Here is a 115,343-nt window from a genome sequence, read left to right on the forward strand (position 1 = left end):
TCGGCAGTCAAACCCCATTCAAGGCGATATCCGAGCATGAAGCGAACTGCAAGTCTTTTCTTCGCAGCGATGGTTTGCACAGTCGCATCGATGACGATCGTTTCCTTGACCACGTCTGTGACGAAATCGGACGCCAGCGACAATGCGGAACCAGACCAAACGGATTGGAAGCAGGGTGCATTGTTCCAGCCGGCTGGCAAAATGATTTCGTCGGTACAGAATCAAGGTTTCGCATCCGAAACCATCACGCCCACAAAATGTTTTGAAGTCGAGATTCGACGTCCAGGTGGCCCTCCACGTGTCGAGCTAGCAGGCGCCGATCCGCAAGGGCGCGCAGGTAGCGTTGCTTGTTCGACTTGTCACAGTGTTCGCAAACCAAACGTCGACAATCGCACCGCCGCGACTTTGGACGAGTTCCATCAAGGGCTCCAGTTCAATCATGGCACGATCGCCTGCTATTCATGCCACCATTCGCAGAATACTGATTCGCTGCGAATGGCCGATGGAACGCAAATTGATTTCGCAGACGTGATGACGCTGTGTTCGCAGTGTCATTCAAAACAAGCCGAATCGTTTGCCCATGGAGCTCACGGTGGGATGAACGGTTTTTGGGATTTGTCACGCGGTCCACAGACCAAAAACAACTGTATTGATTGCCACGATCCACACGCACCGGCATTTCCGAAAATGATCGTTGACTTCAAGCCTCGCGATCGTTTCAACGAACCGGTCGTCCACGACCACGGCGAGACGACGCATGAGTAAAACGCGATGAAGCGCGAGTCGCACAGGCTCGATCGCATGGACAACTTGATTTTGCGCACACTCATTCTTTTAACCACACGCACAAGACATTCGGCATGACCGCCAACAAGCCATCGCTTCCGATCGTCGAAAATTTCTCGCGTCGTGCTGCCGTCAAAGGTGGATTTGCGACCTTGGGTGCAGCATCATTCGTGGCGGCGATATCTCCGCTTCGTCATGCGGCCCAGAATTCGTCGGCTGGCGAATTCATGCAAAACCACTACACCGAACTGACGCCCGAACAGAAAAGCGACGTCCTGGCTCGGTTGGAATCGGAGGCGAAAGAAAACTACGGCGCGGATGTGACGATCGGCGATGACCGGCCGATTCCCGGCACGAAGTTTGTCTACGCAATCAACTTAAGTGTCTGTAACGGCAACGGTAAATGCGTCGAGGCCTGTCACAAAGAAAATAACCACGACCGCGCCACGAACCAGTCGTACATCCGTGTTCTAGAAATGCCGGTAGGCACGATGGACATGGAGCAGGGATCCACCACTTACACAGGCATCGTGCCAAAGGACGGCAAGTTCTATTTGCCGGTCCAGTGCCAACAGTGTGACGAGCCACCGTGCGTCGACGTTTGCCCGGTCAAGGCGACCTGGAAGGAAGAAGATGGCATCGTTGTGGTTGATTACAACTGGTGCATCGGTTGCCGTTACTGCGAGGCCGCGTGTCCCTATCACGCGCGACGATTCAACTGGAAAAAACCAGAAGTACCGGCCGAAGAAATCAACCCGGACCAGAGCTATCTGAGCAATCGGATTCGGCCCGTCGGTGTCGTCGAGAAATGCACGTACTGTTTACACCGCACTCGGCGTGGAAAGCTACCGGCATGCCTCGAAGCATGCCCGACCGGCGCTCGGGTCTTCGGCAACATATTGGACAAAGATTCCAACATCCGCTGGATCCTAGAAAACAAACGCGTCTACATCCTCAAAGAAGAACTCGGCACCAAACCTGCATTCTTTTACTACTTTGACTAGTTAACGATGTGCCGTTGGCGATCGCCAAATGGTCCACCCACTCGATATCCATTGCGAACGTCATCGGTCTAGGAATAACATGAGCAGCAGCACGGTCACGCCCACCGAATCCGATTCTCACATCACCAGCTATCCCCGATTCATTGGTCGTTCGTTGTGGTTGGCGACCGAAGGCTCATTTGCGTTTTATGCGTGGATGACCATGCTGACCGCACTGTTCTTGGTCGGCGCGAATGCCTGGGCCAACCAAGTCGCTGGCGGAATGATCAGCACTCACATGACCGACCACGTCAGTTGGGGACTGTACATCGCAAACTTCACTTTCATGGTCGGATTGGCAGCCGGGGGTGTGATGATGGTGATCCCGGCGTACTTGTATCACGACCGTAAAATGCATGACGTCGTGATCATCGGTGAACTGCTAGCGATCGCCGCGATTGTGATGTGCCTAATGTTTGTCGTCGCCGACCTGGGTCGTCCGGATCGGTTCTGGCACATGGTGCCGGGGATCGGAAAGTTCAACTTTCCAATTTCGATGCTGACCTGGGACGTGATCGTCCTAAACGGCTATCTGATCCTGAATCTACACATCTGCGGTTATCTACTGTACATGCGATTCTTAGGACGTCAGCCCAATCCGGTTTGGTACGTGCCGTTCGTGATGCTGTCGATCATCTGGGCAATCTCGATCCACACGGTGACCGCGTTTCTGTACTGTGGTCTGGGCGGGCGTCCGTTTTGGAACACCGCGCTGCTGGCGCCTCGGTTTCTTGCATCCGCGTTTGTATCGGGACCAGCATTCATCATCGTCACGATGGCGATGATGCGCGGATTGACCCAAGTGAAAGGCCTCGAGCGGCCGATCGCGACGCTGACGAAAATCATTCGAGTGACGATCCTGATCAATCTGTTGATGGTCGTCTCGGAATTGTTCACCGAGTTCTACACCGGGGGATCGCATGTCAGTGCGGCCAAGTATCTGTTTTTTGGGTTGCACGGAAAAACAGCGCTGGTGCCGTGGACTTGGACAGCGATTGGATTAAATATCACTGCCGCGTGCTTGTTCTTGTGGCCAGGACTATTGGGCCCCAAGTTTCGTTGGTTGCTAGTGTCAGCGTGTTTGATGGCATTTGTCGGAGCTTGGATCGAAAAAGGAATGGGCCTGATCGTTCCCGGATTCATCCCCAGCACGTTGCATGAAGTCGTCGAGTACGTGCCCAGCATGCTGGAATGGAAAGTCACGATTGGCATCTGGGCGTTCGGCTTGATGGTCTTTACGATCGCAATCAAGACCGCGCTTCCAACGCTGCGGCAGTCCGAGCCCAGCTAATCTATCCCAGCAAACGTTCGCACAGAGATTCGCCGCATTAGTGCAGCCCGTATCTGCCCATTTTGTAATGCAACGTGCGAATGCTGACCCCCAGTTGTTTAGCGGTTTTCTCGCGATGAAAGTTACATTCCGCTAGAGCTGCCGTGATCACGTCCTTCTCGCACTTCTCGACGGCTTCGGCCAACGTTTGGTTGGCAATCGTTGAAAAACTGCCCAGGGAAGTCAGTTCGGACGGCAAGTCGGACGCCGTGACCGTGTCACCGGTGTGAGTCACGACCAAGCGTTCGACAACGTTACGAAGTTGACGAACATTACCAGGCCATCGTGCGGACGCCATCACTTCCACGGCGTCGGTCGTCAATTGCTTTTGCGATCGACCGTGCCGATCGCAAAACAGTTTTAAAAAGTGTTCGACCAACAACGGGATGTCTTCGCGGCGACCACGAAGGCTAGGGACTTCGATGGGAATCACATTCAATCGATAAAACAGATCCTCGCGGAAAGTCCCGTCGTCGATCAACATCGAAACAGTGCGGTTGGTGGCCGATACGATCCGCGCGTCCGCGACTTGAACTTCTTCGCCGCCAACACGCGTGTAACGCTGCGATTCCAGGACTCGCAACAAGTCCACTTGGCTTTTGGGCGACATTTCCGTCACTTCGTCTAAAAACAAGGTTCCGCCAACCGCCTGTTCAAAACAACCAGGCTTTTGACGAGACGCGCCGCTGAACGATCCTTTCTCGTGACCGAAAAGTTCGCTTTCTAGCAACGTTTCCGACACAGCGCCCAAGTTCACGGCAATGAACGGGCCGCTACTGCGAGGCGACAGATCGTGCACCGCGCGGGCGATCAATTCCTTGCCAGTGCCGCTTTCACCTTGGATCATCACCGTCGCTTCGGTCGATGCGACTTGGCGAATCTGTTGGAAAACCGACTGCATTGCGGCGCTACTGCCGATGATTCCCGACACTTCGCCGGCGCTAGCCAGTTCGGTTCGAAGTCTCACGTTCTCGGTTCGCAAATTGTGGTGCGCGCGAGCCTTGGTGACTTGTTGCCGGACCAGGTTCAAGTCCAGTGGCTTGGCGATAAAGTCGAATGCGCCAGCCCGCATTGCGTCGACGGCCGTCTCGACGGTTCCATGTGCCGTGATCACGATAACAGTCGTCTGGGGACGCTTCTGCAGCATCTTCTGCACCAACTCGATCCCCGACATGTTGCAGTTCAATCGCACGTCTGCGATGACGAGGTGAAAGTTTGTCTTTGCAAACTTGTCGAGTGCTTCATCGGCATCGGCGGCGGTTTCGATCACATCGACCACTCGGGTCAGCCCTTTCGCCAACCCCGACCGAATGTTGGGCTCGTCGTCGACGACTAGCAACCGAAACGGCTCGTCATTCGTAGCTCCGCTCACAGAACTTCCTCCATCGGTAGAAACACGGTGAACTCGGTTCCGTCGGGACCGGTTCGCACGTCAATGCTGCCGCTGTGTTGTTGGATAATCTTGTCGCACAGGGCGAGGCCCATTCCGGTGCCGCCGCCGCGAGTGGTGAAGTAGGGATCAAAAATCTGCGAACGAATTTCTTGCGGGATTCCGTGTCCGGTATCAGACACTGCGATCCGCAACGAGTCGTCGCTACGATCAACTTTAAATTTCAATTCACCGCCATTGGGCATCGCCGCGATCGCGTTCAGGGCAAGATTCAGTATGACTTGTTCCAATCGGACCGAGTCACCTTGAACGATACCAAGCGACTTGGTGGGCAGATCCATGGCAATGGCGACGTTTTGCGATTCAGCTTGCGGACGCAGCAAGCGTACAAGCTTTTCAATCATCGCGGGCACGTCGACCTCGGTTCGGCCCAAATGAGTCGTCGAGGCATAATTTCGAAATCCGTCAAGCACATCGTTGATCCGCTTCATCTCCGATCGCAAGATCTCAAGCGTTTCGTTGACGTCCTTGTCTCGCTCGGGCCCCGCCGCACCTTCGCTTTGCCATTCGCAAAGCAATTGAATGTGCAGCGACATGGCGCTAAGCGGGTTCTTGATTTCATGCTGCAATCCAGCGGCCAACGCGCCCAATCCCATGTAACGCTCCATACGCCGCAGTTGGTCCTCCATCAGCGACTTTTGCGTCACATCTCGCACGTGTAACACGGTTCCGATTTCGCTGCCACTTTGATTTCGCAGCAACGTACAACCAGCTCGCAACGTTTTTGATTGCCCATTGCCTACGATGACATAATCGCGATCGCGAATTCGTTGATGATGCTCGCTAACTTCTGCCTGAATTTTCGCCAATAACTCGTGGCCACTGCCCAGATCAGTGAGCGGACGCCCCATTTCATCACCCGCCAAATTGACGAGTTCGCGTCCGCTGGGGTTGATGCTGGTTAGATTGCCGTCGCGATCGGTCGTGATGACGCCCGCATCCATACTGGCCAAAATATCTGCTGACAGCACCCGCACGTCGCGCAGCGAACGCTCGCTGTTCAAGTAGCCGCGCACCAACCATGTGAACGCGATCGCAGTGGCGACCAAGTTGACGACCAACAGAATGGTCAGACCAAGCTGCGACCGCAGATCGCCAGACAACTCTTGAGCGGCCGCCATGTCGCTCGGCGGCAGGTGCCGGATCAAATCGGCGACCAATTCTTGCTCACGCTTGACCGTCCATAAAATCCATGACGTGACCGACAACGCAATCAGGCTAAGGGTTGCCAAACCAACGGCAAACCAACGGACACTCGATCGATCTTGACTGGGGCTATCGGGAAACATGGCAAAAAATTTGGCAGATGGGCGAAGAGTGGTCAGTCTAACCTCCGCCGAGCTTGACGCGACGGTCCAGCCAAGCAGCGTGGTTGCCACTAGGATGCCGATCCTCGCAAATCCACCGATTGAAGCACATCGGCGGTGCGTACCGATTCATCGATCCAGTAAAAGACTCTGCGTGTTTTGTCGCTGATTGAAGAAACGCGAAATGATCGCTGTTATACAGTTCACGCTCACCGAATCAGCTCGTTCACCGTATCGCGAGTGCTACGTAGGGTGTCGATTTCCCCTTCACGCATCCCAGCGGGCTTGTACTTGCCTAAAAGTAATCAAATCGTCTCGGCCTCTAACAATTTGCCGGTATTACGATAAAATCCATCTGTCCAGAAGGCGGAACTGGATGCGATCTATCTACACCTTCAATGCGATTTAGCTGGTAAATTACCGGTCTTTCGTTGGATTCTTGTAGTCATTGCGGTCCATCTCTTCGTCTGTTAACGGTCTCTATGGTGCCCTCAAACTCACAGTCGCAATCGCAATCGCAGAACAGCGACCCAGTTGACGCGTCTCCCAACACAACAAGCGGCTCGACCCATGCACCCCAGCTGGCTGGGTATCAGTGCGATGGCTTCTTTGACGAAATGGTCGACCAGCAAACGACGGCCCGCCCCGACGCTGAATTACTAGTTGATCTGATCAACCGTATGCCGCCCGGCGAGCTGCTGCGGCGACAAAATGCGATCGAGCGATCGTTGTATCAAATGGGGATCACGTTCACGGTTTACAGCGACGAAGCCGGAACCGAAAAGATCATGCCCTTCGATGTCGTTCCGCGAACGATCTCGGCAATGCTTTGGCAGCACATTGACGCTGGCTTGAAACAGCGAATCAAAGCGCTCAACATGTTTTTGTCAGACGTCTACGGTGACCAAAACATTATCAATGACGGGATCATTCCTCGCGACATCGTTGAATCTGCGCCTTCGTTTTTGCCGGAGTGCATGGGGTTGAAGCCGCCTCGTGACGTATGGTGCCACATCACGGGTACCGATTTGGTGCGAGACAATTCCGGCGCGGTCTATGTGCTCGAGGACAACCTGCGTTGCCCATCGGGAGTTTCTTACGTGCTGCAGAACCGGCACGTCATGAAAAGAAACTTCCCACAAGTGTTTAGCGGATCTCGAGTTCGTCCGGTCAACGATTATCCTTCGCGTTTGTACAGCATGCTGCAAGCGATCGCGCCGGCGGGAGTCACCAATCCGACGATCGCTGTGCTGACACCCGGTGTTTACAACAGCGCCTATTACGAGCACTCGTACCTAGCCCAACAGATGGGCGTCGAGCTTGTCGAAGGTCGCGATTTGGTGGTCAAAAACAAACACGTCTACATGCTAACGACGGTTGGTTTGCAGAAGGTCGACGTGATCTATCGACGCGTCGACGACACGTTCATCGATCCCAAAACGTTCCGCAAAGATTCATGCTTGGGCGTCGCTGGCCTGATGGATGCGTACCGAGCCGGAAACGTTTCACTTGCCAACGCTCCCGGTACTGGCGTCGCGGACGACAAGGTTGTCTACGCCTACGTGCCGGCGATGATCAAGTACTACCTGGGCGAAGAAGCGATCCTGGCGAACGTTCCCACCTACATTTGCCAGCGTGATGAAGACCGCAAGTTCGTCCTCGCGAATTTGGACAAATTGGTCGTCAAAGCGGCAGGCGAATCGGGTGGCTACGGAATCCTGATCGGACCTCATGCGTCACCTGAGGAGCGGGCCGAGTTTGCTGAGAAGATTCGTCTCGATCCACGTAACTATATCGCTCAACCAACGCTTCAATTGTCACGCGTCCCGACGCTTGCCAACGGCATTCTGGAAGGCCGACATGTCGACTTGCGACCGTACATTCTGTGCAGCGGGCAGGACGACATCTGGGTGATGCCAGGTGGCTTGACCCGTGTTGCTCTGAAGAAAGGCTCGCTCGTCGTCAACTCTTCGCAAGGCGGAGGCAGCAAGGACACCTGGGTCACGGCCGAAGCAGGACAAGAAGTCGCCGTCGATTGGCAGAACGAATAGCGACGGGCATTTCGGCATTCAATGCCGATTCGGGACGGCTCGCTTTCCCGCCCGAGCGTTATCGCCGTTCCGATCTCCTCTGTGCATCCAATCACCCAATATCCGACACCCAAATATCCGACAACAAGTTTCTTATGTTAAGTCGCGTCGCCGAATCGATCTATTGGATGAGCCGCCAAATGGAACGGGCCGAAAACTTGGCTCGGTTCTTGGAAGTCACCTTGCACCTAACGCTCGACCAACCCGATTCGTTGGTCGATCCTTGGGGGCCGCTGGTGCAAATCACCGGCGACAACGAGTGGTTCCACGACAAGTATGGCACGCCGAATCAGCAAAGCGTCGTGAACTTCTTGGCGTTCGACACGGACTACCATTCGTCGATGTTGACATGTCTTCGTGCAGCACGCGAAAACGCAAAAAGCGTTCGCGAAACGCTGTCGAGCGAGGCGTTTGAACAGATCAACCAGTTCTATCACTTCGTCTGCGATTCGAGCGCATCGCAAATCACCGACCCTACCGCTGCATTCTTCGACAATGTCCGCGACTACTCGTTGTTGTGGTCAGGCATCCTGGATAGCACGATGTCGCACGATCAGTGCTGGCACTTTGCCAACGTCGGACGACTGCTCGAACGGGCCGATAAGACGACGCGAATTTTGGATGTGAAGTACTTCAATCTGTTGCCCAATGTTTCGGACGTCGGAACCGCGATCGATGATCTGCAGTGGTCCGCGCTGCTGTTGGCGATCAGCGGCTTCGAAGCTTATCGCCGCGAACACCACTTGATGAACATCGAAAAAGTGGTTTCGTTCTTTCTGTTTCACCAAACGTTCCCCCGATCAGCAAGATCCTGTGTGGCCGGCGCCCACTGGTCACTTGGCGAAATCGAAAAGTGTTCCAGCACCGAACTTCGCGGCGAAGCGATCCAACAAATCGAAGCACTCAAGCATCGATTGACCGAAAGCCAGGTCAAAGAAGTTCTGGCGGGCGGAATGCACCAGTTCATCGACTTGGTTCAGATCGAATTGAACCAGATCGGCGAGTCTCTTACATACGATTATTTCAACGTAGCTAGGCCTTCATGACCATTCGCGTCGCTCTGCATCACGAAACCCGTTATCAATACCCGCGTCCGATCACCGTTGGGCCGCAACTGGTGCGTTTGAAACCGGCCTATCACGGTCGAACTAGCATCGAAGCGTACGACATCCGTGTCTCGCCCGACGAGCACTTTTGCAATTGGCAACAGGACCCGTTTGCCAACCCGATCGCGCGATACGTGTTCGAAAAGCCAACCGATCACTTCTCGGTGACCGTCGATCTAGTCGCCGACATGACGGTGATCAATCCGTTCGATTTCTTTGTCGAAGACGCCGCCGATTGCTGGCCCTTTGAATACGATCCCGATCTGAAGCAGCAGTTGTTGCCGTACTTGGTCAAAGGACCAATGACGCCCAAGCTTGCTGAGTGGGTTGATGGGATGCCAAAAAAGACCGATCGCATCATCGACTATTTGGTAGAAGTCAACGGCCTTGCGCAGAAACGAGTCAAATACAACATTCGCCTTGAGCCGGGCATGCAGACGCCCGAAGAAACACTGACCAAGAACAGCGGTTCTTGTCGAGACTCGGCGTGGATGCTGGTCGAATCGTTCCGGCAAGCCGGACTAGCCGCTCGGTTCGTGTCGGGTTATCTGATTCAATTGACTGCTGATGAGCCACCGATTCCCGAAGCGGACGGCAGTGTGGCGCCCTCCGGTCCAGTCGAAGATTTCTGTGACTTGCACGCTTGGACCGAAGTCTTCTTGCCGGGCGCAGGCTGGGTCGGACTGGACCCCACCAGCGGTTTGTTCGCTGGCGAAGGACACATTCCGCTTGCGTGTACTCCGTCTTACACAGGCGCCGCGCCGATTTCGGGTGGCCACGAAGCTTGCGACGTCGAGTTCCACCACGAGATGAAGGTCACGCGAGTCTACGAGACGCCGCGAGTGACGAAGCCTTACTGTGATGAACAGTGGAACCGAATCATGTCGGTTGGCGACGATGTGGATGCGATGCTTGAAGAGGGCGACGTGCGTTTGACGGTCGGTGGTGAACCCACATTTGTGTCGATCGACAACATGGACGATCCCCAGTGGAACAGCGAAGCGGTGGGCGAAGAAAAACGCGTGCTCAGCAACGTGCTGTTGCTGCGCATGCGGGATCGCTTGGCTCCCGGGTCGATGCTGCACTACGGGCAAGGAAAGTGGTACCCCGGCGAACCGCTGCCACGTTGGGCGCTGACCTGCATCTGGCGAAAAGACGGCGAACCCATCTGGAAGAACCAGGACTACATCGCCGACGAAGGCACCGACTACGGTCACACGCCCGACGATGCCAAGAAATTTGTAAGTCACTTGGCAACCGAACTAAACATCAACGCCAAGATGTCGGTTCCGGTCTACGAAGACGTTTTTCATTACCTGTGGCGTGAAGACCGACTGCCCGTCGACATCGATCCAACCGATCCCAAGTTGGACGATCCGCACGAACGCGCGATGATGATGCGCACGTTCACCAACGGACTTAGCAAACCTGTCGGTTATGTCCTGCCAGTTCGCCGCGCATGGTGGCAAGCCAAAGCGGGTTGGATTAGCGGCCGGTTGCCCGTACGCAGCGACAAACTGTATTTGATTCCCGGTGAATCGCCGATCGGATTGCGTTTGCCTCTGGCCGCACTACCAGCGTCCTATTCCGCCAACGCTCCTTTCTATACGGCACCCGCCGACCCGTTTGCCCAGCGTAACCCGCTGCCCTCGATGCCTCGTGGAAACGAACCAGTGGTTCGGCAAACAGGTTCGGTCGATAACGCCAGCGATCCCGGTGGCGTGATCAACGAACAGGAACTCGACGAAGGCAAACCTGACGATCTGGAATCCGGCGAAGAAATCGTCGGAACGGCCATTTGCGTCGAATGTCGCTTTGGACGCTTGCACATCTTCATGCCGCCAACACAGCGTCTGGAGGACTATCTCGACCTCGTCGACGCGATCGAATCGACATGCGAAGCCCTGAAGGTGCCGGTCGTGTTAGAAGGCTATTTGCCGCCACCCGACGACCGCGTCGAATACTTCAAAGTGACGCCGGACCCAGGCGTAATCGAAGTCAACACACAGCCAACGGCGACGTGGAAAGACCTCGTCGACCAAACGGAATCCCTGTACCACGATGCTCGGATGAGTCGTTTGGGCGCCGAAAAGTTCGACCTGGACGGACGACACACCGGGACCGGCGGTGGCAGCCACGTGGTGCTTGGCGGTGCTTCGCCATCGGAAAGCCCGTTCATTCGTCGCCCCGACTTGTTGGCCAGTATCATCCGGTTCTGGCACAACCACCCGGCGCTGTCGTTCATGTTCAGCAGCCGATTCATTGGACCGACCAGCCAAGCACCACGGATGGACGAGTCACGCCGCGACGCGGTGTACGAGATGGAAATCGCGATGAAGCAATTGGACAAAATTGGTGCCTACCAACCGCCTTGGATGGTCGACCGATTGTTCCGCGATCTGCTGACGGACTTGACCGGCAATACGCACCGCGCTGAAATCTGTGTCGACAAACTCTATTCGCCCGACTCATCAACTGGACGATTGGGATTGGTCGAGTTTCGTGGCTTCGAGATGCCACCAAATTCGCGTATGAACCTGGCACAACAGCTGTTGATTCGAGCCGCAGTGGCCGTGTTTTGGAAGAAACCGTATCGCGAACCTTTGGCGAACTGGGGCACGTCGCTTTACGACCGCTACATGCTGCCGCATTTCATCTGGCAAGACCTATGCAAGCTGATCGGTGATCTTAATCGCGAAGGCGTCGAGTTGGAATCAAGCTGGTTTGCTCCGCACCACGAGTTTCGTTTCCAGAAACTCGGCGAGGTGTCGATGAAAGACGTCAAGCTGCAGCTTCGCAACGCGATCGAACCTTGGTACGTGATGGGCGAAGAACCTGCCGCAGGCGGTACAGCTCGCTATGTCGATTCGTCACTGGAACGTCTGGAGGTCCTGATCGACGGTTTCGATCCATCGAAGATGGCAGTGCTGTGCAACGGAGTTGCGATTCCAATGCACCCCACGGGAACACAGTCGCAAGCGGTCGCGGGTGTAAAGTATCGCGCCTGGCAACCACCGCGCTGCCTGCACCCAACCATCGGGATCCACACACCGCTGCAATTCGACGTCGTCGAACGATCCAGCGGAATGTCGATCGGCGGCTGCCGCTACCACGCGGTCCATCCTGGCGGACTGTCACACGCGGCATTCCCGATCAACGCCAACGAAGCCGAATCGCGACGCGCATCACGCTTCCAAGCCGGAACCATGACCGGCGGAGTGATCGAGATTCCCGAACCAACGATCCCCACCGGCTCAACCGAGTACGCCGTAACCCTCGACATGCGAACCGCGTTCTAGGTCACTATCGGAAAGACTGGAACCACAGGTCCTATAACAAATCCGTAGACTGCAAATCAGTTCACGCCGGGGAATCAACCACAACATTCTGTGGTTGAGCAGAGCAGGGCAATGACTCGATCGCCCTCTAATCTTTTCTTGATTAGTCTGTTTCAATCGCCGCCACTGTGGCTCGCGAGTGAACGAACAACTCCTGAGGGCTTTCCAAATCGAAGACTGAACTGAACACCGGTGCTGATTCTGCCTTCTAGACCAACCGCTAATCAATTGTCCTCATTGCCGATTAGGCCGATTTTGGATAGGTCGATGGGGAGGATGCCCATCTTTAGTGCCGGCGAGTTGGGTTTGAATCGGAAGTCTCCGTTTTCGGGGTCGACGAACAGTGGGTCGACTGACTGGCTGTTGGCGTCGACGCCGTCGGCTTGCTGCTTCTTTAGCATCTGGTTGCTCACGTCCGGATCTGTTGCACAGAAGTAGATGTTGTAGTCGGTATCAGCATCCATGGACCTCGCCAACTCGCGTCCTCGGCTATCCTCCGTTTTTCGCTTGTTTCCTGGAGCCAACTCATCGATGAACACCGAGTCCTTGTTGACCGAATAGAAAACATTTCGCTTGATCACAGCGTCCGACAGAGGACCTTCTCGTAGCGACATGTAGTAACCTCGCGGAGGCGCAAGCACGTCAACAACGATATTGTTCTCGGCACGATTGTTCAGTTTCAAAATGATCCCTTGCGCCATGCACTTGTAGATCAAGTTCTCAGCGATCAGCGTGTCTCGTTGACCTCCATCGGTTCGGATCGCCGCTTGCATCAGCATCGGCGTGACCAAGTGATGGATGTAGTTGCGACGGATGACATTCCCGGCACCAGCACCACGAATGTAGATTCCGTTGCCGTCGCCCATCGTTTCCATCACGTTGTGAATCTCGTTGTATTCGATCTGGTTTTCAGTCGAGTGGAGAAACGGTTTAACGTCTTCCGGCGATGGATTCTTGGGCAGTTCACCGACTTCGTGTTTCCGAATGGTTCGGCAAAGCTCGCGGCCATTTTTGGCGAAAAAATGGCTCATGAAACCAGACACGATCATTCCACAGTACGGCATGTGGTGGACCAGATTGTTCGCCACACGATTCTGGCCGCTCTGCCAGACCATGATGCCAGCCGAATGCAGGTAGATCAGTCCCATGTGATGAATGTGGTTGTTGACGACCAGATTGTTTCGATTCACATCCTTGGTTCCCGGACCGTAACCGCAAAGCAAAATGCCGGCGCCGCCCATGTGCTCGATGTGGTTGCCGGAGATCTTGTTGTTCTGGCCATGCAGATCCACGCGAATCGCTCCGCTTCCGCTGTGGGCAAAGTGACATTGTTGGATCACGCAGTTTTCCGCCCCACGCAGACGAACCAACGCGTTGGCCTTGTCGTGCATGTCCCAATCATGCTGCAGCCCGGCATCGTCAGCGGTCAACTGGTAACGCTCGCCATGCATGAACGTCAGACCACGAAAGCACAGATTGCGCGCTGGGGTGTCTTTCGGACCTTCCTTGTCGATTTGGCCCTCGATGCGAATCAGTTCGGTTAATTGAGGCGATACGACAGTGGATTCGTTACGAGGCCAGAGGTAGACCTTGCCTTCCTTTGTGTTGAGAACCCATTCACCCGGCTCGTCGAGTTCCTCCAACGCGTTCTCCACCCAACAAGATTCGACGGTCGGCAGAAAGTGCAGCTTGTTCATCGCGTACGTCGCATCGATCGACGTTTTCGCCATTTGCTTCTTTTCATCGACCGAAACCAACGGCAGCACATTCGAGATCCAGGCATGGTGCGGCCGGACGATAATCTCTACGTCTGCTACGTTTGGCCAATTCTTCAATCGACCTGCGGGAAAGTGAAGCTCGTTTCGACTGCCGCCACCGAGCGGGATAAACCCTTCGGATCGGGCGCGCGGAAGCAATCCTTCCGAATCGTAAAGCGTGAAGAACCGATCCGAGACATCGGCCATCCAAACGTTACCCTTTGCAGCATCAGGTAGTCCTGGCAACGCCGCGGTGACTTTCTTCCAGCCCGCGATCTCCTTGCCCGAGCTAAAAACTGGCGTCTCGCCAGGATACGCCGCGTAGGTGATCGTCGAGTCGCCCTGTGGCGAATCTTCCAGACCAAACACCACTGTTTCGCTGAGCCGGTAGGTTCCACCGCGAACGTGAACCAAGACGCTTTTCGATGGCGTCCCTAATTCTCGCACCGCGTCACGCGCCCGCTGCAAGGTTGCGAACGGCCCATTGCCGCCGCTTTGATCCGGATCCGGCAAGGTACCTGCCCAAGCATCGGAGCCTTGGGGGGACACATAAAAATCAGCTGCGTGCACGTCATCCACCGCTACAGCGATGCCAACACAGACTGTTATCAGCGCCAACAGGTAACCGTATCGTTCGTTTTTCAAGAATCTCATTGTGTCAGTCTCGTGTTTCCAAATGTGTGATTTGCCGCAATGCGTACTCGGCGGTGATACGTTGAATCTCTGCCAAACCGGGTTCCGGATCTCCACCGGCTTTCCGCCAATTATGGCCCGCGTTCTTCACGATAATCATTTCAACATCGGCACCGATTTGATCGGCTTTCTTCTTCAGGTGGATCGCATGCGGCAGCGGAATGGTCGCATCCGTATCACCTTGCAACATCAACAGCGGCGGGCTGTCTTTCTTGATCCAGTAGTACGGACTCATTTCCTCGAAAGCCTTCGAGTGCTCTTTGTAACCGCCTTGGTCGCCAGAAATCCGTTGACCGAATCGATCAGGATCCTTGTCCGACAGACCCGTTTTGAAAAGGTTGATATCCGTAAAATCAGATGGTCCATACCAAGAGATTCCTGCGACTGGTTGCACAGCGACATCGGCAAGACTCTGATCACCCGTGAATTCAACTGGCGAGGAGACCGTCAACATCTGCGCGAGTTGACCGCCTGCGGAATCGCCAAAAACGACGATTCGATTTGGATCGATGGAATACTGCGACGCGTTCTTTTTCAAATACCGCAATCCGTCCATGACGTCAGTTACGCAGTCTCGCATCAAGACACCGCTGCCTTTCTTGCACAGCCGGTATTGGACGGCGACGCAAACGAATCCGTTTTCCGCCAGCTGCTGAAAAACAGGCAACATCAGACTGCTACCAAAACCCGCCTTGCTACCTGCCGCCCATCCGCCACCGTGCACGTAATAGATTACGGGTGCTTCGTCGAATTTAGACGCGTTTGGCAGATAGATGTCCATCAGCAGTCGACGCGTACCAACTTGCTTGTACGCCACATCGCGAAAGGACTTTCCATTCCAATCGATTTCCGTTTTGCCTTTCTGTGCAAACGCTTCGTTGGCACAACAGCCGATGCCGGCCATCACGGCCAGCATCAAAATCATGGCAGGTTTCATGGGAGTGTTCTTTCTAGTTGTTGACCTGAGGTGGGACGCGTCCATACGACGGATCATAGACGGGAATGCCCATCCCTTGCGGAGTTTGCCAGTCGGCTTTGGGCTGATGCGTCACGTAGGCATAGTACGGCGTGGCCGTCAGGTCGGGACCGATGAAGACCGGTGCGAGCTTGGTGACTCCCTTTTTCAAAGTGACTTTAAACGTAACCTCTTTCGCACCTGTTGGGATGTCCTGGGTTTCGTCAACATCACCGATACGCAATCGCGCTTGCTTGTAATTGAACGCCTTGCCGTAGGTGCCATCGTTGATGCCTTTGTCGGCCTCCACAGGCCAGCGGCGAAGTGAAATCTCATAGTCGCCGTCGCGTTCGACTTCGATGGCCCAGAACGATTCTTCGGCGACATCGCCGTTTTGAATGTGCCCTTGGTTCCAGGGTGGAAGTTTGTCGATCAGCCAGTCGTGCGACGACAGCGAAACGATGGGCGAATGTTCCGATCCAATGACCATGTAACTGGTCAGGTCGTGTTCCGTTGAAACGTCATTCCAGAACTTATCGTATTCATCTCGCAAACGATCCAGTTCGGCAGGATGCTGTGCCGCCAAATCAGTCGCCTGCTTTGGATCGGCATTCAGGTCGTAAAGTTCTTCGCCGTTGACCAATCGCCAACGGTCATCCATCACAGCACTCTTTCGCCACTTGATAGGGTCCACGACACGCTGTGACTCGACCACTAGCGTACGCTCCGGCCAATCATTGCCATCGGTATGCAGCAAGCTGGCGATGCTGCGGCCATCGAAATCGATCGCTGGTGCCTCGAGATCACACAGTTCGATGAATGTTGGCAAAACATCAATGTGCGCCGTCAAACGGTCAATGGACTTCCCCGCTTCGATCTTTCCGCCCGGCCAACGAATGATGAACGGGACACGGTGGCCGCCATCGTATTCAGAATTTTTCATCCCCCGCATGCCACCATCGAACCCACGACCGTCTTTTAATCCGCCTGCGGTCCCATTGTCAGTCATGAACACCAAAATGGTGTTGTCGGCGATGCCTTCGTCATCAAGCATCTTGATCAGCTTGGCTATGTTGTCGTCAACATTGGTGATCATGCCATAGAATTCAGTGATCGAAACCTGCGGGTTTCCTTCATAGGGCTGCGTGTACTCTTCTGGGCAGTAGTACGGACTGTGTGGCGCGTTAGTCGAGATGTAGGCAAAAAACGGCTTGTCTTTGTTTGCCTTGATGAACTTCATGCCTTCGTTGAACCAAACGTCCGTACAGAAGCCTTCGAAACGTTGGTGTTTTCCATTAACGACGTACGTGTCGTCGAAATAATCGTTCCCCCAATAGTCCGGTGCTTGACCGACTCCGCCGGCCTTGTGATAGACACAGTGCTGGAATCCTCGGTCTTCCGGGCGATAGGGATAGCAGTCGCCGAGGTGCCATTTGCCGAACAGCCCAGTGGCGTAACCGTTGTCGCCAAAGACGTTAGCCATCGTCGTTTCACGGCGTCGCAACATGTTGCGTCCCTGAACGGTGTGCCATACGCCGACACGATCAGAGTATCGCCCGCTCATCAATGCCGATCGAGTCGGAGCGCAAGTCGGATCAACATGAAAGTTGGTAAGCAGCGTGCCCTGACTGCATAGTTTGTCGATCGTCGGAGTCTTGATGGCAGGGTTGCCCGTGAAAGCAACGTCGCCGTAGCCTTGGTCGTCGGTAATGACAACGATAACATTCGGTCGACTTGCTTCGTCTGAATAGACCGAGGGCAAGAAAGCCGCTGCGATGACCAAGGTTTGAATGAAGCGTACGAATTGCATAACAAGCTCTTGGGTAATACGGTCTCGAGATTTGTATCGACGTGCATGACGCTCGGTCGAACCGCCAAGGTCGATCAAGCAGCAACTCATCACTTCCAAAAGGTTTCACCAATGCGAATCCCTACCGGTTGCTAAGTTACGATTTCAACTGGATCGAAAACCGGCCACCAAGGTATCCGGTAACGATTTGCGAGGCGTGATCGTTAGAGCATTGGAAGAACGCGCCGATTTCATATTCTGGTCACTGCCCATCAGCTTGCAGCCAAAAATTTCGGTATCGAACGGTTCACCGGTCGCAAGCGACGTGGTCACGTTGTCTTTGGTAGGCGGAGACAGCACGCAGGCGAAGTTGCCGTGACTGACCCGATGGCCGTTTAAGCGAGTGCCGATTGACCGTTGTCGAACACCAAGCGAGAGATGTCCATGCAGGGGAGTCTTTCCGAGATTCGCGCATACCGCAATCTCGTCGCGATACTCATTCATCCACTCCTTGGTGTGCTCTATTCTGTGTTCGTCTCAGAGAGACGGACCGACATCATGTGCGGAAGGCCGTGAAGCCTCGGGGAATGCGGGGCTATCCGGCCGATTGCATGTCGTGGCTCACAAGATCGAAAAATCGCTGGCCACATCGCCAATCACTCGCCTGAAATCACTCGCCGTCTCCGGCCATTTCTTTCATCGCTTCGGCCTCCATTTCCTTCACACGAGCTTCGTAAGCTTCGAGATCACTTACCGGAATGCCTTCTGTCACGGATGTCGCTGATTCATTGCCTCCGCATCCCGTGGAGAGAATCATCGTCATCAAGGAAAAAAGCAAAACCAACGACAAGGAAGTAGTTTTCATAAGCCTTCGCGACCAACCATTACAAATTGAAAGAACAGAATCATACAGCGGTAAATCAGCGTCAAATGACGAGCTTCAGAGAGTGCCAACCGGAGACGAGAGCAAACCTCAGCGTCTCCGGGTGTATGTGCAGCCAAACCTGGGTGACTTGGCTTAATCTTCCAGGCCTACAGTTTCTTTATAAGCCCGACTACCAAGTGCTCCCCAAAGCCCATACGGGCTCTGGCTGCCAGGTGCCCGAGCGCCGATGCCGGTAGCACCGTCCCAAACCATGCCTGAGTTGCGGCTTCCCGCTTCGATCGAATCGGTAATGAACTTCACCGCTCCGTCACCCATCAGGACATGAACGCCACCATTGTGCCGACTCGACATTGTTCCAGGGAATGACAAGTCTTTGGCGTTGTGCCGACCGCAGTAAACATCATTTGGCGGCAAGACGGTAAAGCAACCAGTGAACATCTGCTTGGCTTCTGCCCATTTGTAACCACGGGAATGGTCAGAGTTTGCTCCGCCATTGGCCCAGAAACGTGGTCGCAGTGGATCCTTGAAGTTATCGCAAGCACCTGGGTTTTCCATAACTGCTGCGATCGCGGCGTTGTTACCGCCCAGAGTCGAACCGTCGTTCGGAGCACTGGTCGAAGTGGCACCGTCGCCCAAATCCGTCGCAATTTCGCCCATTGCGATCGTATTGGACAAACCATCGAGAATGTCACGGAAACGCGAAGGAGCACATGGCCGGAAAAAACCTCGGTGGGCTGCTCGGCTGGAGGTTTCGCGAGCGGATTGTGTGCGTCGGTTATTCCAGGGCCCGAATCGGGTGTGGTAGGTACTGTCACCCAGGCAGGCGGCGTAGTTGGTACGTCCAAGAGCAGGCAAGCCCACACCTGGGTCACTTGGACATCGTAAAGTTGGAATCTCGTATGTCCAAGGGAGATACTGGATTGTTCCCGGCGTTGGGCCCATTGCAGGCCACGGGTTTGTCGGGGTACCAATCGCCGCGGAAAGGTTACCGTCGGACCTCTTGGCACTTGGATTAGCAATTTGCTCCCAAATTGCTTGCTGTTCAACGAACGGCAGAATTCCGACAAGCATGCTAAGACGCTTGCTGTTGGCCAGGTCGTTCTCTGCCCAATAGGCGTTCGCGTCGCCGTTGCCAACAAACAGAACGGTGCCAGTACCTTGCGTAGGCAATTGCTTGTACGCGGAATGATAGTTGTGCATGCCCAAGCCAAGTTGCTTGAAGTTGTTGCTGCAACTCATGCGTCTAGCCGCCTCGCGGGCAGCTTGCACGGCGGGCAACAACAGCCCCACAAGAACGCCAATGATGGCGATCACGACGAGTAGTTCAACCAACGTGAAACCACGTCGAAGTCTCGGATAACTCATAAAACACCTCGATTAGAAAACGAACAATTACACTTGGGCCGCCGAATAACAGCCCTCAATCCTCTTCACACATTCCTGTGTCCCACGCGGAAGTTAGTTCTGTGCCGGTTAGGAAACGGTCTCGAGGCACGCCGAGGCGTAGCGTTTGATCACGCTAACATCCATCGCTTGTGTCAAGAATTCGCTACCGCATTCGACAAAGAAAACCACTGGGCAGGCCACAAGCGAGTCTGCAGGTAGTCGGATCTGGAATCCCTATGTAAAACAAAACATCAGGGGTAATTAGGAAAACAGAAACAAACACCAACTCGACAGCCCCCTCAGAGGAATGTCGCCAATCGGATATCTGACGCCCTAGCAGGCTCTTACTGTCGCCTAGCATACCCCTGCGGAATTCCCTGTCTGTCGTCTGTTTGGATGACACGCCCCGCTTTCTCGTGGATATAACGGAGTTATGGACCGATCCCACGCACGATTGATAGCACTCATCCTGCTGTTGATTCCGCTTCGCTGCTTGGGGGACAGTGCGCCGTCAATCGATGGTCCAACCAGTCCGACGAAGATTGCCGAACTGGACTCGCGACTCGAAAAGTTCTCTTTGTCCGAGCTGCAAGATCACCTTGTTTCGATCGAAGCCCAACTTCGATGGCTCTCACCCTACAGCCTGCGCAGTGGAGTCGGCGTGATTGGCTTTCGCTCCGCTTGGCAAGGCTCTGCTGACCGACAGGAATGGATTAGCATTTCACTCGGTGACGAGTTTTCGATTGATGAAATTGTTTTGGTGCCGACGCTTTGGCGTGACTCCAACAAAGGGTTTCGGTCCGACGGATTTCCGCAAGCATTTCGAGTGCTTGCAGGAACCGACGACGATCTCAAAGGCACCGTCGTTGCCTCCTATGACGTTAGCGACAAAATCGAACCCAGAACCGGACCACTGGTAATTTCGTTGGAACCGACAAACGCGTCATGGGTCCGGATCGAAGCGACTGTGTTATCCAAACGTGCATTCGATACCAAGGAAATTTTTCAGCTTGCCGAAGTTCTCGTGTTTAGTGGCATGGAGAACGTGGCACTGCGGAAACACGTTTCGACAAGTTCAAATTCCAATGACCGAGTTGGTGCGTGGAACTCGACTTATTTAGTTGACGGATTGACTCCGTATTTGATGGATTCATCCCAAGGCAGCCAAAGCCTTGCCTATGTCAGTCGGTTTGGCGAGCAACCGGTGTTATATGTCGATCTAGAATCCGAATACCCAATCACAGGCATCCACTTGCATGCGGTCGACCAAGACGACACAGTCCCACAAGCGCATGCCGGAGACCTTGGTATTCCGAATCGGCTATTAATCGAAGGAGCGGACGACCAAGACTTTACTAATGCGAAAACACTTCTCGATTATCAACGAACGAACGTCAACGACATCGGACCGACGATGATGTGGCGAGTCCCGGAAACGATCTGCCGATTCGTTCGATTAAGCGCAATCCAACCGAGCGTCACGGATCTGAATGTGTCCCAAGACGTTCGAATCGGATTCGCAGAAATCGAACTCTATTCCAATGGAAAAAACGTCGCTTTAGGCAAACGCGCTTTCGCAAACTCGATGCCCAAACCAGGTGATCGGTCGTTGCGAGCGCTGACCGATGGCAGAAATCTATTTGGCGAAATCCCGCCCCTGCGGACGTGGTTGAACCAACTCGCCAAACGACATGATCTGGAAGGCATGCGTCCGCTGGTCGTTGCCGAACTGAACCGCCGCTACGCTCGGCAAAGATCTCAATTGACCTGGGTCACTTGGCTAGCAGCGTTTCTCGCATTTGGAATTGGCGCGACATTTGTGGTCGACCGAATCGTTCGCATGCGTCAACTGACGGAACTACGCAGCCGGTTCGCCGCCGATCTTCACGATGAACTTGGTGCCGATTTACACGTGATTTCGTTACTGAGCGACTTGTCTCGTGGGGCAATCAACAATCCCGATAAGCACGAATCGCTGCACCAACGAATCCGCATTATGACGCAACGATCTAGCGATGCGGTTCGGTATTGCACGAACATGCTAGAAGCCAAAGAGCTCTACGGCGACTTGCTGGACGACATGCAAAGATCAACGGACCGCATCATGGCTGACTTCAAAGGCGAACTGACATTCGAAGGTGACGTCGCAGTCTTGCGAGGCTTGAAACCCCGCACACGTGCCGACCTGTTCTTGTTCTACAAAGAATGCTTGGTCAATATCAGCCGCCACAGTAACGGGACGCACTTCTACGCTCGCTTGACCGTGCATGGTAACGAGATCAGCTTGACCGTTCGCGACGATGGCCGCGGACTAAACGACGACCATACTAACGCCGTTCCATCGTCCCTGATGCGGCGAGCCAAACTACTTGGTGCAGACGCTGATGTTCAGTCTTCGGAAACCGGCGGTACGACCATCTCACTAAAGATGAAAACTCGGAAATGGAGATTTCGCAAATAGCGATCGTTCGATGAGCAAGACAATCAATGTGATGCTAGTTGAAGACCACCCCGAGTATCGTGATGTCATCGACCTCGCACTTAAGGACGAGGCGGATATCGAACTAATCAACCAAGTCGGTTCGTCCGAGCGAGCTCTGCGCATCTTGCAAGATAGATCGCAGACAACGATGCCCGATCTGATCTTGCTTGACTTAAACTTGCCAGGAAAATCGGGCTTGGAATCCCTGCCGACTTTTCGTTCGATCAGTCCGAGTTTAAAGATCATTGTCCTAACCCAGTCCAACAAAGAAGCCGACGTGGTGCGTGCCATCCAATTGGGCGCATCTGGCTACCTGTTGAAGTCTTCCACGGTCGACCAAATTCTTGACGCGATCCGAACAGTGGGCAATGGTGGTGCCGTACTAGGCAGCGGCATCGCGAAGTACATTCTCAACACCCTGCAGACGATACTGCCGCGTGACAAATTAGAAGACGCACTCTCGCAACGCGAATTGGAAATCCTCGCATTGCTAGGTGAAGGTCTTGTTAAGAAAGAGATTGCTTACAAGTTGAAGATCAGCATCAGCACGGTTGCAACCTACATTCGCCGGATCTACGAGAAGCTGGATGTCCAAAACGCACCTGCTGCGATCACCCAAGCTTACCGCGCCGGCATCCTGCCCCACGAACCAAATGCCGACTCGGACTATTGACTCGGTGATAATAAGCGATAGGCCAGCGGAACTGTTGCTATCGCTTCGGAAGTCGGTTGAGAGTGTAGTAGGCGTGCGGATGAAGGAGCTGTTGTCTGGTCCGATCGAGCACTGCTGACGCGTTGAGTTCATGAACGAAATACTGTTTCAAACCATCGACCACCAAACGAACCGTCACGCCATCGGCTTGGACCTGCGCGGACCGGACGGTTAAACCGTGTTGTTGAATTTCGTCGCTTCCGTAGGTCGAATGGTAATTGTACGTGTAACGCTGGAGCTGATACGACGCGGGATCGGACGCCGACTTGGGATCGACCGGACGGGTGAAGGTCAACTCGAAACCGTCCGGTTTGACTCGCATCGCCTGGATTTCGAAAGGCGTCTTGCCGGTCCAAACTAACCGCTGAAGTCCGTACGATGCCGTTCCCAAACTGCTCCAGCCACGATTGGTCAACCCAACAAACACGCTGCCGTCACGACCTTGCATCAATCGCAACACCGCGCTGGCCATGCCGGATCGGAACGGAAAGCAAGCGCCTTGATACTCACCGTCGACCTTCTCCAAAAACACCCGATTGATACCGGCTTGCGTAAATTCACCGACGAACAGTTGCCCCGCAAAGGGACCAAACTTGCCATCGCTAGCGTCCAGCATGATGTCGGTCGTTGACTGACCCATTTTCTTGTAGGGAAACCAAACGGCCGGCGGTTTCATCTGCGGAAATCGTTTCAGAGCTTCGGGCAACGCGAGCCCGTTTGGCACTTCCTTAACATCATGAATCGTTGATCCCTGGGCATCCATCGAGGCCAAAGATTCAGGATGATGAAAGAACGCCCCTTCACGCATGTGATGCAGCGCGCCGGCAGCGACCCAGTTCCCTTGTTGATCGGTATAGAACATGTCGCCGTCCGCGTTGGCACCCATGCCACTTGGCGATCGCATACCGGCGCAGACCGGAATCAAATCCCCCGCTTCGCTGACCTTCATGCCCCAACCACGCCACAAACCTTGCCGATATCCCAGTGATGATTGGCGAGTTCGTTTTAGCAAGTCACCTTTTAACCCCAAACCGATGTTCAGCGTCAACCAAAGGTTACCATCCCCATCTACTTTTGGCCCGTACGCATATTCGTGATAGTGCCCCGTCACGCCCCAACCTTTAGCGACCGTCAAGTATTCGTCAGCAACATCGTCGCCAACCGTGTCACGAAGCCGCGTCAGTTCGCTGCGCTGGACTGTCAAGAAACTGCCACCGCGACGCAGCAGCCCCAGTGGCTCGTGCAGTGCCGAAGCAAACCGATGATACGTCACTTGCGTCGGTGGATCGTCGTAGACGCCGCCAAGAATCCAGACTTCGCCTTTGCGTATCGCCACTGCAATGCGGTCATCGTCATACGGTGCGATCCCGCTTACTTCCAAGGCCGGTCCGTCATCCCCGGGACGCCAGTTCGCCGCTCGCGAATCCGTATTGGTCTGGCTGGTCGCGACCGAAATGATCCGGTAGTAATCCGACTCGTCGTCCGCTTCGACAAGCGACATTGGCACGACCAAACTGACCAAGAAAAACGTCAAAACGACCGAGTAGATTTGTTTCACCATGAGTAGTTCACCTCTAACTTCGTCGCGGACGTGATGTCAATCAAGTACACCACTCGTTGTTGGTCGTCGCTGGTTTGATCCTGCTCCGCAGTGATCGTTGCCGCACCGGCGGGAAGCCGATCGATCTGCACGGTTAACCCCTTGTCGCTGACAAACCGATTGCCACCGATCTGCTTTACCGTCCGGCCCGCCAATGGAGAAAAGGCGATCCGATGTGACGAGTCCGGATCTGGTTGAAATCGCCAAGTCCTTTGTAGGGAACCGTCTTTCAAGGCCACGATTTCCTCTTCGATGGCAATCGAACCTACGCGATAGAGGAACGTCGGAACACCGTCCGGATCCACCCGATAGCCACCAAAGCGGTGCTGGGCCGCTGTCGCAGTGAAATCGCAACTGTTGGCGTCAGCCTTGCTGTCGATTTCGACAAAAACGTTGCCGGCTGGAAACTCGATCGATTCGGTTCCTAGTGGATTTGCCGGTGGAGCGAAGCGAATGAACCACGTCCCTTGCGCATCCAAAAACTTGCCTCGCCAACCATCCGCCAAGCGAACCTGTTCAGCATCAAAGGCATAGTGGACGCCTTGCGGATTGCCCACTGCGATCGCGTGCGTGCCCGCGATGTCCATGAACGTGCGCAACAAGATCGGCCGATCGTCTGGAACCAACTCGTAGGTTTGCGACCGAGCCTGCTGGATCTTCTGTGGCAATGAGTGCTTTGGCACGCCTTGCAAATATGCCCACATCGCAGCGATCTGTCGATCAGGATCGCCACCAAGCAATTCTGTGTTTTGAGTCTTTCCGTCGGCGAAAAAGTTTGGCATTCGCGTTCGCGACTTCAGCGAACTCGGATCGTGCAAAAACGCAGTAAACCAGTCTCGGTTCACGCGGCCGGCGACCCCCGACAACTCCACGCCAACAACGCCAGGCATCGAAAAACCATCAAACGAGTGACACTGAATACAACCAATGTCCATCAGTTCTCGGCCCGCTTCGATCACCTCATTGCTTGGCGGTTTCGAATCAACCGCAACCGTGTACGGCAACTTGCGACGACCATCGACTCCGGCTATCCAGATCGGTAGATCCGCGACTTGATCCGCATGAAACTTGGGCATGCGAATCGTCATGTGAGGTCGGATGTCGGCATTGTTTCCAGCCAATATTTTGGCAAACCAAGCTGGTTTTATTTTGCGACCCGCACCAGTCAAGGGCGGTGGCAATCGACCTTCATCCCCCAGGTCAATCTCACCGACGGAATGAAAGTAGTCCTTGCGGCGGCGACCAACGCCACCCAACTCGTCGCGAACGTGACAGGCATAGCAGTTCAACTGCATCAAACGATGCTGCAGCTTGTCGGCCGTCGCAACCGGAGTCTGCGTTGCGATTGACGCGAGGGCCGAGACGATTGCGCCGCGTTGGAAATCGTCGAGTAAATAGGCTGGCCCTTTGCTGTATTCTTCCTGCAGGCAACCTGCAAACGTTTCGCGACGAAGTTCGGTAAGGATCGGCGTATCTGATGCTGCTAAATCATTGGGTAGTCCGTCAACTTGGTGGCAAGCAATGCAACCAAACCGTTCAAACGCTTTTCGCCCGGCTTCGGCGTCGCCAGATGCGTCCTGGTTGTTCACCGAATCCGATTCGACTGCCTGTCGATTCATCAAATAGCTGGCCAAGTCTGCGGCTTCGACCGCCGTCAACTTCAAGTTCGGCATTCGGCCGCCCGGGCGATCACGATCGGGATCGAGCAAAAAGAACGTTAAACCTCGCACGGTATATTTCGCCGCCAGGTTCGAATGTGGCACCGATGGGACTGGCCGGGCGGCAGCGGACAAGCCCAGATCTTCGAGTTCAGCCGCGTCCAGTTGATCAATCATCAAGTCGACCGCTGAACGAGCAGATCCGGTAACCTCGAAGTCCGCGGCCGGTTCGTGACAGGCGACGCAGCCAACCGAGTGGTACAATGTTCGCCCCGCTTCAACATTCCCCCGATTCCAAAACTCGAACGGAACTGGAACGGCACCGGTTGCTTTGATATCCGGAAAGTCCTGCTGCTGATTTGCCAGAAACGCTGCGATATTGCCGGCAACGGTTTCCCGCTGTTGCGAGGTCAATTCGCCAAGCACGTCGGGCATCGTCGTGCCCGGATGCACGCGACTTGGATCCGCCACATAATCACGAACCCAAGATGGATTCAGCCGGCGCCCTGAATTGCGAAGTGAGGGGCCGCCTTTGGATACCAGCATCGCGTCATCGCTGCGGTGGCACTTTGTGCAGCTCAGTTCCGTGATCAGTAAACGCCCGGCTTCAACTTGGTCAATTTGGTCGTGACGAGCAAACCGCTCAACCGCCGAAACGAAGGCAACTTCGTCAGCGATGGAAACGATGCGGAAAGACACAACCGCGATGGTCACAGCGATCCAGGCAAATCCACGACAACTTTTCTTCATTCGACTCATGCGGACGCCGCTTGTCTTTCGGATCTTGCTTTCACCAGCATTTCGATCCACGGACCAATGTAAAACCCGTTGTCGCGGTAAGTCCGACCGCTGACCAAGTTACCGTCGATCACACACGCTTCGTCAACAAAGATGCCGCCGCAGACTTCTAAGTCGAACTTACACTTCGCAACCGTTGCCATCCGACGCCCAGAAACGCATCCCGCATAGGCGGGGATCTCGACACCGTGACAGACGCTTGCGATCGGTTTTCCGGATTCAAAAAAGTGTCTAGTGATGCGAACTAGGTTTTCGTCGTAACGGATGTATTCCGGTGCACGTCCGCCGGAAAAGAAGATGCCGGCGTATTCATCTTCGTTGACGTCAGCAAACGGCACATCGCAGTCGAGCGTGTAGCCTTCCCATTCTTTGGTGATCGTCCAACCAGGTTTGATCTCGTGCAACACCAATTGGTAGAGACGTTTTTCGGGCGCGATCACAACCGGATGAAACCCGGCTTCTTGCAATCGGTAATACGGATACATCGTGTCGAGCAATTCGGTTGCATCGCCAATGACAATCAGGACTTTTTCCAACAGACGATTCCTTGTTGAAGCGGGTGCGGTAATATTCGCTAGCGAGTGTGGATTGTCTCGCTGTAAACAAGTTGGCCCGTATATCCGTCATGCCAACGAATGATGACGTGCGGACGATCGTAGGCGACGAACTGATATCCGCCACCGGGCGATCCAGCTTTCAACACATTGTTGATTTGCACGACGCCATAGTACGTGTTGCGAATTTGTTGGTACGGCATATTGTTGGGAAATTCAGAGAGCCAGCGGATGTCGACTTCACGCCCCATGCTCGACCACTTTCCGCCGTTGGGCGGATTGCCAAGCGTACCGATTGGATGTCCCGTCGAACCGAGCGGGCCACACATTACTTCCCAGAGGTTGTCAGAAATCTTGACCGAGGCGGACGCGTGAACATCACCCGTAAAAATGACAACGGGTTGCTTGATTGCGTCCAGTCGCTGCAACAGTTCTTCACGCTCGGCTAGAAACGACGGAAAACCATCGCCTTTATCATCGGTGTCGTCGCCGCCGACATGCGCAGCGGTGTGATAGATCATCCACGGATCCGGCGACACCAAGAAAACGAAATCAGCGTCGGTGTTTTCGACTCCATCGAGCAACCATTTCTTTTGGGCGTCGCCAAGGATGAACAAGTTGGGATCACTGCGATCTTTTGCGTTGCGATTCGAACGTTCGCCGCGAGTGTCCAACGCGAAGAAGTGACTGTTGCCGACCCGCCAGTCGTAGTAGTGATGCGTGCCGATACTGTAGACGACCTGTTCGTTTGCTTTTGCCGGTGGAGTGAATTCCAGATGCGTCGCATCGATGACACGCGTCAAACCGTACACTCCCGCGTTCTTGGGCGCGTCCTCGCGCCGCGGGACGATTTTGACACCGCGCGTGTAATTGCCCAGATGGATGGTGCTGACTCGATCGGGCGACAGACTTGTGAAGTCTGCGTCGGGATCATGCAAGATGGTGTCGTCACGTTTAACTTCACCGCGTCCCAATCGGATGCTTCCTCGCTGCGCTCCGCTCGGATTCGCCCAGCCTAAATAGTCTTCGTACGCTTTCAGACCGACATCGCGAATCAAATGCCGACCTTCGCCCAAACCGATCTGTCCACAGCCATGGATGTCCCAACCAACATCATGATCGTCGAACGTAAACATCGCGGGCACGCGTCGAAATAGGTTCGCAAAGGAACGGCCCCGACTGAAGTACAGCTTGTAGTTGTCACGCACACCGCCAAGCGTACCGTCACGCATTTCTTCGTAGATCACATCGCCATTGACGATACCGAAGGAAACTTCATCGGCGTGACGACGTCGAATCGAATCATAGGCAGGCGTACTAACGTATTGGCCGCCGCTGTTGTCGGGTGCCTGCGAGGCGCAGTGACCAACGGCGAAGGACAGATTGAACAAGCCGTCCGGGTTGTTGACTGGATCGGCATAGGCGGTTGCATCAGGAAGCGTCCGTAGCGACGGCCATTGATCCGCAAAGTCAGCTCGCAGGTCGGCAACTTGCCCGTCGACTTCGACCAAATAGAAGTACTCGGTGTTCGGGGCGAGAGCCTCGATTTTAACGACGCCGGTCAGATCGTACTTGTCACTGGTTTGTCCTTCGACGGTATTCCAGTGGTCGTCGGGCGGTAGCGATTTCCCGTAACGAACGCGAAACGAATCGGGTTGCTTGGTGCGCACCCACACGTGAACCGAATGCGAAGTCGGATTGCCCAACAATGGACCATGACTCAATCCGCTGGCTGCGTACGGCAACACATCGCCAGCAATCGGATCGGGCCAACGCATGACTTGGGCATCAACAACACCAGCACCGCAAACGATCGCGAGTGCAATCGCAATGGCGACCTTGTCGATCTGCTTATGCATTCAAACAACCATTCAAATAGACGCGACCTCGATTGACTTCGGCAGTCACCGCTTCGGGCGTTTCCAAGATCGGCACGCCGCGCGGTACCGGATGCATGAAGACCTCGGTGGGGCCGGCGAAGTTGATTTGGCGAAGTGCATTGACCAACGGCGCAAAATCCAGATCGCCTCGCCCCGGCATCTGCAAGAGTTCCTGTTCCTTGGGCAACTTTTCGACCGACCCCATTCCGTGCTGCCACGCATAGAAGACACTCAGACGTGGGCCAATGTCACGGATCAGTTTGGCGATTGCATGTGGGTCTTGCGGAAGGTGATAGGGCGCCAGAGCGATACCCAAATTCGGATGATCACAAAGCTCGATCAGCCATTTCATCGAATCTGGACTTTCGATCAAATTGTTACCATGGTTTTCGATCGCGATCGTGACGTTGCACTCGGCAGCTTGTTCCAAATGCGGTCTCATCTGCTGTGCGAACTTGCCAACCGCCGATTTCAGTTCGTCACCTTTCAAATGCTTGGGACCGCTTCCGCCAACCACAATCAGCGGGCATCCAAAGCGTTTCGCGAATAATAACTCGTCGCCTAAGCCAAACGGACCGAGCTTGTACTGTGTCAAACACCCCAGCGTAACGTCGTGTTGATCCAGTAGAGCGGCAAAAGATTCCTCGCCCATTTTGTTGATCTGTTCACGCTGGTTACCGTGAATCATCGGCCAAATGTCGATGCTGCTTGCGCCCGACTTAGCGACCTCTGGCAAGACCGTCGCCAATTCCGCATAGCCATACATGCAACTGGCGAGTGAGTAGTTCAGACGAAACTCATTTCGCGAATCCTGGCCACAGGCTTGGTTGCCAAGCCCTGCTAAAGCCGTAGCGGCCACCAGGTTGAACTCGCGTCTACCAATTCGATGATCATTGAAGGAGATTGGTCGTTTCATCAGACACGCTGCCAGTACGAATTGAAGTTTTCACAACGACGATCACTATTTTACGAAGCCAATCGTGCCACTGCGTACGTGAATGCGTATTTCCTGTACGCTATATTGTCACCGCTTCCCGCCCCCCCCAATAACCGAACGTGTCGTCTCGTGCGTCCTGACATTCCTCACGTTGCGATTTTGATCGAAACGTCGCGTTCCTACGGACGTGCGTTGTTGCGAGGCGTAAGACGTTATATCACCGAGACAGGGCCGTGGTCTGTGTTCATGGAACTGAGATCGCTGGACTCACCAACACCACCGTGGCTGAAGCACTGGAAGGGTGACGGCATCCTGACTCGCACGAGCAATCAAGCGATGGCGACTGCGATCTCGCGAACGAACGTTCCGACGGTCGAACTTCGTTCGACCCGCCTGCGTCATGCGTTTCCGTTCGTCGGAGTCAACAATTTTCGAGTGGGACGAATGATCGCCGATCACTTTTTGGATCGGGGATTCCAACATTTCGGTTTATTCATGATCGAAACCGAATTGTACTTCCAGCAGCGCCGCGACGACTTCATCGAGACGCTTCGACAGCGCGGCCACGATTGTCACTTGTACAAACCCACGGGGCGACGTGAACAACCGGCGCAGTGGGAGCGTGCGCAAGATGAGCTCGCCATATGGCTAACTTCGTTGCCCAAACCTGTTGGGATCATGGCCAGTACCGATCAGATGGGGTTTTGGATTCTGGACGCCAGTCGTCGCGCGGGTTTGTCGGTCCCGGAACAGATCGCCGTCGTGGGTGTCGAAAACGACGAGTCACTTTGCACGATGGCCATGCCACCACTTTCAAGCGTTCCACTCAATGGTGAACGAGTCGGGTACCAAGCCGCCACACTGTTACAAAGAATGATGAACGGCGAAAAACCGCCAACCGAGCCGACACTGATTGATCCATTGCCGCTTGTCGCTCGCCAGTCGTCGGATGTGATCGCGGTGGACAACGCAGACCTATCTCGCGCTCTACAACTGATCAAACAAAAAGCGTGCAACGGGCTGCGTGTCAGCGATGTACTGGCAGACGTAAATATATCACGAAGCAAATTAGAACGAGAGTTTCGCAGCACGATCGGCCGTTCACCCAACCAAGAAATCCTTCGTGTCAAGCTTGACCGTGTCAGTCAGATGCTGATTCTAACCGAGTTGACGTTGCCCCAAATCGCCGCACAAACGGGGTTCGAATCCGTCGCTTATTTATCGGAATCGTTCAAGCAGCATTTCGGATCCGCGCCCGGAAAGTACCGACGCCAATCTAACGAAGGACGATAATTAGACATCTTAGCGTCATGATTGCTCGGATCCTTCGCATGTCCCAATGGCTTTCCCTGCATCATTGCGATGTAATTATCATGCTGATATTAACCAACGACAAAACTGAATCGCTAATCGCTTGATCACTCAAACCCATCTCATGACCATCAAAGACCCCATCTGCAGTCGCCGAACAGCCACGCAGTTCGCCCCCAATCACAAGATTTTGTTAACGCTGCTGGCGGTCCTGTTGCTTTCAATTTCATGGCTTCCGGGCACCGTGCTCGCGGATCGCACCAGTTTCGACAAGGACTGGCAGTTCATCCAACAAGATGTACCGGGCGCCGAGCAACCGGATTTTGATGATTCTGCCTGGCGCCAGTTGGATGTACCGCATGACTGGAGTGTCGAGGGAGAGTATGACGAAAACAATCAGATGGGTGCTGGTGGCGGATACCTGCCAGCCGGAATCGGTTGGTATCGCAAAACGATTTCCGTTCCCGCCGATTGGCGTGGCAAGCATATCGAGATTGCCTTTGACGGCATATTCATGAACAGCACGGTGTGGGCCAACGGCCAGAAACTTGGCAATCGTCCCTATGGTTGGAGTTCGTTTTCTTATGACGTCAGCAAACTGGCCCAAGAATCCCAATCCATCACGTTTGCCATCCGTGTTGACAATGAAAGACAACCCTCGGCGAGATGGTATACCGGCAGCGGCATCTATGCTCACACCTGGATCGACGTGAAGAACCCGCTGCATGTCCCTGCATCCGGCGTCTTCATTCGCACGAACGGTTCCACTGTCGAAATTGATACGGAGGTGACCAACACAACCAGCGGCCACAAAAACACGACATTGAAAGTATCGATCATCGACGCCGAGGGAGCGACCGTCGCCAGCGTTCAAACTGAATTCGAATTGGCCGCAAGCGACATCCAAACGATCTCGCAAAAGATTAAACTCGACAATCCTCAGCGGTGGTCACTTGAAACGCCAATCCTTTACACCGCCCGCACCGAGGTGCTACTCGCCGGCAAGTCGATCGATCGTATGGAGACAAAATTTGGCGTGCGTGACGTCCAGTGGAAGCCGGAATCCGGCATGTGGATCAACGGAAAGAACTTGAAGCTGAGAGGCGTTTGTAATCACCAAGATGCCGGAGCGTTGGGGACGGCAGTGCCCGACAAAGTGCTGCGTTATCGTATCGAGCAGCTTAAGAAGATGGGCTGTAATGCGATTCGTACGACTCACAATCCACAGACGCCCGTGTTCTACGACATCTGCGATGAAGTCGGGATGTTGGTGATGGACGAGATTTTTGACGGATGGGGACGAAAGGCAGCCAACGACTATGGCGCACACTATTTCAAGCAGTGGTGGCAGCGAGACCTGACGGATTGGATCAAGCGGGACCGAAATCATCCATCGATCGTTATCTATAGTGTCGGCAACGAAACTCATGGCGACGTGGGCAAAGACTTGGTCGCGATGTGCCACAAACTCGATAGCACGCGGCCAGTAACGTCGGGCCATTCAGGTTCAGAGTTCATGGATGTCTTTGGCGTCAACGGCGGTAGCGAAAAGATGGGTTGGTTCGCTCAACTGCCGAATGATCGAGTGTTCATCGGAACGGAAAACACACACACTTGGCAGGTGCGAGGCTTCTATCGCACGCTGACTTGGTACCGTGACGGCTATCCCAATGCAAAGCAAAAGCCGCATGAGACGCCTGATCTAACGGAAACGGAAGTCTTCACCAACGATTGGACTCAGCCGTCAAATCGAAAGAACCGCAAGCAGATTTTCAACTCCAGCTATGACAATGCGATGGTACGGTTAAACGCTCGAAAGAACATCGAGCAACTGCGAGACATCCCAAACTATGCAGGCTCGTTCCGGTGGACGGGATACGACTACATCGGCGAGGCGGGCTATGTGCATGGCGGGTGGCCGTTCAAGGCGTTCATGGGTGGTGCCATCGACATGGCGAACTTTGAAAAGGACCTCTACTACCTCTACCAAAGCCAATGGACGCAGCAACCAATGGTTCACATCTTGCCGCACTGGACGCATCCCACAATGAAGCCAGGAACAGAGATTCCGGTGTGGGTCTATTCGAACTGCGACGAGGTCGAACTGTTCTTCGATGGCGATTCACTGGGCAGAAGGACTCCTGGTAACAAGTCGAACGAGATGCAGTGCCAATGGATGGTCGGTTGGCGGCCCGGCGAATTGAAAGCCGTAGGCTACAAGCAAGGCAATCGTGTCGCAGAACAAGTGGTCCGAACCGCCGATGAGCCTGCGCAAATCGCACTATCCATTGACGGTGAGCCGTTGGCTGACTCGGGCAAGGACATCGTTCAAGTTCGTGTCACCACAACAGACGAGCAGGGCGAGTTCTATCCGTACGGCGAAAACCGCACTCACTTCCATTTGATCGGGCCAGGCAAGATCCGTGCACTCGACAATGGCAGCCCGGTTGATGTGGAACGACACTTTCAGGCTCACGACCGAATCGCTTTCTATGGCCTGACTCGCGCATACATTGAATCGACCGGTGAAGCGGGCGACATCGCTCTGCTGGCCAGTTGCATTTTGGGCGAAAAAAAGCAGGTGACGTCGAACCGAGTTCGCATTGACACGAAATTGCTCTCACTTCGCGGAACACTCCCCGACGTCAAGACGGATGTCTTCTATACGCTCGATGGCAGCGTGCCGACGCCCCAGTCGACTCGTTACACCGATGCATTCCCGGTTCCGCTTGGCACAACCGTCAAGGCACTTGTCGTTGCGAACGGAACACCGGTGCAATTTCTTGAAGAACGTTTCGCACAAGACGTTGGCTTCGTCTGGGACGTCGTGCAAAAAGCGGCCCGCCCCGGTGGAGACCAAGCGGAGGATGCGACGTTCAGCAAAGCGGTCGTCGACAACCAGGGCAAAAACTTCAACGGCACCGGATATCTGGACTTTGGCCAAAACAAAGGTGCCTACGTTCAGTGGTATCAAGAAAACGATGGCGATGCCGGCCAAACCGAACTCGTCATTCGCTACAGCGGCGTCACCAAGGGGCGTCCGGGACGAGCGGTTAAAGTCACCGTCAATGGAAAGACGGTGCAGGAAAAGCTATTGCTTCCCAACACAAAGAACTGGGGCAAAGACTGGCGAACCGTCACCATCAACATCCCAGTCCAACGCGGTGCAAACACGATCCGACTGACAACGATCGAAAACGGTGGAATGTACATCGACGAAATCACGGTCAAGTAACCGCGAACGTATCTGGCATCGCTTGATCACTGTCACGATTGGATTGCCAATCAAAATCCATCGACGCCGAATACCCAAGCGCTCGGGTATTCGGCCAATGCGACGTCACAGTCAGAAGTCCCGCTACGCCAACTTGTAGTATTCTTCCCACCCTTGGCGTGGAGCGTTGCCTTTCAGCAAATCGTTCGCTCTTGCGTTGTTCGTGATCTGCCTTTTCACGGCGTCAAATTCCAAGTTCTCGCCAAGACGCTGCGCGATACAGCCCAGCATGAAGACTTGAGTAAGCGGACCAGAAACAGCGAATGACGAGTTGCAGTACGGGTCCAAACCGGCCGACGCACGCAAGAAATTGTCCATATGATTGGTGGACGTTTCGCTGGCTGGCAGTTCCGGCAAGTTGCCTTTCACATCGGAAAGCCGGTCGCCACCGACAATGCTTAGCGTTGCGCTGTGAGTCCCGCCAACAAAGGTCAAGTCATCACTGAAAATCGCCTTGCCGCACGCGCCGATTTTTACGTCTTTAGAACTCGGTGGTCGATTTTTAACTCCGTCGTACCAATTGATGGTCATCTCGGGCATATCCGGGCCACGCTCTTTGAAATCAAATGCGATCGTGGTTCCGTGTGGAAAGATCAAATCGTTTGGCTTATCGATGCTTACCGCTCGAACCTGATGCGGTAGACCGAGCTTTAGAAACCGATGGACAGTGTCTAACGTGTGCGGGCCCCAGTCGCCGAAGGCACCGTTTCCGTAGTCGTACCAGCCGCGCCAGTTGCCTGGATCGTACTTGGTGTTGTAAGCGCGTTTGGGTGCTGTTCCGGCCCAAACGTCCCAGTTCATTCCTTCGGGCATTTTTTCTGCCGAAGGATAGTCTTTGACGTCACCCCAAGGGTGCCAACGCCGCCCATTGTTCATGCAAGCGTCGACTCGGCGCACGTTCTTGATGATTCCGGCGTCAACCCAGGATTCGAACTGCAGACGCTGTTCGCTGGAATGCCCCTGGTTGCCCATTTGGCATTTAACGTTGTATTTCTTTTCGGCCGCGATCAACAGTTCACATTCTTCGAACGTGTGTGCGAGCGGCTTTTCAACGTAGACGTCGATTCCCATCGACATCGCAAGCATCGCGATTGGGAAGTGCGAGTGATCGGGAACACCAATCGTACAGGCGTCGATTTTGTCGCCCATCTGAGAAAACATTTCGCGAAAATCGTCAAACACGAGGGCGTCATCGCATTGGCCATCCATCTTCTTTTTTAGCCCGTTGGCTCGCGATGGCACAACGTCACAAAGAGCAACGCAATTCGTCAAAGGATGTTTGATCGCCTCGGATCCGATCGCACCGCCACGATTCGAGCAGCCGATCACCGCCAAGTTGATTTTGTCACCGCCAACGTTCTGGCCAAGGGCAAAGCTGGGAAGCGTCGTGGCGACTGCAGAAACGGTTGCTGCCTGCGCCAAAAATTGGCGGCGTTTGATGTTTTGCACTGTGATTTCCTGTGAACTTTAAGTTAGAAATTCCCATACTCACGCGACGCTCTTGCATCGCGTTGCACGCGGTATAGCCGACGACTTACGGTTGTCATTCTAGTTGATCGAAATTCCGCATGTGACGCGACGTCGCCCGGCAGCCTGATTCAATCAGTCCTTAACTACTTCCCACCGGGCGCGCCTGTTTTTTTGGCCCACGCGAACCAGTCGGCGGACATCTCCTTCACACGTTCGGGGTTCTGCCCCGCTAAGTCGACTGTTTCGCACCGATCGCGCCCGAGATCATACAGCTCCCAATCCTTGATCGTCTTGTCCCAAACCAGTTTCCAGTTGCCTTGCCGGATGGCGCGGTTGCCGGTGTACTCCCATGCGAGCGTGTCATGTGGCTTCCGCACTTCGCCACGCAAGATCGGCACAATGCTTTTGCCCTCTAGCGGAATGATTTCGTTGGCACTGAAGTTCGCCGGATACTCGGTCTGAGCCAACTCGACGAACGTTGCCATGAAATCGATGATATGCGCCGGTTGCGCACTGATCACGTTAGGCCCAATCGTCTCCGGCCATCGCGCGATCATTGGCGTGCAAATGCCGCCCTCGTGAGCCCACGTTTTATAGCGTTTGAACGGCGCGTTCTGAGCCCATCCCCACGACGGTCCGACCGCGACGTAGTCGTTTTTGGGACCAGGGTTTCGCTCCGCAGGATCGCGCCCCCCCCGGTTCCTCAGAACATCCACCATTGTCGCTCAAAAAGAACACCACCGTATTGTCGTCGACGCCCGTCTCCTCAAGCGTCTGCATCAAGCGTCCGATATTCTGGTCCATCGAATCGATCATCGCAGCGTAGACAGCCATGCGTCGGTCCTCGAATTCATGGTCAGCGTTTTTCCAGTCATACGCTTTTGAATCGTGCTGAGAGAGACTCCAGGTTTCAGGATCGATCAAGCCCATCTCGATCTGCCGCTCGTAACGTTGCTGACGCATTTCTTCCCAGCCCATTTTAAAGCGACCAATGTACTTTTCGATGTCCTGTGGCTTGGCTTGAATCGGATAGTGCGGCGCGGTGTAGCAGACGTGCGCAAAAAACGGTTGCTTGTTTCCAGCGGCTGTTTTGATCTGCTCGATCGCGTGATTCGTGAAGGCGTCCGTCGTATAGAAATCACTGGGAAACTCAGTGATGCGTTCATCATTACGTCCGAATTCCCGGACACGACCACCCTTGTACTCCGGATCCGGAATCGAAGGGTCAAAGAAGTTGCAACAGCCATCGAGCAGGCCGTAGTACTGCCCAAAACCGCGAAGAAAGGGATGGGTATCGTCCTTCGAACCCAGGTGCCATTTTCCGGACAGTGACGTTTGATATCCAGCCGCCGCCAACACTTCGCCAGTCGTGACCATCTTTCGAGTCAGCAGGCCGCCCTTGCGTCGCGGATGCAAGCCAGTGACGATCGAGGCGCGAGTCGTCGTGCATTTGGCGCAGTTGTAAAACTGTGTGAACCGCATCCCCTCGGCGGCCATCCGGTCAAGGTTGGGCGTTTCAACTTCCCCGCCATAGCAACCGATATCGGACCAACCCATGTCGTCACACATGATCAAGACGATGTTAGGCCGGCCCGCGGCATCATCAGCGTCCACTTGGGACTCGCCAACAACTGCTGCCACCAAAACGGAGAACGCATAGATCAAATACTTCGACATCACAGATTCCCTTGCAGGTTGTCCAACCGGAGGAATCTCCGATCACATTTTCCACTGATCACTTCAACGCGTAAATCTAGACAGCCATTTTCAAATGTTGGCTGAATCTTCTTGTTCGCCATTCACCTATCCACCATCGACTTGTTCACTGACGCGGTCTTGTTGACGACCCAAATATTCCTGAACTTCACTGGCGAACCATGCTCCTGCAAAACGATCGGCGAAAGCGGTTCTTCGGGAAAAGCGGCATACTTGTTCCGACGTAGCGACAACTTGACATCGTCGTGAATAAGTTTGCCGTTTAGCCGAACCGTGACACGCGCCGCGTTCGCCTCACTCATGAAACCGTTCGCACCGAATTTCGCTGCCTGAAATTCCAAGTCGATCGATTGCCACACGCTGGCGCCCAATCCCGCGCTCACGTCAGGCACGCGAATTTGATAGATCGCGCCACAGTCACCCAACCCAGGGCTCTCTTTTCCTTCGCTATTGAAAATTTGCAGTTCATAGAGCGCGCCGAAGAAGACGCCGCTGTTACCGCTTCTTTCCACGGGCAACTGAAATTCCAGATGCAGGCGGTAGTCGACAAACTTTTCCTTCGTGCACAGAAATTGCTTACGACGTTTGCCTTTGAATTCAAAAGCGATCTGCATCGCTTCGCCATCGACAAGTTTCCACTGAACCTCTTTTTGATCATCTTTCGGATTGATCCACTGGAACGAGAACGGCTTCCACGCATCAAAGTTCGCCCCGTCGAACAGCACCACTGCCCCCGAGGGCGCGGCAAGTCCAACGGTCGATGCCTCGGTCTGTGATCCGGTCCCTTTTCTTTTGCTTTTCAAAAGACGTTCCTCGTTAGTCGAGGACGCATCGACAGGAAGGGAATTTTGCTGGGCCTCTGCCCGAACAGCCGGAATCACGATGGCTGAAAGAACCAGTGTGGAAATGAAGATGAGGTAACGCATGATGCCTTCGGCTTTTAACGAGTGCTGATAAAAAAATGCACGATGCTCGGTTGGGTCAAGCAGATTCACTTCGATCGGTGTGACTAGCGAACTGCAGCGTCGCTCGAACTCCTGCGGAACAACGAAACACGCACCGACCAAGCGACTCGGCCAAAGTCCAAACAACTTAGTACGCGCTACTTTGTTGTGCGTGGTGCACGAAGCCATTGCTCAAGCTGTGCCGCTAACGTTAAAACCAGTTCAGGTTGTTCGTCGATCACGTTTCGCTGCTCGTTCGGGTCGGATTCGATATCAAACAACTCCACCGGCTTTCCACCGAGCGCAAGCAACTTCCATTTCCCTCGCAACGCAACTTCGGTCGCGTATGGTTTTGGTTTCGGGTAGTGACGCTGAATGCTCTTGTACAAGTCTAGTTGCCAGAACACCGTGCCTCGATCTTCGTCACTCGGTGGATTATCGCCTTTCATGTGTGACAGAAGGCTAAGTCCATCAAGCGGCAACTCGGCTGGCAGTTCGACTCCGGCCGCTTCACAGAAAGTCGGCAATAGATCGTTGGAATGGCCAAACGCATCGGACGTTTGACCGACTGGAATCGCCGCTGGCCATCGCACCAGCATCGGCACGCGCAGCCCTCCATCATGCAAGTCAGTCTTGCCGCCCTTCAAGTCGCCGATGAATCCCTCGAAAGCCGCTCCGTTATCGCTGGTGAACAGGACCAACGTGTTGTCCGAAATTCCTAGTTCGTCGAGCTTGTCCAAGACCAAACCCACTTTGGCATCCATGTGCTGCACCATCGATCGGAAACGATGCTGGTCATCGCTAATCCCATCCGCTGCAGTTTGCGCCCAATGCGGCTCAGGCGCAGGCTCGTACGGTTTATGCGGAACCAGCCACCACAAGTTGATGAAGAACGGTTTCGGATCGCCAGACATTCTTTCGATCAGGTCGACCGCATAGTCACCGTTTGCGTCCGTCAAATGTTTGGAATAGTAAGGGTCGTCCTGACTGACTTGTTGGTCGTTGCGCAAAAGCACCGTTCCGCCTTGTCGAAACAGCGTTCGCTCTCGCCCCATGCGGCTGCGAATCGGCTGCTGTTCGATCTGAGTCTGATAGAAGTCGAACCCGTGCTGTCGCGGCCCGGGCTGATTGTCCAGTCGCTTGCCATGCTCGTCCACGTGCAGGCCACCCAAGTGCCACTTACCTACATGCGCCGTGTTGTAGCCGGCGTCTCCTAGCAATTCGGCAACCGTCGTCGCCGACTCGGGCAACCAAAGATTCACATCGTTGAAATGCTTCGTGATCCCGAACCGCAACGGATATCGACCGGTCAACACCGAAGCACGCGTCGGAGAACACACGGCCGACCCGGCATAGAACCGAGAAAACCGCATCCCTTCGTTGGCAAGCATATCCAGATGCGGCGTCTTAACCGCGGGACTGCCAAAGCATGACAGGTCACCGTACCCCAGATCGTCAGCCAACAACAAAACGATGTTGGGACGATCATCCGCGTTGGCCTCGCTGATCCATCCGGCCAGACCAAGGGCTACAATGACGAGAGCCAGAAACTGAACTGCGATCTTCATGGATGGTGAGTCCCAAATTTGACGAGTGATTCGTGGAGAGTTAAGCACGGCTAGATGGTTCATCCAAACGTGTCCGAACCGGACCGGTTGCCCGCCCCATTCGCCGACCGTCAGCAACAAGGCTCGCTCAACAAGGTGACGATTCTACTCGTTCGAGCCACCGCCGCGATGACGAATTGCGAGTTGCAAAAAACGTTTTGCGACGCGTCAAAGCCAAATCATCGATCAGCGTTTATGGGCGACGGGTTTTCTGGATAAATCGAGCGAGTTCTTGCATGTCGATTTCCGAGTCACCGTCCTGATCCACCAAAGTGAGCCTTTCCGGCGAAAGCGGGCTGTCACGGTTTGCTCCGCTGGCCACCAGTTCGGATTTGGACAGTTTACGATCGGAATTGGAATCATTTCTTGCAATCAAGATTGATGCACGTTGTGCTGCCTCGTCATCGAACCCCAATTGTTTGCGACGTTTCGCTAAATACGTTTCCAGTTCTAAAAGCGATAGACTGCTGTCGCCGTTTTCGTCGGGGCTGCCGAGGTCACTATCGGTGCCGGCTTGTTGAAACAAGGTCGCTGGGACCAAGCCATCGCCGTCCTGATCTGCTTTTCGGATCAAGTTACGAGCCAGCAGTTGATCGGATGGAGTCATGCCCATCCGCATACGTCGATCTGCCAAATACTCAGCCAACTCCGATACCGACAAAAGCTTATCACTATTTCGGTCAAATTCCATAACCGATAACTCCAAAGCGATTGCTTCTAGCTCGTCAAGCGCCAACTGACGGTCTCCATCACCATCGCCACGGTTGATCAGTGACATCGCGCCACCTTGGTCACAGCCTTTGATTCCAAGCAGGTCACGAAACTTGCGTTCGCTAGCCAATCCCCGGATCAATTCATCCGATGAAAGTTCATCGTCAGAGTTTCGATCGTAGGAATCGATCTGATCCGAAAACGTGTTGTCTTCGAGCTCATCCAGTTGCAACTTTCCGTCGCGATCACTGTCGTATCGAGAAGTGTATCGGTCCGCCAAAATCGAATCCATCTGAACGATCCCCGCCTCCTCGCGTTCGGCAGCAAGTTTTAACGTGACTTCAACGTATTGCAAATCACCGCTCCGATTCAGATCGAACGAGCCGATCACTTCGCTGTTCCAATGCAGACGTTCGCACTCTGATTTACTCAGCGTCCCGTCGTCATCCAAATCATGCTTCGTGATCATTCTCGCTGCAGCCAGCAAGTCCATTTCCAAAAGCTTGATCGTCAATGGATCCTTGGCTTTGGCTTCGCTGCCGCCGTCCTGTGCGAACAGTGCGGAGGTGTCAATCGATGCAAGAAGCAAAAACGCAAGAAGCAAGAGAAAACCAATGGCTAAGCCACTGGATTGGGGCCGAGCCTTGAATCGGAGAGTATTCATGCCTGCATTCCTGTGACCAGTTCCGCCGGAAAAGTTACGACAACATTTATCAAGTGTAGTCCTTCGTGGCTTGTCTGATTGACCAGTGGAATTGGATGTCGAGCAACGGAGTCTGTCAAAACCAATCAAAGGTTCACTTCCGCACAAGTCCGATATCATTTAGATGCAAAACGGGCTCAATCAGAGCAACTTCCGCGTTGATGGATTTGTTGAACGCACCGAGGCATCTGTTCAGGCGTCGAACCGAGGCAAAGACAATAGATCCAAGTGCGGGAGCGTCAGCTTCAAAACTCCCTTTCGGATTTGTTGCTGTCGCATCGACGCCCAGTGTTCCACCTGTTCGCGGTGCATTTTCGACGAGGCCCGACGACAAACGCTATCGACCAGCATTGCAAGTACCTCGGCGTCTTGACTGCCCAACCGCCAATCCGACTTTTCAAGAGTGACGTTGCACTCGCGGGAGATCAGTTTGTCCGCCAGAAACGGAGCAGCTTGCGCGCCGGCTGCAGGGCCAAAACCGTGATCGCTCTTCTGATGTTCCTCTAGGCACAAGCCGATCGCAACATCTAAGTCGTCAGCGGGATCCCAGACAGGCGCACCCGAGGCAGTCATCGCAATCAAAATCGGACTCTGCGCCGCGAGCTTGACAAACCGACTCAACCAATCCTCCGATGTGATGTCCAAAAATGCCGACGCCGTGATCGAGACATCGCCACCGATCGGAATCAACAACAAATCCGTCGCGAGCTCAACGTGTTCAAACCGAATAGGTCGGCCCGCGGATCGATGCGTTGCCGTTTCCAACACCTCGTCATCGTTGTCGATACATCGCCAGGGAACTCCTGACACGCAATCACGACATAAGTAGCGACGATTGGATCCGGTACCACAGCCAAGATCCACAATCAATCGAGACTTGCTAGCGTGCTCTAGGAACTGTTGGGCAAGACGTGCACTGCGGAAGCGACCGTCCATCGTTTCGCGAATCGCCAACCATTCATACTTTGACATGCAAAAATCTCGAAAAAACAATTGCCAATTAAATGCGTTTGGACACAAAACCCGAGTACGGTTCTCATCGGACGTCTCCGTTTTCCGCGCGTGCAAGAGAAGCTCGCCAGTTTCCTTGTTCCGGTCCTTGTCGGTACGATCTTTGTATTTAACAAAATCGAACAGTTGCTCAATCTCTACGAACAAGTCATATCAAACGATGCTCGGATGGTCGTCTGCATCAAGTTCAGAAGCGATCACCGTACGCGAATCAGTACCCATCAGCGTCGTAATCAAACGCCGCTCGTACTCGAACAGGACGAGCCAGTCGCAGGGGAGGGCTCCACCTACTGATCGTGAGCCTGGACGATGAAATAATCATGATTTTCCGCATGGCGACTGAGCCCAGGCAATTCAAGACAATTCACAGACTCCTCCGCATCCACCGACGACAAAAAATTGCCTGCGACCGACAATCACGACTGTGGCTCATCGCGTTGGGCCCGATCGTTTCTCATCTAACACCGCCAAGCACTCGACCAGGCGATTCAAGCCCTGGCGTCTTAAATAAGCACGGACGGTAGGTGACTTTAACGATTCCCGGTGCAATCGCCTCGCCGCACTGCGAAAATTTTTCGTATGCATGACGTTGTGGAATGTTACGATCTGAGTATTCAACTTCGAGCCCATAGGATAACACGAAGCGATGAAGAAAGATTCCGGCAATCGCCCGAAAAATGAAAGTCCAACAATGACCTCCGACCCGGCTTGTCCCGTTTGCGGAGGGAAACTTTTCGACATCCGTGGCAAGCTGCAATGCGCGGCCTGTCATCGGATTTGCGAGACTTGTTGTGAAGGTGGTCGCGGGTAGCGGCGAGGCGAATCAAAATGTCACTTGGCGACCTAATTATTCGACTTTGCGATTTCAGCTTCGGAGCGATCGAGGCGGTGCGTCGATCGTTTGGCCGGCCGAAGGTTGGCTCGATCTCGACTTCAGAGCTTCACACCTTGATGAACACGGGTGATTCGTCACTTTTATTGGTCGACGTTCGCAGTGATTCGGAAAGAGCCATTTCTCGAATTCCTGGTGCGATCACGCAACTGGAATACGAAGCCAACACAGAAAAGTTTGCGGGCCGGCGGGTTGTGGCCTATTGCACCGTGGGTGGACGTAGTTACCTGTACGCACGAAAGTTGGTTGCCAGCGGCGTCGATGCATCGAACTATCGCGACAGCATTCTGGGTTGGTGCCGGGCAAGCCTGCCACTGGAATCGCCTGACGGGCGAGCCACGAGTGCCGTGCATCCTTACTGGCGGATTTTTCATGTGCCCGATATGTACGCCGTGAAGACTTGACTGGTCATTGCGAAACAACAACAGCTTCTCAAAACATTCTTAATGGTGCGAACCAAAATCCGCACTTTCGTGCCGCTGGCAGCGAGCAGGCGATGAGGCATTTAGTCCATAACACACGATTAGACGGTGACGCCACGGCGATCAAAGTCGGAATCAGGCGATGGGAAACCGTACAGGAGCGTTGAACTGATCGTGGGAAACCGCAACGGAGGCGAGTAAGTAACCGTCGTTGAACTTGACACGATAAGCAAGCGTGCGATCGAACGGCGAACGCACGATGACGCCTACTGCACCGGCCGGATGAGCAATGCGATCATCCGACGCCATCACGACTTTCGGGGTGACGACCTAAGGCAAACCAGGCTGATTCCTGGCGAGAACACTTCCTTTTGTCTTTGAATGTGCTGGGGAGCTTGCCCGCCATAGAATCGCTCGGACCAGCCTCCCAGCGATTCGTCATTGATCGATCGAAAATTTATTCGCTATTCCAACTGCAAGACTCGCTTTGCAAGTGAGGTCGTCTCTTCGCCCTCGCCGTGCAGCAAGTATGAACAGCCTGCCAGATAGCGGGATCTCCATATCGGATCGATTTGGTAGTAGTCTTCTAGAGTAGCCGAACTGAACTTGTAATCGTGAGCATCGTTTCCCTTAAGAAATACAAACTCGCGTGCTCGCCCAATCAACCGATTGGCAACCGACGATTGCTGCGCCAAATTCAACACCGATTCAGCGGCAGCCTTTCGATCCGTTCCGATCAGATCAAACAAATTCTCAATGCCTACGCTATCGTCTGCGGCCGGATCTAACTGAAGTAGATCAACGTCGCTCAAACGACCACGCGCTTCGGCAGACTCTCGAAAATGCGGAATCATCGCCGCGTTTTGCAACAACATCCATTGGCGAGTTCGATCGTCGTACACATTTCGATACAGAAACCGCATCGCGTTCGAAGTCGTGACCGCATGAAGCGGCACAATCTCCGCCTGTCGCGACACCATCTCAGCCGCAGCGATCATGATTCCGTCGTAGACGCTTTCCGGATGGCAGCCCGAGTTGATCATCTGCACCACAAAGTCAGCAGCTTGATCTGGTGTCGCCGTTCGTAACTCTTTGGCAACCGTGGCCGACTCGGTCGGTTTTCGAGTCATCGACAACCAATCTTTAGACATTTTATTCACGCGTTCCCAATTCGACCGACCGACTCGATCGACTTTCAGATCCGAATTGGCCGGGTTTGGATCGCCCGTATGATTCAAGATCGCGTAGCACAGCGATCGCACCACTGGTTCGCAGTGTTGCCAGCCGATGACGCCGAGCGTACGGTACGCGTTAGCCAAGTAAATGGATTTGTGACCGATACTCCGGTAGTCGCGAGCTGCGTGCTTCGCCAGCAGATTCAAAATCTGGCCGGCGGACGCGGTTCGCGCAACGATCGTCGCGGCGGCGTCTGCCGCTTCCACATCCCAACGAGTCAGTGCTTGATCGAGCGAATGCAAGGCCTTCGTTGGCTCGGGCAATTTCGACGAAGGCGCTGTCGACATCGTCCAGTCACCTTCACGGACATCCGATTCCTGCGCACTTTTAAAGTAGTCGATACTCCACAAGAGCGGAGTCCAGCGGTGCTGGTCAACAGCGGCCAAGGAAGCTTGGTGGGCCGAATGAACCACCAAGACGCTGTGAAACTTGAATCCAACCGACGGCCGAGGCTGAACATTGCGAATCCCGGCCAAGAAAAGAGCAGCAAGTAGTTCTTGGTAGCTTCGGCCGGTCCGGATCTCTTCAAGCACACCATCAATGATCTTGTTTCGCGGCGTGTTCTCCAGAAACTGCACGAGCGGCTCGATGTCGTTACTAAAACGAACATGCCCCGGTGCAACATCCAACTCTCCTGCCTTCAGTTTCGGCAGCCAGGACAGCCCGGTCATCCCGCCTGCAGCAACTGCAATCGAACTTCGAACAAACTGTCTTCGATCTTGCATAGCTATCTCCGGGGCCGATGAGTCATCGTGTTCGATAGGCCAACGCGTAAAGCCTGTTTTCATTGTAGGGCTCGAACCAGCCACTTTCAGGCAACAAAGTACGCAACTTCAAAATTCCTTCGCGAATCACGAACCCGTTCGGACTCGCTAGCTGCTGAACTCCGCGGGGGGAACCGCACAGGGTCGTTGCATTTTGCTTGGCGTTTGTCTCCGCGAAATGCCCCAACGGAAAACTGACCGATCTCGACACACGACAGCAACAACTCGTACGGCTTGATCGCCACCAAGGGCGCTCGGTTTGGAAACAAATGCGAAAAGCGGCGACGAGGTAATACCAGTTGCGAGTGGATGTGAAACCGCTTGGGGTCTGATTCGGCACTGGACCGATTCAAACGTTCTCGATAATTCCAGTGCTGTCTGCAAAGGAATCGGTTTCTACGCCCAGACGCTGAAGCATTGTCACATAGAGATTGGAAAGCGGCAGGTCTTCGCCTTTCGCTTCGTCTTGCCACGGTTCACCTTTTCCTAACCACGGACCACCTTGGAAATTTAAGCCAGCGTGGTTGAAGTATTGTCCGTGCTTGAACCCCATCTGCTTACCGCCAGCCAAAATGAGCGGGTAGTTGCGAGACAGATGAAATGCGCTGGATGCAGAGCCGAATAACAGCAGCGTGTTGTCTAACATGCTGCCGGTTCCAGCCGGTTCGGGTGTGGCCTTCAACTTGCTGAGGAACAGTCCGTACTCTTCGTTAAGAAAACGACAGTAGATACCAAAATCTCTCCAACCATCGGGGTTTTTAGTTTCGTGTGACAACTGATGAGCCGTGTTAAACCCTACCGCCCGAGCCAAATGATCGCTACGGCCGACTCCATTTTCGCGGCCGATCTGGTACGTAGCTACTCGCGTTGAATCGGTCTTGAACGCCAAGTAGATCAACTCGAACATCGTTTGCAGATACTCGCGTGGTTCGTCGGTCGTCAATTCCAAATTCAACTCACCCCCGTCAACGCTGGGCAACGGCGCCCCCAACCAACGTTTTGCCTTTTCCACCTTGATTTCGGCCTGGCGAACCGAATCAAGGTATTCGTCCAAGTTACGTTGATCGGCGGCCGACAAGGACTGCCGCAGTCGCTGTGCATCATCCAGCATTTCATCCAATGCGCTGCGACTACGCGCTAGCTTGCGAGCCGAATCTGCATCGCTCTTAACGAACAGTTGGTCAAAGATTTGTTTAGGTCGATGCTCGGCTGGAATCGGTCTGCCGTGTCGATCAAATGAAATCGTGTGCGTACCGCGCGCCGTTCCGGTTCCACCGTCTGTCGACATCACCAACGATGAAAAGCGTGTCTGGTCGCCAGCATACTTGGCGTATTCTTGATCCAGCGAAATCGTGTTCTCGTAGGCTCTGTCACCACCACCTGTGAGCGCGGCGGTCAAAAACTGGTCCGCGTTGTTATGCCCGTGAACACTTCGCGACTTGGGATGCGAAAATCCCGATAGCACTGTCAGTTCATCTCTTACGGACTCCAACGGCTCCATGCACTTGGTGAACGTAAACTCGTTGCCGTTGCCAATTGGAAACCAAGACCAATCCTTGTAAGCGGGATCTTCCGGCAACGGCATCGGTACACCGTCAGGAAAGTAGAAGCAACCAAGGCGTTTTGGGTTCGGATTGGACTGAGCACCACGTGCAATTTGGCCCAACAAGGAACCGAACATCGGCAGCGATAATGCGACGCCACTGCCACGCAGGAATCGGCGACGATCGATCGTATTCATTGTCCATGTCATAGCCTGGTTCCTCGATGAGTGATTACGCTACTTTGCAGCGAGATGTGGACTGGATGCTAATTGGAAAGAAATAGTTGACTATTGACGATCGCTTCTATGATCGTTTTTACCCCATCGCCATCGCGTCGAACGTTGGCGGTGATCGCATCGATGTCGGCGCGATCGGCAAAGGATAGCGGGCGACCTAAGGCATAGATGGCTAACTTCGACACCGTCGCTTGGACGAATTGATCTTGGCGATTAAGTAACAGGAATCGCTTCAAGCCTTCCATGCCGTCGAGCGATTGGTGACTGAACAATTCACTTGACGCGTCAACCGGTTTGCCTTTGATCTCATCACGCCATCTTCCTAAAGCGTCATAGTTCTCAAATGCGATACCCCAAGGATCTATCTTGCTGTGGCAGGACATGCAAGCAGCATGATTGCGATGATCCTCGATGCGTTCCTTCAGCGTCATCTTTGCGATCTCTGGATCGGCCAAATCAATCTGTGGCACGGCGGGCGGAGGCGGTGGTGGCGGATCAGACAGGATACTTTCAAGCAGCCAGATCGCACGCTTGAGTGGATGAGAATCCGGCCAATCGGAATTCATCGCCAAAATTCCCGCTTGGGTAAGCAATCCACCCCGGCGGAAACCATCTTCCAACGGAACCTTCCGAAAATGATTTCCGTTGACATTTGGCACCCCGTAGTGCTGGGCCAAGCGTTCGTTGACCAGGGCATACTCACAGTGGATGAAATCCAAGATGCTGGTGTTATTGTCCAGCATCTCGCGGAACAGAGCAGCCGGTTCATGCAGCATGGCCTCCTTCAACAAAGGATCAAATCCGGGAACGTTTTGTCCAAAGTTTTGAAAATCGAGCAACTGCAAGTCAAGCCACTGATGCACAAACCGTTCGACAAACCTATCGCTGCGCGGATCATCCAGCATCCGCTGAACCTGCGACGCAAGCTCGGCTGGATCAGAAAGCTGCCCGCGGTCAGCCAGCGTCAGCAGTTCTTGATCAGGAATGCTGCACCAAAGAAACAGTGCTAATCGATCGGCCAAAGCATGGTTACTCGACGGTGATCGAGTAACCGATTTACTCTTCGCGTGGTTCGCAATCGCACTGACGCTGTGGGATGGGTTGCCAACGTATAGAAACTGAGGCGACGATAACACCGTCGCAAGAACTTCAACCACCGCTTCTTCAAACGTATCACACAGTGGACGCATCGTGACCAAGAGGTCAATCTTGGCTTGGATTTTATCGTCGCTGATTGGCCGTCGCCAAGCACGCGTCATAAACTTGGTGATCGTCTCGCGGGCGTAACTCTCTTCGTCCGTAGCATCCTCCCGTTCGGAAAAAATTCGACGATGCGATTCCGGTGGCCAATCGTCGTAGACGGGAGCCGCGACTTGCACATAGTCGATTTGAATCCCAGATTCCGATGCCGAATTGTTGATCAAACGAATGTACTCCGATGGGCTTGGAGTCGATCCCATCGGCGACGTTTTTCGGACGGAGTTACGAGGATAGATCTCGCCAAGCGGCACGTCCCATTGAATCAGTTGTGGTTGATCGGGTCCCGCAGAAACGAGCGTGTCTTCCTTACTGACCGGCAGCAATGCACGTCCCTCGTTACTGGCTTGCCATCCAAAGAGCAACTGCAAACTGGGGAAATAGTCGCTTTTGGTGTTCACTCGCGACGCTCGAACCGTCACTCTCATGGTTCCCCTATCAGGCAAATGATTGCCCAGTTCGAAAATCAGCCGCGGGTTGCGTCCGTTTGGCAATATCGCGACACAGTCGTATTCATCGGGGATCTCGGCAGATTGGTCTTGCGGTGCAAAAGCAAAGCGAGCGCCTTGGTATTGCCACTCGGCCTTTGCTGAACGGTCAGCCGTTAGATCTTTGAAGTAGGCAAATTGCTTCGGCACACGAAAACGATCTTGCAGTTGCTCGAGTTCAACGGCAAGCTTTTCTGGATCGTCCTTCAGTTTCGTCTTCAGCTCGTCGACTTCCTTGTCTTGCCTGGTCCATTCACGCTGTGCGGCGTCTTCCATCGAGATGTCCCAATACAACGTGGGCGGCTTCTCGCCGGCGACAGTTGCCCGCAGCAAGGCGGTGCGGGAAATCCGGTGGTAGGTCTCGAACTGCGAAACCGACAAGTGCAAGAGGTCAGAACTGTTTTGGAACCCGTCGGCAGAGTGCGCTTCGGGTGGTAAGTCATCGGCAAAGTTCCAAGGCAAGCCCAGCAAGTCCTGTAACGCGTAATTGTATTCGTAACGTGTCATCCGCCGGAATGCAGAACGCCCACCAGAATTTCGACGTACAATCGATGCGTTATGCAGTTCGCTCGACAGCCAATCGACCAGTTGATGCCGATCATCATCATCTAACTCGCCGTCTTCAGGCGGCGGCATTTCTCCGTTCGTGATCACTGCAAAAATCTCGGACCACCAATCTGAATCTGCTCCTGTCACCAGATTGGGATCAAGCGTATCGATGCGGAGCTGACCCTCGGCGGTGTCGGGTCCGTGACAGCTGATGCAATTTTGTTCCAACAGCGGTTTGATCGTTGATTCAAATGCAGCCAAATTGGCTTTCAGCGTTTCAGTCTCTACCGAGTCGTTGTTTTGCTGATCACTCCACGCCAAAAAATCATTGAACCTCGAACGTTCCAGTCCGGTGGCTTTCAATGCGGCTAGAGTCGGTATTGGGTCGGTGTCCGCCTTTTTCTCCTCCTGTTGCTCTACCGCCTCCTGATCCTTGGGATGCACAGCAAATGTAAAAGGGGAAAAAGCGATTGCGCAAAGCAACAGCGACAGTCGAATCGCAATTCGCAGAGTCAGTGGCATTGGGTGGGGCTACCTAAAGGTTTAGGTCAGTCTTCATGCAGGTGGGATCCAAACGACAAACGTTACAATGCATCGGGACGAAAACCGCTGCATTTGCGAATGCTGCTTGAACGAATTCATTTTAGCATATCGCACAAACTTTCATGCAACCTTTTGCGGATCTTGGAATTGGAACAGGGAAACCGCACCTTGACGGCCCCAAAACCCACGAAACACGGACTGTCGTTGGCGTATCGATCGTGAACAACGGACGTCAATCCGAGATTAAATTTCCCCTCTAAATTCGATCACCTCGTCGACGCAGACAGACGCAAGTCTGAAATGGATCGATTGATTCAACTCGCCAGCTCCAGACGTTTGGCTAGAAACGGAATGGACATCGATCAACGGTCAACGATCAACGATCAACGATCAACGAAGTGATTCGGGGGGGGCGTTGCATTCCAAGCATAAACTCGAAAACAAGAGTCACGACTTTCACTTACCATGTCGCAAAGAATCACGCGACATCTTGGATCCGCTCTGGTGTCTAATGAACTCAATCTTTTGTTGTTTTGTCACTACTTAGAAGTTGCTGCTCTGATGCCTCACCGATTCACCCGCCGTTGCGCTGCGGTTCTGTTGATGGTTCTCGTATCGCAAACCCAAATGCTTCATGCTCAACCGCCATCCACACCAACTTCGCCGACCGCGGACTCCTATCACGGCGTTAAGGTTCAAGACAACTACCGCTGGCTAGAAGACTGGAGTGATCCGAAGGTCAAAGCTTGGAGTGAGGCCCAAAACGCGTACGCCAGACAAACGCTCGATGCTCTGCCGAACGTCGAAGCGATTCGCGAGCGTGTTACTGAGATCATGTCGGACGAATCAATCTCGTACGGCGATCTTCATTTCGCGAGCGGAAAGTACTTTGCGATTAAAAAGCAGCCTCCAAAGGAGCAATCATTCCTGATCACGTTTGGTGATTTACAGTCGCCTGATCAAGCCACCGTGCTGTTTGATCCGAACGTAATCGATACCAAAGGCACGACTTCGATCGATTGGTACGAGCCGTCACCTGATGGCAAGCTTGTGGCGATTTCAATTTCGACTGGTGGCAGTGAAGTGGGGAATGTGTCGATCCTTGACACTTCCAGTGGCAAACAGGTTTTTGAAGTGGTACCGCGAGTGAACACGGGTACCGCCGGAGGCGATCTGGCTTGGACACCGAGCAGCGACGGTTTTTACTACACCCACCATCCGCGACCAGGTGAACGCGACGAATCGGATTTGAATTTCTATCAGCAACTATTCTTTCACAAGTTAGGGACCGATAGTGCGACCGACCGATTCGAACTTGGAAAGGACTTCCCTCGGATCGCCGAGATCGAAGTGGAGGTCAATCATTCAACCGGCCTGGTGCTTTGCAATGTCCAGGACGGCGACGGCGGACAGTTCAGCCACTTCATTCGGTCGCCATCAGGTTCCTGGGTGAAGTTGAGCCACTTCGGCGACAAACTCGTGCAAGCTACTTTCGAACCCAACGGCAGTGTTTTGGCGATCACCCGCGAGAACGCCGCGAAGGGTAGGGTCATTCGACTGCCTGATCCGGTGAATGAACCCAACAAACAATTGCCGGTCATCGGTGAAAACAACGATACGGTCGTGACGAGCTTCTATCGTGCACCGCCTAGTTTGCTGGCAACGCAGGACCGGATTTACGTGACTTACCAATTGGGCGGTCCGTCGGAGATTCGCGTCTTTGATCATGATGGGCAACAGCTCGCGGCACCGAAACAGCTGCCCATTTCCAGCGTTGGCGGGCTCGAGCACTTGACTGACAATGACGTCCTATTCAGCAATGCGTCCTATGTTCAACCCACTCAGTGGTTGCGTTTTGATGCATCCAATAACAAAACCATTCGCACAGCGCTTTCAAGCCAATCTAAAGTTGGCTTCAGCGATGTTGCAGTCAGTCGCGAGTTTGCCACGTCAAAGGATGGCACTCAAATTCCCGTCAACATCATTCGCCCCAAATCAACGACAAACGCGGGACCTTTGGTGCTGTACGGCTACGGTGGCTATGGCATCAACTTGACGCCCGGCTTCAACGCCGCCAACAAAGTGCTTTTGGAACAAGGGGTGACTTACGTCGTCGCCAATATTCGTGGTGGCGGGGAGTACGGCGAGCAGTGGCACTTGGATGGCAACTTGACCAACAAGCAAAACGTGTTCGATGACTTTCACGCCGCAGCAAAGTACTTGATCGAAAAGGGTTACACGACATCCGAGCAATTGGCGATCATGGGCGGATCCAACGGCGGACTGCTGATGGGTGCTATGCTTACCCAACATCCAGATCTTGCCAAATGCGTTGTTTCGTCGGTTGGCATCTACGACATGCTTCGCGTTGAATTGTCGCCAAATGGGTCGTTCAACATCCCTGAGTTCGGGACAGTAAAAGACCCTAAACATTTCAACGCGCTTCGTGCCTACTCGCCGTTTCACAATGTCCGCGACGGCGTCGAATATCCAGCCACGATCTTTTTCACGGGAGCCAATGACCCGCGTGTTGATCCGATGCAATCACGAAAAATGACGGCGCGAATGCAAGCGGCCAATCCAGGTGGCGCACCGGTGCTGTTGCGAACCAGTGCTAATTCGGGACACGGCGGGGACACGGGCTTGTCCCAACGAATCGAAGAATCCGTTGATCGAAATGCGTTTCTTTTCTATCACCTCGGCGTGGAATCTGAGCGACATAGTCCACATTGATCACGGATGCCGTCACGTTCGTAACGGGATTCAGGCTTCTTGCTTCAGACTTGAAGAATCTCGATTTAACGGCATTTGGCTCGTGCGGTACCGCTAAATCGTAAGACCAATCGCCCAAGCGTTGGCAGTACCGGGCCTCACAATCCGGCAAGTTGCTTTTCAGCGTCGCCGAAGCGATCCCGTTTGACGCCCATCCGATCCATGATCGACAGATACATACTGCACAGTTTTCGGTCGTCATCGTCTTTGCCGACATAATCCAGCACGCGCCCCGTTTCGAATTGGCCCGACAAACCGCCGGTCAGCAGAACGGGCACCTTGCTGGAATCATGCGCGTTGCCTGACCACATGCTCGATATGAAAAGCAAACACGAATGATCAAGCACCGTTGCATCGCCTTCCGGCATCGAATCGAGTCGCTTCGCCAAATAAGCATATTGATCACAGTAGTAACGTGAGATCCGTTCGTACTCGTCTGAACGATCACTGTGCGACGCTGAGTGGTGAGTGCTAGCGACGTCTAAGAATGGATAAAACAGACCTGATAAATCTCGGTTCAACAGCAGTGTCGCCACACGTGACTTATCAGTTTGGAAACCAATCGCGACCAGATCGCACATCAATCGCATGTGCTCGCGAATGTCTTCCGGCAGTCCGTCATCGGGACGCTTCATCGCGGCAATGGGTTTGCCGTGGTCTTTGGCACGCGTCGCCGCCTTGGCGTGAGCGGCACGCATCGACGCTGCCCGCTTTTCCACTTCGCGAACGCTATTCAGATACTCGTCCAACTTGGCGCGATCGGATTGGCTGACTCGACGACTGAGCGAAAGTGCATCTTCATGGACGCGGTCCAGAATGCTTTCGTCGCGTCGACTGCCTTGATTATCAAACAACGCGTCAAAGGCCAGAGACGGATAAACTTCCATGGGCACCGGCGATGTCGCGTTCTGCCACGAGATGTGCGAGCTGTAGGCCATCGAAAAGTTGGTCTCGTGATAGCCGGTCACCGGTTGTTCGCAGCCGAGCACTAGACTGGGAACGGCCGTTTGGTTTTCGAAATGATTGGCGAGGACTTGATCCATGCTGATGTCGCCACGCAACTCAGAACCCTTCTGCAACGACGCACCGGACAAGATGTTGCCGGTTTGTCCGGGATGAATCCCAACCTCCGTTGCGTTCTCGTTGAACAAGCCCGTGATGAAATTTAACTTGTGTTTGATCGGTTCCATCGGTGCAAGGCTCTTGCCGAGTTCCATCTCCTTGCCGCTGCCCTTGGCCCACCAGTGATCTTGGTTGATGCCGCAGCCCATGAACAAGGCTGCAAACCGATTCGGCGAAGGCGCGGCATCGTTGCCGACGACCGTTTCGGTTCCCCAAACGGGAATCGATTCCAGCCACGGCAGTGCCATCGCAACCCCGGTACCACGTAAAAGTGTGCGTCGAGAAATCAGACGAGTCGGCATAGGACGGTTCACGGATTCACCACGGATGCTTGCAGAGGGATACGGACGCGTTTGTTCAAAAAAGCCGGACTCGTCACGATCACTTCCATCATTGAAGAGATTCGATAGTCGTTCGCTGCCAATCGATCTTTCATCATTTCAATGGTCATCTCGTCGGATAGCTGAAGCGTTCGACCGAGCCCAAATGCCAACAGTTTACGACAAAGGTTATCAACAAAATCATCTTCGCGTTCTTGTCGAATGTAGTCACGTAGCCCGTTTAGCCCACGGCCCGCAGTGTCATCAGGGAATACAGCGGAATCGTCAATCAAGCGGCCGCCGAGATCCTGCTCACGAAGCTCACCGACGGGGCCATAACCTTCGAACACCAGTCCCATTGAATCGATGCGGTTGTGGCACCCAGCGCAAGCAACGTCTTGTCGATGGCGAGCCAGTGTTTCGCGTAACGTCAGTTCGCCCAATTGAGATTCATCGGCGGGAAGTTCTGGTACCGTTGCAGGAGGCGCGGGAACCTGTTCGCCCAACATTCGTTTGATCAACCAATTGCCGCGCTTGACGGGGCTCGTTCGTAGGCCTGGTGAATTGTTCGTCAGGAAAACCGCCATGGGCAATAGTCCACCTCGACCAAAGCGGTCCGCTTGGTCGATGCGAACCCAATCCTGATCCGATTCCTTGAAAAGATCTGTCGGCTCGACTGACTCAGTCATGCCGTAGTGATCCGCCAAAACCTGATTGACGAACGTGTGGTCGGCATAGAGACATTCCAGAACGGAACCATCGCGTGCGATCAAGTCGCTTAAGAAATGAAGCGGCTCATCAGACATCGCTTGACGAAGTTCGTCGGTAAATGTCGGAAAACGATTGCGGTCAACACCGTTGTGCTCCGTGAATCGACGGAAGTCCAGCCAATTGCCGGCGAACTCGATCATGAATCCGCTGGCACGATCATCATCAAGCATGCGTCGCATCTGCTGGACCATCATATCAGGATCGTGCAAGCGGCCTTGCTTTGCCAGATCCAGCAACGCATCATCAGGCATGCTAGACCACAAAAAATAGCTTAGCCGACTGGCCAACGCGTAGTCTCCCAGCGGTCGCACGGCCGCGTCGCCAACATCAGTTTTATTCTCTGTCTCGTCCGGCAAATCGATTCGGTAACAGAAATGCGGCGACATCAAGACGCTGACCACGCTGTCGCGAATCGCATCCTCGTGGCTCAGTCCATCATCGTCGCGCATCGCATGATAGAACGACCGGATCGAGTCTGCTTCCCCTTTGGATAGCGGCCGACGAAAGGCTCGCTCGGCAAATTGAACAACCGCCGCGAGTTGCACTGGCCCTGCTTCGGCACTCAACGATTCGAGCCGGCGAAACGTTTTCGACATGTCCGTGAAATAAGTTCGAATCGCTTGGAGTGCTTCGTCGCTTGCTCCCACGCGCTTGGCCTTGTCACAATAAGCATCCGACAAACCAGCAACCTTATCTGCCGAAATACAATCTTTGTCCTCTGCTCGATATCGGTCAAACACACGGTCTCGCATGAACTGAGAATCCGTGCGATCGAACCAGATGAATCCGGCATACTGACGCATCGGCGCCGACGCCACAAAATCGAGTTCCAACCACAATCGATCCAACTCTCGTTTTTCGGAATCATCGAGCATCAGGTCATACAACGGCGCGTCGTCGCGAAAATATCCCATTTGGCTATGGAACCCGGCGCTCAAGTATCGCCCCGTCAGCTTCTTCTCGCTCTTCTTATCCAAGTACACACGAGCTCGTTCGGAAACGAAAAACTGGTCGGGAAACAAGTCGCAGAATCGTTCCAACGATTTCGTGTAGGCAACCTGGTCAGTATTGTCGGAAACGCGAAACGCTTTCGCGGCACTGGAACCAACCGCTAAACCGAAGGTGTCATCGGGCAAGTTACCTTCGACGTAACGTCGTCGATTCGCAACGAACTGTTTGTTCTTCCACAACACGAGTGGCTGTGATCCATTATTGATTTGCGGCGCGGTTAAGTTGGCAACATCGGGAACTAATGATGTTCGCAGATTTGAAAGGAACGTCGCTATCGCCTGACATCCCAAACGAGCGGTCGGCCGGTCATCGGGATCGGTCGTTTCCGGTAGCTCATTGAACAGAAGCTTCAAAGTTGCAATTGGACCGACAGCATTTTCTACAATCGGTTCACTGAGCAGTTCCCAGAGCGTCTCGCAGTACCGCGTGCTAAGCCCATCGCCGACGGCCATTTCAGAAAGCGACACGTCGCCTTGCCCAAGCGCGACACGATTCTTGAATTTCCAAAGCACAAAGAAGTAATCGGCATAGTCTATATTTTGCCGCCGATAGAAATCGATGATTCGATTGACACAAAACTTGTCACGATCGGTATCAGTGATGACGGCATGCGGTGCGAATTCCAAACCACTTGGCGTCAAAGCCATGTGCTCGGAAACCTTGCGTGCCGCTTCGAGATACTTTTTCAACAGGGCAGGGGACATCGCCAGCGACTCGCCGGAGTTGTCGAAGCCGGCCTCGTTGGCTGGGTCCACCGGAAACGATTCGGCGGGTCGAATGTCGGCGCCGGTAAGATCGCGAATTGTGTAATTGTATTCACTACTGCTAAGACGCCGTGCCAGCACGATCCCAGGGTCACCGCTGGTCCGTTTCGCCTCTGCGTCTTTTACCTGTTCGATCCAGTCGATCACCGCGTTTCTTTCTGCATCGTCTGGATAGAGCTCGGCGCCTTCGGGCGGCATGTCACCAGCTTGCAAGCGTTCAAGAACGAGCGACCAACGGCGAAAGTTTTTCACGACCGCTGCCGTGTCCGTGTCGGCGCTTAAGTCCAGGTCGCCTTCAGCGGTTTCGTCGTTATGGCACGATAAACAGTTCGATCGCAGCATCGGCTCAACGGTATCACGAAACGCAAATTGCATCGCGTCATCGGCTTTAGAGATACCAACAAATAACCCGATCAAAACCGTAGCGGTGAAACGCGTCAGAAACATTGAGTGCACCGGAAGATCGGGCGGCGGGAGGAAAGCCGGTTAATTCGGCGGCGGGACCTCCATCCTATACCAATACCGAACTGCAAACTAGCGAATTAGCCACTCGAATCATTCTTCCCAATCGACTTGGTGTTGCAATTGCGTTTCGCCTGACAGATCACGGATTTCCAGCATTGCGGAGGGCTCTACTGCATCCCAGTCAATCCGAATGACGCCGTAGTTCGCCTGGTGAAAGGTATTGGGTAGATGGCGAAAACGATTCTCGGTGGGGGTACCGCGTCCATGCAATTGGTTGAAACTGCTGGAGGTAAAATCGTAAATCGGATACGGCACGCCTTGCGAAAGCGAAGACAATTCGGACCAATGCCGATCGCCGCTGATGAAGATCACTCCGTTGGCGTTCGTTGACTTCAACAGGTCTAGCATTCGATGTCTCTCGCGTGGCAGGTTGGACCAGGTTTCCTGCCCAACTGCTTCGGCGAGGAACTGGATGCTGCTAGCGATGATGCGAACATTGGCGGGTTTTGACAACTGTTCTTCCAACCATGTCCACTGATCTTCGCCGAGCATCGTTTTTGACGGATCACTGTCCGGCAACCAAGATCCGCCGATACGTTTATCCCCCTGCTTTAGTGGTGAACGAAAGTAGCGAGTGTCAAGCATGATCACCTGCAACCGCTTCTCCGGCGGCCCGAAGAACTTCGCGTCATAAACGCCAGGACGCGAGCGAGCTTCTACGCTTAAATCGTTAAACCAGAAGTCTTCAAAAATCCGTTCCGATTCCAATCGCTTCGAGTAGTCGGCTCCTCCATCGTTGACACCAAAGTCGTGGTCATCCCAGGTTGCCAGCGTTGGACATGACTGTCGAAGTCTTTGAAACCCACGATCTGAACTAAGCACAGCGTACTTTGCTCGCAGCACATCCATGTCTTCCGTGTCGCCGTAGATATTGTCGCCCAGAAAGATCATTAGGTCAGGCGACAAGTCGGCCATCTTCGCGAGCAGAGGCATCGGTTGTTCCTGCTTGATGCACGACCCGAAAAACACTTGGCTGACAGTTCTTGCACCTTCCTCGCCGCGTTGCAGTGCCGATCGAATGGACTCGGATACCTGAACAGCGAGTTGCTGATAACCTTCGGCCGTAAAATGGACGTCGCCAGGTTTCTTAAACATCTCGGTTGAAAACTTGCGTGACAGCTTGTTCAAGTCGTTGACCACGACGCCATGTTTCTGCATCACACGTGCGGCAACTGCGTTGTACTTCAAGTCATCATCAACTCGTCGGCCAGCTTCAAGCTGGGGGACCACAGTTGTGTTGGCCCAAATCAAAGTCGCATTTGTTTTACGCAGTCGCTGGACGAGTTGATTCAGATTCTGCTCGTATTGCTCGAGCGAAGTGGTCAGTGTTCCCCTTTCTTTGTCTCGTTGACCCTGGACCTTCGATTCCGGATGCCGATAACAAAGATCCCACAGGCCCCAATTGAAATGGATGACGTCCCACTCCGTATCGCCGAGCCACGCATCAATCTTCGCAAGGCCGGTGCCAGTGTGCTGGGCGTTGCCCTTGTGGTGAACAACGTTCGCTTCATCATGCATCATTGCGATGACGTTAGGAGTGTATCCCAACGAAATGGAATCACCGATGACCAGCACGTCCGGTATGTCCGCCGAATTGGCGTTCGAAATGCAGAATAAGACGAAAAACGACAGCAGAAATATTTTGTTCATCTAAGTGGGCACGCAGGTCAAAGCAGAGCAGGATGTCTTGTTCACGCATGCAGATCTTACCACCGGCGATGTTGGGTGTGGGCGGAAAGGTTGCCAAGCTAAACGCAGTCGCTGACGTTATCGCCCAAAAGATAACGAAGAGTTTCTACAAACGTAACGTGCACACAGCAGACTCACGACGTCGATGAGCCTCGGTAAAGCATCTCAGGTTTCTTTAGCTGCGTTGCGCGGGTGAGAGAGACGCGGTCGCTGCGGTTGGTGACGATGAACAACCTGTCACCCGATTGGATCGTCTGGTTTGGCTTTGGGTTTTTCAGCAAGCTTTGATCGGCGTGCCGGATCGCGACGACCATCATTCCACCTTCACAGGTTGATTGAAGATCGCCCAGCGAGCTTCCGATGATTTTGCTGGTTGATTCGATCGGGTACTCGTGAATCGATAGACCCAGACTTTGCAGGTCTGATCGCAATCGTTCGCTCTGTTTCGGATCCGATAGCAACGATGCCGCGTTGGGGCACGAGATCATATTGGCGATTTTTGTCGCGCCGATCGCGGCAGGTAGGACGACATGGTTGGCACCGCTGCGAATCAGTTTACGCTGTGTCGCAGTCGACTCGCCGCGAGCGATAATTTCAATTTCTTCGCTAAGCTCACGTGCTGTTAAGGTTATGAAAACGTTGGCTGCGTCATCCGGCAAGACAGTTGCCAGCACTCTAGCGCGAGCGATACCGGCACGCATGAGCGTGTCCTCTTCACCCGCGCTGCCGGTTACAACGAGATAACCCAGTTCGTCGGCTTGCGCGATTCGCTCTGGGTTGGAATCAACACAGACAAACGGCTCGTCCAGTTCTTTCAACTCGCTAGCAAGCATGCGACCTACGCGACCAAAGCCGCAGATGATCACGTGGCCGTTAGCCTGTTCAATTCCGCGACTCATTCGTCTGACTCCCAATACACGTTGAATCTCGCCTTCGGCAACCATTTGTACGAATCCACCCACGACGTAAATCCCTGAGGAACAACCCGCGACGATGATCAGCGCAGTGAAGACCTTCAGCCTTGGAGTATCAATAGGCTGTACTTCGCCATAGCCAACTCCGAATATGGTGATCACGACCATGTACAGCGAATCAACCAGTGACCAGCCTGCGATCGAATATCCGACCACCGCCGCCACACAAGTTGCGCAAAAGAAACCGATGCCGACGATCATTTTGCGAATTGAAGTGCTGTTTTGCATCACGCGGTTCGAAAGACAAGATCGTTCATTTTCCATTCACCTCGGCCACACAATCCGGCCTGATCGTTTCCTAACTTTCGTCGCAAAGAATATGAAAGTCCAGTCACTCGCACTTCGCCCACGATCCCGTTGTTTGCAGACTATCAGGCTAAGTTCAACTTCAGGATCAACGGCACATAACACCACCATGGTGATCTGACAGCACTATTCATGCCCAGATGAACCTGAGGCGCGAAAAACCGCAAATCCCGCAGTGTGACCTCGAACGATTGCCAAACTTTCGCCGTTCGTGCCAATGTTGCATGCACTGGCTTGCGCGAGTTCTGCGCAGTCGATGAGTCACCAAGCTTCGAACTGCTCCGGTTGACCGAATTCTACCCATCGTTTCGGCGATGCACCCGCTGCATTTCCTTGCCAGTCAACTATGCCAAAATGCAACGGCCGAGCCACGTCTTTTCGATTCATTTGGCTCGCAGGTCAAAGCACAACAGAATATCTTGGTCACGAAGGTAGAGTTTGCCGTCGGAGATAACCGGATGGGCCCAGGCCTTTTCGTCACTTCGGTCCGGCTGTTCAAATCGACTTTTTTCACGAAGACCTTCGGGCGTGGCTTCGATCAACGCGACGTCACCCGATTCGCCTCGCAAGTAAAGATGTCCGTCGGCATACACAGTGGCTCCCTTTCCGACACTGCGTCCCTCAAAGGCGAGCTCTCCGTTAGTGACATTGAGACAGCGAAAAACACCCCCGCTGGATCCATAGACGTGGGCGCCAACCAATACGACACCACCATGATGATTGGCGATCTCTTGGTTGGCGTAGAGTTCTTCGGTGCTCCATGTTCCGTCGTCATTCTTAATCACGAATGCATTACAGCCGACACCGTAACCCGACGTCACGAAGACAACATCATCGGCCACGACTGGTGTTGGGACGACGGCGGTCTTGCCTTCACGTTCAGCACGCCAGAGCACTTCGCCAGAATCCGTATCCACGCCCGCCACACTTTCACCGGTCAATTGCACATACTGTCGTTTTCCACCGATCGTGGCGATGATCACTGAAGAGTAACCGGCAGTATCAGTCCAACTGCTGGTTTGCCAAATCTTTTCACCGGTTTCACGATTCAGCGCCAGCATCGTTCCGTCACTTCCGCCCGGTGTGCAGATGACTTGACGCCCGTCGACGAGAGGTGATTCGCTGTATTTCCAACCCGACATCATCTCACCACCAAACCGCTCCACCAGATTCACGGACCAAAGAGATTCTCCGGTTTTCTCGTTAAGGCAAACCAAATCAGAGTGTTGATTGAGCACGAAAACTTGGCCACCATCGACGGTGGGCGTGCTTCGCGGTCCTTTGTACTTTTTGTGACCGCCGGCGTCGCCAATTTTTGTTTTCCAAACTGGTGAACCGTCCGCCTCGGAAATAGCAACCACGTAATTTCCGTCATCGAAATCGCCGAGTGTGACGATCCGCCCATTGGCAACCGACACGCTGGAGAATCCGCCGCCGAGCCCTTCCGCTTTCCACGCCAAGGGTGGACCTGATGCGGGCCACTGCGTCGAAAGGCCAGTTTCTTGCGATTGCGCATCACGATTGGGACCACGCCACTGAGCCCAATCGTCGCCGCGAACGGTTGGTGAAGTCAGAAGGAAAAAAATTACGCTCAGTAACCCGCTTCGCGAAAAGTCTGCGTTCATCAGTGACCCTATCAAGTGAGCCGAGGAATCCGTGCTTCCCCGAAAAGTTTACGTCGGAGCCGGTCTCCATCATACCTTCCCGGGACTCACGTGGAATGACTGAAACCGCCACACGCGGCTTCACTATCGCTGGTCAAAGATGCGTTGATAGAGTGTCAAATACTCATCAGCCATTCGATCGATAGTAAAACGTTCCGCGACGGCACGGCGCACGGTCGCGCGATCGATCTCGTCAATCCGCTCGATTGCCCGACTTGCTCCGGCGAGGTTGTCGACTAGGAATCCGGTGACGCCGTCGTCAATCAATTCGGGCATCGATCCACGCCGCGAAGCGATGACGGGCGTTCCGCACGCCATCGCTTCGATCACCGAAAGCCCGAACGGTTCGTCAAAGTTGATCAGATGCAAAAGTGCGCGGGCCTCGCCGAGGGCGCGTTGCCGCAGCGTTCCACCGACTGCTCCGTGATAGGACACTGTAGCGCCGTCAACGGCTGGCAAGACTTCTCGTTCGAAATAGTCTGCATCTTGAACGATGCCGTACATATGTAGGTTTCGCCCGCTAGCTTTTGCCGCCGCGATTGCCTCGGACGGGCCTTTATCAGGATGGATTCGCCCAAAGAAGAGCAAGTCGTCGCTGCCCTTCGGATGGAACGGGAACTCCTCAATTGGAATGCCGTGATGAATCGTCGCGGCGTAGCGCAGATCCGGATGACGATCGGCATCCGAGATGGCGACGTAATGAACCACGTCTTGAAATTCTGTGTACATCGGCAGGATGCGTTGGGACGAGAAACCGTGAATTGTGGTCACGATTGGTGTGTCGGTTAGACGCGAGAAAGCGTGTGCCGGAAAGTCCGCTTGATTGTGTATCAAATCAAACCGATCGGCTTGTTCAAAGAGGTGGGCAAGGTGCCGGAACTCCCAAACCTTTGCGTCAATCGAAGCGTCTTCTTCATAGGCGGCTGGCACAACACCGTCGAGCGCTGCATCGGTAATGCTGTCGAGTGTGGCGAAAAGCGTGACGTCAACGCCACGCTCGACGAGTGCTTCGGTCAACATGCTGGTGACAAGTTCCCAAGGGCCGTAGGTTTTTGGCGGCGTTCGCCAGGCGATCGGAGCCAACATTGCGATACGCATTTCAACTCTTCTCTTTTAGTTCGAGTACGAGACCTTCGTTCGGATCCAGCGTGCTGCTGATCGGACGGATCGGCTTTGTCGAACAAAGCACTTTGGCAATGCAGGTGTTTTCGGGCAGCAACAACGGCCGCGGCTCGTCACTGAGATTTAGCGCGATCAACAAAATCTCGTTCGCACGTTGCCGTCTGTAAGCAAGCACATCATCGGCCGCGTCCACAAGCGTGAGATCGCCGATCGAGAGCGCATTGTGGGATCGCCGGAGGGCTAGCAGCGATCGGTAAAGTGACAGAATGGAATTGTCGTCCTGGTCCTGTGCCGCAACGTTGCGTTCTCGCCAGTCTTCGTTGAGCGGAAGCCAAGGCTCGACCGTGCTAAATCCTGCCTGGGCCGACGAATTCCAGGGGATCGGCGTGCGTGAACGATCGCGACCGATACCAAGATCGGGCTGACGCAGATCCTGTGGATCACGCACTCGATTGGGCGGAATTTGTACCTCGCCAATACCGATCTCGTCACCTTGATAGAGCGTCGGTGTCCCACGAAGCGTCAGCAACAGCATGGCTGCGATTCGTGCTTGTGCCTCGCCAATCTTTGCCGCAATGCGGGGTGCGTCATGACTGCCGATCACCCAGTTGGGCCAACCGAACGAGGGCAGCGACGCTTCGTAGTCGGAAATTGTTTTCCGAAGTGTGACTGCGTCCCAGGCCGTTTCCATCAGTTGGAAGTTGAACGGCAGATGCACTTGCGGATGATCTTCGGTTCCGTACCAACAAGCGAGTCGATCGTTGGGCAAACAGATCTCGCCGACTAGGACGCGGTCGCCGTAGCTATCTGCCAACGCACGGAACTCTGCCGTGATCTCGTGGGCCTCTGGCTGGTCGGTTGAGTACCGCTGAATCAACCGGTCTCGTTCGGTGACGTTTGGCGTCCACATTGGGTTGATTGGATTGTTGCGAAAGGCAACGTCCTTGACGATATGCCAAAGAACGTCAATTCGGAATCCGTCGACGCCACGATCGAACCAGAATCGCAAAACCGCCATCATCGCTTCACGTAGATCGGGATTTCGCCAGTTGAGATCGGGTTGCTCTTTGAGAAACGCATGAAGATAGTATTGCCCGGTCGCCGCGTCCCACTGCCATGACGAGCCACCGAAATCGCTGATCCAATTGTTGGGCGGTCCCCCACCGGGCAGGGGATCTCGCCAGATGTACCAGTCACGTTTGGGGCTCTCGCGTGACGATCGGCTTTCGATAAACCATGGATGTTGGTCGGACGAATGATTGGGAACGAAATCAAGCAGAAGTTTCAGACCTCGCGAGTGAACCCCATCAAGCAACCGATCGAAAGCATCCAAATCGCCAAACATCGGATCGATGTCACAATAATCGGCCACGTCATAGCCGAAGTCTGCCATTGGTGACGGATAGATTGGTGAGAGCCAAATCGCGTCGATCCCAAAATTCGCGAGATAATCTAGCCGCGCCTCGATTCCTGCTAGATCACCGACCCCGTCCGCATCGCTATCCTGAAACGAGCGAGGATAGATCTGGTAGATGACTCCAATTTTCCACCACGGATGCTTTGTCAGTGTTTGGCGGACCATGCCGAATCATCTCAGATCGTTGGACTAGGGATCGACGTCATCGTCAAGTGATGCCGCTAAGACATCGACGAAAGCAACTCGTCGATTGCGATGGTCGCAAACGTTGTAGCGTAATCCGACATCGCGTATGGAATAACAAGGTGTTGTTCGTGCACGATCGCACCACAGGAATATACAACGTTCGGAACATAGCCTTCGCGTTCGACTTCGTTGGGCGTAATTAACGGTTCATGCAAGCGTGCCAGAATCTTGGATGGATCATCCAGATCCAACAACATCGCGCCGATGCAGTACTTTCGCATCGGGCCGACGCCGTGGGTAAGGACGAGCCAACCTGATTCCGTTTCAATTGGCGAGCCACAGTTGCCCATCTGAACGTACTCCCATGGATTGGCCGGCTTGATAATCAATTCGCTTGTGTGCCAAAAATACAACATGTCCGAGTACATCAAGAACAAATGCTCGCCATCTTGGCGGCCTAGCATCGCGTAGTGACCGTTGATTTTCCGAGGAAACAACGCCATGCCTTTGTTGGAAACGGCGGGACCGTTGAGAGTGTGCATTTTGAACCGCAGGAAATCCGACGTCTCTAGCAGTTGTGGCAATACCAATTGACCATCGTAGGCGCTGTAGGTGGCATAGTACCGACTGCTACCATCATCTTCCTGGAAGTGCACAAACCGGGCGTCTTCAATTCCGTTGCTTTCCGATGGACTGAAGGGAAAAATCAAACGCTCGGACAGTTCATGATCCGGCGTGTACTGGATCTCGTAGTTCGATTTTGCCAGCATGACAACTCGCTCGACCAATGGCGCAAGCTCGTCATGACGGGATCGGTGTTCCCGCAGCGAAGCCTTCAAACGGCCCTCCAGATCACTGAGCGTGAATGCCGCTGGGAGCGCAGCCAGGACCTCGTAGGTGAACGCAGTTCCGAGACCTAGTTCAATCAGTTTGCGTCGAAACAAGTCGTTGTCGTAACACGAATCGGGAACAAATCGCGGAGTTGTAACGAACCGGACAGGTTCGTCAACGATGATCTTCAAATTACTGTCGATCGTTCCGCTGCGAAAAACGATGGAGGAAATGTGACCTTCGCCAACCGCACGCAGGCTCATTGCAAACCGCCGCGTTCCAGTCGGCAGATTTGTCTGGTCGGGATGCCATACCAGCGAAGGATTGAACAAGGCCGCGGATTCTAGCGCGTACTCCTGAGTGAAGTACGCCCCCAACAGCATTCGACGGTTCTCACTAAGCGGAGTGTCGGTGAGCAGATGGTGTTTGATGTCTTGAAATCGTCGCTTAAAAAACGCCTTGGGTTTCTGGTGCCGACCGTGAAATTCTTCCAGCACGTGAGCAAGTTGCTCGTCAACCTGCTGTTCCGACAACGTGCAAACCCGACCGATTACCCGCAGCACACGGTCGTTGCCAGGCGGCTGGAACGGTCGCAAAACGACACGTTGCTTGTTGGGGGAAAGAACGATTCCGGTTCGATTGATTGACATGAAATTCAATGAGAATTGAGCAGGCTGCTAACCTGTTGGACGGACAGAACGAGCGGGAAGCCTGTACTAAGTGTTTGTGGTCAGAACGCGCATGTTGGCGTTATGGCCACGCATTTCGACAAGTGAGAGCAAGAACGCAAGTGTCGATTCAGCGCCCTGGTTTTCGTTAACTTGGTTTTCCATCAAACCGTCGAAACAACCGCCGGTGGAAGCGTCATAGATCGGCTGGCCTAAATCATTACGACCGAGAAACCAATCAAACGCCAAGTGTGCTTGTTCATTCCAGAAAGAATCTTTGGCGACCGCAAACGCTTCGATCGATGCTGACACCATCGCATGAGCTTCAATGGCTTGCTGGTCGTAAACCGCCGCTATCCCGCCATCGCGGCTGAAGCCGTTAGAACCGATCGGGCGAAAACGTCCCTGCGGCGAGAGCTGCTTTTCGCACAGCCACCTTAGCGATGTTAAGCCAATTTCCACCGCTCGCTGATCATCAACCAAGCGACCGTGGGTAATCAATGCCTGCGATAGTTTGGCGTTGTTGTATGTCGTGATGTCTTCGAACCAAGGCCAGTCGTCGGTTGCCGTGACGCGGTACATTTCGACGAGTCGGTCGGCAAGCTGTTGGGCCATCGTCACCGCGGCACGGTCGCCGCCGTAACGTCGCAAATATTCGTGGATGCCGATGATGCCAAGCGCCCACGTTCTTGGTGAAGTCGTCTGCTCGCACGCGGGCAGTGCGCGATGAAACAACTCACGAGCCCAAGAAGCCAACCCCGCCCGGCGAGACCTTCCGATGCACGTTCCAAGTGCCCACATCGCTCGGCCTTGCGAGTCATCGGAACCGTCCTCCTCTAACCACCGCCGGTCAAAGCTCATGAAATTGCGAAAGCGTCCTGTATCTCGATTGAACGCACCATTTAAGAAGGCAGCGTAACGAGACGAAAGCGAATTGACGTCCGTCTTGTCGTTACCTTGCTCTTCCAACAAGACGGTTAGGATCAATCCCCTGGCGTTGTCATCGGTACAGTAACCATGGGTATGATCAGGAATCGAATAGATTGCGTGCTGGATAATTCCGGTCGAGTCACTGAGGTTTCGCAGATGAGCAAGTTGCAATTGCGGCAGTGCAAGCGGCTGCTCGTCGAGCGTCCGAACGGCAAGAGGTTTTAACGAGGGGCTGCGTTGATTTCGTGCTCGATCGAAAGAGTCAATGTAAAGCTGCGAAACGTGGTCCCAAGTCATGCATCGCCCTAATTCGTGGGCCCGAGCTCGCATGGCAAGACGTTGATCGTCGTCACCAAGCAACCCGATCACTTCGCGAGCGATTGCAGACGAGTCGGCAAAAGGAACCAGCACCCCACGACCATCGGCAAGCAGTTCCTCGGCGTGCCAATACGGAGTGGAGATTACAGCCTGGCCACAGCCAAAAGCGTAGGCCAACGTCCCCGATACAGCTTGCTGTACGTTCAGATAGGGAGTGATATACAGGTCGGCAGCACCGATGAATTCGGTTAACTCTTCCAGCTCGACAAAGCGATTGTAAAAACTGACGTTCTTTGTGATACCAAGTTCTTTAGCCATGCGTTCCAGGCTGATCCGATAGCGTTCGCCTTGTTCGCGAATCAAACTTGGGTGCGTCGCCCCTAGAACGATATAGATTAAATCGGGAAACTTGGCAACGATCTCGGGGATCGCTTGCAACACATGCTCAATGCCTTTGCCGGGCGAAAGCAGACCAAACGTCAGCGCAACTAGCTTGTTCTCGACATTGAATTGCTCTTTCAAGACGCGTTGGTCCGCATCAGGAGCATTGGGGATTCCGTGCGCGATCAAGTCAACTTGGTCACGATCGACTGCATAGGTGTTCATTAACGTTTGACGACAACGATCGGTCATCACAACCAACCGAGTCGACAATCGAATGAGCTGCATCATCACAGCCCGCTGCGTCTGACTCGGCTCCGACAAGACGGTGTGCAAAGTTGTGACGACCGGCATTCGCAGATCATGCAGCAGCGCCAAAATGTGACTGCCGCAGGGCCCACCGTAGATTCCGAATTCGTGCTGAAGCGAAACGACGTCGACGTCGCTGAAGTTCAAAAAGTCGGCTGCAGCCCGGTACTCGTCCAGATCTTGTTCGGCAACTTGAAACTGAACTTCATCCTCATACGCGTAACCGCCCGCGATATCGTCCATCGCGACAACGACGCACTCTGCATGCGACTCTTTGGCTACCGCAATTCGCAAATCATGAGTGAATGTCGCGATACCACATTTGCGAGGCAAATAGTCACCAACAAAAGCGATCTTGCATAAGGCGGGGGTAGTCATTGTTGTGAAGTACTTTGGTTTTATAATTCAAGCGAATCCAGCAAGGATTGCTTCGAGAAACGCGACGATGCGACAGTCGTGTCGGCAGCTCCGTAGAAAACCTCCAACTCGTCGCCTCGATCAAGCATTGCAGTCGGAAACACGACATTGGGCACGAACCCACTCGTTTCGAAATCGGTGGTTGGCTGCATGATCGGCTTGCTTGAACGAGCTAAAACACGCTGGGGTCGATCTCGATCGAGCAGCAGAGCGCCGGCGCAGTAGCGGCCCACGGTACCTGGGACGTTGGTAGGCGTGCTGCCGTGATAGAGCGTCAGCCAGCCTTCATCGCACAAAATCGGTGGCGTTCCACTGCCAACGCGATCACCTTCCCAAGCCTGGACGCCGCCAAGGACAAATTCGTGGCGCCCCCAGTGAATGAGGTCGGGCGAACGAGCGAGCCAGATCTGGGGAGGGCTAAAGTGCGAGTGCGGATTTGGCCGATGCAGCGCAACAAAGTCACCCTCGATACGACGGGGAAAGAGCACGACATCTTTGTTTTCGCTTGGAAAAACAATCCCGTGTCGCTGGAAGGTTGCCAGGTCCGGCGAAGACATCAGTGCCGTCGCCGCGCCGAACCGAGAGACCGCGACGTAGGTGATCCAGTAGGTGTTGTCGATCTTGGTGATCCGAGGATCCTCGATGCCAAACTCTTCCCAAGGTCCTTCGGGCAGTATCGCACCAGATCGCTGCCATGTGCGTTCGCCGGACACGCCGCTGCGAAAGATTTGCAAGTGCGATACGGACGTCAAACGCAGGTTGCCGCCGTTCTTTATCGCAACAACACGTGCGTCCGTGTGGCTCACATCCCCATCACGAACCCAATCCACTTCCGCAGTGCCTGTCGAAGACCAATGGGGAAGCGGAGTCCAACCCGTACGTTGCTCACTTGTACGCTCAGCGACTCTCGCCAGCATGACCGTTTCGTCAGCCACCATCGCAACGGCTGGATTGAATACGCCGATAACTTCCCAGTCACCACACGATGCTTGAACATCGCAAGGCCCCAGCAAGAGGGTACTAGCGGCGACTGGCAACATGAACACGCCCCCGCACTTTTTCCAGCAGTCGTGCGAGCCAGCCTAGCCTGTTCCGCTTTTTACTTTCGACTTGAAGTCCGTCGACAAAGGCGTCCACTTTTTGCTGGGCAAGCGCATCCGGGTAGCTGTACCTTTGCGAGAGAACTCGCACAAACGAATCACGCTCGCCGTGGATCATCGCCAAGTCGGCCTCGTCGATTCTTCCCCAAGTTCGTTTGACAACTGCCTGAACGGTCGGCCACTGTTGTTTGACTTGTTTCCAATTCACGGCGTTATCTTTGGAAGTGCGTAAGCCGAAGCGGCCTCAATCCGGTACTCATGCGTCGACTCGTCCAGAATGAGCCGGTGCGAGATCGCCACGTTTTCCGAACTACTCTGAAACGATTCCAACACCGATTGCAATGTCGCGGCGAAAAGAATCGGTTCTGTCGAAGAAACTGCGTCGAGCACAACCAATTTCAGAGAATCAATATCTTGCTCGATCTGATTCTTTAAGAAACCCTTCACCAACGGATACGGCGTCAAACTGAGTTCACTCGACGATAGAAATTCGTCGTATTCGGGTTTGTCAGAAAAACCAAAGATAACCGTCGCGGGAACGTCCGATGATGCCTGCGAAACACAAGGACAAGTCGGATTCGATCCCTCGCGTAAGACATAACGCGGTGTCTTGGCAAAACCGTCCACCATGATCGCCTCCTTGGGCCATCGCGAGGCCTGCTGCGGTTCGTCTGCCAAAGAGAATCCTCGACAAAACAAAACAGCGAATTGCGAAAAGCAAACTTCCAAACGTTGAGGCAATGGAAACTTGCTGGCGTCACCTCTGTGAAGTGTTTCGCGCAGGCCGATATTGCAACATACCACGATTCAGAACCAACACAATCGCAAAGCGATCGACAAGTAGCTGAAACTCGCTCACCACATCCGGAACCAGGACGGTTTCGGCACCAGAAATTCTTTTTTTACTAAGCAACGATTTATAGACTCGAATATCAACATCGCCGCAAAATCGCCTGAGCTGACGGCATCAAGACTCTGCACCACTCTCGTTTTCCTGCGGCGGAATCATCCAGCAAGACTCGTGTTTCTGCATCCCGATATGTGGGTAGTAGCTCACCGCGGCAGGTGCCGCCAACAAAATCAAACGCGTGTCGATTCCAGCGTGTCCATGCGTGATGCGAATCAACTCGCGACCGATTCCTTTTCCTTGAAACGACACATCAACGGCCAAGTCTGACAGATACGTGCAGTACGCATAGTCCGTGATCGCACGTGCTATGCCGACAAGCATCCCGTCGACATCCCTCGCCGTTACGACCACATCGGCATTGGCCAACATCTTGGAGATCTTCGCGATGTCATCCACCGGTCGTCGCTCGGCAAGCGTTGACCGCCGAAGAACGTCAACGAACTCGCCGGCCGATAAGCTTGCATCGATCGCATACTGCATTGGTTGACTCATCGGGAACCGTTTCAAATTTCGCTGGCAATTCCAAAGCAACTCGCCGCAGTCGCGCTACATGTAGTTGAAATAACTCAACCGGTCCTGACAAACCGGATCCAACCTTGGCACTCGCAAGAAGCGGAGTTCAGACGGACAACCACTCTCGGGAATCTCTACGGCGGTCAAATGACCAGCTTCAAGGAAAACGCCGCTATCCAAATTTAGCGCGCCACTATGAACAACTGATTTAAAAACCAAGTCGTTGTCTCGCCACGGCGTCGTGTCAGGTAGAAACGAATACAAATAGCAAAGTGGCGTATGACCATGCACCACAAGCTCGGGGAAACCTGGCTGTTGTCCAAGCCATTCTCGACTCCAACAAAGTTCCCTCGCGTCATCTCGGATCTGCGATTCGACCGCATGCTGCACATTGTCCATTCGCAAATTCTTCGGCGATATTCCCGAATGCACAAACAGACAATTGCGAGCGATGTGATGCGTTTTACATCGACTCAGCAAATCAAGGTGATCCTGTGGAAGTTTCCAATCCACTTGTTCAAGTTGCTCCGCCACGCTTTCAAAGTGCCGCGCAGGATCATCGTATCGAAACGCCCAGAAATCGCTGGTTTCCGCCCCTTCCAGACCATACGATTTCAGTGTCGCCCAGGTCTCGTTGCTTCGCATCAGCGCGCTAATTTCGGCTCCACGAAAAATGGATTCGGGGAACGCACGAAGATCAACGTTGGCCCCCATCATCCGCTGCATCGCCAGCAACATGACTTCGTGGTTGCCCAACAACACAATCAGATTGACTCCACGTTCTTCGAGGCTCAGCAATTGCGAGTGAACGCCGCGAGAGTCCTCTCCCTTGGACGACAGATCGCCGACCGACAAGAAGGTGTCACCAGGCGTCAAGTCTAGGATCTCGAGCATTTTCGCTAGCGTATTGCTGCATCCATGAATGTCTCCCACTGCTACAAACCGGCTCATCCGTCGACCACCTCGCTCCATCGAGGCACTCTTCCGCTGGACGTCACGCGATCGGCGGGCTTCGTTGTACTCGTGAATGGCGATTGAATCATCGCCGTAGTATACAGACTTCAAGCCATGGGCGAAAAGAAGCGAGCGTCTCAATTTCGAGAACGCGTCCGTCGCAAGCTTCGAATTTACCGGCAATGCCGAACAAAGCTGCAAATATACCGACGTTGCCGATCTCGTCGCACTATTTGCCAGAGACCTTGGTGGTCAACGACTTTGTCATGAACGCGCCGGTGCCCTTGTAGGACTGGTTGATCGCGGCCTCGGCGGAACCCGCAAATCCCATTTTGGTCCAGTACCCAGCAGCCTTTTGAACAGCGACAAGCGACATTGTCTGATACCCCATCGATAGGGCGATTCCGGTGAGATGATTGAACATCGCTCGCGCAACTCCACAACCAGCGGACGCTTCCTGCACAGCGAGATCGTGCAAAAACAAATTGGTAGTCCGTTCAACGGGGGAAATATCAAGCTCGCCAAGAACGGCTGTTCGGTTTCGTGGAAACGGATGGGCGAGACAATAACCGACGACGGCGGTACACCGGTTAACCGCGACAAAGGAAGTAAAACGACCACGATCAACCTTGGATCGCATCACAGCTTCCGATTCCGGCGCAAAGTCATAGTAGACTTCACTTTGGATGCAAAGGATCGACGGCCAGTCGGCTTCAATGATTTCGCGACAATGGAATAGAGTCATCGGGATGCGGATAGAGGAAGTCCGTTGCAAGATTGGAGCGGCGGAGAAGCAGCGTTTCGTTATCGTGCCGCTTCCCTACTGGCAGTAGCGAAACAAACGTCACCAACCTAGCTTGCCCGGCTTTCCGGACCTTTCACGCGCCACGACAACCGAAGTTGTCGACCCCCGAATAAATATCACCTTGCGGCAGCCAACTGGCAACCCAAATTCGAATGTGCGCCGATTCGCTGCTTTCGAGGGCGTAAGTGATGCAGGTTCAGCACGCCGGTGCCGTTGATGTTTGCCCTGAATGCGGGCTGGAAGTCAAAGCGAACCGGAAAGTGATTTTGCTATTTCCGATGGATCTCTATCCAAGTCTGAAAGGCACACTAGAATGCACACAGTTTCGACGTCTCTCTGCTTGTCTCGAGGTTATCCTTAACTCTTCATGGTCTACCCTTTTCTGATTCTTGGACTGGCAGTCCTTGTGGTTGGTGCTGAGTTGTTGGTTAGGGGAGCAGTCACGCTGGCAGAGATCGCAAGAATCTCGCCGTTGATAGTTGGCTTAACCGTGGTCGCGTTCGGAACGAGCGCTCCGGAACTCGCCGTTTCGGCAATCGCCAGTCTCAAAGGCGACTCCGCCATCGCACTCGGGAATGTTGTTGGCAGCAATATATTCAACTTGTTGCTGATCCTAGGCATCTCGGCATTGATCGTACCCTTGTCGGTCTCGTCCCAGCTGATTCGTTTCGATGTGCCGATCATGATCGCAGTTTCGGTTCTTACGCTGCTGGCGGCCGTCGACGGCGAAGTTGGACGTGGGGAAGGCTTCTGCATGTTGCTAATGTTCGCGACTTACACCGGATGGTTGATACGCGCCGGCCGCCAGGAATCCGCAGCAACCGTGAACGATTCAGTGCGGCCCCTCAAACTGTCAATGCGAAACCTGCTCGTCAACATTGCCATGCTGATGCTGGGACTCGCCCTGCTCGTTTGGGGCGCCAAGTTGCTTGTTGACTCTGCAACAACGATTGCACGTTCCTTAGGTGTCACCGACACTGTGATCGGACTGACAATCGTGGCGGCAGGAACGTCGCTTCCAGAAATGGCCACGTCTGTCGTCGCTGCGATCAGGGGTCAACGCGATATTGCCGTCGGTAACGTCGTGGGCAGCAATATCTTTAACCTGCTGATGGTTTTGGCGACCGCGTCTATCGTTTCGAAAGGTGGGGTTCCTGTCACGTCGGAGGTCCTCTTGTTCGATGTGGCAGTAATGGTGCTAACTGCGTTTCTATGCTTGCCTGTATTCTTTAGCCACGCCTCGGTGAGTCGAGCGGAAGGTGCTCTGATGCTCCTGATGTACGTGACCTACACAAGCCTGCTGATTGCCGCGTCGCAGAATGCTCCATGGTCCAGTCTGGCAAAATCGGGTTTCGTGTTTGCTGTCTTCCCGCTGGCTTGCATCGCAGTATCGGGTCGAGCATGGTTTCATCGAAATGCGGCGAGCGCGTCTGAATCGAAATTGGACGGCGATTCCAAATAAAAATTGGCAACTCGCAAGACGTAGAACCGAGCAAGCTATGTCGTATCATACCCACAGAAGAACGTTCAAGAAATGTTGATGGCTTCCCTCAGTAGCGAAGCGATGTTGCTGCAAGTCATTTTGCAGTTAATCGTCATTATTTCCGCCGCGCGCATCGGTGGTTGGATTTTTCACAAACTTGGGCAACCGCAAGTTGTTGGTGAAATCGCGACGGGCTTGCTGCTTGGACCGTCATGCTTTGGACGACTTAGCCCAGGCTTTTCCGCCCAACTGTTCCCGGATGAGACCAGTGACATTTTTATGACCTTGGGACAGTTGGGGCTGATCTTCCTGATGTTCATCGTTGGCCTTGAATTCGACTTTGGGCATTTGCGAGGGATCGGCCGCACTGCGGGAGGCGTTGCAATGGCCGGCATGGCGTTGCCATTCGCGATGGGGGCGGGTCTGGCGTACTGCGTTCATTCGGAAGTCGCCGCAGAATATAGTCGCCCCGGATTCGTGTTGTTCGTGGCGACGGCGCTCTCAATCACAGCGATTCCCATTCTTGGGCGGATCATGATGGAATTCGGGATTACCCGAACGCCACTTGGTGTATTGACGATTTCAGCAGCGGCTGTCGATGATGCAATCGGCTGGATTTTGTTGGCGACGGTCAGTGCAGCCGTTCATGGTTCTTTTTCGCTGGTTCCAGTTCTCCAGATGCTGGCTTGCACTGCCGCCTTTATTGGAACAGTGTTTTTTTTAATACGACCAGTTGTCTGTCACTGGAGCCATCGAGTCCTAACCGCCAACGACGGCGCACTTCCGCTGGCTCCGTTCTCCATGATGCTGTTGCTCGTTTTAGCTTCGGCTGCCTTCACAAACTGGATTGGAATTTTTTCCATCTTTGGTCCGTTCGTGCTCGGAGCCTCGTTATGCGACCAGCAGTCGTTGCAGAAAGCGATTCGTGTAAGGCTTGAAGAATTCGTGACCGCGTTTTTGCTGCCGGTATTCTTTACCTACACGGGACTGCGAACCAATATCGGAACTTTGGATTCTGTATATCTGTGGATCGTATGTGGACTTGTCGTCACCGTTGCTATCGCGGGAAAGGTCATTGGTTGCGGTACCGCGGCCCGACTAGGTGGGCTGTCTTGGCATGACAGCGCCAGTGTTGCAATCATGATGAACACTCGAGCCTTGATGGGTCTGATCGCTGTAAACATCGGTCGCGACCTAGGAGTCATTCCCGATGCTGTCTTCTGCATGATGGTGGTCATGGCGATCGTAACAACACTGATCACTGCACCTGTACTGCGGCGACTGTTGCGTCTCGGAAATTCCAAAGCTGTGAGCTGAATCGACTTCGATGCATCTAACGCGGAAAGCCGGACTCAAGAAGAACGCGAGAGCAATCGTATCGACAGTGAGTCAAGAGCTGAGCGATTCAAATTGCCTCGCGTTCGTTGCGACCAACATTCGGCTACGCCGACAAAGCCGCGTTTTTCAAGGAAGCGTTTCCAGAATCGTCTGGCAGACCAGGACGCTTGATTTGGACGTCAAAGTCAAATTCACCTGGCTCGAAATCTAACACAACTTGGCAATTGCATGGTTCAATGCTGTTCAGCTTCCAATCGAGCCACCGAAACCAAGATAACGTTTTCTCCCAACGCCTAATCGCGGCATAGAGTTGTGCGGATCTGGTCGAATCCGGGTCGCGAATGTCAGCAAGCACAGTGATGGCGCCGCTTGGTAATCCCTTCAACAACAAGGCCGTTGCAAAGTTCCGCTTGGATGCGAAGCTGACTTCCGGGCGTTCAAGGACTGTACCAGGGACTAGGACAAACGACCGAAATACATCAACAGCTTGATCAACGTGCCCTATCCGCATCAAGCAAACGCCCAAGGCGTTGCGGACGTTCGGATCACGACCCGCCGCAGCCAGAAAATCGGCGGCCGCGGCAAAGTTCCCTTTTTGGATAAGACCACAAGCTTTCTGAAGTGTTGGATTCAGCGCCCTGGATTCCTTAGCAGCATTCACCGTGCTAAAGGCTACAGGTGCGGCAGCAGCGACTAGCTTATTCGAATCTTTGTTGTTGGTACGCGCAGACATTATCGTAACTCTCTCATTTGGTGGAATCACTTATCGGTTAAAAACAGACTGAAACGCCGGGTGTTTCTAAATCTGCAGTCGCACCTTCAGGTCCACGAGAGTTGCTACAACGCGAGAATCGGTATCCGACTTGCAGCGTTTACAGGCTCGATTCGGGTTACCGAGAAGCGGACCAAGACGGTCCCATCTGATCCAGGAACTCTGCAGCGGCACAGACTCAATCGACTTGCGATTGGCCAACTGGACAACGCTCGATGGCGTCGCCATCCAGGGCTCAACGACATGAGTGTTGACCGTCAGGCACTCACTAACGCAACCCGCGTGATCACCATCGTCCGCAACGTTAGCTCGAAACGGCAAAACTCCCACGGGAACGAATTGCACCAGAGCGGCTAGCACGACAAAGCATGTCAGCAGCCGAGTTGAAACCAAACACCAACGATAGGGTATCAACCCGGAAAAAGACGTACGGTGGTTGGAAAGGCTGCGTTCCATGGTTTCGCAATTGATGCGGCGCATCGTTAAACTGAACGTTAAACAAACTGCCGGACTAGCGAATTATCACTTGCCGTCCAACTTAAGCAAGCCCATTGCTAGTGAAGATGTTCAAGTTCCTTTACGCGTTTCCGTTCAGTCGTTCTTGCCTCCAAGGGTCGCACCAACTGCACGTGTCTGAAACCGACTGGTTTGGCCAAGATGCGAGTCGACAAAACTAAGTCGCGAAAAATTCCGTAAATCGAGAACCCTGGAACGATCGATGACCTGCATGATGAAACCGGAACGCACATTGAATCTGCGATGTCTCGATTGCGTTGTTAGCGTTGTTTTTGCGTTTGGCCGATAACGGGACCTGGGATTGCAAAGGACTCAAATTCGGTCGCTCCAATCTCAATTGCTCCGGCGTTGAACTCGACGACACCAGAAACCTGCGCCGTTCCATAATCATCAGAGGCCGAAAGCGCCGCAGCGACTGCGATTGCAATAGGCTGGCAAGCTGGCACCAAACCAAAAACAATTATTCCTGGCTTGTCAATTTAGGATTACTGATACGCGGCGACGTACTGCGAACTCAAATCACATCGCCTATGTTGTTTAACAAGGACTCCGAAGACGAAAAACAACTCTTCAACGTGATTGCCATCTCGGCTGCTTACGATCTCGTTGAGAGTGAAAAGGGTTTAAAAATGTTTCCCCGACTACTCATTTGACAACGCGTTAAAGCTTGACGTCATCGTCGTCCTCAGCGTGTACGACAGAAGTGCAAGATAGAATAACGACCGTTTCGTAGCGCTCATTCGAAGCCAGACCAAGAACACGACGTTCAAGAAAAGTAACTGCGGCGGCGTTTCCTTGACCGGCAGATCAGGCATCACGGATGGAGAACAAATCGCGACCTGGATCAACAGCAGGACTAATTTGCAAAGGACTTGCCCGAAGTTAGGGGTCCAAGAAAATGCAAACGTCAGTCATGTGGACGATCGTTAGTTTCTGTCGTTCAACGTTAAGCTTGCTGCTACGGTTCGACTCTCGGGCTACTTCAAAAAGATGACGAGCGAAAAGCATGGCAAGTTCGTCGAAATACACTTGTATCCTTAACGGTCACAATACTGAAAACAGATCGAATCGAGCCATCCGCCGGTCAGCCGAGTCTTCACTTCGGCGAGCGTTCATGATGTTAAGCATGCGTTCACTTGGGAAGCCGAATCACGAACTTCGCGCCCCCCAATTCGCTTTCCGTAACTGACACTTCGCCATTGAGACGGCGACAGATACGTCGGACCAAGGCTAACCCCAATCCGGATCCTGGTTCATCGTGTTTTGTTAGCCGAGTGAATGGCTTGAAGACTTCTTCGCGATCCGCTTTGGCAATCCCAGGACCATCGTCATCGACGGCGACCGTCATCAAATCGCTCTCCCGTGAAACGCTTAAAATGACCTTAGAACTTGCGTACTTGCCCGCATTGCTGACTAAGTTTCCAATCGCTCGCGAAAGCCCGGCTCGATAGGTCGTCATGTCAACCTCGGGTGAATCGGTTAACTGAAATCGGATTTCGGGGTACAGAGGCGCATAAAGCGAGATTGCGTCGGCCGCCAAATCATTGACTTGCACGGTTTCGTAAGCAGCAGTTTCAGATCCCTCGTCGAGACGCGAGTAATCTAAAAGTTCACCAACCAAATCGTCGAGTCGATCGGTGGCTTCGTCAATCGACTCGAGTCGTTGCTGGCGTTTCGTTTCGCTGTCGGCAGTACGAACTAACTCAGTTGCAAACTTGATTCGAGCCAGCGGAGTGCGGAGTTCGTGCGATACTGCTTGCAACAATTCCTTTTGCGATCGCAGCAGCGATTCAACACGCTCGGCCATTTTGTTGAAAGCACCGACAATTGGCAGTGCACGTTTCCGCTTGCCTTCGTTGATCCGCGCCGAAAAGTCGCCGTCCGTGATCGCGATCGCTGTTTTTTCGACGATTCGGAATTGGCGTGCGATCGGCCGTAACAGAACGGCTATCGCTCCCGCTACCAAAAGAAAGACGCTGCCCAAACCTAACAAAACATCGCTATGCGTTGGGCCAGCGAACCGAGGCAACGGACCAAGTTCGACAAGCAACTCGGTTTCCGGTAACGCAACATCGATCTTGTTGCCGTTTAGAACGGCTTCACCAAGGTCGACTCTCGCCGACATCGCCGAAGTCATGCGACGCTCTGAACGTTTTACGATGTTCACGGGATATGCGAATCGCGACCGTACTTCAGCCATTGTCCGCTCAAAATTGTCATTACCCCCTTCGACAATATCGTCGCGAGCCGACAACGCGCCTCCGCTTAGCGCATGTTCAATGACGGCAATGTTCTCGGTCTCCGTCGTTCCACGAAACACGTAAGCTTGAATCACCCAGGCGATGAAAAGGATCAGAATCACGCCGAGATAGAAACGGATGAACAGTCGCGTCATACCGGTTTTGCCATCAAGTAACCGACGCCGCGAATCGACTTTATCCGAGTCGGCTGATTCGGGTCATCATTGAGCTTACGCCGCAACCGCGAAATCCGCAGATCAATCGATCGATCCAAGCCGTCATAGGGAAATTCCAACAAGTCGATGTAAACCTGTTTGCGTTGCACGATTGTTCCCGCACGTAATGCCAAGTAGTACAACAAGTCATACTCAGCCGTCGTCAGATCGACGTTCTCACCCGCAACAAGGACACTTCGGCTGGCAGGTTCGATCGTCAGATCACCAACTTCGATGACACTGTCAGCAGTCACAAGGTCAGAGGATGACGACGACGTGGTATCACCGCGCCGCAGATGGACTTTCAGTCTCGCCAAGAGCGCGCGGGGTCGAACTGGTTTCGCAACAAAATCGTCAGCGCCGACTTCTAACGCAATTACCTCGTCGATCTCTTCGCCACGAGCGGTTAAGACGATGATCGGCCCGGTAAACTTTGGACGCACTGATCGGCAGACGTTGAAGCCATCGGTTCCCGGCAAGCCAATGTCCAAGACGACTGCGTCAAATTTTCCACTCTCGATTCTGTTAATCGCGGCGTTTCCGTTCGTTTCAACGGTCACGTCGAAGCCATGCTCCGACAAAAACTCGCGCACCATTTCCGCAAGCAGTAGGTCATCTTCGACAAGCAGCAAATGATGGATCAACGGACGACTCTCTAATTTGTATTCTTGCGGTCTCTGCCATTCTAGCTCAAACCAACACCGACAGCATCTTGCAGTACACCTGGATCCAACTGCGTTTCGAAATCGCCAAGAACTATCGAGAGTCGCAGACCACACAGCAAAGATTCAAACGGAGAATCTCGTTTTGTGGACGCGATGATTCATTCAATTAGCTTGCCAGACTATCGAGGCGACTCTCAGATTCGGCGTCGCCGTTTGCACCAGTATTCGATTCACCACCGAAACGGCCCGCCGTTTCGGTGCGATCAAATTCGTTTACTCGACCTGATTTTCTCGCAGCGTGAGGGGGTTTTCCGTTCAACAACCAGCCTATCGGCGTGTGACGAACCAACAACTGGTAGCTCAAAAGTAGAACGCCGCTCGTGACTACGCAAACCAGCGGGAACTTGATGAAAGGAGAGACGTTCCAGTCACGCACCCAGGCCTGAACGAGGATCACCAAAGGTAAGTGGACGAGGTACAGCCAATACGACGCATCCGACAAGTAACGCATTGCCTTACTAGGCTTTGAAAGAAAGCGACGAAACACTCCCATCAATGCAAACGAAAGCATCCAAACGTACGATGCCTGAACAAACACGGAAACGAATCGCCCCAGACCATTGGTTTCTTGGCTCGACATCAGTCCGACTGGAAAAAGCACGAACAGACACAGCGGAATCGTCCAAGCCCACCGTCGCCCCATCACCCCCTCATCATCACGTGCGTCAAAGTACATCGCACCAAATCCAAAGAAGATTGCGTAGTACGCTAGCACGGACGGCATCGGCAACAATCCAATCGATGTATCGGGACCAAAATTCAACTCGCCTCGGCCCATGAACGCTTGCGGAATCATCGTGATCGGAATCAACCAGAGATAGCTTCCAGTAGAAACCGACATCCAACGGGGCGGTGGAGGCACACCAAGACTTCGTCCCGCACTCAACAGAATGGCGAACCCTATGACCAACCAACACAGAAACCACAAGAACCAGAGGTGCCCGAACAGCGGAATGTTAGTCAGCGCCGCAATCACACCAGCACCGCTGGCTGGTCGCTGTGGCGTCGAGGTCTTAGTGGCCAATCCGTCATCATTAACTTCGGGTAAGAGTTCCGCAATTTCACGTCGGCCAGTCGCCACAGACTTCTGATCAACATCGATTCCGATCAGTCCGCCGACCCACTTCGTCACACCGTCGGGTGCGGCCAACATATCGCGAACCGATTCGCCGCGATGGTTCCTTGCCAGAACATCCGCACCGTTTTCGATCAGTAACTCGGCCGCCTCGGCCTCGCCAAAGAGTGCAGCCAACATTAACGGAGTCACTCCGTCTTTGTCGGGAAACTCGACATCTACATCTTCGCCAAGCAAGGTTTTCATGCGATCGATATCACCATGCGCCGCCGACATGCGCAGATCCGCAGTCGTCGAATCCGCGGCCGCAACCGCGGTTGATTCGTTGTTGCCGCTGACCATGCTTGAAACGATCCAGGTAGCCGGAATGATCGTGAACATGCCAATCAACATCGGAACGAAGATGCGTTTAAAGCGATGCGCAAGCAGCGACTGCATCCCCCGCTTGCGAAACAGCATCATCGTGAAGAAGCCGCTAATCAAAAAGAACAACGGCATACGAAACCCGTGAATCGACGCCATCAAAATGGCGAACACGTCGCTCGACTGAGTGTCCTTGACTGCCCAAAAACCGGGCCCCGGAATAAACGAGATCGATGCATGCAAAGCAATCCCTAACAGCATGGCGACCGCACGCAGAGCGTCAAAATCGTGGCGTCGAGAGTCGTTCGCGAGCGTGTTGTTTGACATACCGGATCAGATTCCAATTTCTTTCAATCTCTCTCGAACAGGGCCGAGTTCAATTTATGACTAACAGCAACGAATCCGTCGCTAGCGAGCCGAATTCGGTTTGGCTTCTTGTCATTCTTTCATTTTTTCGAGGAACCGACAGAGCGGGCTGGCGACTGACCCGCGGTGGTTGGTTCGTCCTGGGTGAGACAGTAGATTTTCGTCAACGTGCGGATCAATAGCTTGCCATCAACGACACTCGGCGTTGCGATACAAAGCTCGTCGAGTGGGTTCGTGTTTAGGATTTCAAATTCCGGCCCCGCCTTGATCACATAAGTTAGTCCGTCCTCACTTAAACAAAACACTTTACCGCCATAGGCCCAAGGCGAAGCGGTAAAGGATCCTTTCGGTGAAAAACGTTGCTTGCCGTATATCTCTTTTCCAGTAAGCGCACTGTGACAAGTCATAAAGCCTTGATCGTAGACCGTGTACAAGTAATCGCCGTAGACAATTTGCGTCGTGTTGTACGCTGATGCTTGCGGTTGATACCACTGGATGAATTCACTGTTCTTAAAATTACCTTCGAGAGCAATTTTTCCGCTCGCCCCTGGACGAATTGCAAACGTGGGACGGTGAGCGTCACCAACATAGCCAGATGATAGGTAACACAATCCGTGGGCTGCGAACGGCGATGGGATGACCAGGATCGACATGTCGCCGTCGAAACTCCACAATTCTTCGCCATCGAGTGAATAGCTTCGATTGACACGTTGCCCCGGGACAACGAGCTCTGTTCGAACGTTGTTTTGCCAGACGAACGGTGTGGCCCAAGACATCGTTTCCGCACGTGCGGTTCGCCAACGCTCATTGCCCGTTTTTGAGTCAAAGGAAGCGACCCACGATTCCTCTTTGTTGTCGTAAACGACGATCACTTGGCCATCGTGAACCACAGGCGACGAGGCCGCACCATAGTCCATGTTTGTTTTCTTTGGTTCGATCGGCTTGGACCAAACCAGCTTGCCATCAAGGCTATAGCAATAAAGACCAAGATCACCAAACAAGACAAACAACCGCTCGCCGTCTGTCGCCGGAGTCTCGGCTGCGTAAGAACTTTTCGGATGCCGAGGCACAACAGGACGTCCTGTGTGTGCCTCGTGCTGCCAAAGCTTGGCCCCGCTATTCAGATCAAAGCAATAAACCATCCAGTGGTGAATGCCCTGGGCTGGATCACGCACGCCCTCGCCAAGATACAGCCCGCTCTGTGGCTTGATGCCCTGCTCGTCGGCTACCACCGACGAAACAAAGACGCGGTGCCCCACCACTATCGGGCTGCCCCAACCTTGACCCGGCACATCAGAAATCCACGCGACGTTTTTGCTGTCATTCCATCGTGCGGGTAGGCTCGGATGGTCTGCTGCGACTCCTGTCGCGTCAGCACCGCGAAATCGCGTGAAGTCGTCGGCGATTAAGCCCGCGAACGGGCACAGCGATGCAAACACAAAGATTTGCAATCCAAGCTTCACCATAAAAAAGATTCCTTTATTCGGCCTGAGTAACGCGTAAGTCGATCGAAGCGCACCCTGCGACCTGAACCAACTGTTCCCTATCATCACACGAATGGGCGAACACGAAACAGTACCTTTTTGTATCGCATTGTTTCGATCGAGTAGACGTCGTAGGACTTGGGCCACGCGAGCGCGTCGACACGGGGGGCCCCATCTTACCCGGAATATCAAAATGGCTCGTATTCCGATGGATCAGATCACCATGTGCATTGCTGATGCTTGGGAGTCCTGTGTAATATCTGTTTGGTCACGTCAAGACTGACCAATTGGAAGTACGGATGCATTTGGCAGGAGGCCAAAATTGAAGACTTGGACGCAATCGAAGTGGTTTTTCGCAACGCTATTGGCTTTCGCGTGTGCAGTTGCTAGCGGTAAAAGTCTGGCTGACGGTCCAGTTGAGCCTCCCACCAGTTCGCCCCAGCCCCCCCAGTCGACCGGCGTGATCACGGTAGAGCAGATCGAGCGGGCGATGGCTGAACTAGAACAGAGTTCCGACGTCGCCGCCGACGTGAAGGTGCAATCGCTCGAAAACTATCGTGCCACGCTGAGTAACCTGCATTCGGCTGCCGACAGCGACACTCGCTTGAAAGCTCTGGTCGCCGAAGCGGAATCCGTATCGACGCGATCCGAACAGTTGAAAAACCAACGGACTGATTTAAAGAACAAGAAACCTGACCTCAGCGAATCGCTGGCGTTGATGGAACTTGAGCAGTTGTTGCCAACCGCGGAATTGCAACTCTCTGGATTCAGAAAAGCAAAACAGGACGCGGAGGCCGAACTGCAATCTCGCGCCGCCCGCCGCAAGGAAATCCGGGCTCGCATGGCGATCATTCAAGACAAGATCGCGGTCGCATCGTCGCAACTTAAGGCTTTGCAGGTCGCCGAACCTTCGCCACAAAGTCAAGCGTTGGCAGCGAGATTGTTGACGCGACGGATGACGCTTGAGAAAGAGACGCCCGCCTTAGAAGGCGAGCTCGCCAAATACGATGCCGAGGAAGCTGCAGATCTTGTCCGTTTGCAAATCGAAGTTGCGAACCTGAGCGCGACGCACACGGAAAAAACGATTGCCCTGTTGCAACAACGAATCAATGCGGCACGTGAAGCTGCAGCGGCTGAATCTGTTCGGATGGCGCGACGTGAAGCGATCTCTGCCGACCCGGCATTAAAAATCTATGCAGCGGAGAACCAAGCTCTCGCGGAAACAGCAAAGAACGTTGCCGAGGAACTAGCTCAGACCGACAAATTGCTGTCCGCCGCTACGGATGTCTATGGTGGGTTGGTTCGACAGTTTTCCAACACTCGCAAGAAGGTCGACTCCGTTGGTTTGACCAGTTCTGTGGGCGCGTTACTGAGAAAGGAAATGACGACACTGCCGGACGTCGGTGAGCGACGTGCCGCAGTTGCCGATCGCCAAAAACGGATCAACGACACTCAGTTCGCGATGTTCGAATACGAAGAGGCTCAAGAAGAGCTTTCCAAAATGGACGAAACCATCGGAAAGATTCTTTACGAAGCCAAAAAGGACTCGTCTAAAAACGTAGTGTTGCTTGAATCAGCCGCTCGCGATTTGATGATGCGCAAACGCGAATATCTAGTCGACTTGGTCCGAAGCACGGGCCAGTACTTTGACAAGTTGATTGAACTGGACACCGTCGACCAGCAAATTATCAAATTAGAATCCGAATACGAAAAGTACATCGACCAACGAGTGCTATGGATCCGAAGTGGGCAACCATTGACCGCGGGAGTTCAGATCGAAGACTCGGCCAAATGGTTGCTTTCGACTGGTAAGTGGAAAGAAGCCGGGACATTACTACTCGCCGACGCTCGTCGCTATGTGGTATTGTACGTGTTGAGTTTTTCGCTGATCGGACTGCTGTTGGTTCGCGGAAAGTCTACTCGACGAACCATTCGGCAGATCGGGGAAATGGCTGAAAAGGTCAATTGCCGTTCAATCGCACCGACACTTCGAGGCCTGTGGCTGACCGGGATCGTGTCGTTGATTTGGCCGCTGACCTGCTACTTTATCGGGTGGCGTCTGAGCCAGCACTTGGGCGAATCAGACTTTACGTCCGCCATTGGGCAAGGTCTAAAAGCAACCGCGATCATCTGGGCATCGATCGAACTGATTCGGCAAATCACACGTCCTAAAGGCGTCGGCGAATCTCATTTTCGCTGGCCAGTGAAGGTAACCAATGCATTGCGGCACGAGGTCAAGATGTGCAGTGTCGTTGTCTTGCCCACCGTCTTTATCACGGCAACGCTGGTTTCTGGTGAAGGCGTTCACGAGCGTGGCGACGTACAACGTTTAGCCTTCATGTTCGGAATGGCGGTGATTGCGTTTGGTGTCTTTCGTCTGCTGCGGCCAGTCGGCGTTCTGCGTGAACACTTTGCGGTGAACCCAAACGGCATCGCCGCAAAGATCAAATACCTGTTTCCTCTCGCAGGAATCTCGTTGCCGGTATCGCTCGCTCTGTTAGCCGCAGCAGGATATTTCTATACCGCCCAGACACTGTTTTGGCGTTTGCTTGCCACCTGCTTGTTTGTGGCCACGTTGGTGGTGATGCGAGCGGTGCTGTACCGGATGCTGTTGCTTCGACGGCGCCACCTCAGCATGGAACAGTCTCGCGAACGCGCCGCCAATGCCAAGGCAATGGGCGAGGCAGGCGGTGATACTCAAACGGTCGCCGGCATCGTGACCGGAAACAAACAAGCCGACATCTCGGCTCACAGTCAGCAGTCGCGAAACCTCGTCAGCACCGCCATGACCGCAGCCTCGCTAGTCGGCATGTGGATGATTTGGATCGGAGTCCTGCCCGCACTCAGCATGATTGGAAACTACCCGCTGTGGGGAAAATCAAATGTCGTTGCAACTGCCGAAGTCACAACGACACCAATGTTGCCGATGACGGCAACTGCTGGAACAGGCACCGCCACAGCCGCACCGATCGTTCCCGACGAAGCGAGCAGCGGTTCGGTCACCCTGTCTGACCTGGCGCTGGCGATCCTAATCATCGTTGTCACCGTGATGATGTTTCGCAACGGCCCCGGCTTGTTAGAAATTTCTGTTTTACAGCAGTTACCCTTAGAGGCCTCGGTGAGATATGCGATCACAACGCTTGTCAGCTATGTCATCATCATGGTCGGAACGATCGCTGCGTGCTCGACCATTGGATTGCAATGGTCACAGATTCAGTGGTTGGCCACGGCATTGACGTTCGGGTTGGCATTTGGATTGCAGGAGATGTTTGCCAACTTCGTTGCCGGCCTAATCATCTTGCTGGAACGTCCCATCCGTGTCGGTGACGTTGTAACCGTTGATGACGTGAGCGGTGTGGTGTCACGGATCCGCATTCGCGCGACCTCGATTACGAACTGGGATCGTAAAGAGTACGTCGTCCCCAACAAAGAATTCATTACCGGTCGACTGCTCAACTGGACGTTGTCGGACAAAGTAAACCGAATCGTTGTCGAAGTCGGTCTGGCCTACGGTGCCGATACTGAACTTGCCCGCGAATTGCTTTTGAAAGCAGCCAATGACCACCCCTTGGTCTTGAAAGATCCTGCGTCCGTCGCTTCTTTCGAAGGCTTTGGTGACAACTCGCTAAACCTGTTGTTGCGAGCGTTCTTGCCATCGCTAGACAATCGGTTACAAGTCATCACCGAGCTTCATACGGCAATCAATCGCTCATTCCGCGAAGCCGGATTGGAAATCGCATTCCCTCAACGAGACCTGCATATCCGAACCGTGACGAACGAGGCAAAGCTCATTCTCGATGCCGGAACACGCGACAACACGATTGAGATTAGCGAAGCCGCATAGAGTATCAATGTCGCCAACCACCAACCTAGTCCGACGACACGTCGGGTTCGGATTCGTCGGGTTCAGTGACTTGAACGTTGGTAGCCAAGTGCTCTAACGCCGTTCGCTGGATGTCATCGTTGGCAACGTTTTCGTCGTGGCGCTGCGCCGACTTGGGATTCGCCAGTCGGCCAATGTAAACGACCGGTTCGCCTGGCTGGACGGCCGGCAATGTGGTCATCCCAAGTACGATTCCCGAGAACGGACTTTCAAGACGGTTCTGGTCCTCGGTCAACAGATTGCTGTTTGAAGCAATCGCTTGCCCTTTGACCACGCTATCGCCCGCCGCCACATGCATCGACATGAAACCGCCGCGCTCGGCACGGATCCATTTTGTTTCGCGAATGACGGCTTGCCGATTTGGGATGTCAGGTTCGCCATCCATCATCTTCAACATTTTCAAGACATTGAAAACGCCTCTCAGCATGCATTCAGCCACTGCTGACTCGACCTTCCAAACCTCGCCACCTTCGACCACGATCGTCGGGCATCCGGCGTCCGTTGCTGATCGACGAAACGATCCCTTCGGGCCTTTGCCGTGCAGAATAATTCCTGACCCGAACGTTTCAGCAAGATTGCGGCAAGCGTCGTTGTCCAAATCAGCGCGAGCATTCGGGAAGTTGGTACGACGGACTGCAGCGGTGTGTAGATCAATTCCGAAGTCGCATCGCGGCACGATCGAATCAAAAATAACCTTCGCAAGGCGCGATGCCATGCTGCCCGTCGAGTTACCAGGAAAGCATCGATTTAAATCTCGACGGTCTGGCAAATATCGCGAGTGACGTTCAAAGCCGAGCACGTTCAAGACTGGAACCATCAACAGCGTGCCCGACCGCAACTCCCACGAGTCATCGGAAAGCATACTGCGAATCGCGCCAGTGCCATTTAGTTCATCACCATGCAACGCGGCAGTTACGAAAACCGTCGGCCCGGATTCCAATCCGCGACGAACCCGGATGGGAATTGCAACATCACGACTACTATAGCTCTCAGAAATCACCAGTTCGGTACTGACGGCCTCGCCAGCTTTCACTTCACAACCGAACCAGCTTTCCACTTTTGAACTCATGAGTACACCGGATTCGCAGTTGCGTGCGCGACCATTTCTGGGTCAAGCTCTTTCACTTCGGGTTCTCGCTGCGCGCGAGTGTTCTTTGGCACCATCGCTTTCATTGCGAGTTGTTTGCCAAAGCAAAGCAACCGATCGCCTGCTTCTAATACACGTGACACTTTCGGGTTTGGAATCACGGTCTTACCACGGTAAAGTGTCAGGACGTTGATGTCTTGTTCTGCGAACGCCGCTTCGGTGATGGTCATGCCGACAAAGTGAGAGCCTTCGGGAATGACCAGCTCCGAAACCGTGTATCCTCGGCTTACCGTGAGCTTTTGGCGAACGTCCATTTCAGGAAAGTCGGTGTGAGCCGCACAGTAATCAATGATTGCCCCGGCGATGTCACTCTGCGTTGCCGCTTCGATGCCTTCGAGTCCAGGGGAACTGTTCACTTCCATCACCTGTGGCCCGTTCTTGCCCTCAAGCATGTCGACACCGGCGATACGCAGCCCCATGATCTGAGCGGCACGGATCGCAGTTTCGCGATACTCATCATCCAGTTCCATGTGCTCGACTTTGCCGCCGCGGTGAACGTTGCTGCGAAACTCGTCACCTTGCGCAACTCGTCGCATCGCACCGATGACTTGGTCACCGATCACAAAAGCGCGAACGTCGCGTCCTTTGCTTTCCGAAACGAATCCTTGGACCAAAACGTTTTGTTTGGCGGTTTGCAATGTTTCAATGATCGCTTCAGCAATCTTGATGCTGTCGGCAAGGATCACGCCCACACCCTGGGTTCCTTCGAGAAGCTTGATGATGACGGGGGCTCCGCCAATTCGCTCGATCGCAGGGATCACGTCTGCACGATCGCGAACGAAGGTAGTTCGGGGCATGCCGATGTGGTGCCGACTTAGGATCTGCATGCTGCGCAGCTTGTCGCGGCTGTTGGAAATACCACCAGAGGTGTTCGCGACGAAGACATTCATTTGTTCAAGTTGACGAACCACCGCCGTACCGAAATACGTAATGCTGGCTCCGATTCGAGGGATCACGGCGTCAAAATCCGCCAGCGGTTTACCTTTGTAGTACAGGTCTGGTTTGCCCGATTGCAGATCGATCGAACATTTCAGCGTGTTGATCACCGTCGGTTTATGGCCGCGCGACTTCGCAGCATCCACCATTCGTCGAGTGCTGTAACAACGGGGAGCAGTGGAGAGAATGCCGAGTTTCATTTTTTTTACTTAAAGCGAGAGTTCAGAACGGCCCGAGATGAGAACACGATTTCACAAAGAATTGTACGCAAATGCCAGGCCGAAACTAATTGCGTGTGCTCTAAACACGGTCCAGAGCGCCGAAAACGTCGATTGATCAGTAAATACGGACTGAGTTGATCGATCGAAAAAGATGCACGCATTCCCAATGGAAAGAATCTTTCCAGCGGCTCGTTGTCGGTAACTTGCGGCTTGCCGGTGACGACGCATCAAGTCGCCGAGCGACGTGACGCTTTCGACCATTCCCAACGTTTCACACCAACCGACTCAACCAAATCGTTGCCAGGCCCAGTACCAGGAAAAAACCGCACATATCAGTCACTGTGGTAAGCAGCGGTCCGGCTGCGACCGCAGGGTCAAATCCGAAACGCTTCAGAGCCAGTGGCACCACACCGCCGATCGAAACTGCAATTACCGTGTTGGCAAACAGCGCTAGCCCAACAACCAACCCCAAGTAAATATTTCCATCAAAGATCACGGCTACCAGAGCAACCAGGAATCCCAGCACGGCGCCGTTGATCAAACCAACCGAAACCTCTTTCCACCAAACGCGAAAAAGCTCATTGGGACGCACTAGACCCAGCGAAAGCTCTCGCATACTGACCGCCACCGCCTGATTGCCGCTGCAACCGCTCATGTCACTGATGATCGGCAAAAACACAGCCAACGCGATCACTGCTTGCAATGTGTCCTGAAAGTAAGCGATCACGGCGGCGGCACCAATGTTCAGCACGATGTTGATGCTTAACCAACTGAGCCGACGTCTTGCCCGCAACCACAACGGCATCGTCCGCAATTCTTCACCACCAACGATTCCCTGGCTCTTTAGATAGTCGCTTTCGGCGGCTCGCGTTTCCTCGTAACTAACTGCTTCGCGGTGAACAACACCTTTCAGCCGCCCCAAGTCATCAACCACGGGAACGCCGACAAACTGGTGGTCGTCAAAAAACTCAATCAAATCGTCCAAACTGGTGTCGACACGAACCGACAACGGATTGGAAATCATCAAGTCCGTCAGCCGAGCTGATCGTTTGACGAACAGCAAATTTTGCATCGGAAGGACCCCCAGCAGGGTTCCCGACTCGTCACAGACATAGGCATACCGGACATCAAAATCGCTATACGTCTCAGAGTTCCGGTTCAGCTCCTCAATCACATCAGCGACCGTCATGTCGCCGGTGAAACGAAGCATTTCTAAAACCATCATGCCACCGGCGACGTCATCGTCGTAAGCGGATAGCGCTCGAGCCGACTCGGCCTCGTCGTCCGGCATTGCATCTAGAATCGCCGCGGCATGATGATCGCTAAGGTCACCCAGCACATCGGCCTGTTCGTCACTTGGCAGTTCGTGAACAATCGCGGCCGCGCTGTCCGGATTCAACAGCTCAATCACGCGTGCCGCTTGCGCCTCGGACAAGTCTCCGATCAAATCTGCGGCATCTTCCGGCGCAAGCCCTTCCAAGACCTGAATCCGGTGCGCTTCATCAAGCCGGCTTAACGCAAGCGCACGATCCGTTGTCGATAGTGTCTCGACATATTCCAATAACAGGTCAGCGCTGCCGACTTCGGCCAGTCGAGCAAGCTGAATCCAGGGGCGTTCGGCTTCGTCGACGCTATTGAGAATTTGTTCGGCAGTGTCGGACATGAGCAGAGTTTCTTGCGGTGGTTCGTGCGTCGATCGCGGTAACGGTTGGCCGCTAATACGATCGACAAACTGAGTTCTTGACTGGCCGGAATTCTTGGCGAATACCGTTAGAACGAGTAACGTGATGGCACGGTTCGCTACTCTTCGTGATGGATCCTAAAGCGGACCTTCGTGGCGCTGCCGTGCTTGACGTCAAGGATTTCGGCAGTCGCACCAGCGAGTTCAATTCTGTCGCCTTGCGACAAAATGTTTTGATTGCAATCGGTTAGCAGACCACTGATCGTATCGGCAGCATCGGATTCTAACAGGGGAATGGACATCCGCACCCGAGCTTCGTCAAGCGGAGTCGTGCCGCTGACGATGAAATCGCCTTCGGTTTCCGGAACGATGTTGGGATCCGATACGTCAAACTCGTCATCGACTTCGCCAACAATTTTTTCAAGTACATTTTCTAACGTGACCATGCCTGTGATAGTACCGTACTCGTCAATCACAAACGCCATCAGCTGGTGCGTCGCTTGAAAGTGCCGCAGCACGCGACTGATTGGCATCGTTTCCGGCACCTTCCGAGGCGGGCGCATGATTGACCGAACGTCAAAGTTAGCGTTCGAATCCGGTACCGCCAACAGATCTTTTATATGGACGACCCCCAACACTTTGTCGAGTGACCGGTCGCAGACGGGATAACGCGTGTGCTTGGTCGTTCGCACCAATTCTCGAAGAGCCAACACCGGATCGTTGATGTCAAAGAAATCAACGTCACCGCGGGGAAGCATGACCCGTCGGACGACAAGGTCATCGAACTCGAACACGTTATTGATCAGCGAGTGCTCGTTGCGGGAAAGGTTTCCGTGAATATGCGCTTCTTGCAAGAGAGCGCGTATTTCCTCTTCCGTATTCACCGTTTCATGGTCCGAAGCACCACTGATGCCGACCAGACGCAATAGAAACGCAGTCACAACGTTCAAAACGGTCAAGAAGGGAAACAGAATGACATAAAAGAACTTCAGAGGCGCCGCACACCAAAGCAACATCTGCTCGGGTCGTCGAATCGCAAAGATCTTTGGAAACTGTTCGCCCACAACCAGGTGAAGTCCCGTGATTGACGTGAACGCAAGTGCAAAGCCAAGAATGTGAATGATCCGCGGGTCTGTAATGCCCATCCAACCGAGCATGGGTTCGACCAAAGCGGCAAACGCAGGTTCACCAACCCAACCGAGTGCCAACGACGCCATCGTGATACCTAGCTGGCAGGCCGATAGCGATTCGTCCAAGCGACTCGCTAACCAGCGAGCGGTCGTCGCAAACGCTTTGCCGTCGGTACGTAATTGCTCGATCCTCGAAATGCGAACTTTGACCAGCGCAAATTCGGCGGCAACGAAAAATCCGTTAAGTAAAATCAGCCCGATGGCAATCGAAAGATAGAGAAGCGTCTGTGACAGGTCGTGCATTGAATGCTTGCGTAGAGGGTAGGTAAGAATGATCAATAATGTGAGACAACTGCTAACTCAGCCAACCGCGACGGTACAGAAAAAAGGCAAGGGCACCGCCCGTCATGGCCATTAGCGACAAAGCAAACGGATATCCAAATCCCCAATGAAGTTCTGGCATGTTCATTGAGGAAGCTTGGCTATCAAAATTCATTCCGTAGACTCCGGAAATGAAGCTCATCGGTATGAAAATCGTCGCGATCAGCGTCAGCACTTTGGAAATGTCGTTGCTCTTTTGGCCCAGCATCGCGAAATGCAGTTCGCGAAGTTCGCCACAATACTCTCGCCCTAAATCCGACGCTTCGATCAACTGGCTAATGTGGTCTTGGCAGTCACGGATAAAGTACATGGTGTCGGCGTCAAGGATCTCGCTTCCATCGATTGCGAGTCGTTTGAACGCCTCGCGATATTGCGACGTAATTTTTCGCACTTGCAATAGATCATCACGAATGTGGTGCAGTTTGAGCGGCAGGTCATGCTGAGACGTGGTTTCGATATTCGATGAGAACTGTCCAAGAATTTCGTCATAGTGTTCCATCGTGACAAAGAACTCGTCAACGATTCGGTCCAAGATGGCATAGAACAAATAGTCTGCACCGCGCTGACGGACGCGGCCAGTCGACATCGCAATCCGCTCGCGCACTGTATCCAGACAGTCGCCGGAATGTTCCTGGAATGTGATCACCACGCCTTTCAACAGGAAGACGCTGACCTGCTCGGAATCGAAAGGACGAGTCCTTTGAGGCATGCGAGCGACGAAAAACATCGCGTCGTCGTACTTTTCACACTTGACCCGTTGATGGACATTGTTGACGTCTTCGAGCGCAAGCGGGTGCAGACCGAAGACGTCACCGATGATCTTCAACGTCGACGTGTTTTGCGCCGCATCAACGTTGATCCAGGTGACTCCTTCGAAGTGCTTACTCGACTCGTCGGTGGATTCACTGGTGATACGTGAAAGCAGCCTCGCAAGATCGTCCGACGTTACCAGCGTGTCGTCTCCGTGATGGTTCGCGTCGTAACGGATCACTCGAATAGAAACGGCTTTGTCGCCCATCGCCTCAGGCAAAACGCCGGGTGCGCTGACGATTTTAGCAGTCCTCTTGAATAGCCGACGCTTAGGAGGTTGTCCGGCCGCTTTCTCTGTTCGCATCACAGTACCTTTATCATGAAAATCGAAGCAACATCGCCGCGAACCCCGTTGATGACATTCACGACGCAGGACGTCACTCGGAACAGAATCAAAGCCATCAGCTTGTCGTCCAGCGTCTGCGATTTAGCGGTGAGCCTGACCTCGCGACGAACTTCAATCGATGCCAGCGTAACATCCGATGCGGTGATCGGTGCATACCCGCGTCGGTCGAGTGAATTCCAAACTGGTTGGGCGAGCTCAGCTGAGGCAGTTTATGGTTCATGATGGCCATTTCCGTGCTCGCAGATTGCTTTGGTCGAAGTTGTCCGTCGTAACACCCTAGGATCCGATTAGCTTTCAAGTGTCATACCGCCAGCGCTATTGACCAGGATGATTCGAGGCAAATCACCTGCGAGCAATTCCAACGACTCATACATCGCAACCTCGTGCCCTTCCTCTGGCGTTTGAAATCCCATCAAGACAAGCGAGGCTTCTCGCGAGGTTGATTGAATGACTTGTGCGACGGGATGATCGGATACGACCACTTCGGGTTCAAAGTGAATCCGCGACGAGGCCGCTAGTTCCTTCATGTGATTGACGATTTCATCCTTTGCCTGTTCGTTCTGAACCACTCTCAGCACGCGCACGTGGTTCTCCCGCCACTCGGGGTTGCGGTGCAACAAGTGAGCGAGCAGCAACATCAGTTCACCGTTTTCCATTCCACGCCACCAAACGTCAATCGTTCCGCTGGGCACAGTCCAGTGGTCGGCAATATCGGTCGCAGTCGCTTTGTCGGTTTCGTCGTCCTCGTCGCGATGCGCAAGAAATCTTGCCGCCAGAATGCTGCGTTTGGTTCGGGCAATCAATCGAACGGTGGCACCGAACGAATCTGCTCGCGAGTGATCTCGCGGCCAGCCTAGCAGCACCGTATTGGGACGCAGTCCGCCCAAGCCATGACACTGAATCAATGATTCGATACCGTCCGAGACGTATTGAGCACACGCGACCGCAGGAAACGCATCCAGTTCCTCGCGTTTGATGAAACCTCGCAGTTGTTTCTCGTATCGGTCCCGTCGCTCGGAAAGCTCCTCCAAGTCTCCAGTCACAACATGAGCCAGCGACAAAATTCCGTGACCCGACGTCAGCCAATGGCCGTAGATCGGGATGTGGGGACGCGTCCAACCGCTGCCACTAAGCGCCATCACGATCGGTCGCCAGTTCTTGGGGTGGTAAACTTCGTCCTCGAGCTTCAACAGTGCTTTGCGTGCCCGTTCAAAGATCACGCCGCTCTGCAAGTCACCCCAGCGAGCCTCGACCTCCTTGGACCGAATGAACCAATAAATCGCTCCGATGAACAACAATGACATGGTGGCCCATAATCCGTTGATCAAAAACATCACTCCGAAACACCCAATCATCCCCAACAACGACGTGATCCAGTGTGAATACTTGAACGTTGGTCGATAGCTAGGATTCTTTGTTACCGCTTCGTAGAATGTTGCCAGGTTCAAAAGGCCATACGTAATCATGAAGAACATCGTGATGATCGGAGCGATCGCGTTCAGATCGCCAAATACGATACAAACTTGAGCGATCACAAATGTCAGTACCGTGGCCCGGCGTGGTTCGTTGCTAAGACCGCTGCCCGAACCGAAAAACTTTAGCGACGTAAAAATCTCATCGCGTGCGAATGCTTGCAGAATCCGCGGAGCTCCCATCATGCTGCCCAGTGCCGATGACAACGTCGCGGCGAATACACCCGCGGTAATCAATATTGGCCAAACCGCGATGTCGCGGATCACCATATTGTTGCCGATCAATTCGGCCGCAGGCCGGGCACAACCAAGCAGCAGTGCTTGAGATACATAAATCAAACCAGTGATCAACACCGCCGCTAGCGTTCCGGTTGGGATCGACTTCGATGGGTTTGCTAAGTCACCGGACATATTCGCACCGGCCATGATGCCCGTCACTGCGGGAAAGAACAATGCAAACATCGTGAAGGTGCTCTCGCCTTCCAAAAACGAAGGCCGCATGTTGGCTTGCAAGTACTCAGGATTAAAGTCCGCTATGGCACCGGCATAAAATGAGCCAAGCGCAGCCGCTAGAATCGCAAGAATGAAGTATTGGACTTTGATCGTCCAACCGGCGCCAATGTAAACGCAGACGAACGTGATCAAATTCACGAGCGTTGAAATGCCCATCGCGTTGTCAGCCAGCGATGGGAAAGTGGCGGCGAGCGCTTCGGTGAAACCAATGATGTACATCGCCACCGAAATTGCTTGAGCAGCGAAAAACAAAACTCCAATCGCGCCGCCAAACTCAACTCCGAGCGAACGAGAAATCAAATAGTATGCACCACCGCCTTTGACTCGCGTGTTGCTAGCGATTGCGGACAGCGAAAGCGTCGTTAGCGTCGTAATGACCTTGGCCGCCAACACGATCATGATGGCCGTGAAGATACCTGACTGTCCAACCACTTGGCCGAACCGCAGAAACATGATGACGCCGAGGATCGTCAGCGTGCAGGGTGTGAACACACCCCCGAAGGTTCCAAATTTTGTGGAGGTGATTGGCTCGTGCTTAGAACCGCTGGACATGAAATGCATCCGTGCTGGATAGGTCCGATCGCGGACTGGGATCAAAAAAGAGATATCGGATGTCGCCGAGACGTTCGGCAATTCATCGGAGCTGACTGAAACGGTTCGCGAATGCTACGAAGACTTTGTGTCGTCCTATTACGGCAACACCAAGACGGGAATGTCTGACAATTTCGCCGCGACGTCGATGATCGTATCAAAACATCAACAGCGACCGCCTATGACGATACCGATACGCCAAGTTTCTCGCCAGCGTCAGCATTCCTATCACAAGGGAACTGGTTATCTTTTTGCGAATCGCCGCCCCGCAAAATTCGATGACCGAGCCGGGGAGCACGGATGTCTGGCGGAGGCATGGAAAGAACGGAAAGATGCCCAGCTTCGCCGGATACTAACGCCCCAGTGCGTAGCCGAATGCATCGGGCATCACCGATGGCCGAGCGATGAGCCTGATGAAGAAAAGGGAAGATGTCAGAAAAAAGACTTCCGACACAATGGCGAGGGTCTAGCCTATTTGCGCCCCGCATACTTCCGACAATGCGGACAACTTTGATTGCTGCCAAGCGAGACGCTCTGTTTGACGTCTTCCCAGATCGTCAGGCTAGGAACATAGATACGGTCACCAGGCAACAGTTGATAGTTGGTTGAAACGTCGCCGAGTTGCAAGATTTGGTGATAGCACACGGGCAAAATGACGCGAGGCTGTCCGTCAAGTTGCGGACGTGTCAGCACCACTTTGTGCGCGTTGGATCGATCGGAAAGACCGCCTGCGGCGATAATGGCATCAAGTACCGTTTCGCTGCCGACCAGCGGATACGAACTTGGTGCGTTGACCTCGCCCATGACATAAATCATTCCGGCTTCTTTATTGACCAGACGAACAGATAGCCCAAAATCGGCAGGCTCCGGCGAGATATCATCGCCATCGCGATGAGAAGCCAAGGCAATCCGAGTGTTGTGTTTTTCAATTTCACGAGACGCAACTCGGTGCTGAACCTGTTGCTGAATCTCCATCGTCGTCATGCCGGCAACTGAAAATTGCCCGTAGTCGCCAAGATCAATGGTGCCGTCTTGTTGCACCGTTTGATCGCTTTGAAACCGAACGGGTGAATTAAAGTCATTAGGCTCGATCACCAGCACGTCGCCTGCCTCGATCCGGTGCGGCGGCAACGCTTGTTTTGCCAACTCAGTAGGAATGCGCTTCGGATGCCCAACGCTTTGCCGGGCGGCGGTCACGTACGGCAACAAGACATGCGAACCCGCAGCAACCGGAAACCCCATCGACGCGGCTGTGCGACATCCCGACAACGCAGTCGGCAAAAGCGCCAGTAGAGACAGGAAGCACACCGATCTAAATTTGAGATATCGAACGCCTGAAAAACGTTCGGTTCCATTCTTATGATTCACGATAACTCCGTAGTTTGTCTTAAAAATTTTGCGAGGCTGATCAGCGTCGAGATTGATTGGCCTGCTTGACTTGGTCGCTCGCTCGTGCAACCGAGGAACCAAACTGGCTTTGGATGAAAAATCGCAGTGCATCCTGCGACAACTGGCGTCCAGGCTGCAATTGAATACTGGGACTGTTGGCGTTGCCACCGACATGAATATTGATCAAACGATTCTTCATCGCTTCGTTAGCCTGTACTAGCAGTTTGGCTGGTGCCGGCGCGGCAAGCATCAACGGCGAATCAGTGAGCGACATCAGCCCTTCGGTCGGGCTGTTTGAACCTGTCGCGGCTGTGACGTCAAAGTCCAAACGTCCATCGAGCGTTGCACTTCCGGTCATCGTCACCTGAACATTGCTTTGCGCGATGGCCATCGAATCGATCGCCACCAAGCCATTGCTAAGTCGCCCGCTGACGTGACCTTCGTTGTTCTGCAATCCTCCCTGCGTGGGCATGATCTGAATCATGCTGGGCAGCTGATCCAACACCGGCAGACTTAAGGAATCAACGTCCGACAACTGCAAATCGAAGCGTCCCGAAAAATCTTTCACGCTTCTCGCTCGTTTAGCCGCTATCGTCACTCGGCCATCAATCAACCCTGCGCCCGCTGACTTCCCTGCCAACAACTTGGATGTGTCGATCCGCCGGATATCAGCCTGCAGATTCATCGTCAGATTCCGTTGAAACAGTCCATCCGTGTTAAGGGCAATCGTTCCATCGCCAGCTTCGATGAATCCAGCACGGCAATCCCATCTAGCGGTTGCATTGCTAGTTGCAAACGACCAGTCCAACGGCAGTCGCGCCGAGTGAACCTTGACCCCTGCGATCGTCACATGATTCATCGAGACTGCCGCGCGTCCGGTAACCGTCCGGTTGATCCGGCCATCAACGCGAATGTTCGCCGTCCCTGAATAGTCTCGCGCAGCATTGCCTAGCGGCGCAGCCAGATAGCGAAGGTTGACTCGATTGATTCCGAATTGAAAATTACCTGTCGGCGACGCTGCCAATCGAACTTCACCCTTGCCACTCAGTTCTCCATCGGCAAACCGACCATCGATTGAATCCAGACGAACTCGATCGGAATGCAAAGTCGTTTTCGCGGTGATTCGTCGTGACAGGATCGCTCGATTCCAAGCTAAATCTCTCGCCGACACACTGACGCGGGCTAGCGCCCCCGAATGTCGATCCGAACTGTCACGGCGAATCGCGAACTCCACGCTGCCCTCAAGCGGCTGTAATTCACGACCGAGCTTCGCGGCACGGGTGACTTCGGCAATCGACACGCCGGTGCACTGAATGTCCGCGTCAATGGGCAGTTCTTCGATGCGACCGTCAGTGGACGCTAGGAATCGTTGCATTGCTTCAATCTGCAAACTTGAGTTGCCCCGAATCTGGCCAGACAAGATTCCGCCCTCAACCATTGCGGCAACAGCCCCCTCGGCCACTTCGAGCGAAACAGTCGACAGCTCGATTGGAATATCATCGACTCGCATGCCGACCGTTTGCAGCCAAGCGGTTCCTTTCAACGTTTGTAAATCACCAAGATTGGTAAATTGGCATCGACCTTCAAGTTGTCCATCGACCGGAATGGGCGAACCTGCGATCGCTGCCAAACGATTCGCTTGGATGTCTTGGAAATGAACGACCACTTCCGCGGCAGTCCAGTCAGCTTGATCTGCTTTGGCGGACACTCGGTATCGCCCACCAAGAAACTGATCAGACGAAGTATCGACTGTCAGTCCCCGTCGATTGAATGTCCAGCCCGACGTCACGTTTCCGATCTTGGCATTTCCATATCGAATCTGCTGAGCGTTCGCCTTGCCAGTAAATTCAAATTCATGGTCACTCGCCCTGACAAAAAATCGACCGTCAAGATCCGCGTCACCCGATAGCGGTAGCGGAGTGTTGGAATATCGTGACGCAATGCTTGCCAGGTCGCCAAGGCGAACAGAGCCAGCGTGGAACGTACCAGACAGCCCCTCGCTTCCTTCGATCATTCCCTTCGCCTGCAGCGTAACCAAATTGTTGCGCCATCGAATCGGAGTTGCCGGTAACGACATGAACCCTTGGCGAACCGTTGCCGTGATAGCAATCGCATCGAAACGTTCACCAGCCACCGTTAACTCGTTTGACACAGCTGTGGCATCAGCCGACCACGCCTTCAAGTCGGTTAAGTCGGCGATCGGAACGGACAGTCCCAGTCGTGCATCGATCGCGCCGCCTAGCCCCGTCGACTCGAATCCGGTCAACGCAGCGATGTTCTGCAACGGCGAGAACGAACCGCCGCCACTGACGCGAAGCGTCCCGTTAGCAAGGTCATCGGCTTCGGCCAAAAATGTAACGTTCGCAAGTGTTTGATCATTTCGGTCAGAGATTCGTCCGCCGAAAAGTTTTACACCCGCACGCGAATTGGACACTACGACGTCAAACCGAGTCGGATCGAGACTAAAGTCGCTGATCGCGACGTTGTCGAAGCGAACCGAACTGCTAGCAACGACATCTGCCACGGTAAACGGAATTCGAATCGGCGAATGAAACTCACCTGACATCGAAACCACGCCGTGTGGCTGAAACGGTTTTCCATCCGTCGTCTGCTCGATCGGAACCATCGCCAGATCAAGTCCGGCTGAATCGATTTTGCCATGAATGTTCCCGGCAAGTGTGCTCAATTCGACACCCTGCATCACAACATCCATCGCTGCAGAAAACACGGTGTCACCGATCGGCACATTGCCAATCTGCGCGCCGCTCACATGGCAATCCATTTGCCCATCCAGGCGAGTCTGGTTTCCATCCCAATGAACAGTCGCATTACCAACTAGCTGACTTGCCAGACGACAATCGAGATCAGAGACAAAACCCCCGATGATCTTGCCAAGTTCAGGATGTTGCGCGTCAAGCTTACAGTCGGCCGACAACGGAAAGTCGCGACAATCCGACGTCACACTTGCGTGTATCACGCCGCCTATGGGATTGCCAAAGATCGTCACGGCGACGCCTTCAACATCGCAGCGCGCCGCCATTTCGACTCGCGAATCTTGGCCATCGAATGCGTCGCTATGAATGCCCGATAAGACACAACGAACGTTTGCATCATGTTGCCACCAATCGGTCACGCCTGGCGGACAAGACAATTCGATTTTCGATGAAGCGGTTGCAACAACCGTGCCCGGTGTTTCGGTTTGCAATAAGTTTGCTAGGGATAGAGGCCACTCGGAACTATCGAGTCGAATGTTCCTGGTCACGACCTTCGTCGAGCCCATCAGCGTCGTCGCATCCACCTTGCTTGCAAACTCGGCAGCGCCACCAAGCAAGTTAGTGATCCTTCCAATTACGGCGATTTGGTCATTGATTTGATCCAGGTCCACTTCGAGACCTGAAACCAGGTATCGATCGACTCCCGTTTGTTCAATCACAAGCGACGCGTTTCGAACGGCAAGAGATCGCAATGGGATTTCAACCGGTTCATCACTCGGTGAAGATTCTGGAAATATCGGGAACGAAGAAACAATCGCTCCGTCGTGATCAACGCGAATGCGAACTTCGGCCTCGTCAACCCGAACCGAATCAAGCCAATAGCCACCGATCAGTCCGCTGAAAAGACTTGATTCAACGGTTAACCGTCCGACCGAGACCAAATCTCGATCATCGCCGCCTGCTTCGTCGACCGTGATCCCGCTAAGCTGAATCCAACCGACGCCCAGATAGACATCGCGAACATCGACCTTTGTCCGAGCCACTTTGGAACCGATCGAATTGATCGCCCAGCACGCCAGCGGATTACGAAACAGAACCACAACGACAACGCACAGCAATACCAGCCACGCCACTCGGCATAGTCTTGGATATCGAGGGCGCTTCGAAGTTACTTCGCGAGTCATCCGTGATCACAGCGAGGATGCGGGTTAAAAGTTCGACATCGGCGCCACTGTCGATAACCGACCGGACGGCAAGCATGGGTAATGGATATTGAGATCGCCGTTCTAGGCCACCTTGGAATGCGAATCGCAATCGCCGGGGTCGGATGTCACCAAGCGGAATTCAAGCGGCTTGGGCGATTGAATGTGCAAATCCCGCTGTGGGAACGCAATCACAATGTTGGCTTCCCGGAACATCGCGTCAATCTTCAACCGGACGCCCGTTTCAATCATCCGCATCTGGGTCAGATTCTTGGCTTGAACCCAGAAGTGAACTTGAAACACCAGTGCGTTGTCGCCGAAGTCATTAAACCAAACCATTGGCTTGGGCCGTTCCAACACACCGCTTTGCTCTGACGCCGCGCGAGCCAGCAATCGCAGCACGGCATCCAAGTCCGACCCGTACGCCACACCGATCGTGATCGACGTTCGTTGCCGATCGTCACGGCGAGTGAGATTGGTGACTTCGTTTTCCAGAAAGCTGCTGTTGGGAACGATGATATCTTGGTTGTCACCTGTTCGAATCTGAGTGCTTCTCGCTCCGATTTTCATAACGTTGCCGTGAGTGTCACCGATTTTGATCAGGTCACCGACCTTGATTGGACGTTCGGCCAAAAGAATTAGACCGCTGATGAAGTTGTTCAGAATGTTTTGGCTACCAAAACCGATTCCGATCGCGATCGCACCACCAAGGAACGTAAACACGGTCAACGGAACGTTGGCATAACGAAGTGCCGTCAACCCTAGCGTTACCAACAACGCGTAAAAGCTAAGCGACTCGATTGCATCGGCGGCCGCTTCATCAACACCCCACTTTGGAAGCCGACGCCCGAGCCACGCACTGATTCCGCGGGCAAGCAAAAACCCAAAAAACAACATCAAGACGCTGCTGCAGATCTTGCCGACGGTCAACGACGTTTGATCAATTTCGGTGAGTTCGTAATTCCAAATGTTCGTGGCTTGAGTCCAACTGTCTTCTGCGAGTTCTGCCAACGTGCGACTGGGCTCGCCATCAATCTGCGTCTTCAGTCGGTCCAGAGTTCGTTCGGAACTATCCAGCACCGACAAACTTCGGTTCAACATCTCTGATTGCTTATCGAACGCATCACGCTTCAACTGCAACCATCGTTTGACTTGCCCATTCTCGCTGCCAACCGCGTCGATTTTGGCATCCAAAGTTGATTGGCTAACTCGAAGTTCGTCGAGCTTGAATTGACGCGACCGGCGATCTTGGATGATTTGATCGATCTGTTGCTCGGTTTCATCGGCCCACTGGTTACGTTCTTTTCGCTGTGCCTTACCGGCGACGACAAGGAAACGTCGTTCCCACGCTTTTTTTAATACGGGAAGTCGCTGCAGACGAGGATTGATCAGGTCCAATTCCAATTGAATCGACATCTGCGAAATCTTTAGCGAGTCGACTTTTTCAATCAGTTCCGGACCCGCATTTGGAGTCGAATCGGCTTCCTGGCGAGCGGAAAGCCAGCGGCGTTCGGCAAACTGCAATTCGTTCTGCAGCCGAACGACCTGCTCCTTCAGTTTGACTTCAAGCAAATCGAGGTCATCAATTTTGTCATCCAGGTCACCCTTGGTGAACACAACGACGTCGCCGATAATCGCTACTTTCCGCTCGTCGATTTCGACATGCAATTTTGCAATAACCTGATTCGCTTCTTCGACAGAGAGCTGCTGCCGTTTCAGAACCAGCATTTCTTCGGCCAGCTTCTGCTCCAACTCGGCCAATTCAACAGTGTCGATCTTTGCTGTTCCCGCCTTCTCTTTCTCTCTTAACTGACGCAGTGTCTTGGCACGCTCATCCGCTGTTTGCTTGGCAGTATCTGCGGCACTACGCGCAGAAATTACCGATGCGTCTACCGATGCAAGTTTCGTTTTTGCATTGCGAACTGATTCTTTTAGTCCGTCAAGGAAGATGATCGAGTAGGGCGGTTGCTCGTCAAGAACGCCATCGGCCAACCGTGTGAGCGTCGACTTGAGCGCATCCACCTGAGCGGCATGGTCTTCGCTCGACGACGTTGCCGATTGCTGCTGGGCAATGACGACATCGATCTGTTTCAAAAGATCTACTCGACTCGCGTCAGCAGTAGGCAGTTTGGATGCTTCGCCGGTTTCCTCGGCTTCGAGCTTTTCTTGCATCATCGCAATTCGCAATTCAGCAGCAACCTCGACCTGCTTCTCTTCCAGAACCTCGGCGGCGGTTTCGGCAACAATCGACTCTTCGCCTGAAACCAACGCGATTGCGCCGCCGACGTTGTCAGACACATCAACGCTCTCGCCGACACGCTTGATATCGGTTTTGGCAGAATTTGATAGTGGCGAAAGATCTGGTTTCTGGGTGACAGCCTGCAATGATCCCGGGTGTCCTGACGGATCACTTTCATTCGCATGAACAGCTGCTTGGTCAACCGAGCCTGCATGAACAGCTAGCAAGATTGCACAAACCGCGAAAAATCGAGTTGTGATATCTGGATTCATATGCGTGCTTTCCAACGTCAGGATGTTGTTTCATGCAGGAATAAGCATTGTGCAGGCGTGCGGTCAAGGCCGCGAAAAACGCAAGTTCGAACACGAAGCGAGGCGGCAATGTTTCACAACTTGCAAGTTTTGATGAGGCGATGGATCCGAACCAGAGTTTCGAATCTGCAGACCGAGCTGATACCTTAGGTACAAACCGCTCAGATCGATTGCTACCTCAACAACAGAACATTTGGACGCAGCAGTCGCGAGCATTCCCCCAAAGGATCCGTGAAACTAGCAGATCGGACTTTTTTGCTGAAAATGCGTGACAGCAGCCCTTTCTGGAGATCGACCGGAAAGACTTTTCCCACCTAGGAAAGATGATTGCCGTGCTAAACGTCCTGGCGGATTTCGGCAGGGTTTCGAGTCCCCGCAAACCAACCTTGAAACGCCTCTCGAACCTGTTGATAGCCGTCGAGTTGGCTGTACTTTGCTTCCAAAGCTTCTGCCTGGCTTAGCAAATCGCTGGCCTCTGTCCAGCAATTCCTTTCAGCTTCGGCAAACGCGCGATCGGCAAACTCAGCCGCCTGGACCGCATCACGCTCGACTTCGCCCAACCACTGAACCGCTTGAAACCAACCAACGGACTCTTCCCCCCGAGTTGCCTTGGCCGCCAAAATCGCTTGACGACGGCGAATACCGGCAAGATCTAGCTTTTGGGGCCCAAAGCTGGTCTGCCACTCACAACCACGCCATTGATCTCGCGCAGCTTGAATTCGCTGCTTCATGGCTTCTCGATCAAACATGGAACTATTCAAACCCAAGTAAACCTCCCGCCTGATGCCAGAAGACTAGCGGCATTAGAATGTCTTTCCCTGCAACCAACTCGATTTTCTTACGCAATCCGCGTGCCATCGACAATTTACTGCCACTCGCAAATCCTTCCGCTCAACTCATTCCCCAGCGGCCCCTTGCAGCATTCACACGAAGTACCGGATCAGCCGTGGCCGAGCGACGACGAGCGGCACGCGCGAAAACTCGCCCAAGCAAGCTCGCACCAACTGGTCGAACGACAACTGATTGAACGACGGCGCCAGAGACTCGAATCGCTCGGTACTCTAGCCAGCGGAATCGTCCACGACTTGAACAATCTGCTGACGCCGATCCTGATGAGCAGCCGAATGCTTCAGCGAGAAGGTGCCAACGTTGACCGTGCCGCACTGCTAGAGACAATCACAAGCAGTGCTTCTCGTGGCGCCGACTTGGTTGGCCAACTACTTACGTTTGCACGTGGCGGCGAGGGACAACACGTTCCGTTGCAAGTCGAACTGATTATCCCCGAGGTAATTGCGATCCTACGCCATACTTTGTCTGGTACGGTTGACTTGAAAACAGACGTTGAAACTGGCTTGCCAACGATGATGGGCGACGAGACTGAAATTAGTCAGGTCGTGATGAACCTTGCCATCAATGCTCGTGACGCGATGATGGACGCGGGAACACTCTCTGTGCGAGCTCGGTCGATGATCTTAGATTCCGAGCGTTCGTTCTCGTATGTCACATTGCCCGCCGGACATTACCTGGCCATTGAAGTGTCGGATAGCGGCAGCGGCATCAAGCCCGAAGTTCGCGAACGTATGTTTGATCCATTCTTCACCACGAAGCCACGTGGCCAAGGGACGGGGCTCGGTCTGAGCACGAGCTTGGGAATCATCCGGTCTCATGGCGGCGCCATTGACGTTCAATCCACACTCGGCAAAGGCACCACCATCACCGTGCTATTCCCCGTCGCGAAATCAGATGACGATCTCACCAAAACGTAACGAAAAAGCAAATCCAGCCATGCAACCCAACGAAGGCACCCCGTCGCTTTTAGTCATTGATGACGATCCGCTGATCTTGCAGGTCATGAAGCTGTGCCTTCCCGAGCCCGACTACTGTGTCTATACCGCCGATAACGTGGCGACTGGGCAAGCGTTGTTCACCAAACATTCGCCGGATGCGGTTCTGCTTGACATCCAAATGCCACAGCAGTCGGGACTCGCTGCGCTGCATGAATTTCGCGAACTCGACCCGCGAGTTCCAGTAATCTTGATGACCGGCCACGGGACGGCGGAAACCGCCATTGGTGCCATGAGTGGCGGTGCGTTCGAGTACATCACCAAACCGTTCGAGCCCGATGAGATTTTGCCCCTGATCGACTCGGCGATCGAAACAAGTCGCATGGCCAGAATGCCCGCGGTTCTGCCTGGCGACGGCATCAGCAACCCGAACGGTCCCGGCGACGCTGGCGCAGGCGAACAGGTACTCGGCCAGTGCCCAGCCATGGTCGAAGTGTTCCGATCGATCGGCCGAGTCGCCTCGCGAGACGTTGCCGTTCTCGTCCTCGGTGATACCGGAACCGGCAAAGAAGTCGTCGCTCGCGCGATCTATCAACACAGCCTGCGGCATGACCAAGTCTTTCATGCGATTAACTGTGCCGCAATCCCCGAAAATCTGCTCGAAAGTGAACTATTCGGACATGAAAAAGGTGCCTTCACGGGCGCGGACCAACGCAGGATCGGCAAGTTCGAAATCTGCAACGGCGGCACACTGTTTCTCGACGAAATTGGTGACATGACTCCCCTGATGCAAACCAAAATGCTGCGAGTTCTACAGGAAAAGGAATTCGAGCGAGTCGGCGGTAGCAAACCGATCAAGACAAACGTGCGAGTCATCGCAGCGACCAACCGCGACTTAGACGCAGCAATGGCGGACGGCAGTTTCCGCAGCGATCTGTACTATCGGCTCAACGAATTTACGATCAGCTTGCCCGCGCTCCGTGATCGCGGCGACGACGTTCCGATGATGACCGAATTCTTCTTTAAGGCATTTGCCAAACAGCTAGGCAAGGACTATGTCTCAATTGCACCGGAAACAATGCAGCGTTTCACTTCGCACTCTTGGCCTGGCAATGTCCGCGAATTGCAAGGCGTAGTGAAGCAGACGCTGCTAAAAGCCAGCGGGCCAGTGATTGTTCCGGCTTTTCTGCCGATGGGCTTTGGCGAAACCAAGAGTATCAGCGGGCACCCTCAACGAAGCTGGGCAAGTGACCTAGAAACCGAAATACAATCTTTGCTGAGCGATGGAGCCCACAACTTGTCCGCGGAAATTCACGACCGAGTCGATCGCATTCTGCTAGCGCAAGTGCTAGCCACATCGGAAGGCAATATCAGTGCCGCGAGCATCCGATTGGGGCTAAGCCGTCCGACCCTGCGAAGCCGAATCAAGCAGCTTGGCGTGGACGCAAAGGGATCACCACCTCAGTAACCCAACTGAACGTGAATCAAAGGCATCATCCAAGACAATGCGACTGGCGCCTTGCCTTGGTTGGATGCGGCAACTTTTCCGAAAGCGAACTTCTTTAGAAAGAGCCTCAGACGCGACTACGAGTGCGGAGTCGCTTTGAGATCGTACAAGTCCGTTCGGCGATCTTTCCAGTTTGTGACACTGCCCCGTTCGCGGTGGCGACGAAGCAGTTCCAAGTCGACGTCGTGAATGATAATCGTTTCGATATTGGCGTTTGCTTCGGCACCGATTCCATTGCGAGGAAAGGAAACATCGCATGGCGTAAGAATAGCGGCCTGGGCATAGTGAATGTCCGCGTTTTCGACAAACGGCAAGTTACCGGTGCACCCCGCGATTGCAACGTAGACATCGTTTTCAATGCATCGCGCCGCAGCACATGTTCGTACGCGCAGGTAACCGTTGTGGGTATCGGTATTGAAAGGAACGAAGATTATGTCAGCCCCCTGTTCGGCCGCGATACGACCAAGCTCTGGAAACTCACTGTCGTAACAAACCTGAATCGAGACCTTACCGCAGTCCGTATCGAACACGTCCATCGACGGTCCACCTTCGACACCCCACCAGCTATGTTCGCTGGGTGTGATATGCAGTTTGTATTGCCGGTCGATGCCTCCATCACGATGGAACAGAAACGCGACGTTGTACAAGTGATCGTCTTCGACAACAAAATGCGAACCACCGATGATGTTGGTGTTGAACTTGACCGCCAAGTCGCCCATCAAGTCAAGAATCTGCGGAGTGTACTCAGCCAGTTTTCGCGCGGCTTGCCCTGGACGAAGTGCCGGAATGATCGACAACAATTGTGTCGAAAACAGCTCGGGGAACAAAACAAAGTCGCACTTGTAATCGCCCGCGACATCTGCAAAGTACCGAACCTGTGCCGCAAATTCATCAAAGTCTTTGATCGAACGCATTTGATATTGGACCGCACCGATACGAACCGGACGGACGGTTCGTCGAAAGCGACGTTTTGTTTCGGACGTGTAGTCAAGGTTGCGCCATTCCAAGAACGTCGCGTATCCACAGCTTTCGGTATCGGATGGCAAGTAATTACTTAGTAATCCCTGCAGCGTGAATCCATTGGCAATTTGAACGCTCAAGACCGGGTCGAAAATCGCTTTGTTGATGACACGGTCGACGTACTCGGTCGCCTTCAATGTTTCGGCGTGCTTGTGATAACCCGGAATGCGTCCGCCGATTACCATTTGCTCAACATTTCGGCTACGACACAATTCACGGCGAGCAGCGTACAAACGCCGAGAAAGCCGAAGACCACGAAACTCGGGATCGACCATGATTTCGATACCGTACAACGTGTCGCCGCGTGGGTTGTGGTTACGAATGTAGCCCGAATCAGAAATCTTCTTCCAATTGCACCACTCCATTTCGTCGTCGTAGTCCAGCATCACGCTGCTGCTGCTGGCAACAACTCGGCCGTCACACTCGACAACGATCTGGCCTTCGGGAAAGTGCTTGAGTTGACTTTCAAGTTGATCGTGGCCCCAAGGCTCCATTCCCGAGAAGCATTTGGTCGCCATCGCAATCAGCCCGTCAAAGTCTTCCCTCTGCATCGGACGCACGATCAATTCGCGTTCGAACTCGGAAACGTCAAAATTGGGTTCTGGTTGGTCGTCTGTAGATGACAACGAAACATGCAGCGGTTGATTAGGATCAGCCATGAAGATCTTCAGCGAAATGATTTACGATGGTGGAACAGGAACACGAATGCCAAGACTTTTTGGCAAAAGCACGTCACCCGGCAGTCTAGGCAACTTTCCCGACAAATGGCATGGATTGTCAAGCGGAACTTGCGTCATTACCTGCCGTTTATGATGCACATCCTGTGCCGAAGGAATACCGTGGCGGCAGAACGTACATCTACTTAGTCGATGCAGGCAAGCCCCGGCCGGGCCTAAAAAGACCATTGCAGAGACTGGAAAAATTCTTTCCAAGTCATCCAGTATTTCCGGGTGGGTTACGCGGTCGGCTGAGTGTATAGCCCCAGCGCGCGGCTCCGATTTCTAAGCGTCGGTCGGCTGACTCCCAACCGCTTGCTGGCCTGGCTAATGTTCCCGCTCGTTTGGGCCAACACATAGTCCAAGACCACTCGATCGACTCGCTCATGAACCTGTTCTAAGATCACTTGCGATTCGCCAGCGAATAACCGCCGAACCTCGTTGATCAGCCCCTGTTCCCATGGATCGAGCGCGAACGAATCTTGCTCGTTCGACACGGCTCGCGATTGGCCGGACGTACAGGAAACAGTCACGTCGTTTGAGAGTTGCATCGAGGAATGCCAAGGAAACGGGCTAGAGAACCGGCCAGTCAAAGGAATATTGCCAAAGCAGATTGCATAACAATCTCCGATGCGAATCTCGTGCCGTTCTTGTCGCGCCGCTTCCTACCACACCAACTTTTACAAGTGACGATCCACCTCGGTCACTGTCACCTCGTATTCGATGGTCGACTCTGCTCCGGTACCGATGTAACAACCCTCCGTGGCTGCCGCCCACTCGGCTTCGGGTCCAGCAGCCACTGCAATGTGTTGGTCCGAGACTGCAACACCACGACTAGGGTCGTACCCTCTCCATCCGCCACCCGGCAAATAAACCTCTGCCCAAGCATGCAGCTCGGACGTTCCAACCCGATTCGGTTCATAAATATAGCCGCTAACAAACCGAGCTGCGATTCCTTGCGAACGACACACATCCATAAACAGCACGGCCAAGTCACGACACGCTCCGCGCTTGGAAGCAAATGTTTCCGATGGCGATAAAGGCGATCCACCGTAGCGATTTTCAGAATTGAAATCCCGCGCAATCTGTTCTGTCACTTGCAACAGAAACGACTGCGTTTGGTTACCCGCGGACGCAGACACTTCCTTTGCCCACTCGCTAATCTGCGAGTCAGCCTTGTTACGGTGCAAATGCGCCGCCAATGCTTGCTCGACCGGTTCGTGGTATCGCGCAGGCAGGTTCGTCGTTCGTGCATCAAGCGAAAGAAAATCGAACGGATTCGTTCGCAGCGTTTCCACACGCGAATTTACCTCGATGCAAAATTCCAGGTAGACGCCACTGAAGGACGCCTGCAGCGCCGAGTTACCAAAGACATCTAGAATCGACGTCGAAGCAAGTGGCGTTGGCGTCAGAGTGCAGTTCCAATCCAGAAGCCGCTGCGAACCGTCACCGCGAGGCTGCAACCGAATCGTCAGCGGTTCAATGATCACTGGGCGATCATATCGGTACGTGATTCGGTGATGGATTTGAAATATCACGAGGCTGCTTTGTTTCCTGCTGAAACGGGCTTAAGAGCAAAGAATGTGTCAAACACCGCGCCGCCAACGAGGTTTAGATTCTCTTGAAAGGTATCCAAGTATTCGTGCAGTCCGCCTTCTAAGATCTCGCCAATGTCAGCAAAGTCCAGTTCGGATCGCAGTTGCCCAAGCTTCCGTTCAACCGGACTGGCATAGCTCGAACTCTCGCTGCCCGTGATCAGACGCAACGATCGCTCGGCACCCTTGACGCAAAAGCGTATCGAGCGAGAAAAGTGCTGATCCAAGATCAGAAACTCGACCACGCGATCGGGATGAATCGCTCGAAACCGCTTTCGGTACATTTCGAAGGCGCTGGCGGACTTCAACAGTGCTGACCACAGTAACGCGTCGTAGGGCGAGCCCACATGATCCGTTTTTGGCAACAACATGAAATACTTCACGTCCAAGATCCGGGCCGTCTTATCGGCACGTTCGATCGTTCGTCCGAGCCTCGCAAATTGCCACGGTTCGCCGTGCGACATGGTGGAATCCGCAATGCCTGTACACAGGTGACTGGCTTGCTTGATTTCAGCAAAAAACTTATGCGGTGAATCAATCTTGGTTTGCTTCGACGCATGCTGAACAAGCAAGTAAAAATGATTGATCTGTTCCCAAAGCTCGGACGAAATGGTATCCCGAACCGTTCGCGCATTCTCGCGTGCCTGCCATAAACACGACAGAATCGAATTTGGATTCTCACGATCAAACGTCAAAAACTTGACGACATTCTCTTCACTGAATTCATCATAGCGATCAGAAAATTCACTTTCATCACCCGTCGTCAAAATCATCGGTTTCCACTGAGCAGCCGATTCGTGTGGCAGATCCAACGCCAGCGTGAAGTTTACGTCGACAAATCGAGCGACGTTTTCAGCCCGTTCGACGTAGCGGGCCAGCCAATAGATAGCGTCTGCGGTACGACTAAGCATCCTTGGCACCCTGAGTTTGCGATTTCGAATTTGTTTTTTGAGTCTGCGATTGCGTTTGCGACTGCGAACTTGCACCCTGACTTTGCTCAGCCCTGCCGTCGCTAGGAGCGACGACCCACGTGTCCTTGCTGCCGCCACCTTGCGACGAATTAACGACCAAGGAACCTTTGCGAAGCGCAACGCGGGTCAAGCCACCTGGCATCACGAAAATGTCTTCGCCGTACAGAATGTAGGGACGCAGATCGACGTGCCGTCCTTCAAAATCATCGCCGACGATTGTAGGAGCACGCGATAGCCCCAAGGTCGGCTGGGCGATGAAATTGCGTGGACATTCGCGAATCTGGGCCGCGAATTCGGTTTGCTCTTTCTTGGTCGAATGTGGCCCGATTAGCATGCCGTAGCCGCCCGAAAGATTGACCGCTTTGACCACCAACTTGTCCAAGTTCTTCAATACAAAATCAAGCTGGTTTGGTTCCGAGCACAAGTACGTTTCGACATTGGGAAGAATCATGTCCTGATTCAGGTAATACTTGATGATCTGTGGAACGTAGGCATAAACCGCTTTGTCATCCGCGATCCCTGTCCCCGGTGCATTAGCAAGTGCGACATTTCCGCGGCGATAAACATCCATCAATCCGGGCACGCCCAAGCAAGAGTCTTCGCGAAAGACTTTTGGATCAATGAAGTCATCGTCGATACGGCGATAGATCACGTCGACTCGCTGAAAACCCTTCGTCGTCCGCATCTTCACAAAGCCATCTTGGATGACAAGATCGCTTCCCTCAACAAGCTCGACGCCCATCTGCTGGGCCAGATAGGCATGTTCAAAGTATGCCGAGTTGTACATGCCGGGCGTCAGCACCACGACGGTTGGTTCGGCGACTCCCCGCGGCGCAAGATACTGAAGTGCCGCCAATAAGCGATTTGGATAATCGTAAACCGGCTGAACGTGCATCGACTGAAACACGTTCGGGAACGTCCGCTTCAACACTTCACGATTCTGTAGGACATAGGAAACGCCCGAAGGACAGCGTAAGTTGTCTTCCAAGACCATCAGCTTGCCGGCTTGATCGCGAACCAAGTCGGTTCCTGTCACGTGGATCCAGATATCTCGCTGAGGCGTCAAGCCAACGCACTGCGGGCGAAACGAATCTGCAGAATTCAGCAACTCGCCCGGAATGATGCCGTCCTTGATGATGTTCTGGTCGTGATAGACGTCGTTGATGAACAGATTGAGCGCCTCGATTCGTTGCTTCAGCCCTCTTTCAATCTGCAACCAATCCCCGGGCTCGATCACACGAGGGACGATATCAAACGGGAAGATCTTTTCAGTGCCTTCGTCGCTACCGTAAACCGTGAAGGTGACGCCCATCTGCAAGAAAGCTGCTTCGGCCGCTTGTTGCCGTCGGTGCAGATCACCCGGCGGCAGGGATTCAATTTTGGCAATTAGAGGCTTTGCGGCCTCATGAGGAACGCCCGCCTTCTCGAACAACTCGTCGTAGAATCCGTCAGTCTGGTAGTCCGTGAACTTCATTGTTCGTTTCATCTCAAGAAAAATTTGCGCAGGACGAATCAAGGATCCTTTTCAACTGGAAAAAGTTTTTCCAGTGCGAAATGACGCCCCCAACCTCGACTGCGATTTTGATAGCACAATTTCTATCGCAAGCTTCCACAGCGTAACGGAATCCACCGCTAGCCGCAGACGAGCTGATCGCAACGCAGAAAGAATCGACGCGACGCTCGTCAACATTCTGAACGATGAACGCTCGCTTGCTGAACTCGTCACAGTTCTAGATGGCGCACTCAAAAGATGCGAGACGACGTCGCCGCAACCTCGCGCTAAATCACTTAACACATTCGGCAAACAACAATCTGTAAAACGCTATTTTCCGAACCAGAAAATTTCGTCATTGAACAATCGAAGACGAAAACCATGTCGCTTGCATGCGACTTTGCACCACCGACGCCCCCGTGAATCGGCAAATAGCTTTCCGGTTTCGGCAACTTCTTTCCAGATATCTGATGGGTCACCATTGAATTCAGCGTAATAATGCCGTATCGAAGGTTTCGGTACGAAAACTGCCCGTGAGCCGGTATTAGAAGTCAACACGACTCGAAGACAGCAAGGACCCAAAGTCCACGCGACGGATACGCATGAAACTCTCTTACGCCACACACGAATTTCTACACCTGCTTCGCGCATTGGTTCGCGAACCGTCCGTCGTTGGCGTGGAAGATGCTTTCTTTCGAGTCCTTCGCCGAGAACTGGAAGA

At 53.7% G+C, this 115,343-nt stretch carries 77 protein-coding genes (1 of these 77 only partly in view); 18 read left to right on the forward strand and 59 right to left on the reverse strand.

Translation table 11 applies throughout. The annotated features are described in order from the left end of the window. Positions 1-36: 36 nt before the first annotated feature. The 3 genes from Poly59_RS27880 to dsrP all read left to right on the forward strand — a co-directional run bounded on the left by Poly59_RS27880 (position 37) and on the right by dsrP (position 3,120). Complete coding sequence (locus Poly59_RS27880) at positions 37-765, forward strand: hypothetical protein (RefSeq protein ID WP_146537344.1); 729 nt, start codon at positions 37-39, stop codon at positions 763-765. A 95-nt stretch (positions 766-860) separates the two neighbouring features. Next, positions 861-1,790: a 4Fe-4S dicluster domain-containing protein gene (locus tag Poly59_RS27885; RefSeq protein WP_146537345.1), complete on the forward strand. Its 930-nt coding sequence runs from the start codon at positions 861-863 to the stop codon at positions 1,788-1,790. Positions 1,791-1,869: 79 nt separating this feature from the next. After that, positions 1,870-3,120, forward strand: a complete 1,251-nt coding sequence (gene dsrP / locus Poly59_RS27890; protein ID WP_146537346.1) for a sulfate reduction electron transfer complex DsrMKJOP subunit DsrP — start codon at positions 1,870-1,872, stop codon at positions 3,118-3,120. A 37-nt stretch (positions 3,121-3,157) separates the two neighbouring features. Here dsrP and Poly59_RS27895 read toward each other — a convergent pair whose 3' ends face one another. Together Poly59_RS27895 and Poly59_RS27900 are read right to left on the reverse strand one after the other, a co-directional pair. Next, entirely contained in the window at positions 3,158-4,531 is a 1,374-nt protein-coding gene (locus Poly59_RS27895; protein ID WP_146537347.1) for a sigma-54-dependent transcriptional regulator, read from the reverse strand. Further along, positions 4,528-5,898, reverse strand: coding sequence for a two-component system sensor histidine kinase NtrB (locus Poly59_RS27900; RefSeq protein ID WP_146537348.1), 1,371 nt, complete (start codon positions 5,896-5,898; stop codon positions 4,528-4,530). Before Poly59_RS27900 ends, Poly59_RS27895 begins: the two co-directional genes overlap by 4 nt. Before the next feature lie 500 nt (positions 5,899-6,398). Between Poly59_RS27900 and Poly59_RS27905 the strand changes: the two genes are divergently transcribed. The 3 genes from Poly59_RS27905 to Poly59_RS27915 all read left to right on the forward strand — a co-directional run bounded on the left by Poly59_RS27905 (position 6,399) and on the right by Poly59_RS27915 (position 12,411). Next, the gene (locus Poly59_RS27905) at positions 6,399-7,967 is read left to right on the forward strand and encodes a circularly permuted type 2 ATP-grasp protein (RefSeq protein ID WP_146537349.1); all 1,569 of its coding nucleotides are present in this window, start codon (positions 6,399-6,401) and stop codon (positions 7,965-7,967) included. A 134-nt stretch (positions 7,968-8,101) separates the two neighbouring features. Beyond that, positions 8,102-9,052 carry an alpha-E domain-containing protein gene (locus Poly59_RS27910; protein ID WP_146537350.1) on the forward strand — a complete coding sequence of 317 codons (951 nt, stop codon included), beginning with the start codon at positions 8,102-8,104 and terminating at the stop codon, positions 9,050-9,052. Beyond that, complete coding sequence (locus Poly59_RS27915; RefSeq protein WP_146537351.1) at positions 9,049-12,411, forward strand: transglutaminase family protein; 3,363 nt, start codon at positions 9,049-9,051, stop codon at positions 12,409-12,411. Before Poly59_RS27910 ends, Poly59_RS27915 begins: the two co-directional genes overlap by 4 nt. Before the next feature lie 263 nt (positions 12,412-12,674). On the opposite strand, the gene Poly59_RS27920 is transcribed toward Poly59_RS27915, so the two are convergent. The 6 genes from Poly59_RS27920 to Poly59_RS27945 all read right to left on the reverse strand — a co-directional run bounded on the left by Poly59_RS27920 (position 12,675) and on the right by Poly59_RS27945 (position 19,895). Then, positions 12,675-14,861 (reverse strand): right-handed parallel beta-helix repeat-containing protein, encoded by a 2,187-nt coding sequence (locus tag Poly59_RS27920; RefSeq protein ID WP_146537352.1) that lies wholly within the window; start codon positions 14,859-14,861, stop codon positions 12,675-12,677. A gap of 4 nt (positions 14,862-14,865) precedes the next feature. Continuing rightward, entirely contained in the window at positions 14,866-15,837 is a 972-nt protein-coding gene (locus tag Poly59_RS27925) for an alpha/beta hydrolase (protein WP_186776566.1), read from the reverse strand. Between the two features lie 13 nt (positions 15,838-15,850). Next, a complete protein-coding gene (locus Poly59_RS27930) occupies positions 15,851-17,665 on the reverse strand; it encodes an arylsulfatase (protein ID WP_146537354.1) in 1,815 nt (604 codons plus the stop codon). A gap of 144 nt (positions 17,666-17,809) precedes the next feature. Continuing rightward, on the reverse strand, positions 17,810-18,148 hold the full coding sequence (locus Poly59_RS27935; protein WP_146537355.1) for a hypothetical protein: 339 nt from the start codon (positions 18,146-18,148) through the stop codon (positions 17,810-17,812). A gap of 166 nt (positions 18,149-18,314) precedes the next feature. After that, complete coding sequence (locus tag Poly59_RS27940) at positions 18,315-18,509, reverse strand: hypothetical protein (protein WP_146537356.1); 195 nt, start codon at positions 18,507-18,509, stop codon at positions 18,315-18,317. Positions 18,510-18,662: 153 nt separating this feature from the next. Continuing rightward, positions 18,663-19,895 carry a DUF1559 domain-containing protein gene (locus Poly59_RS27945; RefSeq protein ID WP_146537357.1) on the reverse strand — a complete coding sequence of 411 codons (1,233 nt, stop codon included), beginning with the start codon at positions 19,893-19,895 and terminating at the stop codon, positions 18,663-18,665. A gap of 454 nt (positions 19,896-20,349) precedes the next feature. On the opposite strand from Poly59_RS27945, the gene Poly59_RS27950 reads away from it, so the two are divergent. Both Poly59_RS27950 and Poly59_RS27955 read left to right on the forward strand, forming a co-directional pair. Beyond that, on the forward strand, positions 20,350-22,377 hold the full coding sequence (locus Poly59_RS27950; protein WP_146537358.1) for a sensor histidine kinase: 2,028 nt from the start codon (positions 20,350-20,352) through the stop codon (positions 22,375-22,377). A gap of 10 nt (positions 22,378-22,387) precedes the next feature. Beyond that, positions 22,388-23,071: a response regulator gene (locus Poly59_RS27955; protein ID WP_146537359.1), complete on the forward strand. Its 684-nt coding sequence runs from the start codon at positions 22,388-22,390 to the stop codon at positions 23,069-23,071. A 37-nt stretch (positions 23,072-23,108) separates the two neighbouring features. Here the strand turns inward: Poly59_RS27955 and Poly59_RS27960 are convergent, their stop codons facing one another. Genes Poly59_RS27960 through Poly59_RS27980 form a run of 5 tightly spaced genes read right to left on the reverse strand, consistent with a single transcriptional unit; the run spans position 23,109 to position 30,516 of the window. Further along, complete coding sequence (locus tag Poly59_RS27960) at positions 23,109-24,671, reverse strand: hypothetical protein (protein WP_146537360.1); 1,563 nt, start codon at positions 24,669-24,671, stop codon at positions 23,109-23,111. Continuing rightward, positions 24,665-27,118, reverse strand: coding sequence for a c-type cytochrome (locus Poly59_RS27965; protein WP_186776567.1), 2,454 nt, complete (start codon positions 27,116-27,118; stop codon positions 24,665-24,667). Before Poly59_RS27965 ends, Poly59_RS27960 begins: the two co-directional genes overlap by 7 nt. 5 nt (positions 27,119-27,123) lie before the next feature. After that, positions 27,124-27,702 carry a DJ-1/PfpI family protein gene (locus tag Poly59_RS27970; protein ID WP_186776568.1) on the reverse strand — a complete coding sequence of 193 codons (579 nt, stop codon included), beginning with the start codon at positions 27,700-27,702 and terminating at the stop codon, positions 27,124-27,126. Between the two features lie 38 nt (positions 27,703-27,740). Further along, positions 27,741-29,579, reverse strand: a complete 1,839-nt coding sequence (locus Poly59_RS27975) for an alkaline phosphatase D family protein (protein ID WP_146537363.1) — start codon at positions 29,577-29,579, stop codon at positions 27,741-27,743. Beyond that, positions 29,572-30,516 (reverse strand): sugar phosphate isomerase/epimerase family protein, encoded by a 945-nt coding sequence (locus Poly59_RS27980; protein WP_146537364.1) that lies wholly within the window; start codon positions 30,514-30,516, stop codon positions 29,572-29,574. Before Poly59_RS27980 ends, Poly59_RS27975 begins: the two co-directional genes overlap by 8 nt. A gap of 150 nt (positions 30,517-30,666) precedes the next feature. Here Poly59_RS27980 and Poly59_RS27985 point away from each other — a divergent pair, with 150 nt between their 5' ends. Further along, complete coding sequence (locus Poly59_RS27985) at positions 30,667-31,830, forward strand: XylR family transcriptional regulator (protein WP_246151989.1); 1,164 nt, start codon at positions 30,667-30,669, stop codon at positions 31,828-31,830. A 142-nt stretch (positions 31,831-31,972) separates the two neighbouring features. Then, a complete protein-coding gene (locus Poly59_RS27990; RefSeq protein ID WP_146537366.1) occupies positions 31,973-35,083 on the forward strand; it encodes a glycoside hydrolase family 2 TIM barrel-domain containing protein in 3,111 nt (1,036 codons plus the stop codon). Between the two features lie 123 nt (positions 35,084-35,206). On the opposite strand, the gene Poly59_RS27995 is transcribed toward Poly59_RS27990, so the two are convergent. The 7 genes from Poly59_RS27995 to Poly59_RS28020 all read right to left on the reverse strand — a co-directional run bounded on the left by Poly59_RS27995 (position 35,207) and on the right by Poly59_RS28020 (position 43,245). Beyond that, a complete protein-coding gene (locus tag Poly59_RS27995; RefSeq protein ID WP_246151990.1) occupies positions 35,207-36,571 on the reverse strand; it encodes a Gfo/Idh/MocA family protein in 1,365 nt (454 codons plus the stop codon). 164 nt (positions 36,572-36,735) lie between these two features. Beyond that, positions 36,736-37,149: a sulfatase family protein gene (locus tag Poly59_RS30325; RefSeq protein WP_390621531.1), complete on the reverse strand. Its 414-nt coding sequence runs from the start codon at positions 37,147-37,149 to the stop codon at positions 36,736-36,738. Positions 37,150-37,183: 34 nt separating this feature from the next. Beyond that, positions 37,184-38,269 carry a sulfatase-like hydrolase/transferase gene (locus tag Poly59_RS28000; protein WP_246151991.1) on the reverse strand — a complete coding sequence of 362 codons (1,086 nt, stop codon included), beginning with the start codon at positions 38,267-38,269 and terminating at the stop codon, positions 37,184-37,186. Between the two features lie 122 nt (positions 38,270-38,391). Continuing rightward, complete coding sequence (locus Poly59_RS28005) at positions 38,392-39,441, reverse strand: 3-keto-disaccharide hydrolase (protein WP_246151992.1); 1,050 nt, start codon at positions 39,439-39,441, stop codon at positions 38,392-38,394. Further along, positions 39,411-40,820 carry a sulfatase family protein gene (locus Poly59_RS28010; protein WP_146537585.1) on the reverse strand — a complete coding sequence of 470 codons (1,410 nt, stop codon included), beginning with the start codon at positions 40,818-40,820 and terminating at the stop codon, positions 39,411-39,413. Before Poly59_RS28010 ends, Poly59_RS28005 begins: the two co-directional genes overlap by 31 nt. A gap of 232 nt (positions 40,821-41,052) precedes the next feature. Next, a complete protein-coding gene (locus tag Poly59_RS28015) occupies positions 41,053-42,234 on the reverse strand; it encodes a hypothetical protein (protein ID WP_146537368.1) in 1,182 nt (393 codons plus the stop codon). Between the two features lie 231 nt (positions 42,235-42,465). Further along, a complete protein-coding gene (locus Poly59_RS28020; protein WP_146537369.1) occupies positions 42,466-43,245 on the reverse strand; it encodes a class I SAM-dependent methyltransferase in 780 nt (259 codons plus the stop codon). Between the two features lie 867 nt (positions 43,246-44,112). Between Poly59_RS28020 and Poly59_RS28025 the strand changes: the two genes are divergently transcribed. Beyond that, positions 44,113-44,580: a rhodanese-like domain-containing protein gene (locus Poly59_RS28025; protein ID WP_146537370.1), complete on the forward strand. Its 468-nt coding sequence runs from the start codon at positions 44,113-44,115 to the stop codon at positions 44,578-44,580. 153 nt (positions 44,581-44,733) lie between these two features. On the opposite strand, the gene Poly59_RS30335 is transcribed toward Poly59_RS28025, so the two are convergent. From Poly59_RS30335 to Poly59_RS28050, 4 genes are all read right to left on the reverse strand, one after another. Further along, positions 44,734-44,907: a hypothetical protein gene (locus Poly59_RS30335; protein WP_246151993.1), complete on the reverse strand. Its 174-nt coding sequence runs from the start codon at positions 44,905-44,907 to the stop codon at positions 44,734-44,736. A 155-nt stretch (positions 44,908-45,062) separates the two neighbouring features. Further along, on the reverse strand, positions 45,063-46,559 hold the full coding sequence (locus tag Poly59_RS28040) for a hypothetical protein (protein ID WP_146537372.1): 1,497 nt from the start codon (positions 46,557-46,559) through the stop codon (positions 45,063-45,065). A 388-nt stretch (positions 46,560-46,947) separates the two neighbouring features. Next, on the reverse strand, positions 46,948-48,351 hold the full coding sequence (locus tag Poly59_RS28045) for a DUF1552 domain-containing protein (protein WP_146537373.1): 1,404 nt from the start codon (positions 48,349-48,351) through the stop codon (positions 46,948-46,950). 56 nt (positions 48,352-48,407) lie between these two features. After that, positions 48,408-51,194, reverse strand: coding sequence for a DUF1592 domain-containing protein (locus Poly59_RS28050; RefSeq protein WP_146537374.1), 2,787 nt, complete (start codon positions 51,192-51,194; stop codon positions 48,408-48,410). 525 nt (positions 51,195-51,719) lie between these two features. On the opposite strand from Poly59_RS28050, the gene Poly59_RS28055 reads away from it, so the two are divergent. Continuing rightward, positions 51,720-53,948, forward strand: coding sequence for a prolyl oligopeptidase family serine peptidase (locus tag Poly59_RS28055; RefSeq protein ID WP_222436184.1), 2,229 nt, complete (start codon positions 51,720-51,722; stop codon positions 53,946-53,948). A 137-nt stretch (positions 53,949-54,085) separates the two neighbouring features. Here Poly59_RS28055 and Poly59_RS28060 read toward each other — a convergent pair whose 3' ends face one another. The 15 genes from Poly59_RS28060 to Poly59_RS28130 all read right to left on the reverse strand — a co-directional run bounded on the left by Poly59_RS28060 (position 54,086) and on the right by Poly59_RS28130 (position 73,934). After that, positions 54,086-55,411, reverse strand: coding sequence for a DUF1552 domain-containing protein (locus tag Poly59_RS28060; protein ID WP_146537375.1), 1,326 nt, complete (start codon positions 55,409-55,411; stop codon positions 54,086-54,088). An 8-nt stretch (positions 55,412-55,419) separates the two neighbouring features. Then, entirely contained in the window at positions 55,420-58,422 is a 3,003-nt protein-coding gene (locus Poly59_RS28065; RefSeq protein ID WP_146537376.1) for a DUF1592 domain-containing protein, read from the reverse strand. Between the two features lie 108 nt (positions 58,423-58,530). Continuing rightward, the gene (locus tag Poly59_RS28070; protein WP_146537377.1) at positions 58,531-60,150 is read right to left on the reverse strand and encodes an alkaline phosphatase D family protein; all 1,620 of its coding nucleotides are present in this window, start codon (positions 60,148-60,150) and stop codon (positions 58,531-58,533) included. Between the two features lie 173 nt (positions 60,151-60,323). Beyond that, positions 60,324-61,391, reverse strand: a complete 1,068-nt coding sequence (locus Poly59_RS28075; RefSeq protein WP_186776569.1) for a potassium channel family protein — start codon at positions 61,389-61,391, stop codon at positions 60,324-60,326. Between the two features lie 461 nt (positions 61,392-61,852). Further along, complete coding sequence (locus Poly59_RS28080) at positions 61,853-63,094, reverse strand: PQQ-binding-like beta-propeller repeat protein (protein WP_146537379.1); 1,242 nt, start codon at positions 63,092-63,094, stop codon at positions 61,853-61,855. Positions 63,095-63,217: 123 nt separating this feature from the next. Beyond that, on the reverse strand, positions 63,218-64,231 hold the full coding sequence (locus Poly59_RS28085; protein ID WP_146537380.1) for a glycosyltransferase family 4 protein: 1,014 nt from the start codon (positions 64,229-64,231) through the stop codon (positions 63,218-63,220). Position 64,232: 1 nt separating this feature from the next. Next, a complete protein-coding gene (locus tag Poly59_RS28090) occupies positions 64,233-65,837 on the reverse strand; it encodes an alpha-amylase family glycosyl hydrolase (protein WP_146537381.1) in 1,605 nt (534 codons plus the stop codon). 56 nt (positions 65,838-65,893) lie between these two features. Next, positions 65,894-67,339 carry a glycoside hydrolase family 130 protein gene (locus tag Poly59_RS28095; protein ID WP_146537382.1) on the reverse strand — a complete coding sequence of 482 codons (1,446 nt, stop codon included), beginning with the start codon at positions 67,337-67,339 and terminating at the stop codon, positions 65,894-65,896. 66 nt (positions 67,340-67,405) lie between these two features. Continuing rightward, positions 67,406-69,673 (reverse strand): glycosyltransferase family 4 protein, encoded by a 2,268-nt coding sequence (locus tag Poly59_RS28100; RefSeq protein WP_146537383.1) that lies wholly within the window; start codon positions 69,671-69,673, stop codon positions 67,406-67,408. Between the two features lie 20 nt (positions 69,674-69,693). Next, positions 69,694-70,752: a glycoside hydrolase family 130 protein gene (locus Poly59_RS28105; RefSeq protein ID WP_146537384.1), complete on the reverse strand. Its 1,059-nt coding sequence runs from the start codon at positions 70,750-70,752 to the stop codon at positions 69,694-69,696. Beyond that, on the reverse strand, positions 70,733-71,020 hold the full coding sequence (locus tag Poly59_RS28110; RefSeq protein ID WP_146537385.1) for a CsbD family protein: 288 nt from the start codon (positions 71,018-71,020) through the stop codon (positions 70,733-70,735). Before Poly59_RS28110 ends, Poly59_RS28105 begins: the two co-directional genes overlap by 20 nt. After that, a complete protein-coding gene (locus Poly59_RS28115) occupies positions 71,017-71,490 on the reverse strand; it encodes a hypothetical protein (protein WP_246151995.1) in 474 nt (157 codons plus the stop codon). Before Poly59_RS28115 ends, Poly59_RS28110 begins: the two co-directional genes overlap by 4 nt. 289 nt (positions 71,491-71,779) lie before the next feature. Further along, positions 71,780-72,214: a GNAT family N-acetyltransferase gene (locus tag Poly59_RS28120; RefSeq protein ID WP_146537387.1), complete on the reverse strand. Its 435-nt coding sequence runs from the start codon at positions 72,212-72,214 to the stop codon at positions 71,780-71,782. A gap of 54 nt (positions 72,215-72,268) precedes the next feature. Then, the gene (locus tag Poly59_RS28125; protein WP_246151996.1) at positions 72,269-73,300 is read right to left on the reverse strand and encodes a metallophosphoesterase; all 1,032 of its coding nucleotides are present in this window, start codon (positions 73,298-73,300) and stop codon (positions 72,269-72,271) included. A gap of 118 nt (positions 73,301-73,418) precedes the next feature. Then, complete coding sequence (locus tag Poly59_RS28130; RefSeq protein WP_146537388.1) at positions 73,419-73,934, reverse strand: GNAT family N-acetyltransferase; 516 nt, start codon at positions 73,932-73,934, stop codon at positions 73,419-73,421. 427 nt (positions 73,935-74,361) lie between these two features. Here Poly59_RS28130 and Poly59_RS28135 point away from each other — a divergent pair, with 427 nt between their 5' ends. Together Poly59_RS28135 and Poly59_RS28140 are read left to right on the forward strand one after the other, a co-directional pair. Next, the gene (locus Poly59_RS28135) at positions 74,362-75,456 is read left to right on the forward strand and encodes a calcium/sodium antiporter (RefSeq protein ID WP_146537389.1); all 1,095 of its coding nucleotides are present in this window, start codon (positions 74,362-74,364) and stop codon (positions 75,454-75,456) included. Positions 75,457-75,534: 78 nt separating this feature from the next. Further along, positions 75,535-76,794 carry a cation:proton antiporter gene (locus tag Poly59_RS28140; RefSeq protein ID WP_186776570.1) on the forward strand — a complete coding sequence of 420 codons (1,260 nt, stop codon included), beginning with the start codon at positions 75,535-75,537 and terminating at the stop codon, positions 76,792-76,794. Positions 76,795-76,918: 124 nt separating this feature from the next. On the opposite strand, the gene Poly59_RS28145 is transcribed toward Poly59_RS28140, so the two are convergent. The 5 genes from Poly59_RS28145 to Poly59_RS28165 form a co-directional block, all read right to left on the reverse strand. Next, positions 76,919-77,548, reverse strand: a complete 630-nt coding sequence (locus Poly59_RS28145; protein WP_246151997.1) for a tetratricopeptide repeat protein — start codon at positions 77,546-77,548, stop codon at positions 76,919-76,921. Between the two features lie 1,687 nt (positions 77,549-79,235). After that, positions 79,236-80,498: a sensor histidine kinase gene (locus Poly59_RS28150; protein ID WP_146537391.1), complete on the reverse strand. Its 1,263-nt coding sequence runs from the start codon at positions 80,496-80,498 to the stop codon at positions 79,236-79,238. Further along, positions 80,495-81,202: a response regulator gene (locus tag Poly59_RS28155; protein ID WP_146537392.1), complete on the reverse strand. Its 708-nt coding sequence runs from the start codon at positions 81,200-81,202 to the stop codon at positions 80,495-80,497. The genes Poly59_RS28150 and Poly59_RS28155 overlap by 4 nt, the downstream gene beginning before the upstream one ends. A gap of 187 nt (positions 81,203-81,389) precedes the next feature. After that, positions 81,390-83,048, reverse strand: coding sequence for an acyltransferase family protein (locus tag Poly59_RS28160; protein ID WP_146537393.1), 1,659 nt, complete (start codon positions 83,046-83,048; stop codon positions 81,390-81,392). 119 nt (positions 83,049-83,167) lie between these two features. Further along, positions 83,168-84,553 (reverse strand): outer membrane protein assembly factor BamB family protein, encoded by a 1,386-nt coding sequence (locus tag Poly59_RS28165; RefSeq protein WP_146537394.1) that lies wholly within the window; start codon positions 84,551-84,553, stop codon positions 83,168-83,170. A gap of 340 nt (positions 84,554-84,893) precedes the next feature. Here Poly59_RS28165 and Poly59_RS28170 point away from each other — a divergent pair, with 340 nt between their 5' ends. Further along, positions 84,894-88,415 carry a mechanosensitive ion channel domain-containing protein gene (locus Poly59_RS28170; protein ID WP_146537395.1) on the forward strand — a complete coding sequence of 1,174 codons (3,522 nt, stop codon included), beginning with the start codon at positions 84,894-84,896 and terminating at the stop codon, positions 88,413-88,415. Between the two features lie 25 nt (positions 88,416-88,440). Here the strand turns inward: Poly59_RS28170 and Poly59_RS28175 are convergent, their stop codons facing one another. From Poly59_RS28175 to Poly59_RS28220, 10 genes are all read right to left on the reverse strand, one after another. Continuing rightward, positions 88,441-89,523 carry a succinylglutamate desuccinylase/aspartoacylase family protein gene (locus Poly59_RS28175; protein ID WP_146537396.1) on the reverse strand — a complete coding sequence of 361 codons (1,083 nt, stop codon included), beginning with the start codon at positions 89,521-89,523 and terminating at the stop codon, positions 88,441-88,443. Next, positions 89,520-90,737: a RimK family alpha-L-glutamate ligase gene (locus Poly59_RS28180; RefSeq protein ID WP_146537397.1), complete on the reverse strand. Its 1,218-nt coding sequence runs from the start codon at positions 90,735-90,737 to the stop codon at positions 89,520-89,522. Before Poly59_RS28180 ends, Poly59_RS28175 begins: the two co-directional genes overlap by 4 nt. A gap of 292 nt (positions 90,738-91,029) precedes the next feature. Next, positions 91,030-92,421, reverse strand: coding sequence for a magnesium transporter (mgtE, locus tag Poly59_RS28185; RefSeq protein WP_146537398.1), 1,392 nt, complete (start codon positions 92,419-92,421; stop codon positions 91,030-91,032). 137 nt (positions 92,422-92,558) lie between these two features. Next, a complete protein-coding gene (locus Poly59_RS28190; protein WP_146537399.1) occupies positions 92,559-93,872 on the reverse strand; it encodes a hemolysin family protein in 1,314 nt (437 codons plus the stop codon). A 52-nt stretch (positions 93,873-93,924) separates the two neighbouring features. After that, positions 93,925-95,064: a magnesium/cobalt transporter CorA gene (corA, locus tag Poly59_RS28195; protein WP_146537400.1), complete on the reverse strand. Its 1,140-nt coding sequence runs from the start codon at positions 95,062-95,064 to the stop codon at positions 93,925-93,927. A 329-nt stretch (positions 95,065-95,393) separates the two neighbouring features. Then, on the reverse strand, positions 95,394-97,643 hold the full coding sequence (locus Poly59_RS28200; protein ID WP_146537401.1) for an APC family permease: 2,250 nt from the start codon (positions 97,641-97,643) through the stop codon (positions 95,394-95,396). Between the two features lie 510 nt (positions 97,644-98,153). Beyond that, entirely contained in the window at positions 98,154-99,050 is an 897-nt protein-coding gene (locus tag Poly59_RS28205) for a polysaccharide biosynthesis/export family protein (RefSeq protein ID WP_186776571.1), read from the reverse strand. A gap of 40 nt (positions 99,051-99,090) precedes the next feature. After that, positions 99,091-102,918, reverse strand: a complete 3,828-nt coding sequence (locus tag Poly59_RS28210; RefSeq protein ID WP_186776572.1) for an AsmA-like C-terminal region-containing protein — start codon at positions 102,916-102,918, stop codon at positions 99,091-99,093. A gap of 153 nt (positions 102,919-103,071) precedes the next feature. Then, complete coding sequence (locus tag Poly59_RS28215; RefSeq protein ID WP_146537404.1) at positions 103,072-105,498, reverse strand: mechanosensitive ion channel domain-containing protein; 2,427 nt, start codon at positions 105,496-105,498, stop codon at positions 103,072-103,074. 374 nt (positions 105,499-105,872) lie between these two features. Beyond that, entirely contained in the window at positions 105,873-106,286 is a 414-nt protein-coding gene (locus Poly59_RS28220) for a hypothetical protein (RefSeq protein WP_146537405.1), read from the reverse strand. Positions 106,287-106,388: 102 nt separating this feature from the next. Here Poly59_RS28220 and Poly59_RS28225 point away from each other — a divergent pair, with 102 nt between their 5' ends. Both Poly59_RS28225 and Poly59_RS28230 read left to right on the forward strand, forming a co-directional pair. Continuing rightward, positions 106,389-107,303, forward strand: a complete 915-nt coding sequence (locus tag Poly59_RS28225) for a sensor histidine kinase (protein WP_246151998.1) — start codon at positions 106,389-106,391, stop codon at positions 107,301-107,303. A gap of 85 nt (positions 107,304-107,388) precedes the next feature. Next, complete coding sequence (locus Poly59_RS28230) at positions 107,389-108,789, forward strand: sigma-54-dependent transcriptional regulator (RefSeq protein WP_390621538.1); 1,401 nt, start codon at positions 107,389-107,391, stop codon at positions 108,787-108,789. Between the two features lie 116 nt (positions 108,790-108,905). Here the strand turns inward: Poly59_RS28230 and Poly59_RS28235 are convergent, their stop codons facing one another. The 5 genes from Poly59_RS28235 to Poly59_RS28255 all read right to left on the reverse strand — a co-directional run bounded on the left by Poly59_RS28235 (position 108,906) and on the right by Poly59_RS28255 (position 114,616). Continuing rightward, positions 108,906-110,507 carry a bifunctional GNAT family N-acetyltransferase/carbon-nitrogen hydrolase family protein gene (locus tag Poly59_RS28235; protein WP_146537406.1) on the reverse strand — a complete coding sequence of 534 codons (1,602 nt, stop codon included), beginning with the start codon at positions 110,505-110,507 and terminating at the stop codon, positions 108,906-108,908. A 296-nt stretch (positions 110,508-110,803) separates the two neighbouring features. Continuing rightward, a complete protein-coding gene (locus Poly59_RS28240) occupies positions 110,804-111,115 on the reverse strand; it encodes a helix-turn-helix domain-containing protein (protein WP_146537407.1) in 312 nt (103 codons plus the stop codon). A gap of 129 nt (positions 111,116-111,244) precedes the next feature. Next, positions 111,245-112,102 (reverse strand): transglutaminase family protein, encoded by an 858-nt coding sequence (locus Poly59_RS28245; RefSeq protein WP_146537408.1) that lies wholly within the window; start codon positions 112,100-112,102, stop codon positions 111,245-111,247. Next, positions 112,099-113,070, reverse strand: coding sequence for an alpha-E domain-containing protein (locus Poly59_RS28250; RefSeq protein ID WP_146537409.1), 972 nt, complete (start codon positions 113,068-113,070; stop codon positions 112,099-112,101). Before Poly59_RS28250 ends, Poly59_RS28245 begins: the two co-directional genes overlap by 4 nt. Further along, positions 113,063-114,616, reverse strand: a complete 1,554-nt coding sequence (locus Poly59_RS28255) for a circularly permuted type 2 ATP-grasp protein (RefSeq protein WP_246152000.1) — start codon at positions 114,614-114,616, stop codon at positions 113,063-113,065. Before Poly59_RS28255 ends, Poly59_RS28250 begins: the two co-directional genes overlap by 8 nt. 608 nt (positions 114,617-115,224) lie before the next feature. Between Poly59_RS28255 and Poly59_RS28260 the strand changes: the two genes are divergently transcribed. Continuing rightward, a protein-coding gene (locus tag Poly59_RS28260) for a peptidase M42 (protein ID WP_146537410.1) crosses the window boundary here: on the forward strand, positions 115,225-115,343 show its 5' end (the start). It continues 931 nt past the right edge of the window; 119 of the gene's 1,050 nt are visible here — the first part of the coding sequence; the start codon lies at positions 115,225-115,227; the stop codon falls past the right edge of the window.

This window comes from Rubripirellula reticaptiva, from assembly GCF_007860175.1.
GTDB classification, from domain to species: Bacteria; Planctomycetota; Planctomycetia; order Pirellulales; family Pirellulaceae; genus Rubripirellula; species Rubripirellula reticaptiva.

Coding starts and splice junctions, on each gene's coding strand:
- Poly59_RS27955 (WP_146537359.1), top strand. CDS start 22,388: ATGAGCAAGACAATCAATGTGATGCTAGTTGAAGACCACCCCGAGTAT.
- Poly59_RS28100 (WP_146537383.1), bottom strand. CDS start 69,673: ATGACTACCCCCGCCTTATGCAAGATCGCTTTTGTTGGTGACTATTTG.
- Poly59_RS27910 (WP_146537350.1), top strand. CDS start 8,102: ATGTTAAGTCGCGTCGCCGAATCGATCTATTGGATGAGCCGCCAAATG.
- Poly59_RS28130 (WP_146537388.1), bottom strand. CDS start 73,934: ATGACTCTATTCCATTGTCGCGAAATCATTGAAGCCGACTGGCCGTCG.
- Poly59_RS28160 (WP_146537393.1), bottom strand. CDS start 83,048: ATGTCAAACAACACGCTCGCGAACGACTCTCGACGCCACGATTTTGAC.
- Poly59_RS28190 (WP_146537399.1), bottom strand. CDS start 93,872: ATGCACGACCTGTCACAGACGCTTCTCTATCTTTCGATTGCCATCGGG.
- Poly59_RS28095 (WP_146537382.1), bottom strand. CDS start 67,339: ATGTCAATCAATCGAACCGGAATCGTTCTTTCCCCCAACAAGCAACGT.
- Poly59_RS28165 (WP_146537394.1), bottom strand. CDS start 84,553: ATGGTGAAGCTTGGATTGCAAATCTTTGTGTTTGCATCGCTGTGCCCG.
- Poly59_RS27925 (WP_186776566.1), bottom strand. CDS start 15,837: ATGAAACCTGCCATGATTTTGATGCTGGCCGTGATGGCCGGCATCGGC.
- Poly59_RS27940 (WP_146537356.1), bottom strand. CDS start 18,509: ATGAAAACTACTTCCTTGTCGTTGGTTTTGCTTTTTTCCTTGATGACG.
- Poly59_RS27905 (WP_146537349.1), top strand. CDS start 6,399: ATGGTGCCCTCAAACTCACAGTCGCAATCGCAATCGCAGAACAGCGAC.
- Poly59_RS28145 (WP_246151997.1), bottom strand. CDS start 77,548: ATGTCTGCGCGTACCAACAACAAAGATTCGAATAAGCTAGTCGCTGCT.
- mgtE (WP_146537398.1), bottom strand. CDS start 92,421: ATGTCCGACACTGCCGAACAAATTCTCAATAGCGTCGACGAAGCCGAA.
- Poly59_RS28060 (WP_146537375.1), bottom strand. CDS start 55,411: ATGCCGACTCGTCTGATTTCTCGACGCACACTTTTACGTGGTACCGGG.
- Poly59_RS28120 (WP_146537387.1), bottom strand. CDS start 72,214: ATGAGTCAACCAATGCAGTATGCGATCGATGCAAGCTTATCGGCCGGC.
- Poly59_RS28000 (WP_246151991.1), bottom strand. CDS start 38,269: ATGTCGAAGTATTTGATCTATGCGTTCTCCGTTTTGGTGGCAGCAGTT.
- Poly59_RS28015 (WP_146537368.1), bottom strand. CDS start 42,234: ATGAATACTCTCCGATTCAAGGCTCGGCCCCAATCCAGTGGCTTAGCC.
- Poly59_RS28140 (WP_186776570.1), top strand. CDS start 75,535: ATGGCTTCCCTCAGTAGCGAAGCGATGTTGCTGCAAGTCATTTTGCAG.
- Poly59_RS28180 (WP_146537397.1), bottom strand. CDS start 90,737: ATGAAACTCGGCATTCTCTCCACTGCTCCCCGTTGTTACAGCACTCGA.
- Poly59_RS27980 (WP_146537364.1), bottom strand. CDS start 30,516: ATGAAACGACCAATCTCCTTCAATGATCATCGAATTGGTAGACGCGAG.
- Poly59_RS27900 (WP_146537348.1), bottom strand. CDS start 5,898: ATGTTTCCCGATAGCCCCAGTCAAGATCGATCGAGTGTCCGTTGGTTT.
- Poly59_RS27915 (WP_146537351.1), top strand. CDS start 9,049: ATGACCATTCGCGTCGCTCTGCATCACGAAACCCGTTATCAATACCCG.
- Poly59_RS28070 (WP_146537377.1), bottom strand. CDS start 60,150: ATGAACAAAATATTTCTGCTGTCGTTTTTCGTCTTATTCTGCATTTCG.
- Poly59_RS28080 (WP_146537379.1), bottom strand. CDS start 63,094: ATGAACGCAGACTTTTCGCGAAGCGGGTTACTGAGCGTAATTTTTTTC.
- Poly59_RS28230 (WP_390621538.1), top strand. CDS start 107,389: ATGAAGCTGTGCCTTCCCGAGCCCGACTACTGTGTCTATACCGCCGAT.
- Poly59_RS28105 (WP_146537384.1), bottom strand. CDS start 70,752: ATGTTGCCAGTCGCCGCTAGTACCCTCTTGCTGGGGCCTTGCGATGTT.
- Poly59_RS27930 (WP_146537354.1), bottom strand. CDS start 17,665: ATGCAATTCGTACGCTTCATTCAAACCTTGGTCATCGCAGCGGCTTTC.
- Poly59_RS27960 (WP_146537360.1), bottom strand. CDS start 24,671: ATGGTGAAACAAATCTACTCGGTCGTTTTGACGTTTTTCTTGGTCAGT.
- Poly59_RS28075 (WP_186776569.1), bottom strand. CDS start 61,391: ATGCAAAACAGCACTTCAATTCGCAAAATGATCGTCGGCATCGGTTTC.
- Poly59_RS27920 (WP_146537352.1), bottom strand. CDS start 14,861: ATGAGATTCTTGAAAAACGAACGATACGGTTACCTGTTGGCGCTGATA.
- Poly59_RS28010 (WP_146537585.1), bottom strand. CDS start 40,820: ATGAAGATCGCAGTTCAGTTTCTGGCTCTCGTCATTGTAGCCCTTGGT.
- Poly59_RS28135 (WP_146537389.1), top strand. CDS start 74,362: ATGGTCTACCCTTTTCTGATTCTTGGACTGGCAGTCCTTGTGGTTGGT.
- Poly59_RS27880 (WP_146537344.1), top strand. CDS start 37: ATGAAGCGAACTGCAAGTCTTTTCTTCGCAGCGATGGTTTGCACAGTC.
- Poly59_RS28045 (WP_146537373.1), bottom strand. CDS start 48,351: ATGACATGGACAATGAATACGATCGATCGTCGCCGATTCCTGCGTGGC.
- Poly59_RS28215 (WP_146537404.1), bottom strand. CDS start 105,498: ATGAATCCAGATATCACAACTCGATTTTTCGCGGTTTGTGCAATCTTG.
- dsrP (WP_146537346.1), top strand. CDS start 1,870: ATGAGCAGCAGCACGGTCACGCCCACCGAATCCGATTCTCACATCACC.
- Poly59_RS28020 (WP_146537369.1), bottom strand. CDS start 43,245: ATGTCAAAGTATGAATGGTTGGCGATTCGCGAAACGATGGACGGTCGC.
- Poly59_RS30335 (WP_246151993.1), bottom strand. CDS start 44,907: ATGGCGTCGGATGATCGCATTGCTCATCCGGCCGGTGCAGTAGGCGTC.
- corA (WP_146537400.1), bottom strand. CDS start 95,064: ATGCGAACAGAGAAAGCGGCCGGACAACCTCCTAAGCGTCGGCTATTC.
- Poly59_RS27945 (WP_146537357.1), bottom strand. CDS start 19,895: ATGAGTTATCCGAGACTTCGACGTGGTTTCACGTTGGTTGAACTACTC.
- Poly59_RS28235 (WP_146537406.1), bottom strand. CDS start 110,507: ATGGCTGATCCTAATCAACCGCTGCATGTTTCGTTGTCATCTACAGAC.
- Poly59_RS28175 (WP_146537396.1), bottom strand. CDS start 89,523: ATGAGTTCAAAAGTGGAAAGCTGGTTCGGTTGTGAAGTGAAAGCTGGC.
- Poly59_RS27990 (WP_146537366.1), top strand. CDS start 31,973: ATGACCATCAAAGACCCCATCTGCAGTCGCCGAACAGCCACGCAGTTC.
- Poly59_RS28005 (WP_246151992.1), bottom strand. CDS start 39,441: ATGGCTTCGTGCACCACGCACAACAAAGTAGCGCGTACTAAGTTGTTT.
- Poly59_RS28240 (WP_146537407.1), bottom strand. CDS start 111,115: ATGCAACTCTCAAACGACGTGACTGTTTCCTGTACGTCCGGCCAATCG.
- Poly59_RS28025 (WP_146537370.1), top strand. CDS start 44,113: ATGTCACTTGGCGACCTAATTATTCGACTTTGCGATTTCAGCTTCGGA.
- Poly59_RS28200 (WP_146537401.1), bottom strand. CDS start 97,643: ATGTCCAGCGGTTCTAAGCACGAGCCAATCACCTCCACAAAATTTGGA.
- Poly59_RS28255 (WP_246152000.1), bottom strand. CDS start 114,616: ATGAAACGAACAATGAAGTTCACGGACTACCAGACTGACGGATTCTAC.
- Poly59_RS27935 (WP_146537355.1), bottom strand. CDS start 18,148: ATGAATGAGTATCGCGACGAGATTGCGGTATGCGCGAATCTCGGAAAG.
- Poly59_RS28085 (WP_146537380.1), bottom strand. CDS start 64,231: ATGCGTATCGCAATGTTGGCTCCGATCGCCTGGCGAACGCCGCCAAAA.
- Poly59_RS27975 (WP_146537363.1), bottom strand. CDS start 29,579: ATGCATAAGCAGATCGACAAGGTCGCCATTGCGATTGCACTCGCGATC.
- Poly59_RS28150 (WP_146537391.1), bottom strand. CDS start 80,498: ATGACGCGACTGTTCATCCGTTTCTATCTCGGCGTGATTCTGATCCTT.
- Poly59_RS28090 (WP_146537381.1), bottom strand. CDS start 65,837: ATGGTCCGCCAAACACTGACAAAGCATCCGTGGTGGAAAATTGGAGTC.
- Poly59_RS27965 (WP_186776567.1), bottom strand. CDS start 27,118: ATGAAGAAAAGTTGTCGTGGATTTGCCTGGATCGCTGTGACCATCGCG.
- Poly59_RS28040 (WP_146537372.1), bottom strand. CDS start 46,559: ATGCAAGATCGAAGACAGTTTGTTCGAAGTTCGATTGCAGTTGCTGCA.
- Poly59_RS30325 (WP_390621531.1), bottom strand. CDS start 37,149: ATGATCGCGCGATGGCCGGAGACGATTGGGCCTAACGTGATCAGTGCG.
- Poly59_RS28250 (WP_146537409.1), bottom strand. CDS start 113,070: ATGCTTAGTCGTACCGCAGACGCTATCTATTGGCTGGCCCGCTACGTC.
- Poly59_RS28050 (WP_146537374.1), bottom strand. CDS start 51,194: ATGCCACTGACTCTGCGAATTGCGATTCGACTGTCGCTGTTGCTTTGC.
- Poly59_RS28065 (WP_146537376.1), bottom strand. CDS start 58,422: ATGTTTCTGACGCGTTTCACCGCTACGGTTTTGATCGGGTTATTTGTT.
- Poly59_RS28220 (WP_146537405.1), bottom strand. CDS start 106,286: ATGTTTGATCGAGAAGCCATGAAGCAGCGAATTCAAGCTGCGCGAGAT.
- Poly59_RS27950 (WP_146537358.1), top strand. CDS start 20,350: ATGGACCGATCCCACGCACGATTGATAGCACTCATCCTGCTGTTGATT.
- Poly59_RS27885 (WP_146537345.1), top strand. CDS start 861: ATGACCGCCAACAAGCCATCGCTTCCGATCGTCGAAAATTTCTCGCGT.